Source organism: Enterobacter sp. CRENT-193 (assembly GCF_002787395.1).
In the GTDB taxonomy this organism is placed as follows: Bacteria; Pseudomonadota; Gammaproteobacteria; order Enterobacterales; family Enterobacteriaceae; genus Enterobacter; species Enterobacter hormaechei_C.
This window is the reverse complement of the sequence record NZ_CP024812.1, coordinates 1,887,974-2,003,316: the sequence shown is the minus strand read 5'-3', so window position 1 is coordinate 2,003,316 and position 115,343 is coordinate 1,887,974. Positions and strand designations below refer to the sequence as shown.

Below are 115,343 nucleotides of genomic sequence, written 5' to 3'. Positions count from 1 at the left end.
CGAGTATATGGTCGGTGAGTCTGAGAACGTGCTGGAGCTGACGACCATCTACGCGACAAAAGCGCAGGCCATGCGCGCCGCTCAGGCTAAGTGGGACAAGTTACAGCGCGGAGTGGCGGAGTTTTCAATCTCGCTGGCTATTGGTCGGGCAGATTTATTTCCTGAAACGCCAATCGCGGTGAAAGGCTTTAAGCGCGTTATAGACGAGCAGGCTTGGATAATCAGCCGGGTGGTGCACTACCTTAACGGGAACGGCTACACGACGGGCTTAGAGCTTGAGGTTAAGGTTTCGGATGTAGAGTATGAAAGCGAAGAATTAACGCAATAAATGAATTTTATGTATTTGATGTATAAGGATTTAATGGTTAAAATTGGTTCATCAATAACGCTCTGAGGTGTTCGCCATGTTCCACTGCCCTAAATGCCATTACGCCGCCCACGCTCGCACAAGTCGCTATTTCTCCGATACGACAAAAGAGCGGTATCATCAGTGCACAAACATCAATTGCAGTTGCACGTTCGTCACCACTGAGACGGTCGAGCGCTTTATCGTTTCGCCGGGTGAAGTGGTACCAGCGCCGCCGCACCCTACGCAGTCAGGCCAGCAACAAATCCACTGGATGTGACCAAAAGAAAACCCCGCAGATGCGGGGTTTTTTATATGCGATTAGTCAAAAAAGATGAGTGTTTGCAAGCATTATAACTTTGGCTCTTTCGGGTTGCTCTTTACCCATTTCATTACAGGTGTTAAGCGGTTTCTCCAAAACATAGCCCTGAGCTTTATGCTTATTGAGAATACGAAGCTCCTTAACCGTTTGAAGATATTTTTTAGGGACGTCTTTTGTCCAAATATCCATACAGGCTCCTGAGCTGATAACAGTTTCATACACATCAGATGTTATCTGGTTCTCATTTAAAACAACCGTCAATGTGTCGCCACTTTTCGAGACCTCTACGGGTTGCCATGGCTTAAGGGACTTTTTCAAGGTAGAAGTATCATTTGCTAGTGCGGTGAAGGAAGTCAGGGTAAGGGCTAACAAAACTACCGTTTTGAAGGGTTTCAAATTAATTTCCTTATTAAACATATTGTTGAGACTTATTCTTGCACCGCTTAAAACAAAAAGTAAAGCCCCGCACATGGCAGGGCTTTTTTCGATGTGTGGACGACGTGTGGACATCGTCAGAAACAAATCCTTTTGTTTCAGTCTTTTGTGTCTAAAATTAAACCAGCAATGCTGGCTTTCAGTATATACATCATTAGATTACTGGCGACTGTCATTTGCCTGGCGCAACAGCGTGCGGCTTTCACTCTGGAATCGCGTGGCGTAATCACCGAACCAGTGCTCCACTTTACGGAAACTGTCGATAAACGCTTGTTTATCGCCGTGTTCCAGCAAGGTGATCGCTTCGCCAAAACGCTGATAGTAGCGCTTGATCAGCGCCAGGTTATTTTCAGACGACATGATGATGTCGGCGTAAAGCTGTGGATCCTGGGCAAACAGTCGCCCGACCATCGCCAGCTCCAGACGATAGATTGGCGAGGAAAGCGCCAGCAATTGTTCAAGCTGAACGTTCTCTTCCGCCAGGTGCAGACCATAGGCGAAGGTTGCAAAGTGGCGCAGCGCCTGAATAAACGCCATGTTCTGGTCATGCTCAACCGCACTGATACGGTGCAAACGTGCCCCCCAGACCTGAATCTGTTCCAGGAACCACTGATACGCTTCCGGCTGACGACCGTCGCAGTAAACCACTACCTGCTTCGCCAGGCTGCCGCTGTCCGGGCCAAACATCGGGTGTAACCCAAGCACGGGCCCGGTGTGCGCCGCCAGCATTGCCTGTAGAGGACCATTTTTAACGGACGCCAGATCCACCAGAATGCAATCTTCCGGCAGCGGAGGAAGTTTCGCGATAATCTGCTCCGTCACATGAATCGGTACGCTGACGATAACCATTCCGGCATCCTTCATGAGTTCCGGTGCATGCGGCCAGTCATCTTTTTCCAGGATGCGCACCTGATAGCCAGAAAGCGTCAGCATTTTTTCAAACAGACGCCCCATCTGGCCGCCGCCACCGACAATCACCACCGGACGCAGCGACGGACAGAGGGTTTTGAAGCCCTTGTCGTTTTCGCTGGAATAGGATTCCCGCATCACACGACGCAGGACATCTTCAATTAAGTCCGGTGAAACGCCCAGCGCCTGTGCCTCTTTACGGCGGGAGGCGAGCATAGAGGCCTCACGCTCCGGAACGTAAATTGGCAGGCCGTATTTGCTTTTAACTTCGCCGACCTCAGCAACCAGTGCCATGCGGCGCGCCAGCAGGTCCAGCAACGCCTTATCCACTTCATCAATTTGATCGCGTAATGCGGTCAATTCAGCAACCATAACTATCCTCTTATGCCAGACGCGTCGCCAGCTGGCCGTTCAAATCTTTGTGGATCTCACGCAGTAGCGCATCAGTGGTTTCCCAGCTGATGCAGGCATCCGTGACGGAGACGCCGGGCTTCATCGCGCTACGCGGCTGTTCCGATGACTGATTGCCTTCATGAATATTACTTTCAATCATCAGGCCGATAATTGAACGGTTACCATCTTTAATCTGTGCAATCACAGATTCTGCAACCGCAGGCTGGCGACGGTAATCTTTATTCGAATTACCATGACTGCAATCTACCATCAGCGCCGGACGCAGTCCCGCCTGTTCCATCTCTTTTTTACACTGCGCAACATCCGCCGGGCTGTAATTTGGCGCTTTACCGCCGCGCAGGATCACATGCCCGTCCGGGTTGCCCTGCGTTTGCAGCAGGCATACCTGGCCCGCCTGGTTGATCCCGACAAAACGATGGGGCATGGCGGCGGCGCGCATGGCGTTAATCGCCGTAGCCAGGCTGCCGTCGGTACCGTTTTTAAAACCAACCGGCATAGACAGGCCAGACGCCATCTCGCGGTGGGTTTGCGACTCGGTGGTGCGCGCCCCAATCGCAGACCAGCTAAACAGATCGCCGAGGTACTGCGGGCTGTTCGGATCCAGCGCTTCGGTTGCCAGCGGCAGCCCCATGCTGACCAGCTCCACCAGCAGGCGACGCGCAATCTTCAGGCCCGCTTCCACATCAAACGAGCCATCCATGTGCGGATCGTTAATCAACCCTTTCCAGCCAACCGTAGTACGTGGCTTTTCAAAATAGACGCGCATCACCAGATAGAGGCTATCGCTGACCTCCTCCGCTAATGCTTTAAATCGACGAGCGTACTCAATGGCGGTTTCAGGATCGTGAATGGAGCAAGGACCACATACCACCAGCAGGCGCGGATCGCGGCCTGCGATAATGTCAGAAATGGTCTGGCGCGAGTGCTCAATCTGAGCTTCCTGCGCGACGCTCAGCGGGAATTCCGCCTTCAGTTGATCCGGGGTGATTAACACCTGTTCGTCAGTGATATGTACGTTGTTCAGCGCGTCTTTTTGCATGATTGCGATCCTGTCAAACTCGTTTGCGATAGTGGTTTTCCTCGAAGAGGTGACACAACGATATCACATCAAGTAAAGATTTCAATCCAAAATACGTACACATTACTTTACAGAAGTCCTTTAATTGCAAAATTCATGGCCTAAAACCGTAAATTTAAAATTACACACGCACACTTGTAAGCCAGGCTATGCTCACAAAAAGGAGAATAGCCATGCGTTCAATTACTCTCATGTTGTTGTCGCTGATTTTGTCGGGTTGCCAGATCAATCCTTATACTTTTCAGCCTGGCTGGACCAGCCCGGACTGGTTCACTGCCGGTAAAGAAGACGCTATGAATGGTGTTCCGGTTAAAGATAACCAGGCGCTGGCCGATAGTTTTAATGACCCTCAGGTTGATCGAGGGGAATATCTTCGTGGCTACGCTGACGGACAGAAAAAAATATGCGAAGAGGGCTTTATTCACGCCTGGGGATTAGCGGGAAAATCATTTCCTGCCAGCTGCGATACAACTGAAAATGCAGTAAAACTGCATGAATCCTGGCAACAAGGATTGGATGAAAGTATGCGTTCCAGCAGGCTTAATTGAGCCTGCCTGAATTCCTCTGAATATAGCTCACTGTAAGATTTAGCTTAGGTCAAAACAGGGATATTTCTGACATAATGACGGCTTTGATAAACAATGGTATTCTGCCGACAATTCTTAAGGACATCTATTTCCGGGGCGGTTTGGCGGATTCTGATGAGAAATGCAATCTTGATCGCTTTGCTCCGACTCCCCCTGGCGCTAATGCTGTTCATTTTAGTGGCCCCTGCAAAGGCAGGCTCGTTCACTGAAACGGATAAATCAGTACGTTCGATTGTTTCTGGTATTGTGAGCTACACCCGATGGCCAGCACTGTCTGGCCAGCCTAAGCTCTGTATTTATGCCTCTTCCCATTACAGACAGGCGCTCAGCAGTGAAGATGAACACAACCCGTTGCCCTATAGTCCTGTCATTGTGCATAGCGATCGGGAAGCACTCACAGCAAGGTGCGATGCCCTCTATTTCGGGAGCGAGTCGCCAGCAAAACAACAGGAAATAATAAATCAATATCAGGGCCAGGCGTTGCTATTAATGTCAGAACAAAATCCTGAATGCGTTATTGGCAGCGCATTTTGTCTGATAATAGAGCACAACCAGGTCAGGTTTTCCGTAAATCTGGATGCGCTGGCGCGCAGTGGCGTAAGAGTCAATCCGGATGTATTAATGCTCGCACGGAATAAGAAGCATGAATAAGGAAGTCGTACCAACACCGCGTCCGACGTTTAAAAGAACGTTGCGGCGAATCAGCATGATAAGCGTCATTATAACGATGACGTTTATATGGTTGCTGCTGTGTTTCGCTTCCGTGGTGACATTAAAGCAATACGCGCAAAAAAACCTCGAACTTACCGGCGCCACCATGAGCCACAGCCTTGAAGCCTCTCTGGTGTTCAACGATGCCGTGGCAGCAAATGAAACGCTGGCGACCCTCGGCAAGCAGGGGCAGTTTGCCGTGGCGGAAGTGCTTAATGCACATCATAAACGGTTTGCCTGGTGGTCGTGGAACCCGGCGGATAATACCGACACGCTGGGCGCGCTGGTCAACCGGTGGCTGTTCCCTGTTCCTGTCGCACAGCCCATCATACATAACGGCAATGTGATTGGCGAAATTCGTCTGACCGCACGCGACAGCCTGATTAGCCACTTTATCTGGCTCTCGTTTGCAGTCCTCACCGGGTGCATTCTTTTTGCTTCTGCCGTCGCATTGACCATCACCCGCTCGCTACATCATGGCATGGTTGTTGAAATGCAAAACATCACTGACGTTGTGCATGACGTTCGCACCAACCGCAACTTTTCTCGCCGGGTAACGGAAGGCCGCATTGAAGAGTTCCACCAGTTTGGAGAAGACTTCAACAGCCTGCTGGATGAAATGGAAGAGTGGCAGCTCAAACTACAGGCGAAAAACGCTCAACTGTTGCGTACCGCCATGCACGATCCGCTCACGGGGCTTGCAAACCGCGCCGCGTTTCGCAACAACATTGCAGCATTAATGAATGACGCTTCGGCAAAAACCAATTCCGCCCTGCTATTTCTGGACGGTGATAACTTCAAGTTTATCAATGACACCTGGGGTCATGCCGCGGGTGACTGCGTTCTGATCGAAGCCGCAAAAAGGATGGTCGAATTTGGCGAAAAACGTCATCAGTCTTACCGTCTTGGCGGCGACGAATTTGCCATGATCCTTTACGGTGTCCACACCGCGCGTGAGGTCGAATATATTTGCGCTGCGCTGTCGCAGCAATTTATCCGTCCGTTTGATCTGCATAACGGGCACACAGCATCAATGTCACTCAGCATTGGCTTTGCTCTGGCATGGGAAAATGCCTCCGTTGAGGCCTTACTGGAGCAAGCCGATCGCAATATGTATCTGGTCAAAAACCAGCGTTCGAAAACAATATCCTGAAAGGAAGACGATATGTTAAAGCGATATTTTGCGCCGTTGTTACTGGCATCACTGGCAATGTCCGGATGCCAGTCATCCCCTGAAGGGAAATTCACGCCAGAGCAAATCGCGGCCATGAAATCCTATGGCTTTAACGAACTGAATGGCGACTGGTCTCTGGGCCTGTCAGATAAGATCCTGTTTGATAAAAATGACGCCAGGCTGCGCCCGGAAAGTGAAACGCAGATCCAGACTATGGCCTCACGCCTGGCGGCAACCGGCCTGAACCACGCCCGGATGGATGGCCATACGGATAACTATGGCGAAGAGAGCTACAACGAAGCGCTTTCGTTAAAACGTGCCAATGTTGTGGCGGATGCCTGGGCGAAGGGCGCGAACATCCCGCGCAGCAACCTCACCACGCGGGGCTTAGGCAAAAAATACCCTGTCAGCAGCAACCGCACTGCACAGGGGCGCGCTGAAAACCGCCGGGTTGCGGTAGTCATCAGCACGCCTTAAGGCTATTTAACGGATGTTCCGGCGAGCGACACGCCTGAAACCGCTCGCCAGCGCAGCCAGTCAATCACAATAAAGACCACCAGACTGACGCCCATTACTGGCAACGCCAGCCCCAGCAGGAGGCTTATCAGGAACGTCACTCCCCTTCCCCACAGCGGCAATGCCAGCCAGCTTTGACAGAGCGTCTGTACCGGGTTCGCGGCTGACGTTGCAGGGCGACGCATCCACCACATCCGGTATCCCCAGATAATCAACACGCACAGCGCAACGCCAAACGCGATGAGCAGCAGCTGATTTGCCAGACCAAACAGGATCCCCATATGGAAATCCACGCCCCAGCGGGTGAGTTTAGCCATCAGCGGGAAATCCCCGAAGCGAGTGCTGTCCAGCACCTTCAGTGAGTGGGGATCCACGGCAACGGCATCAACCTGCGTCGGCCAGCGGCGATCGATTTCCGTCACCGTCCAGGCCTGGTCGTCCCTGCTTGCCGGGCGGATCTCAACCTTTTTCGCATCAATTCCTGACTGGCGGGCGGCCTGCAATACGCTGTCAAAAAGCGACAGTTCAACAGGCATTTCAGGCATCGTCATTCCCCCGTGATGACCACGATGTTCGGCGTGTTCATCCCTCATTTCCGGCGCACCGGAAAGGGTGGTATTTACCTGCGGCGTCAGCCAGTTCATCTCTGCACGCAGCTTATCGACGTTGCCACCGGCCCATTGTGACCAGGTTAACCCGGTGACTGAGAACAGCAGCATTCCCGTCAGTAACGTCCAGCCTAAGATCACATGCAGGAGACGACGATTCTGGAAACGATTGTTAATACGGCGCTTCGGTCGGGTGTAGAACCACAGCGCGATCCCGCCCAGGGCAGCAACCCACATCCACGAGGCGGCTAACTCGCTATAGAGGCGCCCGATGTTGCCCAGCATCAGCGAGGTATGCAGATAATCGATAGTCTGACGCAGCGGTAAAATCCCGCTGGTGCCGTACACAGTCATATCCCCTCGAACCTCAAGGCTGGCGGGATCAATAAAAATAGCCCGATGCTCGGAGGGACCCAGCGCCGGGTCGGCAAACATCACGCGGGTCGTTTCACCCTCTTCCAGCCCCGGACGAACAGCGTGTAAACGCAGCGCTGAACCCACGGCCTTTTCTGCCACGGCAATTTGTTTAGCAAGAGGCTGCGCCTCACCAACGGCGTCCGTGTGGAGTGCATAATGGTACAGCGCATTTTCAAGCTGCGGCGTGGCGACATACAGCGTACCGGTCAGCGCTGCGAAGAAGATAAACGGACCGACAAACAGCCCGATATAGAAATGGAGGCGACGCAGCAGGTTTCCCCATGCCGCGCGCGGAGTGCAGGTAGTCATACTTTTCCTTTTTAAGGCAAAAAGTGAGTGATTTTGTTTTAAAGGGAGAAAGCAGACCGACGCGGCGGCGCGCGGGTATCGGGGTAAAGCCAGGGGAAAAAGTGCCAGTGGCTGACCGCCTGACGAGGCGGCTTCACGCGCAGCCGCTGCAACACCACGCTGAGCAGAACGATAAGCGCCAGCATCACGCCCGGAACATGCGCTAACAGCACGCAGTAGCCGCATGCTTCAGCATGGTCAACTGGCATAGAATGCGTCATATCACCATGATGCTCGTCCACCGACATCATGCTCATGTCGTGGTGCATGCCCGGCATGGCGCTCATGGGATCTTTTTGCAGCGAGACGGAGATCAGCGGCGCCACGACGATCAGCAGGATCGCAAACAGCGCGGTCAATGCCGCTGCGCGTTTCCAGCTATGCTGATGCAGTACGTTATCCACTTACCCTCCACCCAAGAGGCGAACATTGTAAATGATTTATGACGGAAGGGTTAACGCGAGAGGTGCGATGGGATAAAAAAAGGGCCAGCCTTTCGGCCAGCCCTTTCTAACAGGATGTCGCTTAAGCGAATCTTAGTTCAGACGCTCTTTAATACGAGCAGACTTACCAGTACGCTCACGCAGGTAGTACAGTTTAGCTTTACGTACAGCACCACGACGTTTAACAGCAATGCTGTCAACTACCGGAGAGTGAGTCTGGAAGACACGCTCAACGCCTTCGCCGTTGGAAATTTTACGAACAGTGAATGCAGAGTGCAGACCGCGGTTACGAATAGCGATAACCACGCCCTCGAATGCCTGCAGACGTTTTTTGGAACCTTCAACAACCCATACTTTCACTTCCACGGTGTCACCTGGACGGAAGGAAGGTACGTCCTGCTTCATCTGCTCTTGTTCAAGTTGCTTAATAATGTTGCTCATAATTTAATCTCTTATCCTGGGTAAACTGATATTCGGGAGCGTATTACGCTTTCCCATCATGTTCATGCTGCTGGTGCGCGTGTTCAGTTTTGAACTCGGCCAGCAACTTTGCTTGCTCTTCAGTCAGAGCCAGGTTTTCCAGAAGTTCAGGTCTTCTAAGCCAGGTTCGGCCCAGCGACTGCTTCAAACGCCAGCGACGTATCTCGGCATGGTTTCCAGACAGTAACACTGCCGGGACTTCCATCCCTTCTAACACTTCAGGACGAGTATAGTGTGGACAGTCCAGCAACCCATCGGCAAAGGAATCTTCCGTTGCCGAAGCTTCATGGCCCAGAACCCCCGGAATAAACCGGGCGACGGAGTCAATCAGCGTCATTGCCGGTAACTCACCACCGCTGAGAACGTAATCGCCGATAGACCATTCTTCGTCAATCTCGGTTTGAATTACGCGCTCATCTATTCCTTCGTAGCGACCACAGACCAGAATCAGTTTTTGATTCGTCGCCAGTTCGCTCACGCCCGCTTGATCAAGCTTGCGTCCCTGAGGTGACAGATAAATCACCTTCGCGCCTTCACCTGCCGCGGCTTTTGCTGTGTGAATGGCGTCCCGTAAGGGTTGCACCATCATCAACATCCCCGGTCCGCCGCCGTAAGGACGATCGTCCACGGTACGGTGCCGGTCGTGCGTGAAGTCACGAGGACTCCAGCTCTGGATGCTCAGCAGGCCATTCTTTACTGCCCGGCCAGTTACCCCGTAATCGGTAATCGCGCGGAACATTTCAGGAAACAGGCTAATTATGCCAATCCACATAGCGCCGTCTTTTACCGTTTATCCGGAGAATTTAAAAACCAGGATCCCAATCTACTTCAATGGTTTGAGTAGTGAGATCGACTTTCTTGATAACCTGTCCATCGAGGAACGGAACCAACCGCTCCTTGATGCCAAATGCATCTTTCAGGTTTGCCTTAATGACGAGAACGTCATTTGACCCGGTTTCCATCATGTCGATGACTTTCCCCAGGCTGTAGCCTTCAGTGGTCACTACCTGGCAACCCATAAGGTCTTTCCAGTAGTAGTCACCCTCTTCCAGCTGCGGCAACTGCGACGAATCCACGACAATCTCACAATTAGTCAGCGCATTCGCGGCATCACGATCGTCAATGCCTTTCAGCTTGATGATGATGTCCTGATTGTGGTGACGCCAGCTTTCCAGCTCGACCTCTTCCCACTTACCGGCTTTCTGGATAAACCAGGGCTGGTAATCAAAAATGCTATCAGCGTCTTCAGTGGAGGAAAACACTCTGAGCCAACCACGGATACCGTAGCAAGAACCCATTTTTCCCAATACGATCGGTTCAACAGGTGCTTTATTGCTCATCATGACCACCGTGACAGATTAAGCTGCTTTATTTGCTGCTTTGATCAGCGTAGCAACGCGATCGGAAACAGTAGCGCCCTGGCCAACCCAGTGAGCGATACGATCCAGATCCAGACGGGTTTCTTCTTCTGCGCCAGCGGCCAGTGGGTTGAAGAAACCAACGCGCTCGATGAAGCGACCGTTGCGTGCATTACGGCTGTCAGTCACAACAACCTGGTAGAACGGACGCTTTTTAGCGCCGTGACGTGCTAAACGAATAGTTACCATAACATCCTCTTGTGTGAATAAAACAACCGGGCCCCATCGAGGAACGGAGCCCGGGTGTCATATTAAAAGCCCGAAAATTTTACTCATTTTCGGGCAAAAAGCAATCTCAAAAGCGATTATCGCCCAGGAAAACCGGGCGGCATCATGCCTTTCATGCCGCGCATCATCTTCGCCATGCCGCCTTTCTTCATTTTCTTCATCATGCGCTGCATGTCGTCGAACTGTTTCAGAAGGCGGTTTACGTCCTGCACCTGCATGCCGCAACCGGCAGCGATACGGCGTTTACGGGAACCTTTGATGATTTCTGGCTTCGCGCGCTCTTTCAGCGTCATCGAGTTGATGATGGCCTCCATACGCACCAGCACTTTGTCATCCATCTGGGATTTGACGTTGTCCGGGATCTGGCCCATGCCTGGCAGTTTGCCCATCAGGCTTGCCATGCCGCCCATGTTTTTCATCTGACGCAGCTGCTCAAGGAAGTCGGTCAGATCGAAACCGTCACCTTTTTTCAGCTTGCTGGCGAGTTTTTCCGCCTGGGCGCGGTCAACCTTGCTTTCAATATCTTCGATCAGCGACAGCACGTCGCCCATGCCGAGGATACGGGAGGCAATACGATCCGGATGGAACGGCTCCAGCGCTTCGGTTTTCTCGCCCACGCCGAGGAACTTAATTGGCTTACCGGTAATATGACGAATAGACAGCGCCGCACCGCCGCGGGCATCGCCGTCGACTTTGGTCAGCACCACGCCGGTTAACGGCAGGGCTTCGTTAAACGCTTTTGCGGTGTTTGCCGCATCCTGACCGGTCATGGCGTCAACAACAAACAGGGTCTCTACTGGATTGATAGAGGCATGAACCTGCTTGATTTCGTCCATCATCGCTTCGTCAACGTGCAGTCGACCGGCGGTATCCACCAGCAGCACGTCGTAGAATTTCAGCTTCGCCTCTTTCAGCGCCGCGTTAACGATGTCGACAGGCTTCTGGGCCACGTCGGACGGGAAGAAGTCCACGCCAACCTGCTCGGCCAGCGTTTCCAGCTGTTTGATCGCCGCCGGGCGATACACGTCCGCCGACACCACCAGCACCTTTTTCTTGTGCTTTTCGCGCAGGAATTTCCCCAGCTTACCGACGCTGGTGGTTTTACCCGCACCTTGCAGACCCGCCATCAGCACGACGGCCGGCGGCTGAGCCGCCAGGTTAAGCACCTGGTTCTCTTCGCCCATCGCCGAAACCAGCTCGTTACGGACGATTTTGACGAACTCCTGACCCGGAGTCAGGCTCTTGTTCACTTCATGGCCAACCGCTTTCTCTTTCACGCGGTTGATAAAATCACGCACGACCGGCAACGCGACGTCTGCTTCCAGCAGCGCCATGCGCACTTCGCGCAGCGTTTCCTTGATGTTCTCTTCGGTGAGGCGTCCACGGCCGCTGATGTTGCGCAGCGTGCGCGACAAACGATCGGTTAAATTATCAAACATTGTCTCTCGCCTGGGGTAGAAACGTTAGGTCGCCTGGGCGACACATACACAGAATTTTGCCGGAGTATAACATGAAGGCGCCTTTGTTGTTATGCAACGGTTGGAGCAGGCGTCACGTAACGTTATACTGCTTCTCTTTCTTATTAAGACAACTGTCGACGCCTATATGCCTGTTTTCGCACTGATCGCCCTTGTTGCCTACTCTGTCAGCCTCGCGCTGATCATTCCTGGCCTGCTGCAAAAAAACAGCGGCTGGCGGCGCATGGCTATTCTTTCGGCAGTGATCGCACTGATTAGCCACGCCTTTGCGCTGGAATCACGCATTATCCCCGGCGACGGCAGCGTGCAAAATCTGAGCGTACTGAACGTCGGCTCGCTGGTCAGCCTGATGATCTGTACGGTCATGACCATTGTCGCGTCTAAAAACCGTGGCTGGCTGCTGCTGCCGATAGTCTACGCCTTTGCGCTGATCAATCTGGCGTTAGCCACGTTCATGCCCAATGAGTTTATTACTCACCTGGAAGCCACGCCGGGGATGCTGGTGCATATCGGCCTGTCGCTCTTTGCCTACGCGACGCTGATCATCGCCGCCCTTTACGCCATGCAACTCGCCTGGATTGACTACCAGCTGAAAAATAAAAAGCTGGCGTTTAACCACGAAATGCCGCCGCTGATGGTGATTGAGCGTAAGATGTTCCACATCACCCAGGTCGGCGTGGTGCTGCTGACGCTCACGCTCTGCACCGGGCTGTTTTACATGAAGAACCTGTTCAGCGTGGAGAATATCGATAAAGCGGTGCTCTCCATCATCGCGTGGTTTGTCTATATTGTCCTGTTATGGGGCCATTATCATGAAGGCTGGCGCGGTCGCCGCGTGGTCTGGTTCAACGTTGCGGGTGCGGGCATTCTCACGCTTGCCTATTTTGGTAGCCGCTTCATACAGCAATTTGCTGGCTAAGTAACAAAAGGAGTTCCCCCTGGAACACATCTCTACCACCACGCTGATCGTCATTCTGGTCATCATGGTGGTCATCTCCGCTTATTTCTCTGGCTCTGAAACCGGCATGATGACGCTGAACCGCTACCGGTTACGTCATCGCGCCAAGCAGGGTAACCGTGCCGCGCGTCGTGTCGAAAAGCTTCTGCGTAAGCCGGACCGTCTGATTAGCCTGGTGCTTATCGGTAACAACCTGGTCAATATTCTCGCCTCTGCACTGGGCACCATCGTCGGGATGCGTCTGTACGGCAACGCAGGCGTGGCGATTGCCACAGGTGTGCTCACGTTTGTGGTACTGGTGTTTGCGGAAGTGTTGCCCAAAACCATCGCGGCGCTTTACCCGGAAAAAGTCGCCTACCCGAGCAGCTTCCTGTTAGCACCGCTGCTTATTCTGATGATGCCGCTGGTCTGGCTGCTGAATATGGTGACACGGGTGCTGATGCGCATGGTCGGTATAAAGGCAGACGTCACCATCAGTAGCGCGCTCAGCAAAGACGAACTGCGTACCATCGTGAACGAATCCCGCTCGCAGATCTCCCGCCGCAATCAGGACATGCTCCTGTCGGTGCTGGATCTGGAAAAGGTCAGCGTTGACGACATCATGGTGCCGCGCAATGAAATCGTCGGGATTGATATCAACGACGACTGGAAGGCCATTGTCCGCCAGCTGACGCACTCCCCGCACGGGCGTATCGTCCTCTACCGCGATTCTCTCGACGATGCCATCAGCATGCTGCGTGTGCGCGAGGCCTATCGCCTGATGACTGAGAAAAACGAGTTCACCAAAGAGGTAATGCTGCGTGCCGCCGACGAAATTTACTACGTGCCGGAAGGCACCCCACTCAGCACGCAGCTGGTGAAGTTCCAGCGCAACAAGAAGAAAGTCGGCCTGGTGGTGGATGAATACGGCGATATACAGGGGCTGGTGACGGTCGAAGATATTCTGGAAGAGATTGTCGGGGACTTTACCACCTCAATGTCGCCTTCCCTTGCGGAAGAAGTCACCCCGCAAAATGACGGGTCAGTGCTTATCGACGGCAGCGCCAACATTCGTGAAATCAATAAAGCGTTCAACTGGCATTTGCCGGAAGACGAAGCGCGGACGATGAACGGAATGATCCTGGAAGCGCTGGAAGAGATCCCGGCGGCAGGCACGCGCGTGCGTATTGAGCAGTATGATATTGATATTCTGGACGTTCAGGACAACATGATTAAGCAGGTTAAGGTCCTGCCCGTTAAACCTTTACGCGAAAGTATCGCCGAGTAATGTTGTAGGCCGGGTGAGGCGAAGCCGCCACCCGGCACTACGGGTCGGCAAATTACGCTTTCGCTTTCGCCACGGTCACCATCGCAGCGCGAATAGTACGGCCGTTCAGGGTATACCCTTTCTGCATCACGCCCAGCACGTTACCCGCGGCAACGTCTTCGGATTCCACCATCGCAATGGCCTGGTGAACGTTTGGATCCAGCGGTACATCCGTATCGGCAATCACTTCAACACCGAACTTACGCACCACATCCAGCATGGATTTCAGCGTCAGCTCAATGCCTTCAATCATCGCCGCGTTATCCGGGTTAGCTTTATCCGCCACTTCCAGCGCGCGATCCAGGCTGTCGATCACCGGAAGCAGTTCGTTGACGAATTTCTCCAGCGCAAATTTGTGCGCCTTTTCAACGTCCAGCTCGGTACGACGGCGCAGGTTTTCCATTTCCGCTTTGATACGCAGTACGCCATCGCGTTCGCGATTCTGCGCTTCTACCAACTGAGCTTCCAGGTTGGCAATTTTTTCATCGCGCGGGTCCACCTGCTCAGCAGACGTGTCTGGCTCTACTGCCTCAACTTCATCGTGCTGTTCCGTGATAATTTCTTCAGGGGCTTGCCCCTCAGGCGTTTTCTGTTCTTTACTACTCATGAATTTCTCCGCGTTTTTCTGCATTCATCTCGCTAACTTCGCTTATTATGGGGATCAGTTTCCTGGATTCAAGGGAACAAGGCAGATTGTCATCATTCATCAGGCACAAGGACCTCCAGAAAATGAATAATCATTTCAGGTGTATTGGGATCGTCGGCCATCCGCGTCACCCTACCGCATTGACGACACATGAAATGTTGTATCGCTGGCTGTGTGGTAAAGGCTATGAAGTGATGGTCGAGCAGCAGATTGCCCAGGAGTTGCAGCTTAAAAGCGTCAGAACCGGCACGCTGGCGGAAATTGGCCAGCAGGCGGATCTCGCCGTGGTGGTCGGTGGCGACGGCAATATGCTGGGCGCGGCGCGAACGCTGGCTCGCTATGATATTAAGGTTATTGGTGTTAACCGTGGCAATCTCGGTTTCCTTACCGACCTCGACCCGGACAATGCGCAGCAGCAGCTGGCGGACGTGCTGGAAGGCCACTATATCAGTGAAAAACGGTTTTTGCTGGAAGCCCAGGTGTGTCAGCAGGACTGCCAGAAGCGCATCAGCACCGCCATTAACGAGGTGGTTCTCCACCCCGGTAAAGTGGCGCACATGATCGAATTCGAAGTCTATATCGACGAAATCTTCGCTTTCTCGCAGCGGTCTGACGGGCTGATTATTTCAACCCCGACGGGGTCCACCGCCTACTCGCTTTCAGCCGGAGGTCCAATCCTTACGCCATCGCTGGATGCCATTACCCTGGTGCCGATGTTCCCGCATACGCTCTCGGCGCGTCCGCTGGTGATCAACGGCGACAGCACCATCCGACTGCGTTTTTCTCATCGCCGCAGCGATCTGGAGATCAGCTGCGACAGTCAGATTGCGCTCCCCATTCAGGAAGGTGAAGATGTCCTCATTCGCCGCTGCGATTACCACCTGAACCTCATTCACCCAAAAGATTACAGCTATTTCAACACATTAAGCTCCAAGCTCGGCTGGTCAAAAAAATTGTTCTGATTTTGCATCCAGCACTTTACTGTATATAAAACCAGTTTATACTGTATACAAACACAGTTATGGTTTTTCATACAGGAAAACAATTATGCTGGCACAACTGACCATCAGCAACTTTGCCATTGTTCGTGAGCTTGAGATCGACTTCCATAGCGGAATGACGGCGATTACCGGTGAAACCGGTGCAGGTAAATCCATTGCCATTGATGCCCTCGGCTTGTGCCTCGGTGGTCGTGCAGAGGGGGATATGGTGCGCACAGGCGCCGCCCGTGCCGATCTCTGCGCCCGCTTCTCGTTAAAAGACACACCTGCCGCCCTGCGCTGGCTGGAAGCAAACCAGCTCGAAGACGGACGTGAGTGTTTACTTCGCCGCGTCATCAGCAACGATGGCCGCTCCCGCGGTTTTATCAATGGTACAGCGGTTCCCCTCTCCCAGCTTCGCGAGCTGGGCCAGCTGCTCATCCAGATCCATGGTCAGCATGCGCACCAGCAGTTAATCAAACCCGAACAACAGAAAGCCCTGCTTGATGGCTATGCAGGTGAGTACGCGCTTACTCAACTCATGGCGGAGCACTATCGTCAGTGGCATCAAAGCTGCCGCGAACTTGCGCAGCATCAGCAGCAAAGCCAGGAGCGTACCGCGCGCGCCGAGCTGCTGGAATATCAACTGAAAGAGCTGAACGAATTTAACCCGCAGGCGGGTGAATTTGAGCAAATCGACGAAGAGTACAAGCGTCTGGCCAACAGCGGTCAGCTGCTCTCCACCAGCCAGACTGCCCTTAACATGCTGGCGGATGGCGAAGACGTGAATTTGCAGAGCCAGCTGTACAACGTGCGTCAGCTTGTGACCGAACTGACCGGCATGGACAATAAGCTTTCTGGCGTACTGGAAATGCTGGAAGAGGCCGCGATTCAGATTTCAGAAGCCGGGGATGAGCTGCGCCACTACTGTGAACGTCTGGATCTCGATCCGAACCGTCTGTTCGAGCTTGAGCAACGCATCTCCCGTCAGATTTCACTGGCGCGTAAGCATCACGTTACCCCGGAAGAGCTGCCGAATTACTATCAGTCTCTGCTGGAGGAACAGCAGCAGTTGGACGATCAGGCCGATTCCCTTGAAACCTTGTCTCTGGCGGTTAATCTGCATCATCAGCAGGCGCTGGAAACGGCGAAACGGCTGCACGACGTGCGGCAACACTATGCGCAGGAGCTTAGCCAGCACATTACCGACAGCATGCATACGCTGGCGATGCCGCATGGGGTGTTCACCATAGATGTTCGCTTTGAAGAGAATCACCTGACGGCGGAAGGCGCAGACCGCGTAGAATTCCGCGTCACCACCAACCCGGGCCAGCCTTTGCAGGCAATTTCGAAAGTGGCTTCCGGTGGTGAACTGTCGCGTATCGCCCTGGCCATTCAGGTGATTACCGCCCGTAAAATGGAAACCCCGGCGTTGATTTTCGATGAAGTGGATGTGGGTATCAGCGGCCCGACCGCGGCCGTTGTCGGCAAACTGCTGCGTCAGTTGGGTGAATCGACGCAGGTCATGTGTGTGACTCACCTGCCGCAGGTCGCCGGATGTGGTCATCACCACTTTATCGTCAGCAAGGAAACCGATGGCGAAATGACGGAAACGCACATGAAGCCGCTGGATAAACGCTCACGCTTGCAGGAGCTGGCACGCTTGCTCGGCGGCAGTGAAGTCACTCGCAATACCCTCGCGAATGCGAAAGAACTGCTGGCGGCATAAACTTTTTCGGGATCTCAGGGTCATACAGAACAACAAAAACGCCGCCAGACCGGTTTCAAAGTGGGGCAAGGTCTATTATCATCGGCATATTACATATGAGCCGCGTACTGCTCGGGCCCGAAAAGGAATCAAATCACTATGCGCTGTAAAACGCTGACCGCTGCCGCAGCGGTTCTTCTGATGTTGACCGCAGGCTGTTCCACTCTGGAGAAAGTGGTTTACCGTCCTGACATCAACCAGGGGAACTACCTTACCCCTAACGATGTGTCCAAAATCCGCGTGGGTATGACACAACAGCAGGTCGCTTATGCCCTGGGAACCCCGATGATGTCCGATCCGTTCGGCACAAACACCTGGTTCTATGTATTCCGCCAGCAGCCTGGTCATGAAGATGTAACCCAGCAAACCCTGACGCTGACCTTCAGCAGTGCCGGCGTGCTGACTAACATCGACAACAAGCCTGCCCTGACCAAATAATCAGGCGTCAACAACGCAAAAAGGTGCTCAATGAGCACCTTTTTTGTGTACATTTATTTGGCTACTTACCGGATTTCTCTGCTCGCTGACGGCGCAACTCTTTCGGGTCGGCAATCAGAGGACGATAGATTTCAACCCTGTCGCCCTCTTTCAGCACATCACCGAGCTTAACCGGACGGCTATAAATGCCGACTTTATTCTTCGCCAGGTCAATATCACGGCGAAGTTCAAGGATGCCGGAGGCCCGGATAGCCGCCTCAACGGTGGCGCCCTCTTCAAGCGTCACGCGCTGCAAATACTGCTTCTCCGGCAGCGCATACACCACCTCAACAGCAATCTTATGCGACACTGTAAACCTCTTTGGCGCGCGTGGTGAACGCCTGAACCATATTCGAGGCCAGCTCTTTAAAGATTCGGCCAAACGCCAGTTCGATCAGCTTATTGGTAAATTCAAAATCCAGATGAAACTCAATGCGGCAGGCGTCAGCGCTCAGTGGCGTAAACTTCCACCCTCCCATCAGTTTTTTAAACGGACCATCCACCAGATGCATCAAAATACTCTGATTGCTCGTCAGGGTATTGCGCGTGGTGAACGTTTTGCTGATCCCCGCTTTGGAGACATCCACGGCCGCAGTCATCTGCGTCGGGCCGGATTCCAGCACTCGGCTACCGGTGCATCCTGGAATAAATTCCGGATAGGACTGAACGTCGTTCACTAACTGATACATTTGTTCCGCGCTGTAGGGAACAAGCGCAGTACGGCTAATCTGAGGCATAGCATTTTCCATGGTCACACAACAGACAAATAATAACATTTATCACCTGTTAAAAAAACGCTAAGCCTTATCTCGTGCTAATATAGCGCGTTAGACCTCACAGGACGCAATGAGGTGACTTTTTAAAATCAGATTACCGACGGCTTTACGACACTTATGACGAAGAAAAAAGCACATAAACCTGGTTCGGCGACCATTGCGCTTAACAAGCGTGCTCGCCACGAGTATTTCATCGAAGAAGAATTCGAGGCCGGCCTTGCGTTGCAGGGCTGGGAAGTAAAATCGCTGCGTGCCGGGAAAGCCAATATCGGCGACAGCTACGTGATCCTGAAAGACGGTGAGGCCTTCCTGTTCGGCGCGAACTTTACGCCGCTGACCGTCGCCTCTTCACATTACGTTTGCGATCCTACCCGCACCCGTAAGCTGCTGCTGAACAAGCGCGAACTGGAATCCCTCTACGGACGCATCAACCGTGAAGGCTTCACCGTGGTGGCACTCTCTTTGTACTGGAAAAACGCCTGGTGCAAAGTGAAAATCGGCGTGGCGAAAGGTAAGAAACAACACGACAAGCGTACTGACCTGAAAGCACGCGAGTGGCAGCTCGATAAAGCACGTATCATGAAAAACGCAGGACGTTGATTCTGCGCGCTTATTGTACTATTCAATAAGTTAGCGTTTCGGGCTGGTGTCGAGGAAGTGAAATCTGGTATACTGAGTTCAACACTATTGGGGCTGATTCTGGATTCGACGGGATTTGCGAAACCCAAGGTGCATGCCGAGGGGCGGTTTGCCTCGTTAAAAGCCGCAAAAAAATAGTCGCAAACGACGAAAACTACGCTTTAGCAGCTTAATAACCTGCTAAGAGCCCTCTCTCCCTAGCTTCCGCTCTTAAGACGGGGATCAAAGAGAGGTCAAACCCAAAAGAGATCGCGTGGAAACCCTGCCTGGGGTTGAAGCGTTAAAACTAATCAGGCTAGTTCGTTAGTGGCGTGTCTGTCCGCAGCTGGCGTGCGAATGTAAAGACAAACTAAGCATGTAGTACCGAGGATGTAGAAATTTCGGACGCGGGTTCAACTCCCGCCAGCTCCACCAAATAATGATCCGGATATGTCCGGTGAAGTACAGAAAGCCCGCACTGCGCAAGCTCTGCGGGCTTTTTTGTATCTATCCCTTCTCGCCCAGCGCCCCCTCACACGCCAGCGCCAGCACCATCAGTGCCGCCTCATCCTTCTGCACCGATAACATCTCCATCCCCACCGGCAGACCGATACGGCTTACGCCGCACGGTAACGTAATGGCAGGCAGGCCGCTGATAGCGGCCAGTTCTGGCGCGCAGCCTGGCGGCATCTTCGCCATACTTTCTGGTAACCGTTGTACGGTGGGATACACAAATCCGACGATGCGCTGCGCCTCAGCCACCTGGCAAAGGTTCTGCCGCAACAGGCGCTGAAAGCGACGCCCCGCCAGCCAGAGCGGGGTTTTCAGCGTGTTACTCGCCAGCATCTGACGTAGAAACGGCGCAAACTCCGGCAGGAAAGCGCCGGAGTCCACAATGCTTGTCAGTCCGGAGGGAGCGCCAGGCTGTTTGCTAAGCCAGTCGTCAATCGCCACGCGAAATTCATACAGACTGAGGCAGGTGGCCTGCCTCACCTCTTCAAGGAAAGGGAGTGAAACCTCCACCAGCGTCGCTCCGGCACGGCGCAACGTGTGCAGCGCCGACTGCCAGACCTCCAGCTGTACCTCATCCTCTCCCTGTAACGCGGTTACCACACCAAAGCGAACGCCTTTCAGCGAACGCACAGGAAGCGCAACCGGCGGCAGGCCATGGATCACCGCATGCAGCAAGGCGGCATCTTCAACGCTATGTACCATTGGCCCAACGGTATCTTTGCTGGGCGAGAGCGGCGCTACACCGTCCAGCTGTGAACGGCGAAAGGCAGGCCGTAGCCCCACCAGCCCGGTATAGCTACAGGGAATGCGGATAGAGCCGCCGGTATCGGTACCCAATGCGCCATCCGCCATTCCCGCCGCCACGGCCGCAGCGCATCCTCCGCTGGAACCTCCGGCGGTGAGTGTCGGGCAAAGTGGATTCGCCACATCGCCCCCCAGCGAGCTTCGCGAGCGCACATCGAACGCGAACTCGGACATATTGGCCCTGGCGAGAATAATCGCCCCCGCGCTGCGCAATCGCTGCACGACCCGTGCATCCGCTGTCGCGTTAAGTGAGGCCAGCGCCCGGCAGCCAAGAGTAATGGGCATCGGCGCGCAGGCAATATTATCTTTGACGATCAGCGGCACGCCGTGCAGGGGGCCGATCGGCTCTCCACGTCGACGCTGCTGCTGATGCTGTTCCGCCTGAGACATAGCGTCAGGGTTAACCCCGAGGATCGCGTTGAGCGCCCGGTGCTGCTGTATGACGTCGAGACGTTGGGCAATTTCCTCCGGGCAGTCGTCTGGCGGTATCAGGCGCTTCATAATCTCAGGCTCCCCGTGCTGAAAACCGGGCAGAAGGCTGCCCGGGATACGTTTTAGTCCCGCATGCCGGTAGTAATGGCATCAATGTCCTGCGGACGCAGACGAATTTCCGCCGCCCGTCGGTGCCCCTGCATCCCCTCGGTACGGCTCTGGCGGATCGCCGGTTCTGCGATTGCCGGGATACCCTGCTCGTCAATCCACTGATGGGTACAGATTTTGACGTACGCGCCAACCCACAGACCGCCGGTATAGCGTGCCGCCGCCATCGTCGGTAACGTGTGGTTGGTGCCGCAGCATTTATCAGAGAACACCACACTGGCGTTCTGACCAATAAACAGCGAGCCATAGTTGCGGATCTTCGCCGCCGTCGCGTGCGGATCGCGGGTATGCACCTGCAAATGCTCCGTCGCCATATGGTCAGCAAAAGCAATCAGCTGCGCTTCATCTTCGCAGAGCACAATCTCACCCTGCCGGCGCCACGCCTCCCCCGCCGTTGCCGCCGTTGGCAGGCTGGCGAGCTGACGCTCAACCTCCGCCAGGGTACGCTCAGCGATATCCCGGCTGGTTGTCGCCAGCCCGACGCGGGTATGAATATCGTGCTCTGCCTGCGCCAGCATATCGGCGGCCAGAATGCGCGGGTCGGCGCTGTCGTCCGCGATAGTGAAAATCTCGCTCGGCCCGGCGAGGGCATCAATGCCGACCCGACCAAAAACCTGGCGTTTCGCTTCATTAACGAAGGCGTTGCCTGGCCCAACGATTTTGTCCACCGACGGAATGCTCTCCGTTCCCCAGGCCATAGCCGCAATGGCCTGCGCGCCGCCAACTTTGAAAATGCGGTGCGCGCCTGCCAGATGGCAAACTGCAATCATCGCCGGATGGGCGCCCGGGGGCAGACAGGCGATAATCTGTTCACAACCCGCCACCGTCGCAGGAACAATCGACATCACGGGAGCGGAGAGAATCGGATACCGACCGCCCGGCACGTAGCAGCCCACCGTCTGCACCGGGATGATCCGGTGACCGAGATGCACGCCAGGCAGCGTCTCTACCTCCAGCGGCTGCATGGTCGCCAGCTGCGCCTGCGCAAAACGACGCACCTGATTAATCGCAAACTCACTGTCGCGGCGCGTCTGGGCATCCATCCCCTCCAGTGCTTCGGCGATCTCCTGCTCGCTCACCTCAAACTGCGCGGGCACGACCTTATCAAACTGCTGCGAAAAGGCTCTTAGCGCCGTATCGCCTTCGGTTTTCACGCGCTCGATAATGGCGCTGACCTTCTCCGTCAGGGAACGATCGGCCTGCGCATCCTGCCCCTGCGGGCGCTTAATCCAGCTCACCTTATTTAACATTTACGCGTCCTCCATCTGGCCGAGTTTGATTTGCGCCAACAGCGCCAGATGGTCGTAAACCACCCACTCATCAACAATTTTTCCGTTGACGATGTGGTAGTGCGACATGCCCATCACAAACAGTCGTTCTCCGGTCGGCTTGCCCAGTTCGCCGTAACCCAGGTGATGCCCTTCGATGATCCAGCGAACGGCCACTTTGACGCCGCCTTCATCGCACGGGTTGGAACAAATATGCTGCGGCAGCCACGCGCCGTCAGGGATCATCCCCACCAGCGCCAGCGTCTGATGGGTTACCGCCGCGGTGCCGTACAGCTCTTTCATCAGCGGACCGTGCCACTGTACGTTAGGCGCATACACTTCTTTGATCTTGCCAAACATCCGGCGGTTGTAGATCTCATGCAGCCAACGCAGGCACTGCTCCTCAGTATCAGTGTGCGCAATGGATACATCGCACTCCATCTCCGGCGGATATTGCCCCAGCATGCGGCCGTTTTCGCCGATGTCCATCACGCGGAAGCCTTTATCGAACTGCTCTTTTGCCATATTAAATGCGATTTGATCGGTGTTCAGGCCAAGCTGTTTCATTAACGACATGTTGTCGCTGACCACCCACTCCCGATAAATTTTATTCTCGTGGATCATGCAATCCGCCACGGTCCGGGTAACGAAGGTGCGGTTGGTCGGCTTGCCTAAATGGCTGTGCTGGGTATGCCGCCCGCTTCCCGTCACCAGGTGAGAGGTATAAAAACCGTCAACATCATTTCCGTTCCAGATAACCTGGGTTGCCATTCCGCGCCGTTCCGGGAAGGCAATTAAGCGTTGCAGCGTATCCTGTACCACCTGTTCACGGTTATAGAGTGTCCCCAGCGCGTTATACAGCACGCAGTTATGGGTATAGTGAGAATAAATTAAGCCGACATCGCGCTCGTCCCATATTTTATGGGTGCAGCGAACGATATAATCGACAATATCGGTATAGCAGTCATCAAAGCCGCGTAATGATTGCACACGCGGTCTTTTTTCCGGTACCAGATCGACAAAATCACGACGCTCCACCTGTAATACAGGTTCCTCTTTCAGCGATTTCACGCTGCTTTTTTCGGGTACGGCTGGTGCTTTATTTGTTGCTTCGGTGGAAGACATATAAACTCCTGCTCTGTTTTCAGACAATAAGAACCCGCACCCGTAAGTGAGGGTGAATTAAACACGGTTAATATTTGCAGCCGGAATAAGGGGGCTGCCGCCCCATTAATTAAATATTTGCGACCAAATCGCTAATTCATCGATCCCCAGGTATTCACGGAAAATTAAACCATCACGTAATTCAAGCTGGCTGATACCGGTAATTGATATGGGTTTACGGGTCGGCGCACCAAATTTGCCGTAACCGTCATGCCAGGTTAACAACGACCAGCGCAATGAAAGTCGAATCGGCTCATTAGGATCTTTACGCACAATCAGGTGATGAAGTTGCGTTTCGCTGTCGGCAAATGAAGCGCGATAACCGGAAAGCTGTGCGCCAATTTCCTGTTCGCCGGTGCAGAGGCAGTGCCCCGGCGCGTACAGCGTCGCCGCCGGGTGATAGAGACCGGGCACCACGCCGCTGTTACCGCCCGCCCACATCGTTAAGTAGCGCTCAACGACCCCGGCCAGCGCCCCTTCCACGTCGTCGCCCTCGGGCCCGCCCGCCCAGCGGGCGTCCAGCGTCTCAGCAGACACAGATTCCAGCCCAAGCTGCTGGCGCATGGTCGCCAGGTTAAAAGCAAAATCGCGGACATCCAGCCCCAGTTGCGCCACAATCGCGGCACGATCCTGAAGCAGCCACTCCTGGCGTACGGCACCATCAACACAGATGCGATCGGCCCAGGTGCGGACCCAGACATTTTTCCCCGTCGGCGGGCCAAAAAATCCCTCCCCCTGGTGCTGAATGCGGGCTACGGTACGCTGCGCCGCATAGTACTCATCCCCCGGGTTCTGGCTGCACAGAATATCCTCCGTCAGCACCGCTCGCTGCGGGAAGCTGTGCATCGCCTCAAGCGTCAGGCGCATAAACTGGGAAAGCTCATGCAGCTGTTTTTCGGGGGTAGTGAAAACCACCGGCGTGGCGTAAAAATCCGCCAGCTGGCCGATATCTTTCTGCTCCCACACCACGTGCGTCAGCGTCAAAATGAACTGCTGGATAGAGTCGAATTGAGGGCTGAAGCCCCGCAATCTGGTCATGTGCGCTCCTTAGACTGGAATAGCGTTAAACCATTGGTTTCGATAACGCCGCTGCGTGGGCGACGCGCCGAGTGGCGTATCACCAGCGTACCGGGCACCGTAATCTGTTCAGGCTCTATGGTTCCGCTGTCAATTTGTTTCATTAACAGTTCCACCGTGGCATCCACCATCGCGCCGACCGGCTGCGACGCCGAGGTCAACGCATAAGAGGGCCAGCCGGAAGGGCCAATGTCGTCATACCCGACAACGGAGACCTCCTCCGGAATGCGCAAACCAAACTCATAGCGCGCCACATCCATTACCGTGACGGCCATATGATCGTTGGCGACAAAGACCGCATCCGGCGCTGGCGACGTCGAAAACAGGGTATAGGCTGCCCGGGTGGTTTGCTGAGCGTCGTAATTCCCGTGCACCACCCGCACATCGGTGATGCCATGTTCTTCCAGCGTGGAGATGAACCCGCGCTGGCGGGCAATATTGACCGGGGAATCGGCCACGCCGCCCACGTAGGCAAAACGCTTGTGCTCCCCCGCCAGCAGAAACTCGGCAATCTGCCGCGCGGCCGCTTCGTTATTACTGTTGACGCTGGAGGCCATGCCACTCTCTTCGCTGCGGTTAAACAGCACTACCGGGATCCCGGCGGCAAGGCATTCTTCAGATAACTCCAGCGACAGCGTCACCGAGGCCAGCACAATACCATCCACCCGGTACTGCATAATCTGGTCAAAAATACGGTCAACGTTGCCTTCCCGGTCGCCAACGAACAGCAGCAGGTGATAGTTCAGCGTATCCAGCTTTTGCGCCAGCGCCTCCAGCACCTGCGAGTAAAAGGGGTTATCAAAGTAAGAAATGACGACACCGATAATGCGCGAACGAGCCGTGTTGAGCGAACGGGCGATCGCATTCGGGCGATAACCCAGCTCGCGCGCTGCCTTCAGCACTTTTTCACGCGTTGCCGGCGAAATGCTCGCCCCCGGCGTGAACGTTCGCGACACCGCAGATTGCGATACCCCCGCCAGCTGAGCGACCTGTTGGGATGTGACTGCTGCAAAAGTCTTACGTTTCATTACCCCTGATTCCTTATCAACGTCCTGCCCATTTGCGCGTGCTTCAAACGCCTCAGCAAGTGGGTGTTTTTTATACTTACACCACCTTTGCATGCGTATGCAACACAAAAAATTAAAATTCTCACAACAAGATCGAGATCACTTTACAAACATGAAACCTTTTCGTAACTTCAAATCTTGAATACGTATGCAAAGAGTTTTCATACCGTCAATGGTACCGGAGAGAACAGGAGTCGCCCAAAGGATTGAACCGGTAAACGTCGTCCCTGACTGGTTATAACCCATTAATTCTCAAGAGGTTCAAAACCATGTTTCAAGCACTGTTACGCCGTCGGGAAGCCCGGCTCTTTTTTATCATCAGCATCCTGTTCTTTATCTGCATCCATAGCATTGATGCATTCCTGGCCCCCATGATGATCAACCAGGGCATTGAGCCACAGATCATGGGCATCATTATGGGCGCGTCTGGTCTGGCAACCCTTCTGATACGCTTCCCGTTAGGCATTATTTCCGACGTGGTTAAAAGCCGCAGGATCTTCATCCAGATTGGCCTGCTGCTGCCAATTATCGCCTGGCCGATTGCCTGGCTTGAACCCAATGCCATTACGCTGTATCTGGCGAAAGCGGCAGACGGCGTCACGGCGGCGACCTGGGTGCTGTACAACATCCTGTTCATGCGTTACTTCGGTCGCAACGAAGCCCCTGCCGCCGTCGCGCTGCTGGCGCTTGCAGGGCCCATCGGCGTGTTTCTCGGCAACTGTATTGGCGCGGTGCTGATTCACTATTTCGCCAATAACATCGCCTTTTTTGTCTCCTGCATCTCCGCCCTGGTGGCGTTGATCCTGACGACCCGCATTCAGGACGTGCACGACCCGGTTCAGGCCCCCACGCTTAAAGCCTGCATTACCGGCGCGCGCCAGCAGCTGGCCGACCGTTCCGTCTGGCTGATTGGCATTCTGGCGACCGTCGTCATTCTGGTGCCCTTCGCCACCCGCGACACGCTGACGCCGGTCTATGCCGAGCAGCTTGGCGCCCGGGCGGGGATCCTCGCGCTGCTGGGTAACATTCACCTTCTTTTTTACGGGCTGGCCATCGCCCTGTGCAGCTCGGTGTTTTATCAGCGACTTGGGCTGGTAAAAACCGCCGTGCTCGGCATCGTTTTACAGGTGATATCCACTTTCGGCATTCCCTTCACCAGCAATATCTATGTTATTTACCTGTGGCAGGCGCTGGCGGGGTTCTCGTTCGGTATGGCCTTTGCGGCATTCATGTCGCTCAGCGTAGTGAATACCTCGTCTGATGAACAATCCACGCGAATGGGGCTATTCCAGACCATTTATTCCTGCGGCATGTTTGTCGGGCCGGTAATGATGGGCGTAATGATGCAACATATTAACCTGTCGTCCGGTTATATATTGATTGCCGCCCTTTCCGTTGTGGCCGCTATTGCCACGCCGCTGTCCGCTCGATGGGTATATGCCCGTAAAACGCAAACCTCAGCCCAATTATTAAAAAACGGTGCGTACGCTGCCGCGCCGGATCAATAACCCTTTCTGAAGTAAATACCCTTTCCCGGCTCGCCGGGAGGACAACTGACATCTGAAAAAAGTAAGGAGAAGCGAGTGTCCTGGAAATTAAAAACCGGTAAATCTACCGAAGAGCGCCAGCAAGCCAACCAGCAAATAAGAGAAACGGTTGAACAAATACTTGCGGATATTGAAAAACGCGGAAATAAAGCCATTCGCGAATTATCCATTAAATTCGATCGTTATGACCGTCAGGATTATCGTCTGACGTCCGCGGAGATTGACCGCTGCATAAAACAGTTAAGCCGTCAGGATATTCAGGATATTGAATTCGCCCAACAGCAGGTCGCGAATTTTGCCCGCGCGCAGAAAGAATGTCTGCGGGACCTGGAAATTGAAACGCGTCCCGGCGTTATTCTCGGGCATAAAAATATTCCGATTAACGCCGTGGGATGTTACGTGCCTGGCGGAAAATATCCCCTGCTCGCCTCCGCGCACATGTCGATCATCACCGCCAGCGTGGCGGGATGCTCAAGAATTATCAGCTGTGCCCCGCCGTTTAACGGTCAGCCCGCCCCGGCGATCGTCGCGGCGCAAAAAATGGCTGGCGCAACGGAAATCTATGCCCTTGGCGGCATTCAGGCGATAGGCGCCATGGCGCTGGGCACGGACTCGCTGGCACCGGTCGACATGCTGGTCGGCCCCGGTAACGCCTTCGTCGCGGAGGCCAAACGACAGCTGTTCGGCCGGGTAGGTATCGATCTGTTTGCCGGTCCGACGGAAACGCTGGTGATTGCCGATGACACGGTTGACGCGGAAATGTGCGCCACGGATCTGCTGGGCCAGGCCGAACACGGCGTCACCACCCCTGCCATCCTGCTGACGAACTCGCTCCAGCTTGCCAAAGAGACGCTCAGCGAAGTGGAACGGCTGCTGGAAAAGCTCCCTACCGCCGACATTGCCCGCCAGTCGTGGCAGGACTACGGGGAAATCATCGTCTGCGACAGCTACGATGAGATGCTGCTGGAGGCAGATCGTATCGCTTCCGAACATGTTCAGGTGATGACCGACCGGGACGACTGGTTCCTGGCTAACCTGACCAATTACGGCGCGCTGTTCCTTGGACCACGTACTAACGTGGCCTACGGCGATAAGGTGATCGGCACCAACCACACCCTGCCCACGCAGAAAGCCGCACGTTATACCGGCGGCCTGTGGGTGGGCAAGTTCATGAAAACCTGCACCTTCCAGAAAGTCCTCAGCGACGAAGCCACCGCCGAAATCGGCAGCTATTGTTCGCGTCTGTCGCTCCTGGAGGGGTTCGCCGGACATGCCGAGCAGGCCAATATTCGCGTGCGCCGTTATGGCCAGACGGAAGTTCCCTACGCCACACCGGCCCCGGTCAGGGAAAAGGTGTAAGCCATGACGCTTTTGCAAACGCCCTCTTTCACCCTGCACGGCAAACGCGCGCTGGTGACCGGCGGGTCAAGAGGGATTGGCTTCGCTGCCGCCGTCGCCCTCGCACAGGCAGGGGCAGAGGTCTGGATTGCCGCCCGGGGCCGCGAGGCGCTGGCGCATGCCGCAGGTCTGGCAGCGGAACACAGGCTCGCATTCCACCCGCTGGAACTGGATATTACCGACGCTCAGGAGGTGGAGCGTGTGCTGGCGACGTTGCCCACGCCCGACATTCTGGTGAACAGTGCCGGGCTGGCCCGCCACCAGCCGTTTCTTGAGGTGAACGAGGACAATTTCGATGCGGTGATGACACTTAACCTGCGCGCCACCTTTTTTGTCAGCCAGCGCGTGGCGCGCAGAATGCGGGCGGGCAGTAAGGGAGGAGCGATTATTCACATCTCATCGCAAATGGGACACGTTGGCGGCCCCGAGCGTAGCGTGTACTGCGCTTCCAAATTCGCGCTAGAAGGGTTAACCCGAACGATGGCGCTGGAGCTGGGCGATGCGGGGATCCGCGTCAATACGCTGTGCCCGACCTTCATTGAAACCGACCTGACGCGTTCGTCGCTTGCCGATCCGGCGTTCCGCCACTACGTGCTGGACAATATCAAGCTGCGCCGGTTAGGCAGGCTGGAGGACATTATGGGGCCGGTGGTGTTCCTCGCCTCAGACGCCGCCGGGCTGATCACCGGCAGTGCCCTGATGGTTGACGGCGGCTGGACGGCTACGTGAGGGATGCAATGGAATATCCGCTTCTGGACAATACCGATCTGCCGCTGGTGCTGCTTGGTGGCACCCTGTGTAACGTCCGGCTCTGGCAGCCCGTCATTGAAAGGCTGAACGTCTCAGCGGTGCTGTGCATCACGCTGACGGGCGCAGAGTCCGCGCCGCAGGCGTCACGGCGGTTATTAAAGGTTCTGCCGCCGCGCTTTCTGCTGGCGGGCTTTTCGCTCGGCGCGATTGTCGCGCTGCAAATGGCCGCCGACGCGCCAGAAAGAGTGAACGGGCTGACGCTGATTTCCGTTAATCCGTTGCCCGTTGCGCCAGACACCCTCGCTTCACGCCGGGAAGCGGTACACACCGCACAGGCGCGGGGCCTGGCCGACTGGCTGGTCTCCTCGCTGTGGCAGAGCTATGTCGCCCCGTCACGTCTGTCCGATCGGATCCTGCAAGAGACTATTTGCCGAATGGCGCAAGAGTGCGGCATTGAGACCTTTGCCGGGCAAACGGAAATGGCCATTCACCGGCAGGACAACCGGACTGCGTTTAACGCCCTCGCCTGCCCCACATTACTTCTAAACGGCGCGCAGGACGTTATCTGCACGCCTCATCATCATCAACTACTGGCAGCAGGCAATGCGAACGTGACCAGGCATACGGTGGAGGCTGGCGGGCATTTTATTCCGCTGGAAACCCCGGATGAGATCGCGCCGCTGCTGCGTCAGTGGATAACGGAGTGCATACAGTGCGCAAAAACAGTTTAAAGACCGCATTTCTGGAAAATACCCCGATCGTTAACGGCTGGCTGGCAATCCCCTCCGGGTATAGCGCGGAAATTATGGGCCATCAGGGTTACGACGCCGTCACCGTCGATTTGCAGCACGGCATGATTGATTTTGCCAGCGCGTTGTCGATGCTACAGGCGCTATCGGCCACGCCTGCCGTGCCGCTGGTGCGGGTGGCAGATAACGATCCGGCGCAAATCATGCGCGTATTAGACGCAGGAGCCTACGGCGTAATCTGCCCGATGATCTCCAGCGCGGAACAGGCTCGCCGTTTTGTCGCGGCCTGTCGCTATCCACCGCTGGGGGTTCGCTCCTTTGGTCCGGCCAGAGGTCTACTCTATGGCGGCAGCGATTATCCACAGCACGCCAACGACGAGATCCTGACGCTGGCAATGATCGAAACCCGACAAGGGCTGGCGGATCTTGACGCCATCCTTGATACCGAAGGGCTGGACGGTGTGTTTATTGGCCCCAACGATCTCTCGCTGACGCTGACCGGCAGTGCCAGCGCCGAATCCCAACATCCCGAAATGCTTGCTGCTATTGAGCGGGTGATTCACTGCTGCCGCCAGCAGCAAAAGATTGCCGGTATTTTCTGCACTTCCGGCGCGGCCGCGGCAGCGCGTATTGCTCAGGGTTTCCAGTTTGTTACCCCTGCAAACGACGTTATGCAGCTGGGTCGCGCCTCACGTGAAGCCATTGCCCTCGCCCGCGGCAACGCCATCCCTACCACCGGTGCATCCGGTTATTAAAAGGAGAAATGATGAAAACTATCCATCTTACCCAGAGCCAGGCACGAACACGGTTAATCGCCCCCGACGATATGGTCTCCTGCAATCTTGCTTTTATTGATTGCAAGCTACCCGGCTCGCATCTCAAACAAAACTATTCCTTCATCGGCCCGGGTGTAACCCAGTCCAGCGAGCAGGTCGTCAATATTCCCGAGCCGCACGGCTTTAACATTGGCGCGGCGGCTATGCCAAAAGGGGTGACGAATAACCTGCATCTGCATTTCACCGCAGAAGTGTTCCTGATCCATGAAGGGACGTGGCGTTTTCGCTGGGGCGCCAACGGCGAGCATGAAGCTGAATTTAGCGCGCCCACCATCCTCTCAATACCGACCTGGATCTTCCGCGGTTTCACCAACGTCAGTAAAGAAGATACCTGCGGCATGGTATTTACCGTGCTCGGCGGGGACAACACGGGCGGCATCATCTGGCACCCGTCAGTGCTGGCGGCTGCCAGCGAATACGGTATGTATCTCAGCAAGGATAATATGCTGATTGCGCAGGAGCCAGGTGAACCAACGCCCGAGCCCGCCGCGCTGCTGACGCCGCTGTCAGAGCAATATATTGCCAGTCTGCGTGACTACAGCGTTGAGGAGATGCGCCAGCGTGCGGTAACCGGCGATGACCGCCGCTGGTCAGCACAGGGACTGCTGGATTCGGTGCTGCCGGGACACGGCGGCGAAATTGCGCCGGTTATCGGTTTCGGCATTTCACAGGATCGGGATTCCGCTCCCGCTATCCTGAGCCCGCACGGTTTTTCCGTCGAATGGTTGCGTCTTGCTGACGACCACATTGTCGGTCGCCATCTCTGCCCGGATATTCAGGTGATCATGGTCTTTAAAGGCCAGCTGGAGGTGACCTGGAACGAGGCGGGTAAGGAAGTCAGCATTATCGCCCCGGAACGTTCGGTGATCTCCATTCCGGCAAACAGCTGGCGCCGCTACCGCTCGGTTGATGGCAATGTGGAGTTTATTCTGACGACCCGGGGCGATCAGCGTAAGCGCCTCTACTGGGACGAGGCGATTCTGCACGAGGCGAGAGAACACAATCGCTGTATCGATCCTGATGGCTACGTGGCGGATGCCGACATCCTGCCAGCCACGGCCCGTCGGGCCGGTGCAATACTGGCAAAATGGCAGGCGGAGGCCTGACTGGGCTTGTGCTCGTCATCACGATACTGGCGCAGATTGATCACTGCGCCATTGTGAATACCCACATACCGCCCTGATCGGACCTTCTTAAACGTCACAATTATCCGACCATCCTCTTCTCCAGAACGGTGATATTTTTCCCTGCAATATTTTCTACCGTGAAATTATCCACATACAACAAAATGAGTTTCAGTCCTCTGCCGCTTTCAGCCAAAAGAGAGGCATCGAACGTCGCGTCGTCACGCACCGCCGCGAGACGTTCAGCGGGAAATTTATCGCCATCGTCCGTAAAACGCAGCGCCGCGTCCGAGACGGTAACGATGAACTCCACGGTGAAGCAACGTTCCGGATCCTCATGTAGCGCATGACGAATAATGTTGGTAGCCGTTTCACAGGCGGCGAGATCGAGCGCAAAGCGCCAGTCATCGCTAACGGACAGCGAAGCCATCTGACGCTCAAGCCATGCCGCAAGCGGCGAGACGGAGGTTAACGTGGCGGGAAAAGTAATGTCGTTAGCCACAGTCAACTCACTGATTTAGATGCGAAAGTGCCGTAGCGCGATCCGGGCAAATGCGAAATATGCGATCCATACGGGTCAGGGTGAACATGTTGCGTATACCGGGGTTCAGCGCACACAGCATCATTTCACCTTTACCATTCATCATCTTCAGCAGGGAAACCAGTGCGCCAAGGCCGCTGCTGTCGATAAAATCGATTTTGCTGAAATCGACTATCAGGGCCTTACGATCCACCCCAATCTCCCGGGCAATAGCTTCCTTAAATACCGCCGCCACCGAGGCGTCCAGTCGGCGCACCGAAGGCGTCATAATGTTTACGTCGTCCAGTCGGTCTGTATCAATGTTCATCGTTTACTCCTGTACGCTCAATCACTAATAAGGAAACATCGTCTGCCATGGCCTGCTGTTCACGGCATTTTCCGCTGCGCCAGCGTATAAGATGCTGCGCAAACTGCGGTAAGAGCCGTTCCAGTGCGAGCGTGGCGTCATCCTGAAGCCGACGCTGCAAACGAGCCTGACCAAATTGTTCGTTGTCAGGATTTTCACACTCGGTGATGCCATCGCTAAACAGGCAGAGGCGCTCACCCGGCGCCAGCGAGAAGCTTACGTCTGACCAGCTGAGATCCGGCATCAATCCTACCGGCGCGCCGCCTTCACCTACCGTCCTGACCTCGCCGCCAGGGTTCACAATGAACGGCGTAGGATGCCCGGCCTGGCAAAGCTTGCCTTCACCTGTTGTCAGGTCGATAACACCGTAAATCATGGTGAAATAACTCATTATCTCAACCTCTTCGCTGCAAAAGCGACCATTCAGGATCCGAACGACTTCCGCAGGGGAGGCAACGTCGCTATCGTCCGCAAACAGAAAACGCTCTACCGCCCTGCCATGCAGAAACTGACGGGCCACGGCAAGTGACATCATCGCCGCACCAACGCCGTGCCCCGACACATCTACACAGTAGAATCCCAGGTGATTGTCCAGCGGGAAGACATTGAAAATATCGCCGGACACCCAGGCTGACGGCAAAAAAATCCAGTCTGCAAAGTAATCCCGGTAACGCAACTGATGCGCAGGCAGAACCGACTGCTGGATCCGCGCCGCCACTTCAAGGTCTTGCTCTATCTGCCTTAACGCCTCACTGAGGCGTGCATTACGCGTAGCAAGCGTGGCCTCAAGGGACAGAACCCGTGCCCCCGCGTGCAATCGCGCCCGCAGCTCACTCTGCTCGACCGGCTTGTTGAGAAAATCATCCGCACCGGCGTCAAACCCCACCGTCAGATCGCCCGGCTCTTCGCGTGCGGTAAGCAAAATTAAATAAACATAATGTCCGAACTGACGGCTGCGAACCTCCCGGCACAACGTCAGGCCATCCATTTCCGGCATATCCCAGTCGCTGATCACCAGGCTGACTGGCTGGTTTTCGAGGATCTCAAGCGCGGCAACGCCGTTCTCCGCCTCGTAGACGGTATACCCCCACTGCGTCAGCATTCTGCTAAGCAGGCGACGATAAACCAGTGAGTCTTCAACTATCAGGACGTGCTGTGAAAACATACGCCCTCCTAAATCGGTAAGAACCAGATGACGCTGACGGTGCCTTCCCGGAATTTACCGCTGCCGCTCTGGTGACCGGGGTAACGGGTGCCGGAGTAGTTAGCATACTGAACAGAGAATGAACCTGGCGTATAACCCGCATAGCCAAAACTATAGCTGTAATCGCCGTTCCAGGGCTGTTGCTGGCTGCTGTCCGGAAACCAGAACGCCGTGGCGCGCACGAAGAAGTGCTGCTTAAAGGTATAACCACACCCGCCCAATACCACGTTCTTGTTTTTGCGGATATCGTTGCTGTCCAGATCGTAATAACGCGGAACCCAGCTGTAGCCCATCTGGCAAATGATAGAGTCGCCTTTGTTAATCAGGAGCGTATTCTCTATCGGTTTCGGCAGTGAAAATTTATACGCCAGCGTCACGGCCCCCTGCTCAAAATAGGTGTGGCGACGGTTTCCTGACGTCCAGAAGCGGTTATCCCCGTAATTGCTGTACACCAGGCTGAAAGTGTTGGCATGCCAGTCATCATAGCCAAAACTGTAACGAAAATCGGCCGTGTAGCGGCTGGTGTCCGTCACCGGCAAACGCGATGTCACGTTAGCAAACCAGTAACTGTAGGGTGAGTATTGCAGGCTGAGATTAAGCGTCTGGTTGTATTTACGTTTCTGCTCTGCGGTGTCCGAGCTGTTAGGGATAGTCATCCACTGCTCTTTTAGTCCCGAACTAAAGCTCAGCGCGCCAGAGAAGACGTCTTCATTACCGGAGAACAGGCGACCCCAGCGGCTGGTGAACACGCCAGCCTGCACCGGCTCGCCGTTCTTGTCACGTAGTGAATCCGCATCGTCCTTCGGCGCCGACTCTGCGCCAGTGGCAACGCACAGCAGTGCGCAGGTCAGCAAAAATTTATCCCGCATCAGCCCTTCCTTAGTTAGGTATCCAGCGCGCGGCGACGTTATATTTCGCCATCAGCCACAGCACGCCCAGCGCCGCAGCGTGAATGAAGGTGTTCACTATCCAGTCCTGGCGCCACAGATCGAACGTGACGAACTGGCTTACCAGAAATACGACGTAGACATGCAAAATAAAGGTATAAAGCGAATGTTGACCCAGCGGAATAAGAAACCAGCCTGCGAGGCGATACAGGGGCAGCCAGCACCAGGTCAGCACCAAATAGACGGTCACCATCAGACAGATATCGTTAAGTACCCTGACGGGCCCAAGGCCATTTTTTGCCGCCCAGGTATGATAAAAAGCGTTGAAGTCCTCCGGCGAGAGGCTGTGCATTAGCAGTGCGGGCGGCATAAACGGGTTGGTATGGTTCTGGGCGATAAAGCCAAGAAGCAGCGCAATTATCACCAGCGCCACGAGCACGACCTTACCGGCGGGCGTACGGGCAAAAGAGATCAAATCCTCTTTGTACCAACCGCTGCACATACCCAGCACGAAAATAAACTGCCAGGCCAGCAGCGGAAACGCGAATTCAAACTGAGACGGCGTAGCGCGTACCGGCCACATCTGCCAGCCGCCGTAGACGAGCAACGATAAACCCAGCAGCCAGTAGACGTATCCTTTCTGGAGCATCCCCAAAAACAGGGGGCTTAACAGCAGAAGAAAAATATAGAGCCCAAGGATTTGCGTTTGATGAGGGCCAATTTGCAGGTAGAGGACAATGTTAAACCAGGTTTCTTTAATTTGCGGCGTCACCGGATACAGTGACCAGGTTGTACCTGAGTAACGATCGGTAAAATGGGTCACCTCAAAGACGTTAATAAACGGCAGATATCCTAACAGTAAAAATGAAAGAATAATGATGATATTTATCCGATATATTTTCCATGCACGCAGATAAAGCCCCCAGGATATAGTCAACAATACTGCTTTTTGCAATCTTACACGGTTTAACATTCCCAGCATAAATCCTGAAAGGATCACAAAACCCTCAGCGCCGGTGACCAGACCAAACCTTTCCCAGGTAAATATATTAAATATCGACATCACTTCCGTGTGCGCCACCACCATCATCACTAAGGCGATACCGCGCATAAAATCAATACGTAAATCACGTTTATCCGACGCGATGTAACGCCATGTCGTTGGTTTTTCAACGTCTTTATTTATAAGCACAGGCGCAATCTGGCTCATGGGGCGTCGCGTTCTCCATGCTAAAAAGTTTCTTGTATTTTATTTAGATAGCGTAAACAAAAGCATCTGGCAATTTTTGATAACGCTTCAAATATTATTAAGCGTAGTTAACAGTTATTTTAGCGCGTGTAAACAATCGAGTTTTAACCTCTCTGGAATTATTTCCTCCGCCATCTACACTTACTTTACTTTTTGTTTACGGACGTTATTTAATGAGATGGTCACTCCCTCCTTCCCAGTACTATGCTGAGGACAGGCTTTCATTCGGAGAACCATCATGGAAAACATTGCGCTTATTGGTATCGATCTGGGTAAGAACTCTTTCCATATTCATTGTCAGGATCATCGTGGGAAGGCCGTTTACCGTAAAAAATTCACCCGACCAAAGCTAATCGAATTTCTGGCGACATGCCCAGCAACAACCATCGCGATGGAAGCCTGTGGCGGTTCTCACTTTATGGCACGCAAGCTGGCAGAGTTAGGGCATTTTCCAAAGCTGATATCACCGCAATTTGTCCGCCCATTCGTTAAAAGCAACAAAAATGACTTCGTTGATGCTGAAGCTATCTGTGAAGCAGCATCACGTCCATCTATGCGTTTCGTGCAGCCCAGAACCGAATCTCAGCAGGCAATGCGAGCTCTGCATCGTGTCCGTGAATCCCTGGTTCAGGATAAGGTGAAAACAACTAATCAGATGCATGCTTTTCTGCTGGAATTTGGTATCAGCGTTCCGCGAGGTGCTGCCGTTATTAGTCGACTGAGTACCCTTCTTGAGGACAGTAGTTTGCCTCTTTATCTCAGCCAGTTACTGCTGAAATTACAACAGCATTATCACTATCTTGTTGAGCAGATTAAAGATCTGGAATCTCAGTTGAAACGAAAGTTGGACGAAGATGAGGTTGGACAGCGCTTGCTGAGTATTCCCTGCGTTGGAACGCTGACTGCCAGTACTATTTCAACTGAGATTGGCGACGGGAAGCAGTACGCCAGCAGCCGTGACTTTGCGGCGGCAACAGGGCTGGTACCCCGACAGTACAGCACGGGAGGTCGGACGACATTGTTAGGGATTAGCAAGCGGGGCAACAAAAAGATCCGAACTTTGTTGGTTCAGTGTGCCAGGGTATTCATACAAAAACTGGAACACCAGTCTGGCAAGTTGGCCGACTGGGTCAGGGAGTTGTTGTGTCGGAAAAGCAACTTTGTCGTCACCTGTGCTCTGGCAAACAAGCTGGCCAGAATAGCCTGGGCACTGACGGCGCGACAGCAAACTTACGAAGCATAAAGGCAGAAATACACCAGTTTAAACAATCATTCATCTGGTTTTGCGAATACTGATATTGATGATACAAACGGCCCACCGGCCTGTTGAGGAACCTGTAAAACGGAAAGGCTCGCTGAAGCCGTATATTTTCTGGAGGTTCATCAGGCGCGGAACTCATCGAGGCGCGGGAATAAAATCCCATTCAGACGCCGGATAGATTCAAGCAAGCCAACTTATCGTCAAAATCGGTGTTGCAAAAACGGGAGTGACCATAGATTCCGTTTTGCGCTCCCTGTCAGTAACGGGTCTGTTATTAATAACTATCGTGGAAACAGGATATCCTTCTCTATGGATTTTTATTTTACCCGTTTTGAACATCGCCAGCCGCCTGAACCGCTTAAGACACCGCGATGGGTCATGTTAACATGGCAGGTATTGGCGGTTGCCTCGCTGATTTTAGGCGCTAATTATATTTACTGGCGCTGGACAGCTTCCTTAAATACCGACGCGCTGTGGTATGCCATTCCATTGGTGCTGGCTGAAACCCTGGCCTGGATCGGCACAGTGCTATTCACCATAAACCTGTGGAAAGAAGACGATCCGCCGCAAAATCCGCCCCCGATTGAGATCAATGATTGCCTGCGCTCCGAAGACGCGGAAGCCTCAAGACCCATCAAGGTCGATCTTTTTATCGCAACCTATTCAGAAGATGTTGAGCTGGTCAGGCTTTCAATTCGGGACGCCATGAAGATGGATTACCCCGGCCCGCTGGACTACAAGGTGCACGTGCTCGATGATGGCCGGCGTCCGGAGATGAAAGCCGTCTGCGATCAGGAAGGCGCAAACTACATCTCCCGCCAGACCAATATTGGCTTTAAGGCCGGTAACTTGCGAAACGGACTTGAGCAAACCGACGGTGATTTCCTTATCATTTGCGATGCCGATACCCGGGTCTTCCCCACTCTGCTCAGCCACACGCTGGGCTACTTTCGTGACCCTGACGTGGCCTGGGTTCAGACACCGCAGTGGTTCTTCGACCTGCCGGAGGGGGAAAACCTCGCGCGCTGGCTTGGGCGAAAAGCAGGCAAAACGGGATACGGGCTGGGATGGCTCGCCCAGAAGCTTATCGGGCCAGTAACCGTTGGCCGCGATCCCTTTTTTAACGATCCGCGCATGTTTTATGACGTCATTCTGCGACGGCGAAACTGGGCCAACGCCGCCTTCTGCTGCGGTGCGGCCTCTATACACAGGCGCGAAGCGGTAATGCAGGCAGCGCTGCGCAGCTACGTCTGGACGATAGAAGAAGAGATCGATCGCCACACGCGGGACATTCGCGATCCCGTCATGCGTGAAACCCTTCAGGACGCCATGCGTCCCCACGTGGCCTTCGACACGGAACTCACGCCCTATAAATTTCACGTTTCAGAAGATATTTATACCTCCATCCTGCTCCACGGCGATGCCGCCCGCCGCTGGCGCTCGGTAATGCACCCGCGGATCGAATCGAAAATGCTCTCACCGCAGGATATGCTGACGTGGATGATCCAGCGCTTCAAATATGCCGCGGGTTCACTGGATATTCTGTTCCATGACAATATTTTCAGCCGCCGCCGTTTTAAGCTCTCTTTGCCGCAAACGCTGATGTACGCCACCACCTTCTGGTCCTATCTGGCCTGCGTGTGGAACACTGTTTTCCTGATATCGCCCATTGTTTACCTGTTTACCGGCATTCCGCCTGTATCAGCCTGGTCTGAACCCTTTTATCTTCATTTTTTGCCCTTTTTTATTGTTTCGGAGCTGGCGTTTATGTTCGGCACCTGGGGAATATCAGCCTGGGATGGCAGAGCATCGTATCTCTCATTCTTCTCCATGAATTTGCGCGCGCTCAACACAGTCCTGCGCGGAGAGCAGATCAAATTCCACGTTACCCCCAAAGAGAGGCAGACGGGACGGTTTCTATACCTGGTGAAACCGCAAATCGCCATCGTCGTGCTCACGCTGGCGGGGCTGATTTGGGGCGGTATTCAGGTTGCACGTGGGCAGGTTGACGATCCGTCCGGCTACGTTATCAATATCTTCTGGGGTGCAGTCAACATTGCCGCCATGGTGCCGCTGATCTTCGCCGCCATGTGGACTCCGGCTGAAGAAGAGGTGAGCGAATGAGAAAACGCGACGCACTTTTGTCAGCCCGCAGCTACCTCACCATTCTGCTCGGCTTTCTGCTGGGATTCGCTATTGTCGTCTGGGTTGAAAAACAGATGCCGACACGCGTTGAGAGCAGCGCAGGGATATCGCTGAGTAACGATTTCCCACCCTTGCCCGCTCCGCGTGAACTGACATTCGAAGAAGCCATCTGGGCGCGGGTGGCCTGGCAATATTATGTGAACAACACGCAGCCGAATGGTCTGGCCAACGCGCACGACGGCGAACCCTGGCTCAGCCTGTGGAGCACCGGCAGCTATCTTTTTGCGGTTGCAGCCGCCAGGCAGCTCAACGTTCTTACTTCCGAGGAGTTTGATGAACGCATCGCGGCCGCACTGGCGGCCCTCGCAAGCCTTCCACTCAATCCTCAGGGGCTGCCCGCCGCCTATTACCATGCCGACACGCTGGAGACCCTGGGCAAACCGGACGCCTCGGCTATCGGCATGGGCCGCCTGCTTAACGCCCTGCAAACTCTGCTGTGGCGCTATCCTCAGCACGCTGGCGCCGTACGCAATCTGCTCGATCGCTGGAAGATGGGCGCCCTGATTGCCAATAACACCACCAGCCAGGCCGCGGTCCCGCTCCACCATTGGGCGCTGGCGACGGACGAGCCGAGAAACAGCTTCGGCTATCGTCTTTATGCAAGCCATACGCTTCGGCTGATCGACAGCGCGGCGGGACTGGCAGTGACGAATCCACCAGAAGGGCAGCAGATGATCGACATCGACGGAATAATGGTGCCTGACGAGGGGCTGCGCACGCCGTGGGGTCGCCAACCTTCGCTTATCAGCCTTCCCTATTTATTAACGGGGCTTGAGCTGGGTTTTGATGCGCAGAGCGCAGAAATCACATGGCGCATAATGCAGATCCAACAGCGTCGACATAGCCTTCGGGTCCGCAAGCCGCCGATCAGCACCGATTACGCCGAGCCCGCGCCGGATTACGTCAACGATCTGCCCAATCGCCAGCCGCTGCAAAATAGCGCTCTGCTTGACGCCACGCCGGAGCAAACGGCGATGACTTCAACCCGCACCGCCTTTGCCTGGTACGCCCTGTTCCGCAACGGCTGGAGCGAAGCACTGCGCCAGCAGGTGCAAAAGCTACAGGTACCAGGCAAGGGCTGGCAGCGCGGGCTTAACCTCAACAGCAGCGTGAACGAGATCGTTGATGCCGATACCAATGCGGTCGTCCTCGAAAGCCTGGCTTACATTGCCCACGGTCAGATGCTTTGTCTGGCCTGCCCTGGCCCCGCCACTCCCCAAACCTCTTCAGCAGGAGCGAAGCCATGAAGCTGAAATCAATACTCTTTTTTCCTCTTCTGGCCGGGCTTGTGGCGTGCTGGCTCTCACTCTCTGCGGCACAGGCAGCGGCTGGACTTCCCGCTTCTGATTACCCACCGCGTAGCGGCGAACTCACGCCTCGCGAGATGACTATTGCCAAAAACGCCTGGCAATATTTCGTTGCTAACTATCAGCCCACTACCGGCCTGGTAAATGCCGTTAATAAATACCCCTCAACCACTATGTGGGACAGCGCCTCTTATATGGCCGCGATGATGGCCGCAAGGGAGCTGGGGATTATTGATAAAGCTGAGTTCGATCGCAGAATGCTGAAATTACTCGCTACCCTGAACAAACTGGATTTATTCCGCAACGAACTGCCCAATAAAGCCTATAACACCATCACAGGTCAGAAGGTTAACTACCAGAACAAACCTGGCGAGATTGGCTTCTCGGCGCTGGACATCGGCAGGATGTTGATCTGGCTGAAGGTCATTAAGGAGCGCTATCCGGAATACAGCAACAGCATTGATAACGTGCTGCTGGGATGGAACTTCACCAACGTCATCAACCCCTGTGGAATGATGTACGGAGCCTACCTGGAAAATGGCCAGCCAAAGTACGTGCAGGAGGGGCGGCTGGGCTACGAAGAGTATGGTGCAGCGGGCTTTGCGCTGTGGGGCTTTGGCACCTGTCAGGCCAGCCAGCCTCAGCCCTACGAGCTGGCTGAGATCTACTGCGTAATGGTGCCTTATGACTCGCGCGATCCGCGCCTTACCAGCCAGCATAATTACGTCGTAACCGAATCCTATGTGCTTTACGGCCTCGAATTTGGTTTCGACAAACCGACGGACAGGGAAAACAGCCCGCGTGACTACACCCATCCGTGGATGAAAAACTTCGCCGACAGGGTTTACCAGGCTCAGGAGAATCGCTACGCCATCACCGGTATTTTATCTGCTCGCTCTGAGCATCAACTCGATCAGTCACCCTACTTCGTCTACGACACCGTCTTTAGCGACGGCTTCAACTGGAACACCATCACCGATAAAGGCGTGTACGTTCCCAATACGGCCGCCGTCTCTCTGAAAGCGGCGCTCGGGATGTGGGTTCTCTGGAATTCGCCTTATACCGACCGCCTGCTGGACGCCATTGAAAACGCCAACGAGGCGGGCAAAGGCTACTATGAAGGGCTGTACGAAAACGGCGACGGCCCCATCAAAGAATTCACGGCCAATAACAACGGCATCATGCTTGAAGCATTGCTGTTCAAAAAAGAGGGCAAGCTGTTGCAGTTCAACAGCGATAATCCCAAAGATCCCCACTTTGCCCCTTCCCTGTGGGAAAAAAAGCTGGTGGATCTCTTTGAGCCTAATAATGCCTCGCGCAACCGTCCATTCCTGAACAGTACGCCCGCAGTGAAGACATGGTGTGAACAAACCGGGACCACTCTGCGCACCAAACCCGCTTGCCAGGCCTGTCAATGTGCTACCTGTAATACGGACGAGCCTGTGAAACTGCCGCCGGTGACCGCACAATGCTTAAGACCTTAGCCCGCTGGCTGGCTGCCGCCGTCCTCATTCTTATTATCGCCTTCGCCCTGTTCAGCTGCGAAAGCGCAGGGTGGCGCTGGCTGACCAAAGGCGGCTGGCACACCACCGCTCGCATCAGTAGCCTGACCCCACAGGAGCGGGAGTGGGCGGGTATCGCCTGGCGCTATTTTGAGAATAACACCCAGCCTCAGACAGGGCTGGTCAACGGTAGCGATAAACAGCCACGCGTTACGCTGTGGCAAATGGGCGATACGCTTATCGCCCTGCTGGCAGCTCGCGAGCTGGGTCTGATCCAGGCGGCCGAGTTTGATGCACGGCTGACGCGCCTGCTCGGAACACTCAATCGCCTGACGCTGACCGAAACCCGCACGCCAGGCAGACTCTATTCCAGCCGTACGGCCACGCCCATCGATTTCACAGGAAAACCGGCGCAGCGCGGATGGTCGGCGAAAGATATGGCGCGGCTGATGCTGGCCCTGCGTCTCACTGCCGAGCGAGCACCTGAGTACCGCGAATATCTGGAAAAAATCATCCTGCGCTGGAATTTTTGTCCGGTGGTGGATAAAGACGGGGAGCTGTGGTCTGCGTCCGAGCAGAACGAACAGCTGTTGGTACGCGACGAACTGCGGCTGGGTGAAAGCGAATATGCCGCCAGCGCGTTTCGGCTGTGGGGATTCCCGGCGGGCAAGGCATTTTCCCCGCCTTCCCAGAACGTCATCATGTACCAGCGCAGCCTCGCCGTTGACGCGCGCGATCCAAGAACAACCTGGCAGCCATCGCTGCTCTCCACCCTCCCCGCGATGCTCCCGGGTCTGGAGTTTGGCTGGCAGGCTCCCGGAGTGGCCGTCGATATTCAAAAAAGGCTGCGCGCCCGGGCCGAAGGAGTATGGCTCAGCCAAAAAACGCGCTGGGAGCACGACGGCATACTCACCGCACGCGCCGATTTTTACCTCTCTCAGGCGCCATGGCACGTCGAGGACACCGTCTGGGGGAATGGTTACGCCTGGAATACGTTGGGCGATGACGGTAAAAGCTATCCCCGGCTGGCACAGGTGACCACCAAAGCGGTCTTCATGCTCTGGACGCTGTGGGAAAACGAATATACCGATGCCCTGATGGCTATAACCCGACACTTGAATAACCCGCAACAGGGCTGGTTTGAGGGCCGCGTTGAGGCCACCGGCGATATCAACCCGACGCTAACCCTCTCGACGAACGCCATGGTGCTGGAAGCGCTGCTGTACAAACACAACGCCGGACCGCTGTTTGAAAACGGCCTTGTGAAGAATGATGGCTATTTTGCCCGCCGCACGTCGGATCCTTTCAATCCGCCCGGCCTCTGTCTGCCCGGCGAACGTGCCTTGAGGGCCGCACCATGAAATTTTATCGCGATCTCTTTGACGCCAGCCTGAACCGCGTCCTGCCGGAGAATGATAAACGGCACTTTTTTGAAACGTTCTGGGAAACGTTTGTCCATATGTCACCGGAGACAGAACAGCACTTTGCCCGGGACCAGGGCGGAGATGGCCAGCAGACGATCTTCAAGAGCTTTTTCGCCATGCTTGCCGTTGACGGTGCACTGTTTGTACCCGATTTTCTGGAACGCCTGGCGCGGGAGCAGAGTGATGAAGGACTAGGCCTGCCACCGCGATTTTTCGGCCTCTGGCGGGAGGCAATGCTCAGGACCGTGCGCGCCTGCGATCCACTTTGCGATGAAGAGATCCTCACAGCCTGGGCGATGGCAATTGCCCCCGGGCTGGAGTATCTGCGCCGCCAGGCGGAGCTGCATTATAAGGCCAGAGGTGAGTAACCATGCGAGCCACATCCCGTTTCGATCTCAACGCGCTGCCTGTGGGGGTGATGATTTACGATCCCGCCGAGCATCTGCTGGCCTGGAATGACCAGATATCGCGCTTTTACCCGGTGATCGCCCCCTGGCTGATCGCCGGCGCTTCCCTCGAGAGCCTGGCGGAGAAATTTATTGATGCGGGTTATAACATCGACTCCACCCGCCGCCGGACCCTGCGTGAAGCGATCGTTCGCAACTGCCGTCAGTCAAGCCATCGAGAGGTGCGGCAGTCGGGAAACCGGCGGCTCTACGTGCAGCACCAGCGTCTCGCCGATGGCGGCATTCTCAGCCTGCATACCGATATTACCGAGCTTGACGACGCCCAGCGCTCGCGCCAGCAGCTGCACGATGATTTTTTACTGACCGCAGAGTCCATTCAGATCGGCATCTGGAACTGGCAGGTCTCTCACGACAGCCTGGAGGTGAACGATACGTTGCTGGCGATGGTGGGTCAGTCGCGTACGCAGCTGCACTACCCGCTGCGCTTTTTACTGAATCTGGTCCATGAAGAGGATCGTGCCGTCCTGCGCAACGCGATGATCGCCTCCAGGCAGGAGCACATGCCGGTGTTTGAAAGTGAGATTCGCGTGCAACACGCGACGCAGGGCTGGCGCTGGATGCTGGTTTCGGGACAGGTGGTCACCCTCAGTATGCAGCAGCAGGCCGAACGGGTGATCGGCACCCTACAGGACATCACCCGCCGCAAGGAGGCCGAGTTGTTAGCCATTGAAGCGGCGAAAGTGGCCCGGGAGGCCAACGAGGCGAAGAGTGCATTTCTCGCCAACATGAGCCACGAAATTCGCACCCCGATGAACGGCATTCTGGGCATGACTCAGCTCTGCCTCGATACACAGCTCACCCCCGAACAGCGTGAATATCTTTCTCTGGTGATGAGTTCAGCGCAGTCACTGCTGCATATCATCAATGACATTCTCGATTTCTCACGCATTGAGTCAGGTAAGATGACCGTCGATACAGAGCCGCTGGAAATCCGCCCCTTTGTGCAGTCGCTCATCCGCCCGCATATGCCCTCCGCCAGCGAAAAAGGCATTGAACTGCTGGTGGATATCGCTCCGGGGGTGCCGGAAGTGCTCATCGTTGATGGTCCCCGACTACGTCAAATTCTGACTAATCTCCTGGGCAACGCGCTGAAGTTCACCCATCACGGTGAGGTTATGCTGGCAATAGAGCCTACAGAAAGTGAAGGGCACTGGCGTTTTCGCATACGCGACAGCGGCATTGGCATCCCGATGGAGAAACAAAAAGCCATTTTCGAGGCGTTCAGCCAGGCCGATAGCTCTACCACCCGCCGCTACGGCGGTACTGGCCTCGGGCTGACCATTTCTGCCCGCCTGGTAAGTCTGATGGGCGGAGAGCTAACGGTTCAGAGCGAGCCGGGTGAAGGCAGCGAATTTGCTTTTACGTTGCCACTGGAAGGTCAGTTGGCTGTCTCAGCAACCGATGCTCCTGTAGCACGCTTTAACGGCGAATCGGTACTGGTGGTAGACGACAACAGTACCAACCTGCGGCTGCTGGACACCATGCTTCGCCAGATGGGTCTGACACCGACCTGTGTTAACAACGCCGGGGAAGCGTTAAGCCTGACCGCAAAAAGGGGATACTGGCCGCTGATCCTGCTGGATGCCCAGATGCCGGATATGGACGGTGTATCGCTGGCCATTGAGCTCTCTGTTATGCCGCAGGCCGAGCAAAGCCACATCATTATGCTCAGTTCCATGAGCCGCCATTTCGATGCCAATATGCTCAAGCGCATCGGGGTTGCCCACTATTTGCATAAGCCGGTTGCCCAACGTGAACTCTATCAAACCATAGCCAGCGTCCTGGCACCCGCTCCACATCTGGCATCGCCCCCTTCTCTTTCTCCCTCTCCCGTCACCTCGCCTGTACCGGCGCAGGGCGGACTTCACATTCTTCTGGCCGAGGACAACCTGGTGAATCAGAAAGTCGCCAGACGCCTGCTGGAGCAGCTCGGCCACCGTTGCGAAGTGGTATCCAATGGCCGGGAGGCCCTCGAACGCTGGCGTGAACAGTCCTGGGATTTGATGTTGGTTGACTTGCAAATGCCAGAAATGGACGGTGAAACGGCCATTCGCCTGCTTCGTGAGGAGACACTGACGCGGGGGCGTAGCCACCAGCCCGCCATCGCGATGACCGCCCATGCCATGCAGGGTGACAAGGCGCGCTGTCTGGCAATGGGCTTCGACGGCTATATTGCCAAGCCGGTAAGTCAGGAGGCGCTCAGGGAGGAGATAGCCCATGTTCTCGCCGGAGAAGATAAGGGTCTGCCAGATGAGGCACAGCTGTTAAAACAGTGCGCGGACGATCCTGAACTGGTTAATGAATTGCTGGCGCTGTTCGGCAACGGTCTTGACGAGGCGGTGGCAGCCATGGCGCTGAACATTGCGCATAATGACCGCGATGCCCTGCGGCGGGCCGCTCATAAGCTTCGCGGCGAAGCCGTCACCCTCGGTTTCATTCGTCTTTCAGAAGTGCTCCAGCAATTGGAGAGTCAGGCGGTCTCGCTGAACCAGACGGGGCTGAGCGTTTTACATGGCGAGCTTATCGAGGAGGCCAGACGCTCTGCGGCCTGGCTGCGCCGCAGAGCACAGGAGGTTAAAGATGATCAGGCTTCTTCTGCTGCTGGCAATTAGCCCTCTGCTGGCCCAGGCCAGCCAGCCCGTCACCTGGTCACTGGCCGGAATGTGGCGCGTGCATGACGCCAACCTCAGCACCTTTGATGGCGCCAGCGCGCCTGACCGCGACTGGCGATCGATTGCGGTTCCGGCCAACTGGTACAGCGCCGGATACGATCATCAGGGTGCCCTCTGGTATCGGCACGAATTTACCCTGCCCAGGCGCGCGCCCGATACCATGGCCACCCTGGTCTTTGATGGCGTGGACTATTTTGCCGACGTCACGCTCAACGGCAGGCATCTTGCCCATCACGAGGGGTATTTTCAGCGCTTCTCGGTAGACATAAGCGATGCTTTGCAGCGACACAATAAGCTCGCCGTGCGGGTGGACAGTCCCTGGGAAGATCCGAAAACAATCTGGCCGCTGCATAAAACGATGGTTAAAGGCGTACTTAACCAGCACGATACCCGCCCTGGCGGGGCCTGGTCAGAGGACGGCCAGGATGCCAACTCCGGGGGGATCTGGTCGCCGGTAAAGCTACATTTGAGCCGCGGAGTGACCATCGACGAGGTAATACTGCGTCCGGACTGGCGTGAAGGGCTGAGCAAACCAGCGCTGCACGCCGAGATCCGCTACCGGGCGTTGTCTGCCGGTGACGTAACTTTGCGCCTGTCGGCCACGCCAGACAATTTTACGGGCCCGCCTGTAAAGCAGGAATTCCCTGTAAACCTTGCGAGAACGGACGGAAAGCCGCAATCGCTTCGCGTCACGCTGCCAATGCAAGGCGCCAGGCTCTGGTGGCCAGTGGGCTATGGCAGGCCAAACCTGTACCGAGTGCGCGCAACCCTGACGGATAAGCAAGGAGTGATGGATACCGCAGTTGCCCGTACCGGGTTACGCAAGATAGTGAAGCAGCCTGACAACAAGGGCTGGCTCTTTAATGACAAACGCCTGTTTATCAAAGGGAGTAATTACATCGGCTCCCCGTGGCTTAGCACCATGACACGCAAAAAATATCGCCGCGATTTCAGGCTGGTGCAGGCAATGAACGCCAACGCGATACGCGTTCACTCGCATGTGGCAGGCCGGGCACTTTACGATGTGGCTGACGAAATGGGGCTGATGATCTGGCAGGATGTCCCCCTGCAATGGGGTTACAATAACAGCGACGCCTTCGCGGATAATGCCGTGCGACAGACCCGCGAGATGGTTGAACAGTTTGGTAATTCCCCGGCCATTATCGTCTGGGGCGGTCATAACGAGCCGCCATGGAATTCACCGTGGATGGAAAAACGCTTTCCCGACTGGAATAAAAACCTGAACCAGACGCTGACGAAACGCGTCGGAGACGCGCTTTCGCAAGATACCTCGCGCATAGTGCATCGTTTTTCTGCGGTGGAAGAACACTACTGGGCCGGATGGTACTTTGGCACCATGCGCGATCTTCTTGGCCCCGCCAAAACCGCGATCATCACGGAGTTTGGCGCTCAGGCGCTACCGCGACTCTCAACCCTGAAAACCATCATTCCCGCCCGCCTGATGTGGCCGAAAAGCACCGCCGCCGACGATCCCGGCTGGACGCACTGGAAATACCATAACTTCCAGCCCTTCCAGACCTTTAAATTTGCCAATATTCCGCGGGGCAATACCATTCAGGAGATGATTGCCAACACCCAGCGTTACCAGGCAGAGCTGGTGGCAATGGCGGCAGAGAGCTATCGTCGGCAGCGCTACCAGCCGGTAACTGCCCTCTTCCACTTTATGTTTGTAGAAACCTGGCCCTCCATCAACTGGGGCGTCGTGGATTATCTGCGTAAGCCGAAAGCGGGCTACTACGCCCTGCAAAAAGCCTATCAGCCCATTCTGCCGTCGATTGAACCCGTGACGGCGGTGTGGCGTCAGGGAAGCGAAGCAACGGTTCGCCTGTGGGCGATCAATGACACCTGGTCCGCCTGTGAGGCGTGTCGTCTGAAGTGGCAGGTGAAGCAAAATGGTCGGGTGCTGGCTAAAGGCAATACAAGCCTCACGCTTCCCCCCGATTCGGGCAGCAGGATCAAGGACATCACCGTCACACCGACCACCAGGCATAACGTTACCATTGAGTATGAGATTTCGGATCGCGCCGGTAACACCGTGGGTTCCAACCAGCGCAATGAGAGAGTGGAAAGCCCTCCTGAGCAATGAATGCTGGCTACCCAACGATGCTATTGATACCCGGCATGTCAGCCTTTCAGCGTGTTAACGAACCAGCATCTGGCCTGGCCGGGCGGATGTTCTTCCAGGTGCACTGCCCGCATGGAAAAACCGGTCCCGACGTCGGGCTGCATCTGCACGTTCAGCGTAACCCGTTTTCCCGCTGCGAAAGCTTCCTCGACCATTGGCAGCGGCATATAACCCCCCCGTCCGTGGAGCTGGCGCCTCAGTTCAACATTCGCGTCACCTCGCTTCAGCCGGGTGCCGTTGAAAGTGAATTATTCGAGCATATCAGTGACAAAAATTATCGTGCACAGATGGAACAGCTGAAAGAGAAGATGACGTTCCTGAAAGCCGATGATGTCGCCGACTCGATTCCTTACGTGTTGCAGGCACCGGAACATGTGAACGTGGCAGAGCTGTTTATTATGCCGCCCGAACAGCCGTGGTAAGAGAGTGAAGCGGGTCAGGCTGATGCCTGACCCGCTACGTTAGTTTGCGGAGGCCGTAGGTCTGATGGTGATTTCGGTGGTATCGACACTCTCAGGCGCCTCGATGATGTGGCGCACGGCGCGAGCGATATCAGCTGGTTTGAGAGCAATAGCCCGGTACGCATCCATCACCGCCATGGTTTCTTTGTGCGTAATGGTCGAGGCCAGTTCGCTTTCCACCACTCCGGGGTTGACGCAGGTCACGCGGATGTTTGAACTTTCCTGACGCAAACCATCGGAAATGGCCCGGACCGCAAATTTGGTCGCGCAATAGACGGCGGCCGTGGGCACGACGGACAAGGCACCGATCGAGCCAATATTAATGATCTGCCCCGAGTTCTGGGCTTCCATAATCGGCAGAACCGCGCCAATTCCCCACAGTACCCCCTTAATATTCACGTCAATGGTGCGTTCCCACTCATCCTGCTTGCCAGCCGAAAGCGGAGACAGAGGCATAATGCCCGCATTGTTAATAAGAACGTCAATGCGGCCCCACTTTTCCCGTGCTGCCTCAACGAAGGCGGCCATAGACTGGCGGCTGGTAACGTCTAATACCTGAGCCTCTGCCTCTCCTCCTGCGCTGCGGATTTCATCAGCCAGGGCGTGGATGCGCTCCAGCCTGCGTGCCCCCAGGAAAACTTTTGCGCCTGCCTTTCCCAGCTCTCTGGCAATACCTTCTCCAATACCGCTGGAGGCACCGGTAATTAAGATCACTTTGTTCATGTTTTGCTCCTTCAGTTGAGTTCAAAGCAATCATAGAGTCTCAACATTGTTTCTTGTATCCTGCCTTTACTGGACTCACTGGTTAGCGATGTTAAACAATGAAAATTGATCTTAATTTGTTACCGCTTTTTCTGGCGGTCGCCGAGGAGCGCAGCTTCAGCGCGGCCGCCGGGCGGCTGGGCATCACCCGTTCCGCTGTCAGCCAGGGGATAAGACGTCTCGAAGATGGGTTTCAGACCCTGCTGGTGATGCGCACCACGCGCTCGGTAAGGCTCACCGAAGCGGGTGAACGGTTGCATAAATCGTTGCTGGGGCCCATCGCCAACATTGAGGCGGCCTTTGACGATGTCACCTCGGACAGCATGCCGCGCGGACAGCTCAGGATCGCTGTCACCTCAATAGCGGAAGCGTTTCTTTCGGGCCCACTGCTCGCCTCGTTTACGGCCGCGCATCCTGCGGTATCGCTTGATGTCTTCGTGTCAGATGAGGAATTCGATATCGTGGCAGCGGGCTATGACGCTGGGGTGAGACTGGGCGAAGTTATCGAAAAAGACATGATCGCGATTCCCCTTACGGGCCAGCAGCGTGAACGGGTGGTGGCTTCACCTTCCTATCTGGCGACACACAGCGCACCGGCGCATCCCCGTGAGCTGGTCGCTCATCGGTGTATCGGCTGGCGCCCTTCCCCGGACGTTGCCCCCTATCGCTGGGAGTTTGAGGAAGCAGGCGTCCCTTTCGATGTGGCAATTGAACCACAAATCACCACTAACGATCTGCGTCTTATGCTCAGCCTCGCGCTGGCCGGCGGTGGTATAACCTTTGCCACCGAGGACACCTTCACACCGTACATTGAATCAGGACAGCTGGTTTCCTTACTGGATGCGTTTCTTCCATCTTTTCCTGGTTTTTATCTCTATTTTCCCCAGCGCCACAATATGGCCCCCAAGCTCAGAGCCCTGATCGAGCACATCCGCCAGTGGCGACAGCTCCCCGCCACGCAACCCACACAGCGTTGAATGGTTCCAACCCTGAATGCAGATTTTCCTCAATCTGCTGCGTCCCTTTGATGAGCATCAACGACAGCACGTCATTACCATGGAAAATGACAACGGACACGATGGGCAGGACTTCACACAAGGATGGAACCTTAAAAATGTACAGACCAATAATTGTTATCCTTTTTATTCTTTTGACATTAGCCGCCCTCGTGGAAATCGGCTTAATTTCTTTAGGCTAATACCGATTGCCTCTGAAAGGCCACGCTTGCGGCCTTTTATTTATAAAACATGAGAAGAAAACACGTTATTTTTGGAGTAGCAGAAATTAACCCGCACGCAAAAATATATTTTATAAATGAGAGAATTTAAAATATATCATACACCAGAAATTTTACCCTAACTTAAATTACTATTAAGCAGAAATTAAACATAACCAAAATTAAATATTTACCGCACATTTTAATTATTATTATCGCCCCACCAGCAGCGTTTTAAGGGTTGCACCTTTAACGCCAAAACCCTTGACCCACGTGCCCTCATAGCTAACGAAATATATTAACGCCATCAATTAATCGCCCCTGCAATAGCCGTGCTGGGTTTACGAACACTTAATTTGCATATTCAGACATTTATAGCTATATCATTTTCATAACGAAATAAATCAATACCTGCACAAATAATAAGGCTTATAAATCGCAAACATATAAATAAACAACTATTTCCTGTGTAAATAATTAGCTTTGCCCTGAGGTTGCCACTTTTAATCCTGGCGGGCATCGGTCGCGCTGAAGAAAGTAACGGTAAATCCTGTTTATTAAACAGTATTTTCGCCGGGAGCGCGTTCGTCTCTTCAGAAACGATGGCTTTGTTTTACACGCCGTAACCAATCACTCAGCTGGAGTAATAATTGTATGAGCCAAATATCTGTTATATCTAAATTAACTGGCGTGGAAACGACCACGGAAGGGACACAGATAACACTCGATCACTCCTCAATCGTTAAACTTAACGTGGATCGCGCCGACATCTCAGGTTACTCCCGCAGCGGAAACGATCTGGTGATTACCCTCAACTCGGGCGAAGTGATTACCCTCAAGAATTTCTACGTCACCGACGCGCAGGGCGTGAGCCAGCTGGTGCTTGAGGAGAGCGACGGTGCGCTGTGGTGGATTGAAGATCCAACCGGTGCCGCAACCTATGAATCCATCGCCTCCACCGATGCATTACTGGCGGCGTCAGGGAGTGATGCCGGCGGCGCCGCTGCGTGGCCCTGGGTGCTGGGTGGCCTGGCCGCCGCAGGTGGGATTGCCATTGCGGCGGGAACTGGCGGTGGAGGTGGCGGGGATGACGATAACAACAGCCCGAATCCCGGCAATCCGGGAAATCCTTCCGAGCCAGATACCACGCCTCCGGATGCCCCCACCAATCTGGAGGTCTCCCCTGACGGCAAAACCGTCACCGGTACCGCTGAGCCGGGCAGCACGATTACCCTGAAAGATGCCGATGGCAACACCATCGGAACGGGCAAGGCGGGCAGCGACGGAAAATTTACGATTGATCTCGGTACGCCACTCACCAACGGGGAACAGATCACCGCCACCGCCACCGATCCATCCGGCAATACCAGCCAGGGCGGTCAGGTCACGGCACCGGATCTCACCGCACCGGATGCCCCGGCCAATCTGGAGGTCTCCCCTGACGGCAAAACCGTCACCGGTACCGCTGAGCCGGGCAGCACCGTTACCCTGAAAGATGCCGATGGCAACACCATCGGAACGGGCAAAGCGGGTAGCGACGGGAAATTTACGATTGATCTGGGTACGCCGCTCACCAACGGGGAACAGATCACCGCTACCGCCACCGATCCGTCCGGCAATACCAGCCCGGGCGTTCAGGTCACGGCACCGGATTTAACCGCGCCGGATGCACCGGAGATTGTCACCGTCAATGATAACGTAGGCGCCGAAACAGGCCCGCTGAGCAACGGACAACGCACGGACGATGCCCGCCCGACCTTCAGCGGCATCAGTGAAGCCGGCACCGTCATTACCTTCTATGACAACGGGAAACCGATTGGTACCGCCACAGCCGATGCCACCGGGAAATGGAGCTTTACCCCGTCGACCAACCTGTCTGAAGGCAACCACGCCATTACCACCACCGCGACCGATGCCGCAGGAAATACTAGCCCGGCGTCCACGGCGGTAAGCTTCGTGGTCGATACCGTCGCGCCTGGCGCGCCAGCGATCGTCAGCATCACCGATGATGTTGCGCCTGGCACCGGCACACTCGGGAGTGGAAGCAGCACCAACGACCCACGGCCACAGCTCACCGGTACGGCGGAAGCGGGCTCGACGGTCACCATCTATGATAACGGCATTGCCATTGGCACAGCGATTGTGGGCAGCAACGGAAGCTGGAGCTTTACGCCGTCGGTGAACCTGAGCGAAGGCAGCCACCAGCTTACCGTGCGCGCCACCGACGTCGCCGGTAACACTGGCCCAGCCTCGCCGGTCTTTACCGTCACGGTAGATGTCACCGCGCCGCAAACGCCTTCCGGGTTTATCATTAACGACGACACGGGCGTACTGAAAGGAGCGATCGGTGCCGGGCAGTTTACCGATGCCTCAGAGCCACGTCTGACGGGCAGAGGCGAACCGGGCAGCACGATCACGGTTTACGATAACGGCGTTGTTATCGGCACCACCACCGTTCTGCCGAACGGCACCTGGAGCATCACGCCGACGAGTCCACTGGCAGAAGGCGCACACTCGATTACCCTGCGGGAAACCGATGCGGCAGGCAACCAGAGCGGTCTGTCTCAGCCGATCAACTTTACCGTCGATCTTACGCCGCCAGACATGCCGGTTGCGACGCTCAACTCCGCAGGCACCCAGATCACCGGTACCGCCGAGCCGGGCAGTAAAATCGTCATCACCAACAATGCCGGGCTGCAAATCGGGACCGCCACTGCCGACAGCAACGGCAACTATGTCGTCAACCTGAACCCTGCGCAGACCAACGGCGAGATTATCTCCGTGGTCGCCTCCGATGCCGCAGGCAACCAGAGCTCACCGGCGCTGGTCAACGCAGCGGATATCACCCCACCTGCCGCACCGGGCAACCTGGTGGTGGCGGAAGACGGGGCCAGCGTCAGCGGAACCGCCGAGCCAAACAGCACGATTATCATTAAAGCGCCGGACGGTACGATCATCGGCCAGGCCACCGCCGGCCCGGACGGCACCTTCACCATCCCGATTTCGCCAGCCCAGACCAACGGCGAAGCCCTTGAAGTGACGGCCACCGACGGCAGCGGTAACACCAGCCCGTCTGGCTTTGCCGACGCGCCAGACAGCACCCCACCGCTGGCACCGGAAAACGTGGTGATCTCTGCCGACGGCACCACCGTAACCGGTACAGCCGAGCCGGGCAGCACCGTCACCATCCGTGAAAATGGCGTGAAGGTCGGGGAAACAGTCGCCGACGATCAGGGGAATTTCAGCGTTGAACTGATCCCGCCGAAAGCCAACGGCGAAGCCCTGACCGCCGATGCCACCGATAACGCCGGAAACACCGGCCCAACCGCGCCGTTTGACGCGCCGGACATCACCGCGGCACAAACCCCTGTCATCACGGGCGTGGTGGATGATGCCCCAGGCGTCACCGGTCCTGTCAGCCAGAACGGTCTCACCAACGACAACACGCCAACCATCAACGGAACGGGCGAGCCTGGCACCACCATCACCCTCTACAGCGGTAATACCGTGCTTGGCACCGCGCTGGTTTCGGCGAACGGTCAGTGGTCCATCACGCTGGAAACCGCGCTACCGGACGGCGGGCACGTGCTGACGGCGACGGCGGTTGACGCCAATAATAACCTCAGCGGGACATCGAACACCTGGAGCATCACGGTGGATACCGCCGCGCCGGGCGCGCCGGCCATTACGCAGGTCATTGATGACGTACCGGGCCGCACGGGTGCGCTCGACACCAATGAAACTACCAACGACACGCTCCCGACGCTGAACGGTACCGGTGAGCCGGGCTCCACCGTGACGATCCGCCTGGACGGACAGGATATTGGTACTGCCGTTGTTAACAGCGGTGGCGCATGGACATTCACACCTGCTACCCCATTAGTGAACGGGCAGCATACGTTCACCGTCGTCGCGAGCGATGCGGCCGGTAACGCCAGCGCACCATCAGCCGGCTTTACCCTTACCGTCGATACCACCCCGCCACCAGCGGCCACCATTGACACCGTCTCCGATAACGTGGGGCCCGTGCAGCTTCCGCTTAACAGCGGGGACACCACCGACGACACGCTGCCGCAGTTGCAGGGAACCGCACCGGACGGCACCACCATCACGATCTATGACGGAACCACCCTGCTCGGCACGGCGGTGCTCGACGGCAGCGGCGGCTGGAGCTTTACGCCAACCACGCCGCTGACGGACGGCCCGCACTCGCTGACGGTCCACGCAACGGATGAGGCGGGTAACACCACCATTTCGCCGCCGTTTGAACTGGCGATCGACACGACCGCGCCTGCAACGCCGGATATTCCTGAGATCACCGTCAACCCGGACGGCGGCACGCCGGGGACGGCCCTGAATCCAGGGGAGACCACCCGGGATACCACGCCAACCCTGAGCGGCTCGGGCACGCCGGGGGATATCGTGAACATTTACGATGGCGCTACTAAAATTGGTGAAGCCGAGATCGATGGCGACGGTAACTGGAGCTGGACGCCGGATGATCCGCTCCCTGACGGCACCTACGATCTCTCCCTGACGGTCACTAACCAGGACAGCGCCGGGAACGAAAGCGCGCCGTCCACGCCGGTGACCATTACCATTGATACTGACGCGCCTGCCCAACCGGGAACCCCAACGGTGACAGACAGCGTAAGCCAGATCACCGGACCCGTGCTGGATGGCGAATCCACCAACGATCCGCGTCCGGTCCTGAGTGGCACCGGTACGCCGAATGACGTCATTACCATCTATGACCAGGTGGGTACAGGCGAGCCGCAGGCCGTGGGCAGCGTTACGGTGGACGGTAACGGTAACTGGAGCTGGCGTCCTGAGAGCAACATTGGCGAAGGGACGCACGAATACACGGCGACCGCCACCGATGAAGCCGGGAATGAATCTGTGCCATCAGCCGGTATCACGATAACGGTCGATACCCTCGCCCCGGATACTCCGGTTATCAGTGCCATTGGTGGCGTGCAGAATGGCGAGTCTACCAACGACACTACGCCAGGCATCGGCGGAACCGGCACCACCGGCGAGACGGTGATCATCTACAACAACGGCGTGGAAGTCGCGCGCGTAGAAGTCGTCAATAATGAATGGTCCTATACCCTGCCGACACAAACCGACGGCCCGCTGAATATCACCGTCGCCGCGGTGGACGATGCCGGTAACGTTAGCCCGGTAAGTCCGGTCTTTACGGTGGAGGTTGATACGCAGGCGCCAACCGTGCCGCAAATTGACGCCGTCTCTGACAGCCAGCTGACCAACAGCGTGCTTTACACCCGCGACGGTACGCCAACCCTCACCGGGATTGGCGAGCCGGGTTCGAGCGTCACCGTCTCCGTTGATGGTGTCGCCTCGCCGGTGGTCGTGGAGGTTCAGCCGAACGGGACATGGTCCTGGACCGCCGACCCTGCGCTCACCGAGGGGCCGCATACCTTCTCAGTGGTCGCGAGTGACGCGGCGGGGAATACCTCCGCCAGCTCCGGCGATCTCAGCGTGACGGTGGATACCCTGCCGCCTGCAACGCCAACGAATATGACCATTGCCGCGGAGGGCACCCCGCTGACCGGGACGGCGGATGACGGAACCACGGTGACGGTTCGTGACGCCAACGGCAATATCATCGGGACCGGGGTCGCGACGGGAGGCTCCTTCTCCATTGCCCTCTCCCCGGCCCAGTTGGATGCCGCGACGCTGACGCTGATCGCCACGGACCCCGCAGGCAATGCCAGCCCGTCAACCACCTTTGACGTGCCGGACTCCCCGCTCGATCTGCCTGCGGTGCCGGTGATTACGGCGATCAACGATGACGTCGATCCTGTCACTGGCGACGTGAAAGATAAAACCACCAATGACACCACGCCTACCCTTACCGGCACCGCCGATCCGGGCAGCGTGATCGCCATTTATCAGGATGGGGTGCTGGTTCCGCTGACCAACGTTGTTGCGGATGCAAACGGCAACTGGAGCTACACGCCGCTGTTGCCGCTGACGGAAGGGCCACACACCTTCGCCGTGACCGCCACTAACACCACCACCGGCGCGACCAGCGGACAGTCGCCTGTCGCGACCGTCACCGTCGACCTTACCGCCCCGACAGCGCCAGCCATCGGTGCGGTGACCGATGACGTAGGTCCGATCACCGGGCCAATCGCCGACGGGCAGAGTACCAACGACAACCGTCCTACCCTGACCGGGACAGGCACGGCCGGGGACACCATTACGGTGTACGATGACGGCGACCCGCTGGGCACCGTTATTGTCGGTCCGACTGGCACCTGGAGCTACACGCCGCCTGTGCTGGACGACGGCAGCCACACCCTGACCGTGACCGCCACCGATCCGGCAGGCAATGAGAGCACCCCGTCGGCCGGGATCACCATTGTGGTCGACACCGTCTCTACCACGCCGGTGATTACCAGCGTGACGGATAACGCAGGCAATGCGGCAACGCCTGTTCCAAGCGGCGATCCAACCAACGACACCACGCCAACCCTGACCGGTACCGCTGAGCCGAACAGCGTCGTCGCCATTTTTGATGGCACCACGCAGATTGGTACCGTGGCAGCAGACGGTACCGGCGTCTGGACATTTACTCCTGAAACCGCCCTCGGCGAAGGGACGCATGACTTTACCGTCAGAGCCACGGATCCGCAGGGCAACGTCAGCCAGCCGTCCAACGCCTGGAGCGTCGAAATCGATCTTACTGCGCCACAGGTGCCGACGATCGTTACGGTCAGCGACAACGCCCCGGGTGGCGTAACCGGCCCGCTTACCGCCGGGCAGGTGACAAATGACACCACGCCAACCCTGAGCGGCACCGGCCAGGCGGGCACCACTATTCACGTTCTGAATAACGGCGTGGAGATTGGTACCACTACGGTCGACGGCAACGGTAACTGGACCTTTACGCCGGATCCGGTCCTGACGGACGGGACGTATAACCTGCGCGTAAACGCCAGCGATGATGTTGGAAACGTCTCCGCCAACTCGCCAGTGTTCGCCTTTACGGTGGATACCACTGGCCCTGCGGCCCCGGTGGTCACCACGGTGATAGACGATGTCAGCCCGGGAACGGGAATCATCGCCAGCAACGGTTCCACCAACGACACCCGTCCAACCTTCAACGGTACGGGGGAAGTGGGCGCAACGGTGCACGTTATTGTCGATGATGTGGAAATCGGCACGGCGGTCGTCAACGCCCAGGGTAACTGGACCTTCACGCCGACCACCGCGCTGGGTGAAGGGCCGCATACCATTACCTTTAACGCCACCGATGCCGCAGGCAATACCGGAGTCACCTCGCCACCGTTCAACCTGACGGTGGATACGTCGGTGCCCGAAGCACCGGTCTTTACCCCTGCCACCGACAATGCCGGTCCCGTGCTGGGCCCGGTCGCCTCGGGACAAAGCACAGACGACACCACGCCAACGCTGAACGGCACCGCGGCAGCCAACGCGACCATCACCATCTATGAGAATGGTCAGCCGGTGGGCACCGCCGTGGCGGATGCCAACGGCGTATGGAGCTTCACCACCGGCACGCTGGCAAACGGCAGCCACACCTGGACCGCCACGGCAACCGATGCCGCGGGCAACGTCAGTCCTGCCTCACCAGGCTTTACGCTGGTTGTGGATACGACTGCGCCTGCCGCGCCGGTTATCACCCAGGCGATTGACGATGTTGGCACCATCACCGGGGCGATTGGCTCCGGCCAGACCACGAACGATCCTCTCCCGCGCCTGGTGGGGACCAGCGAGCCGCTGGCCACCGTGAATATCTACGAAGGCACTACGCTGGTGGGCACCGGTACTGCCGATGCTAACGGCAACTGGACCGTGGATATCACCGTGCCGCTGGGCACCGGGTCACACACCTTTACCGCAGAAGCAACGGATCAGGCGGGGAACACCGGCGCGCCGTCCGCCGACTTCAGCCTGACCATTGACACCACGCCGCCAGCGCTACCGGTGCTGACCAGCATCACCGACGACGTCGGTAATGCTGCGACGCCTGTCGCCAACGGCGGGTTAACCAACGATGCACGTCCAACGCTCACCGGTACGGCAGAAGCCGGCGCGACGGTAACCATCTACGACAATGGGGTACAGATTGGCACCGCGGTCGCCACCGGCGGCGCGTGGAGCTTTACGCCGTCCACCCCGCTGGCTGACGGGCCGCATAATCTGACCTTCTCCGCCACCGACGCCGTGGGCAACGCCAGCGCACAGACCGGGGGTTACACCATCAATGTGGATGCCACCGCCCCTGTCGCACCGGCAATCACCTCGATTGTGGATGATGTGGGAACCGTCACCGGCCCTGTCACCGGCACCAACCCAACCAACGACACCCGTCCGACCTTAAACGGTACGGCGGAAGCCAATGCCACCGTACGTATTTACGACGGCACGACGCTGGTGGGAACCGTCACTGCCGATGCCAACGGCAACTGGACGCTGCCGCAAACCAGCACCACGCTGATCGAAGGCGCGCATAGCTTCACCGCCACCGCCACCGATGCCGCGGGCAATACCAGCGCGCCATCGCCGATTATCACGATCAACGTTGACCTGACGCCGCCAGCAGCCCCAACCGGGCTGGCGGTGATCACCAACGGGACGCAGGTTACCGGTACGGCGGAAGCGGGAAGTACCGTCACCATCACCAGCAGCACCGGAACCGTGCTTGGCACAGCCGTTGCGGACGGCAGCGGAAACTTCAGCGCCACCCTCACCCCTCCACAGACCGGCGGGGAGTCACTGATTGTCTTTGCTACCGATAAGGCCGGTAACGCGGGTATCACCACCTCCGTGATTGCCCCGATCACCACGATCCCGAACGCGCCGGTTATCGCTAACATCGATGATAACGTCGGCACGGTGACGGGCAACCTGACCAACGGGAAAACCACCGATGACACCACGCCAACCCTGAGCGGCACGGCGCAGCCGAACGCGACCATCACCCTCTATAACAACGGGGTGCTGATGGGCACGGTCACCGCGAATGCCAGCGGCAACTGGAGCTTCACCACGCCGGTGCTGAGCGAAGGGCCACATGCCTTCACCGCCACGGCGAGCAACGGCTCGGGCACCAGCCCGATTTCCACGTCGACCACCGTCATTGTCGATCTCACTGCGCCAACGGCTCCAACCGGGACCTTCAACGCAGACGGCAGCGTACTGACCGGTAGCGCCGAAGCGGGCAGCACCGTCACCATCCGTCTGGCGGACAATTCAACGGTCACCGCCACGGCAGACAGCAACGGATCCTGGAGCTACACCTTCCTCAATAAACAGACGGAAGGCCAGACGCTGCAAATCACCGCCACCGATGCGGCAGGGAACGTCTCGCTGCCCGGCTCAGCCCTTGCGCCGGTGGTGCCGCTCTCTGCCAGCACCAACGTTGAAGAGCTGGCGCTGACGACCACCGCAACGGTGACCAACTCGCAGTACAGCGACTATGGTTTCCTGCTGGTGGGCGCCGTAGGTAACGTGCTGACGCTGCTCGGCAACGACACCGCGCAGGTAGGTTTCACCGTCGGCAACGGCGGCAGTGCGGATATTGCCGTGAACGCCAACGCCACGGGTGCCGTTCTTTCCCTGCTCAATACCCTTGAGCTGGTGGTACAGCGCTTTGACGCCGCCAACAATACCTGGACCACCGTGGTCGATACCGGACAGCCGCAGTTCGCTGACCTGCTGACCCTCGGCGCGACGGGGGTGTCGCTGAACCTGACCGGTCTGGCGGATGGTCAGTATCGCGTCCTGAGCTACAACACTAACCTGCTGGCAACCGGCTCTTACACCAGCCTCGATGTGGCGGTGAAAGAGACCAGCGCAGGCACCGTGTCCGGCGAAACCAACATTGTCGGTAACGTCATCACCGACGTGGATCCAACCGCAGGCAGCGACAACGCCCCGGCGGGCACCACCGTCACCGCGGTCACCAACGCCCAGGGCACCACCACCAGCGTTACGGCTGACGGCACAGTGATTCAGGGGCAGTACGGCACGCTGACCATCAACCTGGACGGCAGCTATACCTATAACCTGACCAACACCAGCGCCGCCGTCATTGGCCGCACGGAGAACTTTACCTACACCATCACCCACAACGGCACCAGCGCCTCGGCAAATCTGGTGCTGTCGCTGGGCGAAGGCACCAGCAGCAGCGGTATCGTGGCCGTGGACGATACCGCCTCGCTGACCTTCGATACCACCGTGGAGGCGATCAACAACGGCACCTCGTCGCAGGGCGGCTTTACCCTGGTGGGGATCAACCTTGGCAATACGCTGGGGCTGAACCTGCTGGACGATCTGGCCAACCCGATCATCTATAACGTGGAAGAAGGCACCACCCGCACCATGACCGTTCAGGCGTCCGTGGGCGGCGTCGCGCTGGCCTCGGTGTTCGACCTTTACATCTATAAGTTCAACAATGCGACACAGACCTTCGAGCAGATGCGCGTTGAACCCGGCTGGCTGCGCGCGCCGCTGCTGGGCGGCACCTCCCCGCAGCTGACGCTGAATCTGCCCGCCGGTGAGTACCTGTTCCTGCTCAATACGGCGGCGGGGATCACCGCGCTGACGGCCTACACGCTGAACGTCTTGCAGGATCATGTCTACAGCGTGGCAAGCGTGAGCGAGAGCACCACCGGCGATGTGCTGGCGGATGATATTGCGCCAGCGGGTACCGTAGTCTCCGACGTTAACGGCGTGGCGGTGAACAGCAGCGGTCTGACGGAGATCACCGGCGAGTACGGTACGCTGCGGATCAACGCGGCCGGAGAGTACACCTACACCCTGAACAGCGGGGTCGGCGCGGACCATATCAGCACGCCGGATACCTTCGTTTACACCATCACCGCGCCTGACGGCTCGAAAGACACGGCATCGTTGAACATCACCCCAACCGCGCGCCCAATGGATGCGGTAAACGATGTCAGCACCGCGATGGACGTCACGTCGGTTCACCATACGGCCGCCTATTCCGATACGACGGTCGGGTCGGCGAGCTGGAACGCTGCGCTGCTTGCCTCAACCCAGGGCAGCGGGAGCGGGACCTTCGTGGTGGATCCTAATACCGCGCTGCATAACGTGGTTCTGTCGTTTAACGTCGCCTCGCTGCTGACGCTTACCGGGTTAACGGTGGACTGGACGCTGTCCAACGGCGCAACCACCGTCAGAACCGGCTCGTTTAACGGTGGGTTACTGCTGGGCGGCACGGCGACCATCAACCTGACGGGTCTCGATCTGGAGGCGGGAACCTATACGCTGAGCTATACGGGCAAAATGGGGCCATTGGGGGTAGGAAATATCACCATCACCCCAAGCGTGACCGGCACCAGCTACTCGCTGTCGCAGTTCGACGCGACGGGTACCCACACCGTTGACGGCAATATCTTCGACGGCACCGACTCCGCAGGGGCGATGGACCAGCTCCACTCGGTTGATACCCGCGTGAGCATTACCGGCTACGACGGCGTTACCACTACGCTGGATCCGTACACCGGCAGCACGATGTCAAACATCACGGGCCACTACGGGACGCTGGCGATTGCCGCTGACGGCAGTTACACCTACACCCTCAACCCGGGTATCTCGCTCTCTACCATTACCAGCAAGGAGGTCTTTAACTACACCCTGACCGATGCCAACGGTGTTAAAGATACCGCGTCGCTGACCATTGACATGGCGCCGAAATTTGTCAGTTCGGAGCATAACGATGTGATTAGCGGTACGGCCTACGGCGACACGTTGATTTATCAGGTGTTGAACAACACGGCGGGTAACGCCACCGCAGGTAACAGCACGGGCGACCACTGGACGAACTTCTCCCTCACGCAGGGAGACAAGATCGACATTGGCGATCTGCTGGTGGGGTGGAACGGTAGCGCGTCGACGCTGGGGAACTATGTCTCTGTTTCACAAAGCGGTAACAATACTGTGATCTCCATCGACCGTGACGGCACGGGAGCCGCCTACACTAAATCTACACTCGTTACGCTGGACAATGTTCAGACCACCTACGACGAGCTTGTAAACCAGCAACACATCATTACCTGATAGCACCTGCAAGAAATGACCCGGGCGCGCGCAGCGCCCGGGCATAAACAAAAAAGCAGTACTTTTTTATTAGGGACAAGACATGGGAAAGAAGATGCCTTACTGGTGGCTCTCGTGCTGCCTGATATCTGTGCCCGCTATCGCGGCAAACCCTGCGGCGATGATTAATACCGGACAATTAAGCGAAACGCAGGAACTCCCCTCTTTAAATGGCCGCGTGGCGCCCGTAGCCAGCAAAGCCGCCCCCGGCACGCTACAGCTGAATGAAGCGGTTAACCGCGCCGTGACCTGGCATCCGGCCATCAGTGAAGCCGTCGGCAAACTTTATCAGCAGAGCGAAAATGTGGACGTCGCTAAATCGAAATATTATCCGCAAATTAACGCTGGCATGGATAACGGCTATAGCCACGACGGTGACGATAATGGCTTTACCCCCTCGCTGGTGCTTTCTCTTTCGCAAATGCTGTACGACTTCGGCAAAGTCGCAAGCCAGGTGCGCGCGGAAAACGCGGGCGTCGCCCAGCAGCAGGCCAACGTGCTGGTGAGCATCGACACCATCGCCCACGATACCGCCATCGCCATGGTGCAGGTGCAGACCTGGCAGCAGATGGTCGAGACCGCCAAAGAACAGCTGGATGCCCTGTCCTCCATCGGCACCCTGACGAAACAACGTAATGATGAAGGCGCAACGTCACTCTCTGACGTGGTGCAGACCGATGCCCGTATCGAAGGGGCGCGTGCGCAGCTGATGCAGTATCAGGCGAGCCTCGACAGCTCGCGCGCCACGCTGATGAGCTTGCTGGGCTGGGACAGCCTGAACGCGGTCAGCAATGACTTTCCGCAAAGCCTGGCCCGCAGCTGCGACATCACCGAGCCGGACGATCGTCTGGTGCCCTCGGTATTAGCGGCCTGGGCGCAGGCCAACGTCGCGCAGGCAAATCTCGATTATGCCAACGCGCAAATGACCCCTACCGTTTCTCTGGAGCCGGAAGTTCGTCACTACCTGAACGACCGCTACGCGGGCAACGAAACGCGGGACCGCACCCAGTACTCCGCGTGGGTTAAAGTGCAAATGCCGCTCTATCAGGGTGGCGGCCTCACCGCCCGGCGTAACGCCGCCGGACACGCGGTGGAATCCGCCCAGTCCACCATCCAGCGCACCCGTCTTGAGGTGCGGCAAAAACTGCTGGAAGCGCGCAGCCAGGTGATGAGCCTGATGAGCACGCTTCAGATCCAGGGCCGTCAGGAAGCGCTCAGCGCCCGCACCCGCGAGCTGTATCAGCAGCAGTATCTCGATCTTGGATCCCGCCCGCTGCTCGACGTGCTCAACGCCGAGCAGGAGGTGTATCAGGCGCGCTTTACCCAACAGCAAACCGCCGGACAGCTGCATCAGCTTCAGCTCAACTGTCTGTACAACACCGGGCGCCTGCGTCACGCGTTCGATCTTGAAAACCGCACCATCCAGACCGTGGAGATCCAGCCATGAAGCAACGCGATATCCCGCAGGGTGAAAACATGACGGATCAGGCGCTAGAGCAGTGGGCGCAGGCGTTTGGCTACGTGGCGACGCGCTATCGCGTTGCCTGCTCGCCAGGCTCGCTCGTCGCAGGCGCGCCGTGGCTGAAAGGCAAACCGATGGTGCCCGCGCTGACGCAGCTCGCCCGTGAAGCCGGGCTGACATTCCAGTTGCTGACGGCCGATCAGCACGCTATCAATAGCTGGCGTCTGCCGGTGGTGGTGGAGCTGAACGACGGTAAAATCGGCGTCATCGACAATTTCGACGGCGAGGATACGCTTGAGGTCAGCTTTTTCGACGACAGCACGCACACCAACCGCCTGTCGATGAGCGCGATGCTGCCTGCCATCCGCCACGTCATCGCCCTGCGTCCGCTGGCGGCGCTGAAGGACAGCCGCGTGGATGCCTATATATCAAAATACCGCCCGGACTGGCTCTACCGGCTGGTGATGCGCGACCTTCGCCCTTACAGCTGGGTGATGCTGGCTGCACTGTTCATTAACGTGCTCTCCCTCTCGGGCATCGTCTTTTCCATGCAGGTGTATGACCGGGTGATCCCCGCCCAGTCCTATCCGACGCTCTATGTGCTGACTATCGGGGTGCTGATCGCCACGCTGTTTGGCTTTGTGCTGCGCGTGGCGCGCGGACACATTATGGATCTGCTGGGCAAACGCTCGGATCTGCGCGTCTCGGATCGGGTGTTCGGCCACGCGCTGCGGCTGCGCCACAGCGCCATTCCGCGATCCACCGGCAGCTTTATCTCCCAGCTGCGCGAGCTGGAGCAGATCCGCGAGATGGTCACCTCCTCCACCATCTCCACCATCGTCGATCTGCCGTTTTTTATCCTGTTTGTGATTGTGCTGGCGATCATCGCCCCGCAGCTGGCGTGGATCGCTCCGGTGGCGGCGGTGATCATGGTCCTGCCTGGCCTGCTGCTGCAAAAGAAGCTGGCGGAGCTGGCGAAGCAGTCGGCGCACGAATCAACCCTGCGCAACGCGGTGCTGGTGGAAAGCGTGCAGGGGCTGGAGGACATCAAGCTGATGCAGGCAGAGAACCGCTTTTTGCAGCAGTGGAACAGCTATATCCAGATCACCGCCGAATCCGGCCTGCGCACCCGCGAACTGACGCAGAACCTGATCAGCTGGGGGATGACCATTCAGAGCCTGGTCTATGCCGGGGTGATCGTGGTGGGCGCGCCGATGGTGATCGACGGCACCTTAACCACCGGTTCGGTGGTGGCCGCCTCGATGCTCGCCTCACGGATGATCGCCCCGATGGCGACGCTATGCGGCGTGCTGGCCCGCTGGCAGCAGGTGAAGGCGGCCAAAGAGGGGCTGGACAGCATTATGCAGCTGCCGACCGAGAACCAGCGCGAAGAGACGCCGATCCGCCAGGACGTGTTGCGCGGCCACTATCTTTTCGAGCAGGCGCAGTTCCGCTATCACCCGGAAGATCCCCGCATGGCGCTGCGCATTAACCGCCTGGAGATCAAAGCGGGCGAAAAAGTGGCGATCCTCGGGCGCAACGGCGCGGGCAAATCAACCCTGTTGCAGGCGATGGCGGGCGGGATGGATCTGGCGGGTGGTGAACTGCGGCTCGACAACCTCAGCCTGCCGCATCTGGACGTGGCTGACGTGCGGAGAAACGTCGGCTTTATGACCCAAAACGCCCGGCTGTTTTATGGCACCCTGCGCGAGAACATCACGCTCGGCATGCCGCGCGCCACCGATAAAGAGATCTTCGAGGTGCTGGAGATGTGCGGCGCGGCCAGCTTTGTGCAGAAGCTGCCAAAGGGGCTGGATTACCCGATTATGGAGAACGGCGTCGGGCTGTCCGGCGGGCAGCGGCAGTCTATTCTGCTGGCGCGGATGCTGCTACGCGACCCGAATATCGTGCTGATGGATGAACCGACCGCCTCCCTTGATGAACATACCGAGCGGGAATTTATTCAACGTCTCGGGGCGTGGCTCGGCAACCGCACGCTGGTTGTCGCGACCCACCGCGTGCCGGTGCTGGAGCTGGTGGAGCGCGTAGTGGTACTCAAAGATGGCATGCTGGTGATGGACGCGCCAAAAGCCCAGGCGCTGAACAACAGCCGTATGCAGCAACAGCAGCAGGCAACCGGACGGGAGTGGAAAAATGAAAATCAGTCAGCGTGACGTTGCCGCAGTAGAAGATCTGGATAACGCGCTCGACTCCGAAAGCGGTTATACCGGCGCCCGGCGCATTGTTTTCTTCTCCCTGGTGATGTTTGTGGTGCTCGGCGTCTGGGCGTGGTTCGGCGTGCTGGACGAAGTCTCAACCGGCACCGGAAAAGTGATCCCCAGCTCACGCGAGCAGGTGTTGCAGTCGCTGGATGGGGGGATCCTCACCGAGCTGAACGTGCACGAAGGGGATCAGGTGCAGGCCGGACAGGTGCTGGCGCGGCTGGATCCTACCCGCTCGGAATCTAACGTCGGCGAAAGCGCGGCGCGTTACCGCGCGTCGCTGGCCTCCAGCGCGCGTCTGTATGCCGAGGTGAACGATCTGCCGCTCAAATTCCCGCCGTCCCTGGCGAAATGGACCGACCTGACCGCCGCCGAAACGCGGCTCTACAACTCGCGCCGCGCCCAGCTGGAGGATACCCAGCGGGAGTTGCGCGCCGCGTTAGATCTCGCGAACAAAGAACTGGCGATCACCCAGCGGCTGGTGAAAACCGGGGCCGCCAGCCACGTGGAAGTGCTGCGTCTGCAACGGCAGAAAAGCGACCTGGAGCTGAAGCTCACCGACGTCCGTTCCCAGTATTACGTGCAGGCCCGTGAAGCGCTGTCGAAGGCCAACGCCGAGGTGGATATGGTGTCAGCGATCCTGAAAGGCCGCGAGGATTCCGTTACCCGTCTGACGGTGAAGTCTCCGGTGCGCGGGATCGTGAAAAACATCAAGGTCACCACCATCGGCGGTGTGATCCCGCCCAACGGCGAGCTGATGGAAATTGTGCCGGTGGACGATCACCTGCTGATTGAAACCCGCCTCTCGCCGCGGGATATCGCCTTTATCCATCCTAATCAGGAGGCGCTGGTGAAAATCACCGCCTACGATTACGCGATTTACGGCGGGCTGCACGGGGTGGTGGAGACTATTTCGCCAGACACCATTCAGGACGAAGCGAAGCCGGAGGTGTTCTATTACCGGGTATTTATCCGTACCAGCCAGGATTATCTGGTGAATAAGGCGGGCAGGCACTTCTCGATCGTGCCGGGGATGATAGCGACGGTGGATATTAAGACCGGAGAGAAAACGGTGCTGGATTATATGATCAAACCGTTTAACCGGGCGAAGGAGGCGCTGAGGGAGCGGTAGTCAAAAGCCGGGTGGCGGCTGCGCCTTACCCGGCCTACATTCTCGCAGGCCCGCGCAAGCGCAGCGCCGCCGGGCATTAATCCGCACGCAAGACGTGGAATCCGCCTCGAAGAATTAACCTTTAGTCATGCATCACACTTCCCTTCAGCCATGACAGGGGTAATATTACTCGCAGACAAAACGCACTTGCGCACAGTGCAGGAGTGCATTACTATCCACTCAGCTTCAAGGACTGGAGCTTACCAGCATTATGATTAATCATTTTCGGGATCAATGGCTTGAGGATTTTTTTCTCTAGGGGAGATCGAGCAATGTTATTCCTTTGAATCTGGAAACAGCGCTTGCAAGAAAGCTCGACATCATCAATGCGGCTATGTCGCACCTGGATTTACGATCGCCACCGGGCAATATGTATGAAGCATTGAGTCCTCCGTTGAAGGGATACTCCTCTATCCGGGTAAACAGACAATACAGGCTTGTATTTCGCTGGTCAGAGGGAAAAGCAGACGATCTCTATCTCTCTCCACACAAGTACACGCAACACAAGTGAGGCATCACCTATGACACTTCAACAGGCACTCCGCAAACCCACCACGCCGGGCGAGGTGTTGCAGTATGAGTATCTTGAACCGCTCAATCTGAAAATCAACGATCTGGCAGAGATGCTAAATGTACACCGCAATACCGTAAGCGCGTTGGTCAATAACAATCGCAAACTTACTGCCGATATGGCGATCAAACTGGCAAAAGCCTTTAATACCACTATTGAATTTTGGCTGAACTTACAGCTAAACGTTGATATCTGGGAAGCGCAATCTAACTCCCGCACGCAGGAGGAGTTAAGCCGGATAAAAACCGTTGCGGAAGTCATGGCGAAGCGAAAATCCGGCAAGCCGGACGTTGCCTGATCCGCTCGCGCCACGCAATACGCTTACCCGACACGGGAACGGCGCATAACGGCATCTGCCATTATGCGCATCCGGTTACAGGGAAATTCTCAGGCGTCGAACCGCTTCTTTAAGCTGCTCATCCGTTGGGGTAACGAAAGACATGCGCAGCGTGGTGTGGTCCGGCTCGTTGCAGTAGAAGAACTCACCCGGCACAAACACGACGCCGTTGCTCAACGTTTTTTCCAGCCATTTCGTCGTATTGATGCCGTTATTCATTTTCGCCCACAGGAACATGCCGCCCTTTGGCTTGTGGAACGACATCACATCGCCCAGCTCCGCTTCCAGTCCACTGGCAAAGGTCTGGTATTTCTGGCGGTAGGCTTCGCGGATCATTTTAATCTGATTCGCCAGACGACCGGTTTTCAGATATTCGTACGTCATCAGCTGCGACAGCGTGCTGGTGTGCAGATCGGTGGTTTGCTTGAGGTTCACTACCGCGCGCTTTAGCCACTCCGGCACCAGCACCCAGCCCACGCGGGTGCCCGGCGCGAGGATTTTAGAGAAGGTGGAGGTGTACACCACGTTATCCTCATTGCCGATATCTTTGGCATGAGCAATCAGCGGGCGGAACGCTTCGTCGGTGTAGTTGATCTCGCTGTACGGGTCGTCTTCGATAATCACGAAGTCATAGCGCTTCGATAATTCCACCAGCTGTTTACGACGCGCTTCGGAGAGCGTCACGCCGCCCGGGTTACCAAAGGTTGGCACGATATAAACCGCTTTGATGGTTTTAGTTGCCACCAGCGCTTCTAGTTCATCCACTTTCATGCCGTCGCCGTCGGTACCGACGGATTCAAATTTCGCCTGCGCCAGGCCAAAGACCTGCAACGCGGCGAGGTAGGTAGGCCGCTCCACGACGACCGTATCGCCCGGGTTGATTAACGCCCGCGCCAGCACGTCAAGCGACTGTTGCGAGCCGGAAGTAATGACCACATCATCGGCTTTACAGGCGATGCCGCGACCTTCAGAGATGCGTTGGATCTCTTCGCGCAGCCCCGGGACGCCTTCCGTCAGACCGTACTGGAATGCTTCGCCAAAATGCTGAGACAGCACGGCATCAGCGGCGATTTTTAAACCTTCATGATCGAACAGGTCCGGATTTGGAATACCGCCACCCAGCGAAATCACGCCTGCCATTTTGCTATGTTTTAATAATTCACGGATGGCAGAGGATTGCAGGCCCTGCGCGCTGCTGGCGAGTTTGTTTGCAGACATTCTTTACTTACCTTCTTTTTTTATATTGTGCCCAATCTTAGCAGAATATGGGCAATAAATTCCGTTAGCTTAGGCAGCGGCCGCAAATCCTGGCGCCACAGTAAATGCACCGGCCTCGGCGCGGGCGTAAACGCTTCCAGAACCCGAACCAGCCTGCCGCTCGCCAGCTCTTCCGCCACCAGCACTTCCGGTTGCAGCAGAAGTCCCGCCCCGGCTCGCGCCGCCATGCGTAAGCCGTAGCCGTCATTGCATCGTAAGACGGCATCACGCTTCCAGCGCACTTCGCCTTCCACACCCGGCAGCCGCCACTCGTTACGCGCCGTCCATACCGTGTGCGACAGGCACAGGTGATCCACCAGATCGGCTGGCGTTTGCGGCGTACCGTGACGCGCCAGATAATCCGGCGCGGCGCAGATCACCATGTTGTAGGGACACAGATATTTCGCCACCAGGTCCTCATTACGGATCTCACCGATACGAATGGCCAGATCGACCCCTTCCTCGACCAGATCAACCATTCGGTTGGTGAGATCCAGTTCGATGCGCACTTCCGGGTAACGCTGCAAAAACGTGGCCGTCAGAGGCGCGATAACGCAGCCGCCAAACGAGGTGGGCGCTGTCACGCGCAGGGTGCCGGCGGGTGTGGCTCGCAGGCGCTCAACCGCGTTTTCAGCAATCGAGACCTGCTCCAGCACGCGCCTGGCCTCTTCGAAATAAACGCGTCCGGCATCCGTCAGGCTCTGGCGACGGGTGTTGCGCTCCAGCAGCCGCGTGCCGAGCTGCGTTTCCAGCTGCGTAATATACTTCCCGACCATCACCGCCGACATCTCCAGCCGAGCCGCCGCGCCGGTAAAGCTGCCGCTTTCCACCACCGCGATGAACGTCTCCATGCCGCGAAGCTTATCCATATTCCGAACCTCTGGTTAGCAATCTTCTAACATCAGCCCAGTTTATCTGAATTTTTATTTATTAAAGAATGAAGGCTCACAACATAAGGAGTCTGCTATGAAAATCGTCATTATTGGTGCCAGCGGTACGGTCGGTCGTGCTGTGACAGAAGAGCTAAGCCGTCGTCACGAGGTGATCAGCGTGGGTCGCACGCAGGGCGACCATCAGGTGGATATCACCTCGCAGGCGAGCGTACAGGCGCTGTTCGAAAAGATCGGCCCGGTGGATGCGATTGTCTCCGCCAGCGGTGGGGTACACTTCGGCCCGCTCGCAACCATGACCGACGGCGAATTCAACCGGGGCTTGCAGGATAAGCTGCTGGGGCAGATTCGTCTGGCGCTGACCGGCCAGCACTACCTGAACGAAGGCGGCTCGATTACGCTGATAAGCGGCATTGTGGCTCACGAGCCGATTGCTCAGGGCGTCAATGCCACCACGGTCAATGCGGCGCTGGAAGGGTTTGTGCGCGCCGCGGCCTGTGAACTGCCGCGCGGGATCCGCATTAACCTGATCAGCCCGACGGTGCTGACGGAATCCGTCGAAGCATATGATGGCTTCTTCCCGGGCTTTGAAAGCGTTCCCGCTGCGACCGTTGCGCAGGCCTACCGCCGCAGCGTGGAAGGGGTACAGAGCGGGCGGGTATATAAAGTCGGCTATTAAGCCTTACGGGCGGCGATCAGCACCAGCATCGGGCGTTCCGCCTCTTCGGCCAGCGCGGGCCAGGCGTCAACCTGCGTCTGCGTTGGTCCCCACTCATTGACTTCGCTTATCGTCAATCCGGCCTTGATCAGTGCGTTAAGCGTGGTGCCCAGCGTGCGGTGGTATTTAATCACCCCGTCCGCCAGCCAGTTGCTGACGCGCTGGCTTTCGTCCTGATAATGATTCACGCCCCAGAACCGCTCGCCGCTGTCGTCGGTCAGCCAGCCCTGACGGGTGGCGCAGGTATAAATCGGGTGCTCCATCGAGAAGACCAGGCTGCCACCGGGTTTTAGCGCGCGCTGCACCCTGGCGAATAGCGTGTCCAGCTCCGGCAGGTAGTGTAGCGCCAGCGAGCTGTAGACCAGATCGAGGCTATTCGCTTTCAGCGCCAGAGATTCCAGATCGCTACGCTGATAGTGAATCCGATTGTCATCAGTCAGTTCAGCCGCGCGGGCGAGCATTTTTTCTGAAATATCAACACCCGTGACGTCAGACGCGCCCAGCTCGCGCGCTGCGCGACAGAACCATCCGTAGCCGCAGCCGAGATCGACAACCGCTTTACCGGTTAAATCTGGCAGCATTGCCTTGAGCGCGGGCCACTCCGGCGCGCCGTTCAGGCCCTGAACCGAGCGCGGAAGCTGGGCATAGCCTTCAAAAAATGCCGGGTTGTCGTAGATGTTTTGCGCCATAACGGACTCCTTTATCGCAACAATGGCGAGGGTAAAGCACCCCTCGCCCGTTGACAACGTATCCGTCTTATAAATCACAGCCTGCGCCGGATTTTCTCCACCATGGCTGTGGTTGAGATCCCGTAGCGGTCATGGAGGGTGGGCAACGCGCCCGCATCAAGGAACGCGTCCGGCAGCGCGACGGTATCGAAATCCACGTTCACGCGGTTGCGCATCAACAGCGACGCGACGGCTTCGCACAACCCGCCTACGCTGCTGTGGTTTTCCGCCACGATGACCAGCCGTCCCGGCTTCGCAGCCTGCGCCAGGATCGTCTCTTCGTCCAGCGGCTTAATGGTGGGCGAGTGCAGCACCGCCACGCTGACGTTATCCTTACGCAGCTGCTTCGCCGCCTCCAGCGCACGCATGGTCATCAGGCCTGAGGCGACGATCAGGACATCGTTCCCCTCTTCCAGCAGCGCAGCTTTGCCAATCTTAAACTGGTAGTTGTACTGGTCCAGCACCACCGGCACCTTGCCGCGCAGCAGGCGCATATAGACAGGGCCATCGTGCGCTGCCATCGCCGGCACCGCCTGTTCGGTGTCGATTGCGTCACAGGGATCGATAATCGTCATGCCCGGAATACCGCGCATAATCGCAATATCTTCCGTCGCCTGGTGGCTCGGCCCGTAACCGGTGGTTAGCCCCGGCAGCGCCGCACAGATCTTCACGTTCAGGTGCTCTTCAGCAATCACCTGATGGATAAAGTCGTAGGCGCGGCGGGTAGCGAAGACGGCATAGGTGGTGGCGAAAGGAATAAAACCCTCTTTCGCCATGCCGCCCGCGGCCCCCATTAACAACTGCTCGGCCATGCCCATCTGAAAGAAGCGTTCCGGGTAGGCCTGAGCGAAAATATGCAGATCGGTGTACTTCGACAGATCCGCAGTCATGCCTACGACCTCCGGTCGCTGTTCCGCCAGCTTCACCAGCGCGTGGCCGAACGGTGCGGCTCGCGTCTCCTGGCCCTCTTCCGCGATAGAGGCAATCATCGCCGACGTGGTTAAACGCGGTTTTTTCTCCGTGGTCTGGCTCATTACAGCACTCCTTCAGGTTTGTTGGCATCCAGCACAGCGAGTGCCTTTTGCCACTCGTCAGCATCCACGCGAATAAAATGGTTCTTGTCACGCTTTTCGAGGAACGGCACGCCCTTGCCCATCAGCGTGTCGCACAAAATGACGCGCGGCTGGTTTTCCGGGTAGCGTTTGGCGTTATCAAACGCCGTTACCAGTGAAGGGACATCGTTGCCGTTGACGCGCTGCACGTACCAGCCGAAGGAGGTCCATTTATCTTCCAGCGGCTCAAAGCCGAGGATCGCGTGCGAGTTGCCATCCGCCTGCTGGCGGTTAATGTCCACCAGCACGATCAGGTTCGACAGGCCGTGATGTGCCGCCGACATCGCAGCTTCCCAGGTTGACCCTTCGTCCAGCTCGCCGTCCGACATGGAGTTAACGACCCATGCCGCGCTCTGCTTGCGCTTCAGCCCCAGCGCCATGCCAACGCCAATGCTTAAGCCCTGCCCCAGCGAACCGCCGGAGATCTCCATGCCCGGCGTGTAGGTTGCCATGCCGGACATCGGCAGGCGGCTGTCGTCCGCGCCGTAGGTCTCCAGCTCCTCTTCAGGAACGATCCCCGCTTCAATCAGGGCGGCGTAACAGGCAATGGCGTAGTGGCCGTGAGAGAGCAAAAAACGGTCACGCCCCTCCCACTCCGGCTCGCCCGGCTTAAGGTTCATCCCGTGGGCAAACGCGGTGGCCAGCACATCGGCATAGCCCAGCGCCTGCCCGATGTAGCCCTGCCCCTGCACTTCGCCCATGCGCAGCGCGTAGCGGCGAATGCGCCAGGCCGCGGCGGCAACCTGTTGAACTGTGGTATCCGTCATCGTCGTATCTCCTTAATGGATCAGCATCCCGCCGTTCACGTCGAGCGTGATACCGGTGGAGTAAGAAGAGAGGTCGCTGCCGAGGAACAGCGCGGCGCGGGCAATATCCTGCGCGTCTCCGAGGCGGTTAAGCGGAATGCCCGCCAGAATGGACGTTTTCATCTCATCGCTCAGCTTGCCTGCGGTAATGTCCGTCTGGATAAGACCCGGCGTGATGCAGTTTACGCGCACATTGTCGGGCCCCAGCTCACGCGCCATGGCTTTTGCCAGCCCTAGCACACCCGCTTTTGCAGCGCTGTAGTGTGGGCCGCCAAAGATGCCGCCGCCGCGCTGGGCCGATACCGATGAAATGCAGACGATGCTGCCCGACTTTTGCGCGCGCATAGTGGGAATAACCGCCTGGGACATTAGCAGCGTGCCGCGCAGGCTGACGTCAAGCACCGCATCGTAATTTTCGCGTTTGATATCCATCAGCTTGATCGGCTGAGTTATGCCGGCGTTATTCACCAGAATATCGATGCGCCCGTATTTCCCCAGCACCTGCTCAATGGCGGCATTAACCTGTAATTCATTGCTGACGTTCGCCGCAAGGCCCAGATGTTCGTCGCCAAGGCTCGCGGCGGCAGCCCGGCTGGCTTCAGCGTTTAAATCGATAATCACCACTTTCGCACCCTGTTCAGCATATAATTTCGCCGTAGCGAAACCCAAACCGCGTACGGAAGCCGCGCCGGTAATAACGGCGACTTTATTTTTCAGTAGCATACATTTACTCCATTAGGACAAGAGAGATTTAATGTTTTATTTCGGCTCTTCCAGCAGCATAATCATTATTAAGCCAATGGCTGCGCAAATACCGAAATAAATAAACACGGTATTAAAACTACCTGTTTTATCCAGCAGATAACCTGCCAGCATCGGGGAAACAAATCCGCCGAGATTACCGCCGCTATTGATAATGGACGCGGCAATCGGATAGGTTTTACTGTCCGCAACAGCCATTCCATAAGCCGTAAAAGCGGGCCAGCCGATATTCAGACAGAGGCCGACAAAAAATAACCCGACGCAAACCGCGACGGTGCTTTGCGGAATATTCAGCATAATAACCATCATTAAAACGGTGCTGATGGCGGTAAACATCATGGTCGGTTTACGTCGGCGGCCGAGCAGTTTGTCGGAGACGTAGCCGCCAAAAATCGCACCGATAAATCCACCGATGCACGGCATGCTGGCGACCAGCCCCATGCTCATAAACGTAAAGCCTTTCTCTTTCACCAGATAGAGCGGGATCCACGTCAACAGTCCGTACAGCACGCTGACCATCATAAAATAGGCCAGGCAGTCGCCGAGAATATTCTTCGAGGTAAACAGCCCTTTCACCGTGCTTACCGGGGCTAATTCCCGCACGCGGATCAGCCGGTCGAGGCGTGCAAAGCCTTGTGAAATCACGATATTTTCCCGTCTGGCGTCCGGGGTCTCCTGACCGGCGGTAATGGTCTCCAGCTCCGCTTTCGAGACGAATGCGCTCTCGGACGGCCTGGTGCGTACCAGCAGATACCACAGGACGGCAATGACCAGGCCGGGGATCGCAAAGGAGAAGAAGACCCAGCGCCAGCCCCAGGTCATGGCGATCCACACTGCCAGCGGCGGCACGAGGATGGGCGCGAACATGGTGGCGGCGATGTAGACGCCCGTGGCCGTGGCCTTCTCCTTTGGCGGAAACCAGTTATTGATGGTGGAGGCCAGCCCGACCGGGCACGGCCCCTCTGTTAACCCCAGCCCCAGGCGGATACACTTCAGGCCCAGAACCGAGGTTGCGGTGCCCATCAGCCAGGTAAAGGCAGAGAAGCCGAATATCGACAGTGCCACCATGCCGCGAATTCCCTTTTTGGCAATAAAAAAGCCCGCAGGAATTTGGCTCAAGGCGTATCCCAAAAAAAACATGCTGGCGATGGCACCGGCTTCGAAATTATTGATATGAAATTCGTCAATGATAAACGGCAGTACTGCACCAATATTTGTTCGGTCAGCATAGTTAATGGCATAAACAATAAAAATTAATGCCAGCACAACGAAACGGTAATTGGTTTTTTTAGTCTTTATGTAGGGGACAGCTTGTTCTATACGAGACATAACTTACCTCATTATTCGAACACCGTGAGTCGTTTTATTATTGCGTTCAACGTCAATATATCGGCTTACCCATGAAACGCCATTCAATAAAGCTCATTTATTGCTGAGATAAATTTGATTCGCGATACAGCTCAAAAAAATAACATCGGGATAAAATTGCCCGCTCGCAGTCTCAATGTTATGTTTTTTATCAATTATCGTGTAAGGAGTAGGCCATGTCCGCGCAGGATCGCCAGACGTTATCGCTGCCCTCGCTCAGAAATTTGCAGGCGTTTATCGCCGTTGCTAACGCCCTGAGCATCCATCAGGCGGCGGAACAGCTCAACGTCACGCCTTCGGCGGTAAGCCACCAGATCGCGTCGCTGGAATCGTGGCTGGGCAAGAAATTATTTATCCGCAGCGGCAAAGGGGTTCAACTCACCCCGACGGGAGAACAATATCTGCGGGAGGTCTCGGCGGCGATGAGCGCCATCGGGCGCGCCACCGATCAAATCGTGAAAGAAAAAGACAATGCTGTGCTTCGCGTGCACTCTTCCCCCACCTTCGGGCTGTCCTGGCTGTTGCGCCGTCTGGGCAGATTCCGCGCCGAATATCCTGATATCACCATCAATCTCACCTGCTCCTATGAGAACCTACAGTTCGCCAGAGATAATATCGACATTGATATCCGTCACGGTATTCCGGACTGGGACGCCTACCGGGTGATAACCATTAAAAACGACACGCTGGTGGTATTGGCCTCGCCGGACTATGCAGAAGAGCATCCCATCAGCACGCCCGCCGATCTGCTGCAACAGTCGCTTATCTCGTCCACCAGCACTCTGGTGAACTGGGAGAAATGGTTCGCCTGGCACAATATCGACAGGCCCTGGCTTAATTTCAGCCTCAGCTTCGACCGCTCCTACATGAGCTTTGAAGCGGCGCGCATGGGGCTTGGGTTTATTCTGGAGAGCAAAATGATGGCTACCGATCACCTGAAGGATGGCTCGCTGGTGCAGGTGCTGCCTGATGAAATGGGTATCGCCATCAACGCGCACCATCTGGTGATGCCGCACATGAACGAACGCGCGTGGAAGATCCAGCAGTTCGTCGAGTGGATTGACCGTGAGTTGCGATTGTCGGGGTATCACCTGTAGCGATACCCCAACGTGGCGTCAGGCGACCGTGCCCCAGACCAGATTCCCCTTGTGGAACGTCGCGGTGCGCGGAGAAATGCGCGCCACCGCCTCGGCGGAACAGGAGGCGTCAACCAGCACAAAGCTGGCGTCGTCCTGCGCTTTAGGCCACACGCGCTCACCTTTGTCGTTCAGCGGCAGCACGTCGCCGGTGGCGATGCCCAGCGCCCGCGAAAGCGTCTGCTCGTTCGGGCGAATATAGAGCTGGGCGTAGAGGTTGGCTTTCTCCAGCATGTCCCCCAGACCGTACGGCGACCAGTGGTCGATCACGCTGTCGGTACCGGTCATGACAAACACGCCTTTATCACGTAACTGCTTCAGCGGCATGTGCAGGGTGCCAATCGGCACGGTCGAGGCGATGGTTACCTGCTGTGCCGCCATGCGGGTGGCGATCTCATCCACCTGCTGTTCGTTAAGCGTGGCCAGCGCGAAGGCGTGGCTGATGGTCAGCTTCCCCTTCAGCGCCGGCGTTTTCTCCACGGTTTCTACCATGTAGTTCACCGCCGCCACGCCCGCCGGGCTGGTTTCATGCAGGTGAATATCCACCCCTTTGTCGTAATCCAGCGCAATCTGGAACATGGTATCTAGCGATTTCTCCATCGCGCCGTCGACGCTGGTTGGGTCCAGCCCGCCCACATAATGCGCCCCCGCCTGCATCGCCTCGCGCATCAGCTTTTCAGAATTCGACAGCAGCAGGCCGTGCTGCGGGAAGGCAACGATTTCGCAGTCAAAGCCTGCGCCCCGGCGCGCCAGTACCGCCTGCAAATTTTCCAGGTTTTTCAGGCCGGAAACCGGCTCTATGTTGCAGTGGCTGCGGGCGATGGTGGACCCTTTGGACTGGATCAGGTCGATCAGCTTTTCGGCGCGTTCTTGCGTGTAGGGCTGTAACTCCGGCAGCAGCTTCTGCTCCAGGCGGATCATGTCCTGAATGGTGGTGCCCGCCGGACGGTTCAGGGAGCGCCACGGGCCGCCGTAGAAGGTTTTATCCAGGTGAATGTGCATGTCGCGCATCGCCGGAAGCATCAGCTTTTTACCCGCGTCGTAGTGCGGCAGGGTCGCGTCGGCGCGGCTGCCGTTATCGCGCAGGGCGACGATTTTCCCGTCTTTGATCTCCAGCGTTTTCAGCTCGGTGCGGGTGCTTGTCGCCACGCTGCCGTCGTAGTTAAACCCGGCTTCCAGCAGCACGTTGTCGAGATAGTAATGTTTTGCGGTGATGTTCATCGGTTTACCCGTCTCGCAGGTTGCCTTTACAGAATCGGCAGCATACGCGACGGAACCCGTGGCGCCAAACAGCGCGCAGGCAGTAACCATTTTGCCACTCTGGCTGATAAACTCGCGGCGGCTTTTATTCTCACTCATCTTATCTTCCTTCATTAATAATATGGGTACCCGTTTCACCGCGCAGCGCTGCGGGCAGGCAGTCCGGCGAGGTGATGATTACGCGCCTGCCGCCATGGCGTAAAAATTCCAGCGAAGCGACGATTTTTGGCAACATGCTACCTGCCGGGAAGTGGCCTTCATCCATGTAGCGCGTCATCTGCGCCACGTTGACGGTATCCAGCGCCTGCTGGTTCGGCTTGCCGAAGTTCACGCACACTTTCTCCACGCCGGTGGTGATCACCAGCACGTCGGCGCGGATCTCGCGCGCCAGCAGCGCGGTGGAGAGATCTTTATCGATAACCGCATCCACGCTCTGGTAATCGCCCTGTTCACTGCGCACCACGGGAATGCCTCCACCGCCCGCGCCGATGACCACAAAACCTTTCTGCGTTAGCGCCTTAATCGCATCCGCCTCGACGATGCGCCGCGGCTGGGGCGAGGCCACCACGCGGCGATAGCCCCGGCCTGAATCCTCGACAAAATGCCAGTCCGGGTGCGCGAGCTGTAGCTCGTCGCGCTGCGCCTCGCTGAAGAACGCGCCGATCGGTTTTGTCGGGTGCGTAAAGCCGGGATCGTTTTTATCCACCTCCACCTGGGTGACGACCGTGACCGCCTTTTGCTCGCCACGCGCCGCCAGGCGGTTGTTGAGCGCCTGCTGGATCAGGTAGCCGATGCCGCCCTGGGTATCCGCCACGCAGTTTGCCAGCGGGGTCAGCGGCAGCCCTTCCCGCTCGTGGGCGATTTCGGCGCGGCGCAGATCCAGCCCCACCTGCGGGCCATTGCCATGGGTGAGCACGATGTCATAGTCCGAGGCCAGCATTTCGAGCACCGACTCAGCCACCGCTTTGACCGCCTGCGCCTGATGCTCAATCGACTGGCTGGCGTTGTCTTTGATAATGCTGTTGCCGCCGATGGCGACGACCATAAGCTCTTTCATTTTGTTTCCTTTAGAAGGTGCGTTCTGGTGCCCTCACCCCGGCCCTCTCCCACAGGGAGAGGGGGATTAACAGAGGTATCCAGCACATGCTTCACCACAAACATCCCGCCCATCATCAGGTAGGCCGTGACAAACATCAGGGAACTGCCCTCGGCAAAGCCCACCACCGGGGCGTGGATCACGCCAAACAGCGCCAGCAGCGCGCCTCCTGCGGCGGCGACGGCCCCGCGCAGCGGTTTGTTGATAATGGCGAAGATGGCGATACAGCCCCAGAGCATGCTGGCGAGCGGCGCGCCGTTGCCGAGATGCATCAAGCCTTCGTAGTAGATCCCCTTGCTGTGCAGCACGTCTGTGCCAATTTTCGCCGCGCTGGTCCCCGCGGCGCTCATCACGCTGTTCATCATGGTCAGCGCCCAGTTGGCGATCCACGGGAACAGGCAGATGAAGATGACGGGCACCTCCACTTTCGGGGTTTCCCTCACCACCTGGTTGGCGGTGACGACGCCGATAAACACCAGAATCGGCACGATGGCGGTCATCGGTATGATGGCGAGCATAAAGGCCCCCAGCCCGAACAGCGGCACGATGAACATGGTCACGCCGGACGCCAGGGTGTAGCCGATGCTGGCGCCCATCGCTTTCCAGCCAGGATGGCCGACGTAGACCGTGACCGGGAACGGATTGCCCATCAGGCAGCCGAGCATCGAGGCCAGACCGTTCGCCAGCATTACCTTGCGGGTCGGGTATTCATCCCCCGCCGCGTGGGCGCTTTCGATGTTCTCCAGGTCAAAGATGTAGTTTGCCAGCCCCAGCGGTACGGCGGACGCCAGATAAGGCAGCGCGTGCGGCAGCCCCTGCATAAAGCTGTCCACGTGCACTTCCGGCGGGTTAAAGCCGAAGGATGACATGGACGCTTTAATGGCATCCGGGCTTTGCAGGCCGGAGATCCACGCAAGTAGAGTACCGGCAATTAACAGCAGCAGGCCGGTCGGGATACGGGCGAAAATCGGCTTTTTACCGAACCAGTTAATGAAGATCAGCAGCAGGACGATAAACGATACGGTCGGCGCTTCGAACGCCTGCAACATCGGGTTCATCGCCAGCAGCAGCAAGCCAAGACCGGACAGGCACGACAGCAGCACGGTGCGCGGGATCATCTTGCGGATGGTTTCCCCCAGGAAGGAACCGCCCGCGAGGATCATCGCTTCCACAAAGCACCACACCAGGCCAATCTGAATCGCGAAATCCGCATCGCCAGTTTGCTGGTAAACCGGCATTAAGACCAGGAAGGTCACGGTAAAAATCGACGGCGCGCTCGGGCCGGACGGCAACGCGGTGACGTCCGTTCGTCCGGTAGCGCGCGCCATTTGCAGGCCAAACCACGTATAGCAAAGACTCGCCACCAGCACCGCCAGCCCGAAGGCTGGCGCGATGCGTCCATAAACAATCTCCTTCGGGATGCCGACGACAAAAATGAGCAACCCCATCATGGTCAGCAAATTGGTCAGGTTGTTGGTCATCAACCCGAAATAAGCTGCCCAGTCACCTCTTTTCCACTCCAGTTTCATGTTTTTCATGGATGCATGCCTTATAAAAAGTAGCGATCGCGGAAGGTCAACAGCGCCTTTTCAAAACAGCTAAACGGCGGGTGAACGATGCCCGCCCCTATCATGCCGATGCCCGCGTCCTTATGGGCAATGGCGGTATTGATGACCGGCAGAATGCCGCTGCCCGCGACCTTCGTGATGTCGATGGCGGTCGGGATCCCCATAAAGGAGAGCAGCGGAATGGTGACGTTCGGGTTTTCGCCGAGGGTGATTTCGCGCATCTGGCGAGAAAAATCGATGGCTTCCTCCACCGTGCCGCCCACCAGTGCCACGATTGCCGGGGCCGTCGCCATCGCAAAGCCGCCGATGCCGTAGGTTTCGGTGATGGCGCTGTCGCCGATATCCAGCCCGGAGTCTTCCGGCTTATAGCCCGCGAACATCGGGCCGATCACCTGCTGCGCCGGGCCGGTGAACCACTGCCCCGGCAGGCCGGAAACGCGCAGGCCGAACTCGTAGCCGTTGCGCGCCATGGTGGTGACGACGGTGCTGTACTCAATGCCGTGGGCGGCATCCAGCGCGGCCTTACACATTGCCATCCACGTCGGACCGGAGAAATAGTCGCTGCTGGCGACAAACTCGAACACTTCACGCTGCTGCGCCACCGGATAGCCCGCCTGGACCAGCCCCGGCGTCAGCGCCTGAATAAGCAGCGTGGTGCCCGCGTTGTTGCGGTTGTGGCACTCGTCGCCCATGTGCAGCGCCTGGGCCAGCATCAGGCGCAGGTCGATTTCGCCGATAATGTTCATGGCGTCGCGCAGCATCGGGCCGAGCACGTCGCGCATCCAGTTCAGGCGCTCGATCACGCTCTGGTCATTAGCCCCCATACGCAGGATCTTCGCCATCTGCTCGCTGAGGTTGGTGAAGGCGCGGTTGCCGTAAGTTTTGTTCTCAACGATGTGCATAAACATCGACGCGGAGGTGACGCCCGCCATAGAGCCCACACAGTCGTGCTCGTGGCACGGTGAGAAGGTGATGTCGCCTGACGCCGCCAGCCTTGCGGCGTCCTCCAGATCCGTCGCCAGCCCTTCAAACACCAGCGCGCCGGTAACCGCGCCTTTCATCGCACCGCACATGTTTTCCCAGGTAACTGGCGGACCGGCGTGCAGAATGGTCGTGCGGGTCATGCCCGGCACCACGTTGATGGCCTGGTCATAGCCCACCAGCACCGGATGGGACTGAATAATCCGCTCCAGGGCAATTTTGTTCGCGGCGGCAATTTTCTCCGCCAGCGGTTTTTCCGCCAGCTGGTCGAGCGCTTTAACAACCTGCATATTGCCCTGCCCCGGCGGCGTCCAGTCGAGCTGGGTCACGGGAACGTGCTGCTTTTTGAGGTCGTCGCTGAACATCGCAATGCCGACGTTAATGACGTTTAGCGGCTGGTTGAATAAAGTGGTCATTATGCTTTCTCCCCTTTGCAGACAAATTCGCGTGCCAGTAATCCGGTGTTGGTGCTGCTGCTGGCCCAGATGACGCCTGCGTCGGTCAGCAGCTGGCACTGCTGCGCCAGCGACTGCGGATCCTGATCGGTGCCGAGCACGTAGCCGAGAATTTCCAGCGGACGGTTGTCGGCGTTCGCGATCGCCTGTGCCTCTTTGATCGCCTCGATCATCACCCCCACCGGATCGTCGTGCGCGCCAAAGCCCAGCACGAAGTCCATCACGATGACGCCCACCTGCGGATCGCGCGCCTCCTGTAGCAGGCGGCTGATGCGGTTGGTCGGGTCGATCATTGGGTGTGGCTTGCCGTTGGTGAAATCATCGTCACCGAAATCAAGGAAGGTGTGGGCCTGGCTAACGCTGATATCTTTCAGACGCCTGGCCGGGTCCGGCTGGATGTTGCTGTAAACATCGTCAAACTTCTCCAGCGCGGCAAACATCGCTTCGTCGCACAGGGTGCCGCCGCAGAACAGGCCGCGAATGTACTTCTGCTGCGACGTCAGGCGGGTGCGTACCTCTTCGATCAGCGGCCAGTTGAGCGGATGTAAATCCAGGTCGTCTTTTTTAATGCCGGTAAGCAGCACCGCTTTCAGGGCCGCCTCTTTGGTGCCACGAGCAAACTGCAAACCGTCTTCATCGGCAGGCGGTTCGTTGCGGCCCAGGAAGCACACAACTACAGGCTTGCGGCAGGCGCGTGTCCGGGCCAGCACCTTCTCAGCCACCGCGGGTGCTGGCGGTTTGGAGATGAGCGCTATCACCCGAGTAGCGTCGTCCGCCTCCAGCATGTCGATGGCGTCGAGCATCATCAGGCCGCCGATCTTCTCGCTAAGATCGCGTCCGCCGGTGCCGATCAACTGCGACACGCCGCCGCCGAACTCATGAATGCGCACGCTCAGCTCCTGGCTGCCGGTACCGGAGGCGCCAACGATGCCAATCGGCCCGCGACGCACCGCGTTGGCGAAGCACAGCCCCGCGCCGTTGATAATGGCGGTGCCGCAGTCAGGCCCCATCATCAGCAGACCCTTTTCATGCGCCAGCTGCTTCAGCGCCAGCTCGTCGTCGAGCGATACGTTATCGGAGAACAGCATCACGTTAAGATCGTTTTCCAGCGCCTGACGCGCTTCCCGGGCGGCGAAGGTGCCGTTGACGGAAATCACCGCCAGGTTGCTGTCCGGACGATGGGTTTTGGCGCTGGCAATCGACGCGTAGCGTGCTTCATGGGAGCCCGTGCGCTCTTTACGCGTGAACAGCGCTTCAATGGCGGCCAGGGTTTCATCATTTGCCGCGTCGCCTTTAATCACGATCATCAGGTCGCCATTTTTCGCGTCCGCTAATTCCGGCGTTAATAGCCCGAGGTTTTTTAATACGCCTTTGTTCATTTCCGTCGCCATCGCCACAAACGCCTGCTCGACGCCCGGCAATTTATTGGCTTTGGTGGAAACCGACATTAAGGAAACCGAATCGAAATACGTATTCTTTTTTATGACGATTTTGGTTGGCATTATTTTCACCTGTTTAAGATAAAAGGGGGCCGCCGTCGTGCTAAATGCACGTCGGTAACAATGCGTTTTTTCAGTAACGGCCAGCCAGGGGAAGGCTGACCGAATGCGCTACGCGCCTGCCGCCAGCAGCAGGTCTGCGATCGCGTTGAAGCCTTTTTCCCGCGCCAGTTCGAGCGGGGTTTTGCCGTATTTATCGGTCATGTGCGGGTTCGCGCCGTGATCCAGCAGCAGCTTCACAATTTCCTGCTGCTTTGCGCCGCCGTCGTTTAATACGATGGCCTCCAGCAACGGCGTCCAGCCGACAAAATTGGTGTGGTTGACGTTGATGTCGGTTTTTTCCAGCAGCTCACGCACGATTTCAACGTGCCCTTTTTCACTGGCAGGGGTAATGCCCACGCCGCCAAAGCGCGTCAGACGGTCGAGATCCGGATCCGCCGGAAGGACAATGCGCAGCAGGGTTAAATCATTGGTCAGGCAGCTGATCAGGAAGGGGTTAAAACAGGTCTGGTCCTGTTTATCAATATCCGCCCCGGCGGCAATTAAAAATTCCACACAGGCGTAATGCTTTTTCAGGCTGGCAATAATAATGGCGGTTCTTTTCTGGCGGTTGGTTACGTTAATATCCACGCCTTTTTCCAGGCAGGCTTTTAGCGCGTCGATATTGCCCTCTTCTGCCGCCAGCAGAAATTCTGTAACCAGTGCAGTTGCAGACATATTCAGACTCCCTATGTTTCACTTCTGATGGCCTGAGAATAGCAACAGCCTGGTCATAAAAGAATCCGCTTAAAAATCATTCATCGACACGCAATTCATTGTTGAGTTAAATTCAACGGTCCGGCAGAAACGTGCGTCTGTGCAACCTTTTTCTTATGTTTTACCGCTTTTACACACTTCAGGCTGCATTATCCTTATGGCTGAAAAAGCCTTACACAGCGCGGCCCTACGTAAAAATACAGAACTGTGACCAACATCAACTATGATGTAACGCCAGTGTTAAAATATGTTCAAAACTGATGGTCACCAGGAGCCATAATATGAATTCCATCTTTACCGAAGAGAATTTGCTGGCCTTCACCACCGCGGCACGTTTTGGCAGTTTTAGCAAAGCGGCTGCCGAGCTGGGCGTAACCACCTCGGCCATCAGTTACACCATCAAACGCATGGAGACCGGCCTGGACGTGGTGCTGTTTGTACGCAACACGCGCAGCATTGAGCTGACCGAATCCGGTTTTTATTTTTATCGTAAAGCGACCGACCTGCTGAATGACTTTCATGCCATCAAGCGCGGGATTGATACCATTTCTCAGGGCATTGAGACGCGGGTGCGCATCTGCATAAATCAGCTTTTGTATACGCCACGCCATACCGCGCGTTTGCTCCAGGTGCTGAAAAAACAGTTTCCCACCTGCCAGATCACGGTGACAACCGAGGTGTATAACGGCGTCTGGGATTCCATCATTAATAATCAGGCCAATATCGCCATTGGCGCGCCGGATACGCTGCTGGACGGCGGCGGCATTGATTATACCGAGATAGGAGCGATCCGTTGGGTATTTGCCATCGCGCCCACGCATCCGCTGGCGTTCGCCCCGGAGCCCATCTCCGAAAGTCAGCTGCGTCTGTATCCCAATATCATGGTCGAGGATACCGCGCATACCATCAATAAGAAGGTGGGCTGGCTGCTTCACGGTCAGGAGGCGATTCTGGTGCCGGACTTCAACACGAAATGCCAGTGTCAGATCCTGGGGGAAGGTATTGGATTTTTACCGGAATACATGACGCGTGAGGCGGTGGAGGATGGGCTGCTGGTAACGCGGCGAATCAATAATCCGCGCCAGGATTCGCGCATGCTGCTCGCCACGCAGCATGCGGCGACCGGTCAGGTCACGCGCTGGATAAAACAGCAATTTGGCCCCGAAGGCGTGCTGACCCGGATCTACAGTGACTTACTGTGGCGTACCTAGCTCTTCGTCTGAACCCAAAATGCGTGGATAAGACCGGGGAAGTAGCCCAGGATGGTCAGAAGGATATTCAGAATAAACGCCCAGCCCAGCCCCTTGCCAAGCAGCACGCCCAGCGGCGGGAGAATAATCGTAAAAACAACGCGCCAAAAACCCATAAATAACTCCGTGCAAGCTAACCAATTGAAAATTATAAAAGACACTTCTCTAAGCGTAGCCAGTTTACGGGTAACTGCCATTCGTCTCTCGCGCTTTTACCTGCCTTTACCCTCTTTACACTGGCTTAAACCCGGCCTTAAATGCTCTACTGTTCTGAAATTGACCGTAAGGAAACATAATGTCTCTTCCTCTTATTTCGCCGCAGCAGGCAAACGCGCTTATTGCTGAAGGCGCCAAACTTATCGATATTCGCGACCCCGACGAGTATGCCCGCGAGCATATTCCGGCGGCGCACTCCATTCCGCTGGATTCGTTACCCGGCGGGCTTAACGCGGCGCCGGGAGAAACGGTGATTTTCCACTGTCAGTCCGGCGCACGAACCTCAAACAATGCTGCTCGTCTGGCGCAGGCAGCATCCCCTGCGAACGCCTGTGTGGTTGAGGGAGGCATTCAGGGCTGGAAACAGGCCGGGCTGCTGACCGTTGAAGATCGATCGCAGCCGCTTCCGCTGATGCGTCAGGTGCAGATCGCTGCCGGGCTGCTGATCCTCTGCGGCGTGGTGTTGGGTTACAGCGTCTCCAGCGGTTTTTTCCTGCTGAGCGGTTTTGTGGGCGTCGGGCTGCTGTTCGCCGGAGTGACAGGTTTTTGCGGTATGGCGCGACTTCTGAAAGTGATGCCGTGGAACCGACGTACCTGATAAGGAGTATCTGAAAGATTAGGCTGTACCCCGTCCCGGACGTGGGCTATGGTGAAGATCATGACAATGATGAGGAGGTGCTATGTTTTCTGTCGGTGATTATGTCCAACCGCGTCAGGGCGGTCCGAAACTGAAAGTGCTCGAAGTGAATGGTGAAAACATTGTGGCCGTGCAGGCCAGCGATGAGCAGGGCGAGAAATATCACCTGAAAGCGGCGGACGTAGTTCTGTACTCCGAAGAAGGTGACTTTGGCGTCTGCTAAGTCAATAATCGGGCGGAATACACCGCCCGAATAATCATCAGATCAGGAAATCGTCCAGCGATTTACCGTTTGCCAGTGCGGTCGCAATTGGCTTTGGCGTACGTCCCTGACCGGTCCAGGTTTTTTCTTCACCGTTCGCGTCAATAAAACGATATTTCGCCGCACGCGCTTTACGTTTTTTCGTCGGCTGACCCGCCTGCGCCAGGTCACTGCCTAACAGATCGCTCGGAGAAATACCGTCAGCTTTCATCAGTTCCAGCAGAGCATTAATTTTATCCTGCTGTTCAGCGCGTTGACGCTCTAATTCAGCCTGCTCGCTGCGTTTTTCTTCAGTGACAATCCGGAATTTTTCCAGCACTTCTTCCAGAACATCCATGGATAATTCACGTGCCAGCGCCCGGAGGGTACGAATATTATTAAGATTCTGTAACGTTAAAGCCATAATAATGAAAAACCTTTCTTCTTGTGTATAACATAAATCAGGCAACAGAATAATTGATTTTGGTTCTGATATCTACCCACCGTGACGTTTTGACATTATTGTAAATGTTTTAGAATATCCCGTTAATATAACCCTGAAATATATGTCTGTTTTAAAGCGTAATATACCGCCCTTCCCCAGGCCAAAAAACCCTGTTTTAAACCGTTCAAAAAACCGCCTCCAAAATCCCACACAACAAAGGTTTCACACGCGCATAGATAATCTAATTCATTGATATATTTCACTAAAATAGGCGCGAGGAGAGAAAATAACGAAGCGCGCAAAAAACGCACAATTTTAGAGAATTTTATGGCTAAAGCGCCAGTAAATAAAAATTAATCACTACTTGTTAGTTAAAAGCCAGAGAGATACGCTATACACTCAAAACAAACCAACCTAAAGCACTAAAGGCCGCAGGTAAAACGCCACTTTTTTGTCCTGTTCGAGGAGTTCAGACATGTTCTCACCGCAGTCTCGCCTGCGCCATGCGGTAGCGGATACGTTCGCGATGGTCGTTTACTGTTCCGTCGTGAATATGCTGATTGAAATTTTCCTGTCGGGAATGTCCTTTGAGCAATCTCTCTCGTCGCGCCTGGTGGCCATTCCGGTGAATATCATGATCGCCTGGCCGTACGGCCTGTACCGCGATGCAGTGATGCGTTTAGCCCGGCGTATTAGCCCGGCGGGTTGGGTAAAAAACCTGGCGGACGTGCTGGCTTACGTGACGTTCCAGTCCCCGGTGTATGTGTTTATTTTGCTGACGGTGGGCGCAGACTGGCATCAAATCGCCGCTGCGGTAAGTTCAAATATCGTGGTATCCATGCTGATGGGTGCGGTGTACGGTTACTTTCTTGACTACTGCCGCCGCCTGTTCAAAGTCAGCCCTTATAGCCAGGCAAAAGCGTAAGGTAAGGCGACTGGCTCATGCCAGTCGCAGAGTTATTGTACGTCGCCAAACAGCCCTTTCAGGAATCGCTCCAGCGCCATACGCGAGCTGAAACCGTGCGGAATACCATAATGTTCATGCGTCTCGCCGCCTAAATAGAGCGGAAATTGCTGATAATGATCGCAGGTTTTAATATCCGAGGCGGGCTCAGCAAATGACAGGCTTCTGTCTTTGAGTGTCGGGTGAATAATGAGAGCAGTACGCCCCATCCTTGCTTCACGGTTGACGTAAACATAATTCTCACCACGGCGATATCCGTACGCTTTTGATGTTACCTCATCCATGGTGAACCCTTCTTTTTCAAGAACGCGCGCCACCTCATCGGGTCGTAAATACATATCTTTTCCTCATTATCATTCCTGCCCGGCAACCTTACAGTATTCAGCATTAGCAGGGCTTTCAGAATATTCCATAAACTGCCCGATAAGCCGTGACTCGCTTCAGATATTACATTTCTGGACTAAACTAAACGGGAACACAAATTATGGAGGATCGTATGTTTAACAGACCGAACCGAAACGATATTAATGACGACACACAGGATATTCGTAACGATGTCAGCCAATTAGCGGACACGCTGGAAGCCGTATTGAAATCCTGGGGCTCTGACGCGAAGGACGAAGCAGATGCCGCGAAACGTAAGGCTCAGTCTCTGCTGCGTGAAACGCGGGCAAGGATGAACGGCCGCTCACGTACCACTCAGGCGGCCTGCGACATGGCCAGCTGCGCCACCACCTTCGTACGTGAAAAACCGCTTTGTACGCTGGGAACGGTCGCGGCGGTCGGGATTTTTGTCGGCGCCCTGCTTAGTCTGCGTAAGTAAGCGCGCGTTCTTAGCCCCGGTAGCCTCAGGCGCCGGGGCTTTTCTTTGCCTGACAACCTGAAAAAACCGTACAGCCCGCCCTGCCCCGCCAGGCTCATCATCGGGGCCTTATTAATCTGAATTTCCCATATCTTGTGTGGTTGAAACTTATATAAACTACATCTAGTATTCCCTTTAGTAAGACACACACAATATGACGCGTTTACTCGCGCCGTCCTCTCATTCTAAATGGAAATGCGAATCATGAGCATTATTATTTACACTCGTAACGATTGTGTTCAGTGCCACGCCACGAAACGGGCGATGGAGAGCCGCGGCGTGGCATTTGAGATGGTCAATATTGATCAGGTGCCCGACGCGGCAGACACCCTGCGGGCGCAGGGTTTCCGTCAGCTTCCGGTTGTGGTTGCCGGCGACACCAGCTGGTCTGGCTTCCGTCCGGACATGATCAACCGCCTTGCCGCTCAGGGCGTCAGTGCATGAGCACGCTGGTCTACTTTTCCAGCAGCTCGGAAAACACGCTTCGGTTTATGGAGCGTCTCGGGCTGCCCGCGATACGCATTCCGCTGAACGAGCGGGAGCGTATTCAGGTAGACGAACCCTACATTCTGGTGGTGCCCAGCTATGGCGGTGGCGGCACCGCAGGGGCTGTGCCTCGTCAGGTGATCCGCTTTCTGAACGATCCCCATAACCGACAGCTTATTCGCGGCGTGATCGCCGCAGGCAATCGCAACTTCGGCGAGGCCTTTGCCCGCGCCGGGGATGTCATCTCTCAAAAATGCGGCGTGCCGTATCTCTATCGTTTTGAACTGATGGGGACACAGCAGGACGTAGAGAACGTGCGTAAAGGAGTGAACGAATTTTGGCAACGACAACCGCAGAGCGCGTGATTCAGGCAACGCCGGATTACCACGCATTAAACGCCATGCTAAACCTCTATGACCGGGAGGGGCGCATTCAGTTTGATAAAGATCGTGAGGCGGTGGACGCCTTTTTTGCCGCTCATGTGCGCCCGAACAGCATCGTTTTTGGCAGCCAGCAGGAACGTCTCGACTGGCTGGTAAAAGAGGGTTATTACGAAGAGCGTGTCCTGACCCGCTACGACCGCGCCTTCGTGGTGGCATTGTTTGAACGGGCGCACGCCAGCGGTTTTCGCTTCCAGACGTTTCTCGGCGCGTGGAAGTATTACACCAGCTACACCCTGAAAACCTTTGACGGCAAACGCTATTTAGAAAGCTTTGAAGATCGGGTGGTGATGGTGGCGCTGACGCTGGCGCAGGGCGATGAAGTGCTGGCCGAAAGTCTCACGGAGGAGATCCTCTCCGGCCGCTTCCAGCCCGCCACGCCAACGTTCCTTAACTGCGGGAAAGCCCAGCGCGGCGAGCTGGTCTCCTGCTTCCTGCTGCGTATTGAAGACAATATGGAGTCGATTGGCCGTGCGGTAAATTCGGCGCTACAGCTTTCGAAACGCGGCGGCGGTGTGGCATTTCTGCTTTCGAACCTGCGGGAAGCGGGCGCGCCGATTAAGCGCATCGAAAATCAGTCCTCCGGCGTCATCCCGGTGATGAAGATGCTGGAAGATGCCTTTTCGTACGCCAACCAGCTTGGCGCGCGTCAGGGCGCGGGTGCGGTTTATCTGCACGCGCACCACCCGGACATTCTGCGTTTTCTGGATACCAAACGTGAAAACGCCGATGAAAAGATCCGCATTAAAACCCTGTCGCTCGGCGTGGTGATCCCGGATATCACGTTTAAGCTGGCTAAAGAGAATGCCGACATGGCGCTCTTCTCACCGTATGATGTTGAGCGGATTTACGGCAAAGCCTTTGGCGACGTGGCGATAAGCGAGCTGTACGACGAGCTGGTGGCCGACGATCGCATTCGTAAAAAAACCATCAACGCCCGGGATTTCTTCCAGACGCTGGCTGAAATTCAGTTTGAATCCGGTTATCCGTACATCATGTACGAGGATACGGTGAACCGCGCCAACCCGATTGGCGGGCGCATCAACATGAGCAATCTGTGCTCGGAGATTTTGCAGGTCAACAGCGCGTCCAGCTACGACGAGAACCTCGACTACGCGGACGTGGGCAAGGATATCTCCTGTAACCTCGGGTCGCTGAATATTGCCCACACCATGGACTCTCCCGATTTTGGCCGCACGGTAGAGACCGCCATTCGCGGACTGACGGCGGTATCAGACATGAGCCACATCCGCAGCGTACCGTCTATTGAAGCGGGCAACGCCGCGTCGCATGCCATCGGCCTTGGGCAGATGAACCTGCACGGCTATCTGGCGCGGGAGGGCATCGCCTACGGCAGCCCCGAAGGGCTGGATTTCACCAACCTTTATTTCTACACCGTCACCTGGCATGCGGTGCATACCTCGATGATGCTGGCGCGCGAACGCCACCAGCGGTTCGCAGGCTTTGAGCAGTCCCGCTACGCCAGCGGAGAGTATTTCAGCCAGTATCTGGAAGGCGACTGGCAGCCGAAAACCGAAAAAGTACGCGCGCTGTTTGCCCGCGCTGGCATCACCCTGCCGACGCGTGAGATGTGGCAACAGCTGCGTGAAGAGGTGATGCGCTACGGCATTTATAACCAGAACCTTCAGGCGGTGCCGCCAACCGGCTCCATTTCCTATATCAATCACGCCACGTCGAGCATCCACCCCATCGTGTCGAAGATTGAAATCCGTAAGGAAGGCAAAACCGGGCGCGTCTACTACCCTGCCCCGTTTATGACCAATGAGAATCTGGCTCTGTACCAGGACGCCTATGAAATTGGCCCGGAAAAGATCATTGATACCTACGCCGAGGCGACTAAACATGTGGATCAGGGGCTGTCGCTGACGCTCTTCTTCCCGGACACCGCCACCACGCGGGATATCAACAAAGCGCAGATCTACGCCTGGAAGAAAGGCATCAAAACGCTGTACTACATTCGCCTGCGCCAGCTCGCGCTGGAAGGCACCGAAATTGAAGGCTGCGTGTCCTGCGCGCTGTAAGGAGAAAGGATGAAACTGTCACGCGTAAGCGCCGTTAACTGGAACAAAATTCAGGATGATAAAGACCTGGAGGTATGGAACCGCCTGACCAGCAACTTCTGGCTGCCGGAAAAGGTGCCGCTCTCCAACGATATTCCGGCCTGGCAAACGCTGAGCCATGCCGAGCAGCAGCTGACAATCCGCGTCTTCACCGGCCTGACGCTGCTGGACACCATTCAGAATACCGTGGGTGCGCCCGCGCTGATGAGTGATGCGCTGACCCCGCACGAGGAGGCGGTAATGTCGAATATCAGCTTTATGGAGGCGGTGCATGCCCGCTCTTACAGCTCGATTTTCTCCACTCTGTGCCAGACCAGGGACGTGGACGCCGCCTACGCCTGGAGTGAAGAGAGCGCGTCATTGCAGCGCAAGGCAGATCTGGTGCTGGAATATTACCGGGCCGACGAGCCGCTGAAGAAGAAGATCGCCAGCGTATTCCTGGAATCTTTCCTCTTCTATTCCGGCTTCTGGCTGCCTATGTACTGGTCGAGCCGGGGCAAGCTCACCAACACCGCCGATTTGATTCGCCTCATCATCCGCGATGAAGCGGTACACGGGTATTACATCGGCTATAAGTACCAGAAAGGACTGGAGAAAGTCACCCCGGAAAAACGCGAGGAACTCAAAGGTTTTGCCCTCGATTTACTGATGGATCTGTATGACAACGAGCTGAGTTATACCGAGGAGCTGTACGCCGGAACGGGCTGGGAAGAGGACGTAAAAGCCTTCCTCTGCTACAACGCCAACAAGGCGCTGATGAACCTGGGCTACGAAGCGTTATTCCCACCGGAAATGGCGGAAGTGAACCCGGCGATCCTCGCGGCGCTGTCGCCCAACGCCGATGAAAACCACGACTTCTTTTCCGGGTCCGGCTCGTCGTACGTAATGGGTAAAGCGGTGGAGACGCAAGACGAGGACTGGGATTTTTAATGAATGAATTAACGTTCATTAATTAACTCTGCATTTCATTATTTTCAGCCGAATATTCCACTACGTACTACACTGTAATTTCCCCGTCATATTCGCCTGAATCACACCGATTCAGGCGAAATTTCCCCATGCAGCAGCAAAAAATTGAGAAAAATTCAAACCGCCCTCAGCCCTTTATTCATGGGAAATTCAGCCGTTTCGCTTGCGGCAAAATTCTGGCCTTCGGCTGGCCCAGGGTTGTCTCAGATTCTGAGTATGTTAGGGTAATGCCAGTTAACTATTTACCATGGTAATCATATCGACATAAACAAATAACAGGACACTCTCTATTGCATGGCAATTAAATTAGAAGTGAAAAATCTTTATAAAGTATTTGGCGAGCACCCGCAGCGTGCTTTCAAATATATTGAGAAAGGCCTTTCGAAAGAGCAAATTCTGGAAAAAACCGGGCTATCGCTTGGCGTTAAAGACGCCAGTCTGGCCATTGAAGAAGGCGAGATTTTTGTCATCATGGGATTATCCGGTTCGGGTAAATCCACTATGGTTCGCCTTCTCAATCGCCTGATTGAACCCACCCGCGGACAGGTGCTGATTGACGGCGTTGATATCGCCAGAATATCAGACGCGGAACTCCGCGAGGTGCGCAGAAAGAAAATTGCGATGGTGTTTCAGTCATTTGCACTGATGCCGCACATGACGGTACTCGATAATACCGCCTTTGGCATGGAGTTAGCCGGTATCCCCGCTCAGGAACGTCAGGAAAAAGCCCTTGATGCACTGCGTCAGGTCGGGCTGGAAAATTATGCTCATGCGTATCCGGATGAACTCTCCGGCGGTATGCGTCAGCGTGTGGGATTAGCGCGCGCATTAGCGATTAATCCGGATATTTTATTAATGGACGAAGCCTTCTCGGCGCTCGATCCCTTAATTCGCACCGAGATGCAGGATGAGCTGGTAAAATTACAGGCCAAACATCAGCGCACTATTGTTTTTATTTCTCACGATTTGGATGAAGCCATGCGTATTGGTGACCGTATCGCCATTATGCAAAATGGTGAAGTGGTGCAGGTCGGCACACCGGATGAAATTCTCAATAATCCGGCGAATGATTATGTGCGCACCTTCTTCCGCGGCGTGGATATTAGCCACGTATTCAGTGCGAAAGATATTGCCCGTCGAACACCAAACGGCATTATTCGAAAAACGCCAGGTTTTGGTCCGCGCTCCGCGCTGAAGCTGTTGCAGGACGAAGACCGTGAATACGGTTATCTGGTTGAACGCGGCAATAAATTTGTCGGCGTTGTCTCCATCGACTCCCTGAAAACCGCCCTGAGCGAAAACCAGGGAATCGATGCAGCGTTGATTGACGCTCCGCTTGCCGTGGACGCCGAAACGCCGCTCAGCGAGTTGCTCTCTCACGTGGGTCAGGCGCCGTGCGCCGTGCCGGTCGTCGGTGAAGAACAACAGTACGTTGGCATCATCTCAAAACGGATGCTGCTACAGGCTTTAGATCGCGAGGGGACAAACAATGGCTGATCAATCAAACCCATGGGGCACCACTGAAGCAGCGGACAGCGCGGCGCAATCTGCCGATGCGTGGGGTTCGACGCCTGCGCCTGCCGATGGCGGCGGCGCGGCAGACTGGCTCAACAGCGCACCAGCGCCTGCCCCAGAGCATTTCAATATTATGGATCCGTTCCACAAGACGCTGATCCCGCTGGATAGCTGGGTAACGGAGGGGATCGACTGGGTCGTTACCCACTTCCGTCCGGTGTTCCAGGGGATCCGCATCCCGGTGGATTACATCCTGAACGGCTTCCAGCAGCTGATGCTGGGCATGCCCGCGCCGGTGGCGATTATCCTGTTCTCGCTGATCGCATGGCAGTTCGGCAGCGCGGGTATGGGGATCGCCACGCTGATCTCCCTGATTGCCATCGGCGCGATTGGCGCGTGGTCTCAGGCGATGATCACCCTGGCGCTGGTTCTGACCGCCCTGCTGTTCTGCGTGGTGATCGGCCTGCCGATGGGGATCTGGCTGGCGCGCAGCCCCCGGGCCGCGAAAATTATCCGCCCGCTGCTGGATGCGATGCAGACCACGCCAGCGTTCGTTTACCTGGTGCCTATCGTGATGCTGTTCGGCATCGGTAACGTACCGGGGGTGGTCGTGACCATTATCTTCGCCCTTCCGCCAATTATTCGTCTGACCATTCTGGGCATTAACCAGGTGCCTGCGGATCTGATAGAGGCATCGCGCTCGTTCGGCGCCAGCCCGCGTCAGATGCTGTTTAAGGTTCAGCTTCCGCTGGCGATGCCGACCATTATGGCAGGTGTTAACCAGACGCTGATGCTGGCGCTGTCGATGGTGGTGATCGCCTCAATGATTGCCGTTGGCGGGTTAGGTCAGATGGTACTGCGCGGCATTGGCCGTCTCGATATGGGGCTGGCGACCGTCGGCGGCGTCGGGATTGTGATCCTCGCCATCATTCTTGACCGCCTGACCCAGGCTGTCGGTCGTGATTCACGCAGTCGCGGCAACCGTCGCTGGTACACCACCGGCCCTGTCGGGTTACTCACCCGCCCATTCACAAAATAAGGAACAACGATGCGACATAACGTACTTTTTGCCACAGCGTTTGCGACCCTTGTCTCCACCAGCGCAGTTGCCGCTGACCTGCCGGGCAAAGGCATTACCGTGCAGCCGGTGCAGAGCACCATTTCGGAAGAGTCCTTCCAGACCCAGATTGTCAGCCGTGCGCTGGAGAAACTGGGCTATACGGTGAATACCGCCAGCGAAGTGGATTACAACGTGGGCTATACCTCCATTGCCTCCGGCGATGCCACCTTTACCGCCGTGAACTGGCAGCCGCTGCACGACGATATGTATGCCGCCGCAGGCGGTGACAAGAAATTCTACCGTGAAGGCACCTTTGTGACCGGCGCTGCGCAGGGATATTTGATCGACAAGAAAACCGCCGATAAGTATCACATCACCAATATTGAACAGCTGAAAGATCCGAAGATCGCCAAACTCTTTGATACCAACGGTGACGGTAAAGCCGACATGATGGGCTGCTCGCCGGGCTGGGGCTGTGAAGCGGTGATTAACCACCAGAACAAAGCCTTCGATCTGGCGAAGACCGTCGACGTGAGCCACGGCAATTACTCTGCGATGATGGCCGACACCATCGCCCGCTTTAAAGAAGGCAAGCCAGTGATCTACTACACCTGGACGCCGTACTGGGTGAGCGACGTGCTGAAGCCGGGCAAAGACGTGGTGTGGTTGCAGGTGCCCTTCTCTTCCCTGCCGGGCGAGCAGAAAGATATCGACACCAAACTGCCAAATGGCATGAACTATGGCTTCCCGGTGAATACCATGCATATCGTGGCGAACAAAGCCTGGGCCGAGAAAAACCCTGCGGCGGCGAAGCTGTTCTCGGTGATGAAACTGCCGCTGGCTGACATTAACGCCCAGAACGCGATGATGCACGCGGGTAAATCATCCGAAGCAGATATCAAAGGCCACGTGGATGGCTGGATCAAAGCCCACCAGCAGCAGTTCGATGGCTGGGTGAAAGAGGCGCTTGAGGCGCAGAAGTAAAGTACTTTCCCCTCACCCCAGCACTCTCCCGAAGGGAGGGGGTGTTAGCGTTCCCTCTCCCTTCAGGAGAGGGTTAGGGTGAGGGGCTTAACCGCACAAACACACACATAACAATTCCCCAACATTCACCATCATTGGTTATTATGTTTCCGGAAAAATAATCACTTAACTCACGATTCCTGAAACTAATGACAAAAACAACTCAAGGGCTTAGCCCCGCACTCATCCTTTTAATGTCCGTGGCAACGGGTCTGGCCGTCGCCAGCAACTATTACGCACAACCACTGCTCGACACCATCGCACGCGCCTTCGATCTTTCAGCCAGCTCCGCCGGCTTTATTGTCACCGCAGCACAGCTCGGCTATGCGGCCGGGCTGCTGTTCCTGGTGCCATTAGGCGATATGTTTGAGCGCCGGATGCTTATCGTCTCCATGACGCTGCTGGCGGCGGGCGGAATGTTGATCACCGCCAGCAGCCAGTCGTTAACGATGATGATTATCGGCACCGCGCTGACGGGGCTGTTCTCGGTGGTGGCGCAAATTCTGGTTCCCCTCGCCGCGACGCTGGCTTCCCCGGAAAAACGCGGCAAAGTGGTCGGTACTATCATGAGCGGCCTGCTGCTGGGCATCCTGCTGGCGCGAACCGTTGCCGGGCTGCTGGCGAGCCTCGGCGGCTGGCGCACCGTTTACTGGGTGGCGAGCGTGCTGATGCTTATCATGGCGCTGGCCCTGTGGCGCGGCCTGCCAAAGGTGAAGCAGGAAAATCACCTGAACTATCCGCAGCTCCTCGCCTCCGTTTTCAGCCTTTTCACCCGGGATAAACTCCTGCGCACGCGCGCCATTCTGGGGTGTCTCACCTTCGCCAACTTCAGCATCTTATGGACGTCGATGGCGTTTCTGCTCGCCGCGCCACCGTTTAACTACTCAGAAGGCGTGATTGGCCTGTTCGGGCTGGCAGGCGCGGCTGGCGCACTGGGCGCGCGCCCGGCGGGTGGGCTGGCCGATAAAGGTAAATCTCATATGACCACCTCCGCAGGGCTGGTTTTACTCCTGCTCTCCTGGGCGGCCATCTGGTACGGACACGTCTCCGTGCTGGCGCTGATTGTCGGTATTCTGGTGCTAGACCTCACCGTGCAGGGCGTACACATCACCAACCAGACCGTGATTTACCGCGTGAAGCCGGACGCCCGTAACCGTCTGACGGCCGGGTACATGACCAGCTACTTTATCGGCGGCGCGGCGGGCTCGCTCATCTCAGCCTCCGCCTGGCAGCATGCGGGCTGGACGGGTGTGTGCGCCATCGGCGCCATCGTCGCGGCGATAAATCTGCTGGTATGGTGGCGCGGCTATCACCGTCAGGAAGCAATTCACTAAGTTTTACATTGCTTTGGGCCCCCGGGGTGTAAAGGGGGCCTGCATCTGTTAAGGTAACAGCAATCATTTATCCCAGAAATTTTACTGTGGGTGACATATTTACTACCGGCATGAATAGTTCAGACCCCTGTCCTCACATCCCCTCTTTCGCGGGTACACACCCCACGCTCTCTGTGCTCACCGGGTCACGGATTTACCCGGCGCTTTCTGATAGTGACATACGTTTGGCGGATATAACCGCACAAATAATTCATTTACATTATTTGTCACTGTCGTTACTATATCGGCTGTAATTAATGAGGTTATGCCCAAAATGGATAGTTCGTTTACGCCCATTGAACAAATGCTTAAGTTCCGCGCCAGTCGTCATGAGGACTTCCCGTATCAGGAAATTCTGCTGACCCGCCTGTGCATGCACATGCAGGGTAAGCTGCTGGAAAATCGTAACAAGATGCTGAAAGCGCAAGGGATTAACGAGACGTTGTTTATGGCGTTGATTACGCTGGAGTCTCAGGAAAATCACAGCATTCAGCCATCGGAACTGAGCTGTGCGCTGGGGTCATCCCGTACCAATGCAACCCGTATCGCGGATGAACTGGAAAAGCGCGGCTGGATTGAACGCCGTGAAAGCGATAACGATCGCCGCTGCCTGCATCTGCAACTGACCGAGAAAGGTCACGAATTCTTGCGCGAAGTGCTGCCACCGCAGCACAACTGCCTGCACCAGCTCTGGTCTGCCCTCAGCACCGCCGAGCGCGACCAGCTTGAGCATATTACTCGCAAGCTGCTCACCCGTCTGGACCAGATGGATGAAGATGGCGTCATCCTTGAGGCGCTGCGCTAACGCGACTATCCGCTCAACATTCCAGATTGCTAAAAAGAAAAACTGACAGGCCAGCACGTGAAACTGCTGGCCTTTCTGACAACAGGTCGGCTCAGCCGATGTGAAAATAAAAAGATCGTGGAGAACAACAATGAGCGCAAATGCGGAGAACACCCCCCCGCAGCAACCGGTCAACAAAAAGGGCAAACGTAAGAGCGCCCTTATTCTGCTGACCTTGCTCTTTATTATTATTGCCGTGGCATATGGGATCTATTGGTTTTTAGTCTTGCGTCATGTTGAAGAGACAGACGATGCATACGTGGCAGGGAATCAGGTTCAAATCATGGCCCAGGTGTCAGGCAGCGTGACGAAAGTCTGGGCTGATAACACCGACTTTGTGAAAAAAGGCGATGTGCTGGTCACGCTCGATCCTACCGACGCCCAACAGGCTTTTGAAAAAGCACAGACGGCGCTGGCCTCCAGCGTTCGCCAGACCCGCCAGCTGATGATCAACAGCAAGCAGCTTCAGGCCAATATCGACGTGCAGAAAACGGCGCTGGCTCAGGCGCAGAGCGACCTCAATCGTCGTGTTCCTCTCGGCACCGCCAACCTGATTGGCCGTGAAGAGTTGCAGCACGCCCGCGATGCGGTGGCCAGCGCACAGGCGCAGCTGGACGTGGCGATCCAACAGTACAACGCTAATCAGGCGATGGTGCTGGGTACTTCTCTGGAAAACCAGCCGGCGGTGAAACAGGCGGCGACCGAAGTGCGTAACGCATGGCTTGCCCTGCAACGTACCAAAATCGTCAGCCCGATGACCGGCTACGTTTCCCGTCGTTCCGTACAGCCAGGGGCGCAGATTAGCACCACCACGCCGCTTATGGCGGTCGTTCCGGCGAACAATCTGTGGGTCGATGCGAACTTCAAAGAGACCCAGCTGGCGCATATGCGTATCGGCCAAACCGCAACTGTGGTCAGCGATATTTACGGCGATGACATCAAGTACACCGGGAAAGTGGTCGGTCTGGACATGGGGACCGGCAGCGCGTTTAGCCTGCTGCCTGCACAGAACGCCACCGGCAACTGGATCAAAGTGGTACAGCGCTTGCCTGTGCGTATCGAACTGGATCCTAAGCAGCTGGCAGACCATCCGCTGCGAATTGGCCTTTCCACGCTGGTGACGGTCGATACCGCCAACCGCGACGGTCAGATCCTCGCAAGCCAGGTGCGCAGTACGCCAGCTTATGAAAGTAACGCCCGTGAAATTAGCCTCGATCCGGTCAATAAGCTGATCGATGACATCGTGAAGGCAAACGCCGGTTAAGCCGAAGGTGAGCGTTATGCAACAGCAAAAGCCGCAAAAACCGCTGGAGGGGGCGCAACTGGTCATTATGACCATTGCGCTGTCGCTGGCGACATTCATGCAGGTGCTGGACTCCACCATCGCAAACGTGGCGATCCCTACGATCGCCGGGAACCTTGGCTCATCGCTGAGCCAGGGGACCTGGGTCATTACCTCGTTCGGGGTGGCGAACGCCATCTCCATTCCCATCACCGGCTGGCTGGCGAAGCGCGTCGGTGAAGTGAAGCTGTTCCTTTGGTCGACGATCCTGTTCGTGCTGGCCTCCTGGGCCTGCGGCATGTCCAGTAGCCTGACGATGCTGATTTTCTTCCGCGTCATCCAGGGGATTGTCGCCGGGCCGTTGATTCCGCTGTCGCAGAGTTTGCTGCTGAACAACTATCCGCCCGCCAAACGCTCCATCGCGCTCGCGCTGTGGTCGATGACGGTGATTGTCGCCCCAATTTGCGGGCCAATCCTCGGCGGCTATATCAGCGATAACTATCACTGGGGCTGGATCTTCTTCATCAACGTGCCCATCGGTGCGCTGGTGGTACTGATGACGCTACAGTCTTTGCGTGGTCGCGAAACGCGGACTGAACAGCGGCGGATCGACGGCATCGGGCTGGCACTGCTGGTTGTCGGCATCGGCAGCCTGCAAATCATGCTCGACCGCGGCAAAGAGCTGGACTGGTTCGCCTCTACGGAAATCATCGTGCTGACGGTGGTCGCTGTGGTGGCCATCAGCTTCCTGATTGTCTGGGAGCTGACGGACGATAACCCGATAGTCGACCTCTCGTTGTTTAAATCGCGAAACTTCACCATCGGCTGCCTGTGTATCAGCCTCGCCTATATGCTCTACTTCGGCGCGATTGTTCTGCTGCCGCAGCTGTTGCAGGAGGTGTACGGCTATACCGCAACCTGGGCGGGGCTGGCCTCCGCGCCGGTGGGGTTAATTCCGGTTCTGCTGTCGCCGATTATTGGCCGTTTCGCCCATAAGCTCGACATGCGCAGGCTGGTGACGTTCAGCTTCATCATGTACGCCGTGTGCTTCTACTGGCGCGCGTATACGTTTGAACCGGGAATGGACTTTGGCGCCTCCGCGTGGCCACAGTTTATTCAGGGCTTCGCCGTAGCGTGCTTCTTCATGCCGCTAACCACCATTACGCTTTCCGGCTTGCCGCCTGAGCGGATGGCGGCGGCATCGAGCCTGTCGAACTTCACCCGTACGCTGGCGGGCTCCATCGGGACATCGATCACCACCACGCTGTGGACCAACCGGGAATCGATGCACCATGCTCAACTCACCGAAGCAGTGAACCCGTTCAACCCTAACGCTCAGCAGATGTATAGCCAGCTTGAGGGGATGGGGATGACGGAGCAGCAGGCGTCCGGCTGGCTTGCCCAGCAGATCACCAACCAGGGGCTGATTATCTCGGCAAACGAGATTTTCTGGATATCGGCGGGGATCTTTATCGTCCTGCTGGGGCTGGTGTGGTTTGCCAAACCACCGTTTGGGGCCGGTAGCGGGGGCGGTGGGGCGCATTAGCCCTCATTACAGGACGCCTTACCCGGCCTACGATCGTAGGCCCGGTAAGCGCAGCGCCACCGGGCAACTTCTACGGTTGTCCAAAACGCGACAGCGATTGTCAGTTCCGATAAAGCAGCGCGCCTGAAATCGATTCACGATAGTGAAAAGACAACAGGAGCGCACCATGCTGAACACACCCGCCGACAAATACCAGCCTTACCCCACCCTTTCGTTGCCCGACCGCCGCTGGCCGGAGCAGATTATCACCTGCGCCCCGCGTTGGCTCTCGACCGACTTACGCGACGGTAACCAGGCGCTGGCCGAGCCGATGGACAGCGCGCGCAAGCTGCAATTCTGGGATCTGCTGCTGACCTGCGGGTTTAAAGAAATAGAAGTCGCCTTCCCGTCCGCCTCGCAGACGGACTTTAATTTTGTACGTCAGCTGATTGAGGAGAATCGCATCCCGGATGACGTCACCATTCAGGTGTTAACGCAGGCGCGGGACGATCTTATCCATCGCACTTTCGACTCCCTGCGCGGCGCGAAGCAGGCCACCGTTCACCTGTATAACGCTACCGCCCCGCTGTTCCGCCGTCTGGTATTCGGCATGGAGAAAGCGCAAATCGTCGAGCTGGCGACGCGCGCGACGCGCCTGATTCGTCAGCTGTGTGAAGAGAACCCTGACACCCGCTGGCAGTACGAATACTCCCCGGAAACCTTCTGCTTTACCGAACCGGAGTTTGCGCTGGAGATTTGTGAAGCCGTGGCGGAGATCTGGCAGCCGTGCGCGGCGCGTCCGATGATCGTCAACCTGCCCGCTACCGTCGAAGTGAGCACGCCGAACGTCTATGCCGACCAGATCGAGTATTTCTGCCGCCACTTCAGCCGCCGCAGTGACGTCTGTATCAGCGTACATCCGCATAACGATCGCGGAACGGGCGTCGCCAGCGCGGAGCTGGCCGTCATGGCCGGGGCTGACCGCGTGGAGGGCTGCCTGTTTGGCAACGGTGAGCGCACGGGCAACGTCTGCCTGGTGACGCTGGCGATGAACCTCTACAGCCAGGGCATTAGCCCGAATCTGGATTTCAGCGATATGAATCGGGTGGTTGAAACGGTAGAAACCTGCAACCAGCTGCCCGTCCATCCGCGCCATCCGTGGGCGGGTCGTCTGGCTTACACCGCCTTCTCCGGCTCGCACCAGGATGCCATCAAGAAAGGTTTCGATGCCCGTAAGCCTGGCGAACGTTGGGAGATGCCCTATCTGCCCGTCGACCCGCAGGATATTGGCTGTACCTATGAAGCGGTGATCCGCGTGAACAGCCAGTCAGGAAAAAGCGGAAGCGCCTGGCTTATTGAGCAAAACCACGGCCTGAAATTGCCTCGCGCCCTGCAACAGGATTTTAGCCAGCACGTGCAGCAGGAAACGGATAACCATGGAAAAGAGATGACGCAGAATGCGCTCTGGCAGCTGTTCCGCGCCCGTTACGGCCTGGTGGCGAGCCCGCCATTAGCGCTGCAATCGTACCGCAGCGACAGCCAGCAGGACGGCCAGCTGCGGCTGACGGCAAGCGTCGCCACGCATGGGGGCACCCGCCAGCTGGAAGGCCAGGGAAACGGTTTGCTCTCCGCCGCCGCTCACGGCTTAAGCCGCTGGATCAACGCGTCGTTTGTGATCAAGGATTATCACGAACATACGTTAGGCGAACGCAGCGACAGCCGCTCGGTGGCCTATATCCGCTGCCTGTTCCAGGATGGGACCAGCCGCTGGGGCGTGGGCATCGACAGCGACGTGGCACGCGCGTCGATTCAGGCGCTTTTTAACGCGGTCAGTCGTTCCTGAAGTAATCGCTGGGTGAGAGACCCATTACCCGGCGAAACATTGCCGTAAAGGCGCTGTGGCTGCCATACCCCAGATCCAGCGCCACGCGTAATACCGGCTGGCCCTGCGCCAGCCGCACTAAGGCTTCCAGCAGTCGCGCCCTTCTCACCCACTCGCCGTAGCTCAGGCCTGTCTGCTGCTGAAAATGACGGTTCAGCGTGCGTTCGCTCATCCCCACAATACCTGCGGCCTGGGCGCTGCTCCAGCTTTCTCCCGGGGCCATTCGAATCTGCTGGCAGAGATGGCGCAGCGCTTCGCTTTCCGGCTCGGGCAGGTGAAACGGCAGCACCGGCATGAGACGAATTTCATCGAGGATCAGCTCATAAACACGTTCATCGCGGCTTCCGGGTGCGTAAGATTCAGGAAGCGTAAGGGAGGTCAGGATCAGCTCGCGCAGCAGGGGCGAGATCTGCACGATCTGGCAGGTCGCCGGGAGATCGGCGCGCGCCAGCGGGTCGATAAACAGCGTGCGGGCGGCAACGTTGCCGGTGATGCGCAGGGCGTGCTGCGTACCCGCAGGTAGCCAGACGCCGCGACCGGGCGGCACCACCCAGCAGCCGGATGCGGTATCCACCCGCACGACGCCGGTGAGGCTGTGCAGGAGCTGCGCGCAGTCGTGCTGATGCCACGGCTCGCTGTCGCCATGAGCATAATCATGCGAAAACGGCACAAGCGGGCGATGGGTAAAGGAGAAGGTGGTGGTTGTCGTCATCAGGATTGTAGGCCCGGTCAGCGAAGCGCCACCGGGCATCCACAGGCACGATACTAAATGTGCAGTTCCTGAAGTTTTTCTTTTGGCAGGGCCAGCTCGTCGTTGCTGTTTACACGAACATCACGTTCGATGATATGACGGGCAATCTCCTGAGCTTCTTCCAGAGAGTGCATCTGGTAAGTGCCGCACTGGTAAACGTTCAGCTCAGGGATCTGGTTCTGCTCTTTCACCTTCAGCACGTCTTCCATCGCCGCTTTCCACGCATCCGCGACGCGTTTCTCTTCAGGCTGACCAATCAGGCTCATGTAGAAACCGGTGCGGCAGCCCATCGGAGAGATATCGATGATCTCCACGCCGTTGCCGTTCAGGTGGTCGCGCATGAATCCGGCGAACAGGTGTTCCAGCGTGTGAATGCCTTTCTCTGGCATCACTTCTTTATTCGGCACGCAGAAGCGCAGGTCGAAAACGGTGATCGTGTCGCCGTGCGGCGTGTTCATGGTCTTCGCCACGCGGACTGCTGGTGCTTCCATACGGGTATGGTCGACAGTAAAGCTATCTAATAACGGCATACGTCACCTCCGATAGTGATTTTTTTTAAAATAAACTGAACTCTTCTACAGAATGCGCGTCTGAGTATATGAAAGACGCGCATTTGTTATCATCATCCCTGAATTCAGAGATGTATATTTTGGCCACAGCGATGTGGCCTTTTTCTTTTGGTTCAGGCCTGCTTCGCCAGAAACGCCTCAAACGACTCCGTATCCGCCGCTTCGACCTCTTTCTGACGCACAACGGACGCATCGCGCTCTGCCACAAAATCCGCTTCGCTCAGGATCTCTAACGGCTCCTGCATCAGCATCTCACGGTACTCCGCTGAGAGTGAACGCCCTGTGCCACCAATTCCCTGCTCAATCATAGAACGCAGAATACGTGCTGAGAATGTCAGTTCCGGGTTATCAAAGCTTTCAACCAGTTCGTCGCAGACCTTCTGGTAAGCTTCGCCGCCGTACACGCTATCCAGCGTCTGGGCTACGCGCTTCAGGTCATGGAACAGATCCTTCCCTACCTTAGACAGTGGGAACTGAGCCGTTTCACAGCCAATACCTAACGTCAGGCCCGGCTTGCGCCCTTCCAGAATCACGCGATTCCAGTTGGCACGGGTACACAGCAGTTCGTCGGAACTCATTTCCGGCGCATCCGCCAGTACGCACCAGACCATAAACAGGTCAAGGAAACGAACCTGCTGCTCGTCAACGCCAATCGGTGAGAACGGGTTGATATCCAGCGAGCGCACTTCAATGTATTCGATCCCGCCGCGCTGTAGCGCATCCGACGGCGTTTCACCGCTGCGCGTCACGCGCTTCGGACGAATCGGCGCATACAGTTCATTTTCAATCTGCAACACGTTGGTGTTAATTTGCAGGCGTTTGCCGTCTTTTTCGAGGCCGATTTTTTCGTACTCTTCCGACGGGGTTTTTATCGCCCGCTTCAAGCCTGCCACATATTCGTGCAGATCGTTAAACGTAATTCCGAGATTGCTTTGCGATTTATTGGTATAGCCAAGGTCGCTCAGGCGCAGGGAGGTCGCGTATGGCAGGTAATACATGCCACATTCGGTCTTCTCGAACGGTAGCGTGGTCGGTTTCCCTTGCAGGAACGATGAACAGATAGCCGGGGACGCGCCGAACAGATACGGAATAACCCAGCCAAAACGGTAGTAGTTGCGGATCAGGCGGAAGTAGCCCGCGGAGATCGCTTCTTTATCCGTTTCACCGCACTTCGCCTGCCAGAACGCCATCGGCAGAGAAAAGTTGTAGTGCACGCCAGAGATCGTCTGCATCAGTGCGCCGTAGCGGTTTTTCAGTCCTTCGCGATACAGCGTTTTCAGCCGACCAATATTCGAGGTGCCGTACTGCGCCAGCTCGATATCCTGCCCCTGCTCGATATAGCACGGCATGCTGAGCGGCCACATACGCTCGTCGCCGAGGTTGCGGGCGGTGAAGCGATGCACGTCGCGCATGATCGTCAGCATATGATCAATATCACCGTCTACTGGCGTGATGAACTCCAGCAGCGCTTCGGCGAAATCGGTTGTGATCCATTTATGTGTCAGCGCCGAGCCTAACGCCTTCGGGTGTCCCGTAGTCGCTAAGCTACCATCCGCATTTACGCGCAGCGTTTCGCGCTCAAGCCCACGCTGAATCCCCTTCAGTGCCTGAGGGTGATTTTCCAGCCAGGCCAGCGCCTGTGATACGTCCGGGATCAATTTGACCTCCCGCCTGTCAAAAAATTGTCACTCAGCATAATTGTAATGGTTGACGATTGAAGGTCGCGAATTCATTCCACCAATTAGTGCCACCACGTCATACCCTGTAGTGTTACCCATGCCAGTAAAACATAGCGTAACGCCTTGCCAAGGCACAAAAAAAAGAGCACCGGTCCCCAGGAGATGCGCATCCATCCCGCCAGCAGACACAGTAAATCGCCTATTACAGGCATCCAGCTTAATAACAGCGTGGCAGCGCCATAGCGTTTTAGCCAGCCCACTGCCTTTTCCTGCCAGCGAGATTTTTCGCGTAGCGGAAAGAAACGTCCAAGAATAACGTTAGTCAGCCCTCCAAGGCTATTACCCATTGTTGCTATTAAGACCAGCAACCAGGGCTGACTTACGCCGGACAACAGCATCGCCACCAGCACCACTTCCGAATTCCCCGGTAAGAGGGTGGAGCTTAAAAAACTGCTGGCGAATAATGAAGCGAGTGACAGCGCGTCACTCACAGTAAGCGAACGTCCACCGCCGCCATTCCGGCATCACGCGCGGCCTGAATACCAAAATCAGCATCTTCAAACACCACGCATTTTGCAGGTGGAACACCCATTAATTCTGCACAGAGCAGGAAGGTATCCGGTGCGGGTTTATGATGTTTAACATGATCGGCGGCAACGACGGCAGAAAAATAGTGGCGCAGGCCAAGGTGATTGAGTAGCGCTTCAGCAATCGCGCTCTCGCTGCCCGTACCGACAGACATAGGACGACGGCCGTGCCACTCCTTGACGACGTCAATGAGTGGTAAAGGCTGCACGGTGTCTAACAGTATGGCTTTTACCGCGTCGGTTTTTTCACGCGCGAGCTGATGAGGGTCGAGATCGGCCTGATTCAGCTCAATCACGGCCTGTGCGATACGCCAGGTGGGCGATCCGTTGAGGGCAATCATCGCCTGTAAATCGAAACGCATACCGTAACGGCCCAGGACTTCGGTCCAGGCCTGACGATGCGTGGGTTCGGTATCCAGGAGGGTGCCGTCCATATCGAAGATCAAACCGTCATACTGTGCGTACATCGTGCTCTCGCTAAACGATTAACAAAGCATTACTTTATCGTAAAAGGGGATTTTTGTCGCTGACAGAGAGCGTGATTGCTGACGAAACGTCGAAGGAATGAACAAAGAAGGAGAATATGGTGCATCCGGGAGGATTACTCGGCTTACGCCTCGCCCTGCGGGCCGTTGCTAAAGCAACGTTATCCTCCCTGGTGCTTGCGATTAACTCGCAGACCTTAAAACAACAGCATCGCTGTTATCCAGGAGAATATGGTGCATCCGGGAGGATTCGAACCTCCGACCGCTCGGTTCGTAGCCGAGTACTCTATCCAGCTGAGCTACGGATGCATCGGGATTTACTACTGTTACTGCTGATACTCGGTATCGCTTCAAAAGCAACACAAAGTAAAATATGGTGCATCCGGGAGGATTCGAACCTCCGACCGCTCGGTTCGTAGCCGAGTACTCTATCCAGCTGAGCTACGGATGCATCGGGATTTACTGCTGTACTTCTCGATACTCATATCACTTCAAAAGCAATATGAAGTAAAAAATGGTGCATCCGGGAGGATTCGAACCTCCGACCGCTCGGTTCGTAGCCGAGTACTCTATCCAGCTGAGCTACGGATGCATCGGGATTTACTACTGTACTGCTCGATATTCATATCACTTCGAAAGCAATATGAAGTAATAGATGGTGCATCCGGGAGGATTCGAACCTCCGACCGCTCGGTTCGTAGCCGAGTACTCTATCCAGCTGAGCTACGGATGCAAAATGGCGGTGAGGCGGGGATTCGAACCCCGGATGCAGCTTTTGACCGCATACTCCCTTAGCAGGGGAGCGCCTTCAGCCTCTCGGCCACCTCACCACACAACGCCTCTTTCGAGTGCTTCGAGCAACTCGTTAAGAGCTTCTCGTCGCTGCGTGGCGCATATATTACTTTCTGGGACTTATAAGTCAAACAATTTTCCACATGCTTTTTTCGTTTGCACAATTCGCACGCAATTCGCATGTAAAAGCCGCAAAGAGAGTGTTTTATAAGCGGATTTTGCAGACATCTTCACAGAATTCTGTTGAGAGAAGCGCGTCATTTGGATGAGATAAGGTTATGAGAGTGGTCAAAAACGAAGCGTTTGAAATAGAACGGTAACTTTATGCAGGAAAAATAACAGGAGGGTTGCGTCTCGCCCGACAGCGAGACGCGACAATATCAGTAACTGGACTGCTGGGATTTTTCAGCCTGGATACGCTGGTAGATCTCTTCACGGTGGACAGATACTTCTTTAGGAGCGTTAACACCAATACGTACCTGGTTACCCTTTACCCCTAAAACTGTCACGGTGACCTCATCCCCAATCATGAGGGTCTCACCAACTCGACGAGTCAGAATCAGCATTCTTTGCTCCTTGAAAGATTAAAAGAGTCGGGTCTCTTGTATCCCGGCATTATCCATCATATAACGCCAAAAAGTAAGCGATGACAAACACGTAAAGTGTAAGCAGTCACGGCATCACATTCTGTTAAACGTAAGTTTAGCCGATATACACAAACTCAACCTGACTTTATCGTTATCGATAGCGCAGTGAGCAAGACGCCATAACGTTACCGCTATGGCGTCTGCTTGTGCTTTGTAGTTATTACAGTTTCGCGCTTACCCAGCTTTCAACGCTGGCTAATGCCGCGGGAAGTGCCGCCGCATCCGTACCACCGGCTTGCGCCATGTCCGGACGACCGCCACCTTTGCCACCCACCTGCTGGGCGACCATGCCAATCAGTTCCCCTGCTTTGACACGATCCGTCACATCCTTAGAGACGCCCGCAATCAGAGAAACCTTACCCTCTGCGACCGTTGCCAGCACGATAACCGTCGAACCAAGCTGGTTCTTCAGATCGTCGACCATGGTACGCAGCATCTTAGGCTCAACGCCCGCCAGATCGCTGACCAGCAGTTTGACGCCCTTAATGTCTACCGCTTTGCTGGAGAGGTTTGCGCTCTCCTGCGCCGCAGCCTGTTCTTTCAGCTGCTGGAGTTCTTTTTCCAGCTGACGGGTACGATCCAGCGCGACACGCACTTTTTCGCCCAGGTTCTGGCTATCGCCTTTCAGCAGCTGCGCGATCTCGTGTAGCTGGTCGCTCTGCGCATGCAGGCTGGCAATTGCGCCTTCCCCGGTCACCGCCTCAATACGACGCACGCCTGCCGCCGTCCCCGACTCGGAAACGATGCGGAACAAGCCGATGTCACCGGTGCGGGATGCGTGAGTACCGCCACACAGTTCGGTAGAGAAGTCGCCCATGCTCAGCACGCGAACGCGGTCGTCATATTTCTCGCCAAACAGCGCCATCGCACCTTTCTTCTTCGCTGCCTCGAGATCCATGATGTGGGTTTCGATTGGCAGGTTACGGCGGATCTGGGCATTCACCAGGTCTTCCACCGCACGAATTTCAGATGGCTTCATCGCTTCAAAATGTGAGAAGTCGAAACGCAGCACTTTGTCATTAACCAGAGAACCTTTCTGTGCAACGTGCGTACCCAGCACTTCGCGCAGGGCTGCGTGCATCAGGTGGGTTGCCGAGTGGTTCAGACGAATGCGCGCGCGGCGAGCTTCGTCAACGTTGGCCTGAACGCCCTCGCCCACTTTCAGAGAACCGGAAACCAGTTTGCCCTGGTGACCAATCGCCTGACCGTATTTCTGGGTATCGCTTACGCTGAAGCTGAAGCCATTGCCTTTCAGTTCGCCTTTATCGCCAACCTGACCGCCCGATTCCGCATAGAACGGCGTTTTATCCAGGATAACAACCGCGTCCTGACCCGCGCTAATGCTGTCTACGGCTTTACCGTCAACAAACAGCGCGGTTACGTTGCTGGTCAGGGCCAGCTCTTCGTAGCCTTTAAATTCAGACGCGCTATCAACGCGGATCATCGCGTTGTAGTCTGCGCCAAAACCGCTGGATTCACGCGCACGACGACGCTGCTCTTCCATTGCGGCTTCAAAGCCTGCTTCGTCAACTTTGATGTTGCGCTCGCGGCAAACGTCCGCCGTCAGGTCAACCGGGAAGCCGTAGGTGTCGTACAGGCGGAAAGCGGTTTCGCCATCCAGCGTGTCGCCCTTGAGTTTCGCCAGCTCGTCGTCCAGCAGCGCCAGACCGCGCTCCAGCGTACGGGCAAACTGCTCTTCTTCGGTTTTCAGAACCTGTTCAACCTGCGCCTGCTGGCGTTTCAGCTCGTCGCCGGCAGAGCCCATCACGCCAATCAGTGGCCCAACGAGTTTATAGAAGAAGGTGTCCTTCGCGCCCAGCATGTTGCCATGGCGGATCGCACGACGAATGATACGACGCAGCACATAGCCACGGTTTTCATTTGACGGGATAACGCCGTCAGCAATCAGGAACGCACAGGAACGAATATGGTCTGCGATAACGCGCAGTGATTTGTTGCTCAGATCGGTTGCGCCCGTTACCTCAGCAACGGCTTTGATCAGGGTGCTGAACAGGTCAATCTCATAGTTGGAGTTAACGTGTTGCAGAACGGCCGCGATACGCTCAAGGCCCATACCGGTATCTACGGACGGTTTTGGCAGCGGCTCCATGGTGCCGTCGGCCTGACGGTTGAACTGCATGAAGACGATGTTCCAGATCTCAATATAGCGATCGCCATCTTCTTCCGCGCTTCCCGGAGGGCCGCCCCAGATGTGGTCGCCATGATCGTAGAAGATCTCGGTGCACGGACCGCAAGGGCCGGTGTCGCCCATCTGCCAGAAGTTATCAGACGCGTAAGGCGCGCCTTTGTTGTCACCGATACGGATGATACGTTCGCGAGGGATACCCACTTCTTTTTCCCAGATGTCGAACGCTTCGTCATCGGTCTCATACACGGTCACCCACAGACGCTCTTTCGGCAGATTGAACCAGTTTTCACCGGTCAGCAGTTCCCACGCGTATTGAATGGCGTCGTGTTTGAAGTAGTCGCCGAAGCTGAAGTTACCCAGCATTTCGAAGAAGGTGTGGTGGCGCGCGGTGTAACCGACGTTTTCCAGATCGTTGTGTTTACCGCCCGCACGCACGCAACGCTGTGAGGTTGTGGCGCGGGAATAATTACGCTTGTCGAGACCAAGGAACACATCCTTGAACTGGTTCATCCCGGCGTTGGTAAACAGCAGAGTCGGGTCATTGTTCGGTACCAGGGAGCTGCTGGCAACAACCTGGTGTCCCTTACTATGGAAAAAATCGAGAAACGCCTGACGGATCTCAGCGGTGCTCTTGCTCATAATTATCCTGAAATCAAGCTAACGAAATGTCGCAGCAGATCTGTATCTGTAAACAGTTGGACGGACCAGCTACTGGAAAAAGTGGGAATAAGATAAGTTTTCTTTAGTGGGAAGTAAAATCCCGCATGCGTTCAATCGGTAAAATTACGCCAGATATCCTGAATATCTTCCATCAGGAAGCCGCGGTAGAGCAAAAAGCGCTGGATTTTAACTTTTTCTGAAAATTCACGCGGCAGCGGCTCACCGTATTTTCGTACCGCCTGCTCACGCGCCAGTTCGCACCAGTCAATTTCACTTTCGCGCATGGCTTTTTCAATCGATTCACGGGCAACGCCTTTCTGGTTCAGCTCCTGGCGGATACGCGCTGGCCCATAGCCTTTACGACCACGGCTGGCAAGAAAGCGAGCGGCAAAACGGCCGTCATCCAGATAGTGATGCTCGTAGCACCAGGCAACCACGCGGTCATAATCTTCCGCGGTGGCATCAATGTCTTCCGGACCGTTTTTGCTCATGACGGGCGCTGACAGTTTCCGCCGCAGCTCCTGTTCGCTATGGTCACGCACGGCAAGAATACGCACGGCCCGATCCAGCAAGCGTGAGTAGGCTGGTCGGCGTGATGTCGGTTCACTCATAAAAAACCTGTCGATTCAGAAATGCAAAAAGGGCCGCATCAGCAGCCCTTCATTTTTATCCGAGAGGATTAAAAGTCTTCGTTGGTTTCTTCAGCATCCGCGCCGTCGACCACGAAATCAGGTTTAGAGTCCTGGTTGTTCAGCAGGAGTTCACGCACCTTCTTCTCAATCTCTTTCGCCGCCGCCGGGTTCTCTTTCAGCCAGGAGATAGCATTAGCTTTACCCTGACCAATCTTGTCACCGTTGTAGCTGTACCATGCGCCCGCTTTTTCAATCAGCTTCTCTTTCACGCCCAGGTCAACCAGCTCGCCGAGGAAGTTGATACCTTCGCCGTAGAGGATCTGGAACTCAGCCTGTTTGAACGGTGCTGCGATTTTGTTCTTCACAACCTTCACGCGGGTTTCGCTACCGACTACGTTATCCCCCTCTTTCACCGCGCCGATACGGCGGATATCCAGACGGACAGAAGCGTAGAATTTCAGAGCGTTACCGCCGGTGGTAGTTTCCGGGTTACCGAACATTACACCAATTTTCATACGGATCTGGTTGATGAAGATCAGCAGCGTATTGGACTGCTTAAGGTTACCCGCCAGCTTACGCATCGCCTGGCTCATCATACGTGCCGCGAGGCCCATGTGAGAGTCACCGATTTCACCTTCAATTTCCGCTTTTGGCGTCAGCGCCGCAACGGAGTCGACGATGATCACATCAACCGCACCTGAGCGCGCCAGCGCGTCACAAATTTCCAGTGCCTGCTCGCCGGTGTCCGGCTGGGAGCACAGCAGGTTGTCGATATCAACGCCCAGTTTACGGGCATAGACCGGGTCCAGCGCGTGCTCGGCATCGATAAACGCACAGGTTTTACCTTCGCGCTGTGCCGCCGCAACAACCTGCAACGTCAGGGTGGTTTTACCCGAGGATTCCGGACCGTAGATTTCTACGATACGGCCCATCGGCAAACCGCCAGCGCCCAGTGCGATATCAAGAGAAAGCGAACCAGTGGAGATAGTTTCCACATCCATGGAACGGTCTTCACCCAGGCGCATGATGGAGCCTTT

General features: G+C 56.4%; 101 protein-coding genes, 5 tRNA genes, 1 other RNA gene and 1 pseudogene (2 of these 108 running past the window's edge). 54 read left to right on the top strand and 54 right to left on the bottom strand.

Features of this window, described 5'->3' with window-relative positions:
* Together CU081_RS09870 and CU081_RS09865 are read left to right on the top strand one after the other, a co-directional pair.
* A protein-coding gene (locus CU081_RS09870; RefSeq protein WP_023323578.1) for a phage late control D family protein crosses the window boundary here: on the top strand, positions 1 to 328 show its end. Its footprint begins 842 nt before the window's first position; the window shows 328 of its 1,170 coding nt (coding positions 843-1,170); its start codon lies off the left edge, out of view; the stop codon is at positions 326 to 328.
* A 76-nt stretch (positions 329 to 404) separates the two neighbouring features.
* Positions 405 to 626 carry a DNA-binding transcriptional regulator gene (locus CU081_RS09865; protein WP_023323577.1) on the top strand — a complete coding sequence of 74 codons (222 nt, stop codon included), beginning with the start codon at positions 405 to 407 and terminating at the stop codon, positions 624 to 626.
* A 45-nt stretch (positions 627 to 671) separates the two neighbouring features.
* On the opposite strand, the gene CU081_RS09860 is transcribed toward CU081_RS09865, so the two are convergent.
* The 3 genes from CU081_RS09860 to aroF all read right to left on the bottom strand — a co-directional run bounded on the left by CU081_RS09860 (position 672) and on the right by aroF (position 3,465).
* On the bottom strand, positions 672 to 1,178 hold the full coding sequence (locus tag CU081_RS09860; RefSeq protein ID WP_232623488.1) for a hypothetical protein: 507 nt from the start codon (positions 1,176 to 1,178) through the stop codon (positions 672 to 674).
* Between the two features lie 84 nt (positions 1,179 to 1,262).
* Positions 1,263 to 2,384 (bottom strand): bifunctional chorismate mutase/prephenate dehydrogenase, encoded by a 1,122-nt coding sequence (gene tyrA, locus CU081_RS09855; RefSeq protein WP_003863156.1) that lies wholly within the window; start codon positions 2,382 to 2,384, stop codon positions 1,263 to 1,265.
* Positions 2,385 to 2,394: 10 nt separating this feature from the next.
* Complete coding sequence (aroF, locus tag CU081_RS09850) at positions 2,395 to 3,465, bottom strand: 3-deoxy-7-phosphoheptulonate synthase AroF (RefSeq protein WP_003863153.1); 1,071 nt, start codon at positions 3,463 to 3,465, stop codon at positions 2,395 to 2,397.
* Between the two features lie 212 nt (positions 3,466 to 3,677).
* Here aroF and CU081_RS09845 point away from each other — a divergent pair, with 212 nt between their 5' ends.
* From CU081_RS09845 to CU081_RS09830, 4 genes are all read left to right on the top strand, one after another.
* Positions 3,678 to 4,052 (top strand): DUF2799 domain-containing protein, encoded by a 375-nt coding sequence (locus CU081_RS09845; RefSeq protein ID WP_003863151.1) that lies wholly within the window; start codon positions 3,678 to 3,680, stop codon positions 4,050 to 4,052.
* Positions 4,053 to 4,205: 153 nt separating this feature from the next.
* Positions 4,206 to 4,742, top strand: a complete 537-nt coding sequence (locus CU081_RS09840; protein WP_003863149.1) for a YfiR family protein — start codon at positions 4,206 to 4,208, stop codon at positions 4,740 to 4,742.
* On the top strand, positions 4,735 to 5,955 hold the full coding sequence (dgcN, locus tag CU081_RS09835; protein WP_003863147.1) for a diguanylate cyclase DgcN: 1,221 nt from the start codon (positions 4,735 to 4,737) through the stop codon (positions 5,953 to 5,955). Before CU081_RS09840 ends, dgcN begins: the two co-directional genes overlap by 8 nt.
* Before the next feature lie 12 nt (positions 5,956 to 5,967).
* A complete protein-coding gene (locus tag CU081_RS09830; protein WP_003863144.1) occupies positions 5,968 to 6,453 on the top strand; it encodes an OmpA family protein in 486 nt (161 codons plus the stop codon).
* 2 nt (positions 6,454 to 6,455) lie between these two features.
* On the opposite strand, the gene CU081_RS09825 is transcribed toward CU081_RS09830, so the two are convergent.
* From CU081_RS09825 to ffh, 7 genes are all read right to left on the bottom strand, one after another.
* Entirely contained in the window at positions 6,456 to 7,826 is a 1,371-nt protein-coding gene (locus CU081_RS09825) for a PepSY-associated TM helix domain-containing protein (protein WP_058647360.1), read from the bottom strand.
* 38 nt (positions 7,827 to 7,864) lie between these two features.
* Entirely contained in the window at positions 7,865 to 8,269 is a 405-nt protein-coding gene (locus CU081_RS09820; RefSeq protein WP_003863141.1) for a DUF2946 domain-containing protein, read from the bottom strand.
* A 132-nt stretch (positions 8,270 to 8,401) separates the two neighbouring features.
* Entirely contained in the window at positions 8,402 to 8,749 is a 348-nt protein-coding gene (gene rplS, locus CU081_RS09815) for a 50S ribosomal protein L19 (RefSeq protein WP_002914145.1), read from the bottom strand.
* A gap of 43 nt (positions 8,750 to 8,792) precedes the next feature.
* On the bottom strand, positions 8,793 to 9,560 hold the full coding sequence (gene trmD / locus CU081_RS09810) for a tRNA (guanosine(37)-N1)-methyltransferase TrmD (protein WP_003863138.1): 768 nt from the start codon (positions 9,558 to 9,560) through the stop codon (positions 8,793 to 8,795).
* A 31-nt stretch (positions 9,561 to 9,591) separates the two neighbouring features.
* Complete coding sequence (gene rimM, locus CU081_RS09805; protein WP_003863136.1) at positions 9,592 to 10,131, bottom strand: ribosome maturation factor RimM; 540 nt, start codon at positions 10,129 to 10,131, stop codon at positions 9,592 to 9,594.
* A gap of 15 nt (positions 10,132 to 10,146) precedes the next feature.
* A complete protein-coding gene (gene rpsP, locus CU081_RS09800) occupies positions 10,147 to 10,395 on the bottom strand; it encodes a 30S ribosomal protein S16 (protein WP_003863133.1) in 249 nt (82 codons plus the stop codon).
* Positions 10,396 to 10,511: 116 nt separating this feature from the next.
* Positions 10,512 to 11,873 carry a signal recognition particle protein gene (gene ffh, locus CU081_RS09795; RefSeq protein WP_003863132.1) on the bottom strand — a complete coding sequence of 454 codons (1,362 nt, stop codon included), beginning with the start codon at positions 11,871 to 11,873 and terminating at the stop codon, positions 10,512 to 10,514.
* 166 nt (positions 11,874 to 12,039) lie between these two features.
* On the opposite strand from ffh, the gene CU081_RS09790 reads away from it, so the two are divergent.
* A complete protein-coding gene (locus CU081_RS09790; RefSeq protein WP_003863130.1) occupies positions 12,040 to 12,831 on the top strand; it encodes a cytochrome C assembly family protein in 792 nt (263 codons plus the stop codon).
* 19 nt (positions 12,832 to 12,850) lie between these two features.
* On the top strand, positions 12,851 to 14,137 hold the full coding sequence (locus tag CU081_RS09785) for an HlyC/CorC family transporter (protein ID WP_026094274.1): 1,287 nt from the start codon (positions 12,851 to 12,853) through the stop codon (positions 14,135 to 14,137).
* Between the two features lie 52 nt (positions 14,138 to 14,189).
* On the opposite strand, the gene grpE is transcribed toward CU081_RS09785, so the two are convergent.
* On the bottom strand, positions 14,190 to 14,783 hold the full coding sequence (gene grpE / locus CU081_RS09780) for a nucleotide exchange factor GrpE (RefSeq protein ID WP_003863126.1): 594 nt from the start codon (positions 14,781 to 14,783) through the stop codon (positions 14,190 to 14,192).
* Between the two features lie 122 nt (positions 14,784 to 14,905).
* On the opposite strand from grpE, the gene nadK reads away from it, so the two are divergent.
* The 3 genes from nadK to bamE all read left to right on the top strand — a co-directional run bounded on the left by nadK (position 14,906) and on the right by bamE (position 18,008).
* Positions 14,906 to 15,784 carry an NAD(+) kinase gene (gene nadK / locus CU081_RS09775; RefSeq protein WP_003863124.1) on the top strand — a complete coding sequence of 293 codons (879 nt, stop codon included), beginning with the start codon at positions 14,906 to 14,908 and terminating at the stop codon, positions 15,782 to 15,784.
* Positions 15,785 to 15,869: 85 nt separating this feature from the next.
* Positions 15,870 to 17,531 (top strand): DNA repair protein RecN, encoded by a 1,662-nt coding sequence (gene recN, locus CU081_RS09770; RefSeq protein WP_022651676.1) that lies wholly within the window; start codon positions 15,870 to 15,872, stop codon positions 17,529 to 17,531.
* A gap of 138 nt (positions 17,532 to 17,669) precedes the next feature.
* Entirely contained in the window at positions 17,670 to 18,008 is a 339-nt protein-coding gene (bamE, locus tag CU081_RS09760) for an outer membrane protein assembly factor BamE (protein WP_003863121.1), read from the top strand.
* A 61-nt stretch (positions 18,009 to 18,069) separates the two neighbouring features.
* On the opposite strand, the gene CU081_RS09755 is transcribed toward bamE, so the two are convergent.
* Together CU081_RS09755 and CU081_RS09750 are read right to left on the bottom strand one after the other, a co-directional pair.
* Positions 18,070 to 18,357 (bottom strand): RnfH family protein, encoded by a 288-nt coding sequence (locus CU081_RS09755; protein ID WP_003863119.1) that lies wholly within the window; start codon positions 18,355 to 18,357, stop codon positions 18,070 to 18,072.
* Positions 18,347 to 18,784 (bottom strand): type II toxin-antitoxin system RatA family toxin, encoded by a 438-nt coding sequence (locus tag CU081_RS09750; protein ID WP_003863117.1) that lies wholly within the window; start codon positions 18,782 to 18,784, stop codon positions 18,347 to 18,349. Before CU081_RS09750 ends, CU081_RS09755 begins: the two co-directional genes overlap by 11 nt.
* Positions 18,785 to 18,940: 156 nt before the next feature.
* Between CU081_RS09750 and smpB the strand changes: the two genes are divergently transcribed.
* Positions 18,941 to 19,423, top strand: a complete 483-nt coding sequence (smpB, locus tag CU081_RS09745) for an SsrA-binding protein SmpB (RefSeq protein ID WP_003863115.1) — start codon at positions 18,941 to 18,943, stop codon at positions 19,421 to 19,423.
* 89 nt (positions 19,424 to 19,512) lie between these two features.
* Positions 19,513 to 19,876, top strand: a transfer-messenger RNA (tmRNA) gene (gene ssrA / locus CU081_RS09740).
* 72 nt (positions 19,877 to 19,948) lie between these two features.
* On the opposite strand, the gene CU081_RS09735 is transcribed toward ssrA, so the two are convergent.
* The 5 genes from CU081_RS09735 to CU081_RS09715 all read right to left on the bottom strand — a co-directional run bounded on the left by CU081_RS09735 (position 19,949) and on the right by CU081_RS09715 (position 25,895).
* Positions 19,949 to 21,259, bottom strand: a complete 1,311-nt coding sequence (locus CU081_RS09735) for an amidase (protein ID WP_022651678.1) — start codon at positions 21,257 to 21,259, stop codon at positions 19,949 to 19,951.
* A gap of 53 nt (positions 21,260 to 21,312) precedes the next feature.
* Positions 21,313 to 22,608, bottom strand: a complete 1,296-nt coding sequence (gene hisD / locus CU081_RS09730) for a histidinol dehydrogenase (protein ID WP_022651679.1) — start codon at positions 22,606 to 22,608, stop codon at positions 21,313 to 21,315.
* Positions 22,609 to 23,751, bottom strand: a complete 1,143-nt coding sequence (locus CU081_RS09725) for a nuclear transport factor 2 family protein (RefSeq protein WP_015571629.1) — start codon at positions 23,749 to 23,751, stop codon at positions 22,609 to 22,611.
* Between the two features lie 105 nt (positions 23,752 to 23,856).
* A complete protein-coding gene (locus tag CU081_RS09720) occupies positions 23,857 to 24,828 on the bottom strand; it encodes a nuclear transport factor 2 family protein (RefSeq protein WP_015571630.1) in 972 nt (323 codons plus the stop codon).
* Positions 24,825 to 25,895, bottom strand: a complete 1,071-nt coding sequence (locus CU081_RS09715; protein WP_003862277.1) for a LacI family DNA-binding transcriptional regulator — start codon at positions 25,893 to 25,895, stop codon at positions 24,825 to 24,827. Before CU081_RS09715 ends, CU081_RS09720 begins: the two co-directional genes overlap by 4 nt.
* Before the next feature lie 308 nt (positions 25,896 to 26,203).
* On the opposite strand from CU081_RS09715, the gene CU081_RS09710 reads away from it, so the two are divergent.
* The 6 genes from CU081_RS09710 to CU081_RS09685 all read left to right on the top strand — a co-directional run bounded on the left by CU081_RS09710 (position 26,204) and on the right by CU081_RS09685 (position 32,320).
* Positions 26,204 to 27,442: an MFS transporter gene (locus CU081_RS09710; protein WP_022651680.1), complete on the top strand. Its 1,239-nt coding sequence runs from the start codon at positions 26,204 to 26,206 to the stop codon at positions 27,440 to 27,442.
* A gap of 75 nt (positions 27,443 to 27,517) precedes the next feature.
* A complete protein-coding gene (gene hisD, locus CU081_RS09705; RefSeq protein ID WP_003862272.1) occupies positions 27,518 to 28,840 on the top strand; it encodes a histidinol dehydrogenase in 1,323 nt (440 codons plus the stop codon).
* A 3-nt stretch (positions 28,841 to 28,843) separates the two neighbouring features.
* Entirely contained in the window at positions 28,844 to 29,608 is a 765-nt protein-coding gene (locus CU081_RS09700) for an SDR family NAD(P)-dependent oxidoreductase (RefSeq protein ID WP_022651681.1), read from the top strand.
* An 8-nt stretch (positions 29,609 to 29,616) separates the two neighbouring features.
* The gene (locus CU081_RS09695) at positions 29,617 to 30,360 is read left to right on the top strand and encodes an alpha/beta fold hydrolase (protein ID WP_022651682.1); all 744 of its coding nucleotides are present in this window, start codon (positions 29,617 to 29,619) and stop codon (positions 30,358 to 30,360) included.
* Positions 30,342 to 31,133, top strand: coding sequence for an HpcH/HpaI aldolase family protein (locus tag CU081_RS09690; protein WP_022651683.1), 792 nt, complete (start codon positions 30,342 to 30,344; stop codon positions 31,131 to 31,133). The genes CU081_RS09695 and CU081_RS09690 overlap by 19 nt, the downstream gene beginning before the upstream one ends.
* Positions 31,134 to 31,144: 11 nt before the next feature.
* The gene (locus CU081_RS09685) at positions 31,145 to 32,320 is read left to right on the top strand and encodes a hypothetical protein (protein ID WP_022651684.1); all 1,176 of its coding nucleotides are present in this window, start codon (positions 31,145 to 31,147) and stop codon (positions 32,318 to 32,320) included.
* A gap of 100 nt (positions 32,321 to 32,420) precedes the next feature.
* Here the strand turns inward: CU081_RS09685 and CU081_RS09680 are convergent, their stop codons facing one another.
* Genes CU081_RS09680 through opgC form a run of 5 tightly spaced genes read right to left on the bottom strand, consistent with a single transcriptional unit; the run spans position 32,421 to position 36,526 of the window.
* Positions 32,421 to 32,840 carry an ATP-binding protein gene (locus CU081_RS09680; protein WP_022651685.1) on the bottom strand — a complete coding sequence of 140 codons (420 nt, stop codon included), beginning with the start codon at positions 32,838 to 32,840 and terminating at the stop codon, positions 32,421 to 32,423.
* 7 nt (positions 32,841 to 32,847) lie between these two features.
* The gene (locus tag CU081_RS09675; RefSeq protein ID WP_003862258.1) at positions 32,848 to 33,186 is read right to left on the bottom strand and encodes an STAS domain-containing protein; all 339 of its coding nucleotides are present in this window, start codon (positions 33,184 to 33,186) and stop codon (positions 32,848 to 32,850) included.
* Positions 33,176 to 34,390: a PP2C family protein-serine/threonine phosphatase gene (locus CU081_RS09670; protein ID WP_022651686.1), complete on the bottom strand. Its 1,215-nt coding sequence runs from the start codon at positions 34,388 to 34,390 to the stop codon at positions 33,176 to 33,178. Before CU081_RS09670 ends, CU081_RS09675 begins: the two co-directional genes overlap by 11 nt.
* Positions 34,391 to 34,398: 8 nt before the next feature.
* Positions 34,399 to 35,298 (bottom strand): hypothetical protein, encoded by a 900-nt coding sequence (locus CU081_RS09665; RefSeq protein ID WP_022651687.1) that lies wholly within the window; start codon positions 35,296 to 35,298, stop codon positions 34,399 to 34,401.
* Positions 35,299 to 35,308: 10 nt separating this feature from the next.
* Positions 35,309 to 36,526 (bottom strand): OpgC domain-containing protein, encoded by a 1,218-nt coding sequence (gene opgC / locus CU081_RS09660; RefSeq protein WP_003862253.1) that lies wholly within the window; start codon positions 36,524 to 36,526, stop codon positions 35,309 to 35,311.
* A gap of 277 nt (positions 36,527 to 36,803) precedes the next feature.
* On the opposite strand from opgC, the gene CU081_RS09655 reads away from it, so the two are divergent.
* The 9 genes from CU081_RS09655 to CU081_RS26480 all read left to right on the top strand — a co-directional run bounded on the left by CU081_RS09655 (position 36,804) and on the right by CU081_RS26480 (position 49,971).
* Positions 36,804 to 37,808, top strand: a complete 1,005-nt coding sequence (locus CU081_RS09655; RefSeq protein WP_000427614.1) for an IS110-like element IS5075 family transposase — start codon at positions 36,804 to 36,806, stop codon at positions 37,806 to 37,808.
* 327 nt (positions 37,809 to 38,135) lie between these two features.
* On the top strand, positions 38,136 to 39,950 hold the full coding sequence (locus CU081_RS09650; RefSeq protein WP_022651688.1) for a glycosyltransferase family 2 protein: 1,815 nt from the start codon (positions 38,136 to 38,138) through the stop codon (positions 39,948 to 39,950).
* On the top strand, positions 39,947 to 41,278 hold the full coding sequence (locus CU081_RS09645) for a DUF3131 domain-containing protein (protein ID WP_003862249.1): 1,332 nt from the start codon (positions 39,947 to 39,949) through the stop codon (positions 41,276 to 41,278). Before CU081_RS09650 ends, CU081_RS09645 begins: the two co-directional genes overlap by 4 nt.
* The gene (locus CU081_RS09640; protein WP_022651689.1) at positions 41,275 to 42,822 is read left to right on the top strand and encodes a DUF3131 domain-containing protein; all 1,548 of its coding nucleotides are present in this window, start codon (positions 41,275 to 41,277) and stop codon (positions 42,820 to 42,822) included. The genes CU081_RS09645 and CU081_RS09640 overlap by 4 nt, the downstream gene beginning before the upstream one ends.
* Positions 42,807 to 44,201, top strand: a complete 1,395-nt coding sequence (locus CU081_RS09635) for a DUF3131 domain-containing protein (protein ID WP_022651690.1) — start codon at positions 42,807 to 42,809, stop codon at positions 44,199 to 44,201. Before CU081_RS09640 ends, CU081_RS09635 begins: the two co-directional genes overlap by 16 nt.
* Positions 44,198 to 44,632: a globin gene (locus tag CU081_RS09630; RefSeq protein WP_022651691.1), complete on the top strand. Its 435-nt coding sequence runs from the start codon at positions 44,198 to 44,200 to the stop codon at positions 44,630 to 44,632. Before CU081_RS09635 ends, CU081_RS09630 begins: the two co-directional genes overlap by 4 nt.
* A 2-nt stretch (positions 44,633 to 44,634) precedes the next feature.
* Positions 44,635 to 47,343 carry a hybrid sensor histidine kinase/response regulator gene (locus tag CU081_RS09625; protein WP_022651692.1) on the top strand — a complete coding sequence of 903 codons (2,709 nt, stop codon included), beginning with the start codon at positions 44,635 to 44,637 and terminating at the stop codon, positions 47,341 to 47,343.
* Positions 47,312 to 49,510 (top strand): glycoside hydrolase family 2 protein, encoded by a 2,199-nt coding sequence (locus CU081_RS09620; protein WP_022651693.1) that lies wholly within the window; start codon positions 47,312 to 47,314, stop codon positions 49,508 to 49,510. The genes CU081_RS09625 and CU081_RS09620 overlap by 32 nt, the downstream gene beginning before the upstream one ends.
* A gap of 35 nt (positions 49,511 to 49,545) precedes the next feature.
* Entirely contained in the window at positions 49,546 to 49,971 is a 426-nt protein-coding gene (locus CU081_RS26480) for a hypothetical protein (protein WP_050597016.1), read from the top strand.
* A 39-nt stretch (positions 49,972 to 50,010) separates the two neighbouring features.
* On the opposite strand, the gene CU081_RS09610 is transcribed toward CU081_RS26480, so the two are convergent.
* The gene (locus CU081_RS09610; protein WP_022651695.1) at positions 50,011 to 50,733 is read right to left on the bottom strand and encodes an SDR family oxidoreductase; all 723 of its coding nucleotides are present in this window, start codon (positions 50,731 to 50,733) and stop codon (positions 50,011 to 50,013) included.
* Positions 50,734 to 50,831: 98 nt separating this feature from the next.
* On the opposite strand from CU081_RS09610, the gene CU081_RS09605 reads away from it, so the two are divergent.
* The 7 genes and pseudogenes from CU081_RS09605 (at position 50,832) to CU081_RS09575 (ending at position 69,829) form a co-directional block, all read left to right on the top strand.
* Positions 50,832 to 51,749, top strand: coding sequence for a LysR family transcriptional regulator (locus CU081_RS09605; protein WP_003862232.1), 918 nt, complete (start codon positions 50,832 to 50,834; stop codon positions 51,747 to 51,749).
* A gap of 893 nt (positions 51,750 to 52,642) precedes the next feature.
* A complete protein-coding gene (locus CU081_RS09600) occupies positions 52,643 to 64,066 on the top strand; it encodes a BapA/Bap/LapF family large adhesin (RefSeq protein WP_022651697.1) in 11,424 nt (3,807 codons plus the stop codon).
* Between the two features lie 82 nt (positions 64,067 to 64,148).
* Complete coding sequence (locus tag CU081_RS09595) at positions 64,149 to 65,552, top strand: TolC family outer membrane protein (protein ID WP_022651698.1); 1,404 nt, start codon at positions 64,149 to 64,151, stop codon at positions 65,550 to 65,552.
* Positions 65,549 to 67,741 carry a type I secretion system permease/ATPase gene (locus CU081_RS09590; RefSeq protein ID WP_022651699.1) on the top strand — a complete coding sequence of 731 codons (2,193 nt, stop codon included), beginning with the start codon at positions 65,549 to 65,551 and terminating at the stop codon, positions 67,739 to 67,741. Before CU081_RS09595 ends, CU081_RS09590 begins: the two co-directional genes overlap by 4 nt.
* Positions 67,722 to 68,921, top strand: a complete 1,200-nt coding sequence (locus tag CU081_RS09585) for an HlyD family efflux transporter periplasmic adaptor subunit (protein WP_003862224.1) — start codon at positions 67,722 to 67,724, stop codon at positions 68,919 to 68,921. The genes CU081_RS09590 and CU081_RS09585 overlap by 20 nt, the downstream gene beginning before the upstream one ends.
* Before the next feature lie 250 nt (positions 68,922 to 69,171).
* Positions 69,172 to 69,471: pseudogene (locus CU081_RS09580) on the top strand (type II toxin-antitoxin system RelE/ParE family toxin).
* A gap of 10 nt (positions 69,472 to 69,481) precedes the next feature.
* The gene (locus CU081_RS09575; RefSeq protein WP_022651701.1) at positions 69,482 to 69,829 is read left to right on the top strand and encodes a HigA family addiction module antitoxin; all 348 of its coding nucleotides are present in this window, start codon (positions 69,482 to 69,484) and stop codon (positions 69,827 to 69,829) included.
* 75 nt (positions 69,830 to 69,904) lie between these two features.
* Here CU081_RS09575 and CU081_RS09570 read toward each other — a convergent pair whose 3' ends face one another.
* Positions 69,905 to 71,086 carry an aminotransferase-like domain-containing protein gene (locus tag CU081_RS09570; protein WP_022651702.1) on the bottom strand — a complete coding sequence of 394 codons (1,182 nt, stop codon included), beginning with the start codon at positions 71,084 to 71,086 and terminating at the stop codon, positions 69,905 to 69,907.
* Between the two features lie 20 nt (positions 71,087 to 71,106).
* On the bottom strand, positions 71,107 to 71,994 hold the full coding sequence (locus tag CU081_RS09565; RefSeq protein ID WP_022651703.1) for a LysR family transcriptional regulator: 888 nt from the start codon (positions 71,992 to 71,994) through the stop codon (positions 71,107 to 71,109).
* A gap of 97 nt (positions 71,995 to 72,091) precedes the next feature.
* Between CU081_RS09565 and CU081_RS09560 the strand changes: the two genes are divergently transcribed.
* Positions 72,092 to 72,694: a short chain dehydrogenase gene (locus tag CU081_RS09560; protein WP_022651704.1), complete on the top strand. Its 603-nt coding sequence runs from the start codon at positions 72,092 to 72,094 to the stop codon at positions 72,692 to 72,694.
* Here CU081_RS09560 and CU081_RS09555 read toward each other — a convergent pair.
* The 5 genes from CU081_RS09555 to CU081_RS09535 all read right to left on the bottom strand — a co-directional run bounded on the left by CU081_RS09555 (position 72,691) and on the right by CU081_RS09535 (position 77,470).
* Complete coding sequence (locus tag CU081_RS09555; protein ID WP_022651705.1) at positions 72,691 to 73,422, bottom strand: class I SAM-dependent methyltransferase; 732 nt, start codon at positions 73,420 to 73,422, stop codon at positions 72,691 to 72,693. The genes CU081_RS09560 and CU081_RS09555 overlap by 4 nt on opposite strands.
* Before the next feature lie 74 nt (positions 73,423 to 73,496).
* Entirely contained in the window at positions 73,497 to 74,495 is a 999-nt protein-coding gene (locus CU081_RS09550) for a transketolase family protein (protein ID WP_022651706.1), read from the bottom strand.
* Complete coding sequence (locus CU081_RS09545) at positions 74,495 to 75,340, bottom strand: transketolase (RefSeq protein WP_022651707.1); 846 nt, start codon at positions 75,338 to 75,340, stop codon at positions 74,495 to 74,497. Before CU081_RS09545 ends, CU081_RS09550 begins: the two co-directional genes overlap by 1 nt.
* A 12-nt stretch (positions 75,341 to 75,352) precedes the next feature.
* Entirely contained in the window at positions 75,353 to 76,102 is a 750-nt protein-coding gene (locus tag CU081_RS09540; protein ID WP_003862216.1) for an SDR family NAD(P)-dependent oxidoreductase, read from the bottom strand.
* Between the two features lie 36 nt (positions 76,103 to 76,138).
* The gene (locus CU081_RS09535; RefSeq protein ID WP_022651708.1) at positions 76,139 to 77,470 is read right to left on the bottom strand and encodes an MFS transporter; all 1,332 of its coding nucleotides are present in this window, start codon (positions 77,468 to 77,470) and stop codon (positions 76,139 to 76,141) included.
* Positions 77,471 to 77,685: 215 nt separating this feature from the next.
* Here CU081_RS09535 and CU081_RS09530 point away from each other — a divergent pair, with 215 nt between their 5' ends.
* A complete protein-coding gene (locus CU081_RS09530; protein ID WP_022651709.1) occupies positions 77,686 to 78,606 on the top strand; it encodes a LysR substrate-binding domain-containing protein in 921 nt (306 codons plus the stop codon).
* A gap of 18 nt (positions 78,607 to 78,624) precedes the next feature.
* Here the strand turns inward: CU081_RS09530 and CU081_RS09525 are convergent, their stop codons facing one another.
* The 6 genes from CU081_RS09525 to CU081_RS09500 all read right to left on the bottom strand — a co-directional run bounded on the left by CU081_RS09525 (position 78,625) and on the right by CU081_RS09500 (position 86,221).
* A complete protein-coding gene (locus tag CU081_RS09525) occupies positions 78,625 to 80,004 on the bottom strand; it encodes an amidohydrolase family protein (RefSeq protein WP_022651710.1) in 1,380 nt (459 codons plus the stop codon).
* A 1-nt stretch (position 80,005) separates the two neighbouring features.
* Positions 80,006 to 80,962, bottom strand: a complete 957-nt coding sequence (locus CU081_RS09520; protein WP_022651711.1) for a carbamate kinase family protein — start codon at positions 80,960 to 80,962, stop codon at positions 80,006 to 80,008.
* The gene (locus CU081_RS09515; protein ID WP_022651712.1) at positions 80,959 to 82,539 is read right to left on the bottom strand and encodes a hypothetical protein; all 1,581 of its coding nucleotides are present in this window, start codon (positions 82,537 to 82,539) and stop codon (positions 80,959 to 80,961) included. The genes CU081_RS09520 and CU081_RS09515 overlap by 4 nt, the downstream gene beginning before the upstream one ends.
* A gap of 11 nt (positions 82,540 to 82,550) precedes the next feature.
* Positions 82,551 to 83,966 (bottom strand): DUF1116 domain-containing protein, encoded by a 1,416-nt coding sequence (locus tag CU081_RS09510; RefSeq protein WP_022651713.1) that lies wholly within the window; start codon positions 83,964 to 83,966, stop codon positions 82,551 to 82,553.
* On the bottom strand, positions 83,966 to 85,507 hold the full coding sequence (gene fdrA, locus CU081_RS09505) for an acyl-CoA synthetase FdrA (RefSeq protein ID WP_022651714.1): 1,542 nt from the start codon (positions 85,505 to 85,507) through the stop codon (positions 83,966 to 83,968). Before fdrA ends, CU081_RS09510 begins: the two co-directional genes overlap by 1 nt.
* A gap of 108 nt (positions 85,508 to 85,615) precedes the next feature.
* Entirely contained in the window at positions 85,616 to 86,221 is a 606-nt protein-coding gene (locus CU081_RS09500; protein WP_022651715.1) for an ankyrin repeat domain-containing protein, read from the bottom strand.
* Between the two features lie 320 nt (positions 86,222 to 86,541).
* Between CU081_RS09500 and CU081_RS09495 the strand changes: the two genes are divergently transcribed.
* Positions 86,542 to 87,471 carry a LysR substrate-binding domain-containing protein gene (locus CU081_RS09495; protein ID WP_015571650.1) on the top strand — a complete coding sequence of 310 codons (930 nt, stop codon included), beginning with the start codon at positions 86,542 to 86,544 and terminating at the stop codon, positions 87,469 to 87,471.
* Here CU081_RS09495 and CU081_RS09490 read toward each other — a convergent pair.
* A complete protein-coding gene (locus CU081_RS09490; RefSeq protein WP_003862203.1) occupies positions 87,468 to 87,626 on the bottom strand; it encodes a YqaE/Pmp3 family membrane protein in 159 nt (52 codons plus the stop codon). The genes CU081_RS09495 and CU081_RS09490 overlap by 4 nt on opposite strands.
* Positions 87,627 to 87,805: 179 nt before the next feature.
* Here CU081_RS09490 and CU081_RS09485 point away from each other — a divergent pair, with 179 nt between their 5' ends.
* Together CU081_RS09485 and CU081_RS09480 are read left to right on the top strand one after the other, a co-directional pair.
* Positions 87,806 to 88,324, top strand: a complete 519-nt coding sequence (locus CU081_RS09485) for a rhodanese family protein (protein ID WP_022651716.1) — start codon at positions 87,806 to 87,808, stop codon at positions 88,322 to 88,324.
* Between the two features lie 82 nt (positions 88,325 to 88,406).
* Positions 88,407 to 88,586, top strand: coding sequence for a hypothetical protein (locus tag CU081_RS09480; RefSeq protein WP_003862199.1), 180 nt, complete (start codon positions 88,407 to 88,409; stop codon positions 88,584 to 88,586).
* Positions 88,587 to 88,623: 37 nt separating this feature from the next.
* Here CU081_RS09480 and stpA read toward each other — a convergent pair whose 3' ends face one another.
* The gene (gene stpA / locus CU081_RS09475; protein WP_022651717.1) at positions 88,624 to 89,028 is read right to left on the bottom strand and encodes a DNA-binding protein StpA; all 405 of its coding nucleotides are present in this window, start codon (positions 89,026 to 89,028) and stop codon (positions 88,624 to 88,626) included.
* Between the two features lie 496 nt (positions 89,029 to 89,524).
* On the opposite strand from stpA, the gene alaE reads away from it, so the two are divergent.
* Positions 89,525 to 89,974 (top strand): L-alanine exporter AlaE, encoded by a 450-nt coding sequence (alaE, locus tag CU081_RS09470; protein WP_022651718.1) that lies wholly within the window; start codon positions 89,525 to 89,527, stop codon positions 89,972 to 89,974.
* Between the two features lie 32 nt (positions 89,975 to 90,006).
* On the opposite strand, the gene CU081_RS09465 is transcribed toward alaE, so the two are convergent.
* Positions 90,007 to 90,351 carry a DUF2002 family protein gene (locus CU081_RS09465; protein WP_006811693.1) on the bottom strand — a complete coding sequence of 115 codons (345 nt, stop codon included), beginning with the start codon at positions 90,349 to 90,351 and terminating at the stop codon, positions 90,007 to 90,009.
* 158 nt (positions 90,352 to 90,509) lie between these two features.
* On the opposite strand from CU081_RS09465, the gene CU081_RS09460 reads away from it, so the two are divergent.
* The 13 genes from CU081_RS09460 (at position 90,510) to leuA (ending at position 105,316) form a co-directional block, all read left to right on the top strand.
* The gene (locus CU081_RS09460) at positions 90,510 to 90,836 is read left to right on the top strand and encodes a DUF883 domain-containing protein (protein ID WP_017382769.1); all 327 of its coding nucleotides are present in this window, start codon (positions 90,510 to 90,512) and stop codon (positions 90,834 to 90,836) included.
* 243 nt (positions 90,837 to 91,079) lie between these two features.
* Positions 91,080 to 91,319 carry a glutaredoxin-like protein NrdH gene (gene nrdH / locus CU081_RS09455; protein ID WP_017382770.1) on the top strand — a complete coding sequence of 80 codons (240 nt, stop codon included), beginning with the start codon at positions 91,080 to 91,082 and terminating at the stop codon, positions 91,317 to 91,319.
* Complete coding sequence (gene nrdI / locus CU081_RS09450; RefSeq protein ID WP_003862188.1) at positions 91,316 to 91,726, top strand: class Ib ribonucleoside-diphosphate reductase assembly flavoprotein NrdI; 411 nt, start codon at positions 91,316 to 91,318, stop codon at positions 91,724 to 91,726. The genes nrdH and nrdI overlap by 4 nt, the downstream gene beginning before the upstream one ends.
* Positions 91,699 to 93,843 (top strand): class 1b ribonucleoside-diphosphate reductase subunit alpha, encoded by a 2,145-nt coding sequence (gene nrdE / locus CU081_RS09445; protein WP_022651719.1) that lies wholly within the window; start codon positions 91,699 to 91,701, stop codon positions 93,841 to 93,843. The genes nrdI and nrdE overlap by 28 nt, the downstream gene beginning before the upstream one ends.
* A 9-nt stretch (positions 93,844 to 93,852) precedes the next feature.
* Positions 93,853 to 94,812, top strand: coding sequence for a class 1b ribonucleoside-diphosphate reductase subunit beta (gene nrdF / locus CU081_RS09440; protein ID WP_022649130.1), 960 nt, complete (start codon positions 93,853 to 93,855; stop codon positions 94,810 to 94,812).
* A 333-nt stretch (positions 94,813 to 95,145) separates the two neighbouring features.
* Positions 95,146 to 96,348, top strand: a complete 1,203-nt coding sequence (gene proV, locus CU081_RS09435) for a glycine betaine/L-proline ABC transporter ATP-binding protein ProV (protein ID WP_022651720.1) — start codon at positions 95,146 to 95,148, stop codon at positions 96,346 to 96,348.
* Positions 96,341 to 97,405 carry a glycine betaine/L-proline ABC transporter permease ProW gene (gene proW, locus CU081_RS09430; RefSeq protein ID WP_015571659.1) on the top strand — a complete coding sequence of 355 codons (1,065 nt, stop codon included), beginning with the start codon at positions 96,341 to 96,343 and terminating at the stop codon, positions 97,403 to 97,405. Before proV ends, proW begins: the two co-directional genes overlap by 8 nt.
* 9 nt (positions 97,406 to 97,414) lie before the next feature.
* Positions 97,415 to 98,410, top strand: coding sequence for a glycine betaine/L-proline ABC transporter substrate-binding protein ProX (gene proX / locus CU081_RS09425; RefSeq protein WP_017382774.1), 996 nt, complete (start codon positions 97,415 to 97,417; stop codon positions 98,408 to 98,410).
* Between the two features lie 188 nt (positions 98,411 to 98,598).
* Complete coding sequence (locus CU081_RS09420; RefSeq protein ID WP_022651721.1) at positions 98,599 to 99,783, top strand: MFS transporter; 1,185 nt, start codon at positions 98,599 to 98,601, stop codon at positions 99,781 to 99,783.
* Positions 99,784 to 100,096: 313 nt separating this feature from the next.
* Positions 100,097 to 100,627 (top strand): multidrug efflux transporter EmrAB transcriptional repressor EmrR, encoded by a 531-nt coding sequence (gene emrR, locus CU081_RS09415; protein WP_017694792.1) that lies wholly within the window; start codon positions 100,097 to 100,099, stop codon positions 100,625 to 100,627.
* A 130-nt stretch (positions 100,628 to 100,757) separates the two neighbouring features.
* Positions 100,758 to 101,930, top strand: a complete 1,173-nt coding sequence (gene emrA / locus CU081_RS09410; protein ID WP_022651722.1) for a multidrug efflux MFS transporter periplasmic adaptor subunit EmrA — start codon at positions 100,758 to 100,760, stop codon at positions 101,928 to 101,930.
* A gap of 16 nt (positions 101,931 to 101,946) precedes the next feature.
* A complete protein-coding gene (emrB, locus tag CU081_RS09405) occupies positions 101,947 to 103,494 on the top strand; it encodes a multidrug efflux MFS transporter permease subunit EmrB (protein WP_006811709.1) in 1,548 nt (515 codons plus the stop codon).
* A 166-nt stretch (positions 103,495 to 103,660) separates the two neighbouring features.
* Positions 103,661 to 105,316 carry a 2-isopropylmalate synthase gene (leuA, locus tag CU081_RS09400; RefSeq protein ID WP_032610003.1) on the top strand — a complete coding sequence of 552 codons (1,656 nt, stop codon included), beginning with the start codon at positions 103,661 to 103,663 and terminating at the stop codon, positions 105,314 to 105,316.
* On the opposite strand, the gene CU081_RS09395 is transcribed toward leuA, so the two are convergent.
* The 14 genes from CU081_RS09395 to recA form a co-directional block, all read right to left on the bottom strand.
* Positions 105,303 to 106,067 carry an AraC family transcriptional regulator gene (locus CU081_RS09395; protein WP_003862181.1) on the bottom strand — a complete coding sequence of 255 codons (765 nt, stop codon included), beginning with the start codon at positions 106,065 to 106,067 and terminating at the stop codon, positions 105,303 to 105,305. The two genes, leuA and CU081_RS09395, sit on opposite strands and share 14 nt — an antisense overlap.
* A 53-nt stretch (positions 106,068 to 106,120) precedes the next feature.
* Complete coding sequence (gene luxS, locus CU081_RS09390) at positions 106,121 to 106,636, bottom strand: S-ribosylhomocysteine lyase (protein WP_003862180.1); 516 nt, start codon at positions 106,634 to 106,636, stop codon at positions 106,121 to 106,123.
* 152 nt (positions 106,637 to 106,788) lie between these two features.
* Complete coding sequence (gene gshA / locus CU081_RS09385; protein ID WP_022649137.1) at positions 106,789 to 108,333, bottom strand: glutamate--cysteine ligase; 1,545 nt, start codon at positions 108,331 to 108,333, stop codon at positions 106,789 to 106,791.
* 83 nt (positions 108,334 to 108,416) lie between these two features.
* Entirely contained in the window at positions 108,417 to 108,845 is a 429-nt protein-coding gene (locus CU081_RS09380; RefSeq protein WP_017692791.1) for a YqaA family protein, read from the bottom strand.
* A complete protein-coding gene (gene yqaB, locus CU081_RS09375) occupies positions 108,842 to 109,408 on the bottom strand; it encodes a fructose-1-phosphate/6-phosphogluconate phosphatase (protein ID WP_015571665.1) in 567 nt (188 codons plus the stop codon). Before yqaB ends, CU081_RS09380 begins: the two co-directional genes overlap by 4 nt.
* A 250-nt stretch (positions 109,409 to 109,658) precedes the next feature.
* Positions 109,659 to 109,735, bottom strand: a tRNA-Arg gene (locus CU081_RS09370).
* 65 nt (positions 109,736 to 109,800) lie between these two features.
* Positions 109,801 to 109,877: transfer RNA gene (locus tag CU081_RS09365), tRNA-Arg, on the bottom strand.
* A 64-nt stretch (positions 109,878 to 109,941) separates the two neighbouring features.
* Positions 109,942 to 110,018: transfer RNA gene (locus CU081_RS09360), tRNA-Arg, on the bottom strand.
* Positions 110,019 to 110,082: 64 nt separating this feature from the next.
* A tRNA-Arg gene (locus CU081_RS09355) sits at positions 110,083 to 110,159 on the bottom strand.
* Positions 110,160 to 110,163: 4 nt separating this feature from the next.
* Positions 110,164 to 110,256: transfer RNA gene (locus CU081_RS09350), tRNA-Ser, on the bottom strand.
* A gap of 342 nt (positions 110,257 to 110,598) precedes the next feature.
* Positions 110,599 to 110,784 carry a carbon storage regulator CsrA gene (gene csrA / locus CU081_RS09345; protein ID WP_000906486.1) on the bottom strand — a complete coding sequence of 62 codons (186 nt, stop codon included), beginning with the start codon at positions 110,782 to 110,784 and terminating at the stop codon, positions 110,599 to 110,601.
* A 241-nt stretch (positions 110,785 to 111,025) separates the two neighbouring features.
* Positions 111,026 to 113,653, bottom strand: coding sequence for an alanine--tRNA ligase (gene alaS / locus CU081_RS09340; RefSeq protein WP_022651724.1), 2,628 nt, complete (start codon positions 113,651 to 113,653; stop codon positions 111,026 to 111,028).
* A 131-nt stretch (positions 113,654 to 113,784) separates the two neighbouring features.
* Positions 113,785 to 114,285, bottom strand: a complete 501-nt coding sequence (recX, locus tag CU081_RS09335; RefSeq protein WP_017382782.1) for a recombination regulator RecX — start codon at positions 114,283 to 114,285, stop codon at positions 113,785 to 113,787.
* Positions 114,286 to 114,353: 68 nt separating this feature from the next.
* On the bottom strand, positions 114,354 to 115,343 hold the 3' portion of the coding sequence (recA, locus tag CU081_RS09330) for a recombinase RecA (protein ID WP_015571667.1). It continues 69 nt past the right edge of the window; the window shows 990 of its 1,059 coding nt (coding positions 70-1,059); its start codon lies off the right edge, out of view; the stop codon is at positions 114,354 to 114,356.

What these genes read in the sequence shown, in the direction of transcription:
- nrdH (WP_017382770.1), top strand. Translation starts at nt 91,080, where the DNA reads ATGAGCATTATTATTTACACTCGTAACGATTGTGTTCAGTGCCACGCC.
- CU081_RS09640 (WP_022651689.1), top strand. Translation starts at nt 41,275, where the DNA reads ATGAAGCTGAAATCAATACTCTTTTTTCCTCTTCTGGCCGGGCTTGTG.
- alaS (WP_022651724.1), bottom strand. Translation starts at nt 113,653, where the DNA reads ATGAGCAAGAGCACCGCTGAGATCCGTCAGGCGTTTCTCGATTTTTTC.
- CU081_RS09865 (WP_023323577.1), top strand. Translation starts at nt 405, where the DNA reads ATGTTCCACTGCCCTAAATGCCATTACGCCGCCCACGCTCGCACAAGT.
- dgcN (WP_003863147.1), top strand. Translation starts at nt 4,735, where the DNA reads ATGAATAAGGAAGTCGTACCAACACCGCGTCCGACGTTTAAAAGAACG.
- recX (WP_017382782.1), bottom strand. Translation starts at nt 114,285, where the DNA reads ATGAGTGAACCGACATCACGCCGACCAGCCTACTCACGCTTGCTGGAT.
- CU081_RS09550 (WP_022651706.1), bottom strand. Translation starts at nt 74,495, where the DNA reads ATGAGCCAGACCACGGAGAAAAAACCGCGTTTAACCACGTCGGCGATG.
- grpE (WP_003863126.1), bottom strand. Translation starts at nt 14,783, where the DNA reads ATGAGTAGTAAAGAACAGAAAACGCCTGAGGGGCAAGCCCCTGAAGAA.
- CU081_RS09665 (WP_022651687.1), bottom strand. Translation starts at nt 35,298, where the DNA reads ATGCGGGATAAATTTTTGCTGACCTGCGCACTGCTGTGCGTTGCCACT.
- CU081_RS09715 (WP_003862277.1), bottom strand. Translation starts at nt 25,895, where the DNA reads ATGAAACGTAAGACTTTTGCAGCAGTCACATCCCAACAGGTCGCTCAG.
- nadK (WP_003863124.1), top strand. Translation starts at nt 14,906, where the DNA reads ATGAATAATCATTTCAGGTGTATTGGGATCGTCGGCCATCCGCGTCAC.
- CU081_RS09560 (WP_022651704.1), top strand. Translation starts at nt 72,092, where the DNA reads ATGAAAATCGTCATTATTGGTGCCAGCGGTACGGTCGGTCGTGCTGTG.
- CU081_RS26480 (WP_050597016.1), top strand. Translation starts at nt 49,546, where the DNA reads ATGTCAGCCTTTCAGCGTGTTAACGAACCAGCATCTGGCCTGGCCGGG.
- CU081_RS09830 (WP_003863144.1), top strand. Translation starts at nt 5,968, where the DNA reads ATGTTAAAGCGATATTTTGCGCCGTTGTTACTGGCATCACTGGCAATG.
- CU081_RS09500 (WP_022651715.1), bottom strand. Translation starts at nt 86,221, where the DNA reads ATGTCTGCAACTGCACTGGTTACAGAATTTCTGCTGGCGGCAGAAGAG.
- CU081_RS09670 (WP_022651686.1), bottom strand. Translation starts at nt 34,390, where the DNA reads ATGTTTTCACAGCACGTCCTGATAGTTGAAGACTCACTGGTTTATCGT.
- leuA (WP_032610003.1), top strand. Translation starts at nt 103,661, where the DNA reads ATGCTGAACACACCCGCCGACAAATACCAGCCTTACCCCACCCTTTCG.
- rimM (WP_003863136.1), bottom strand. Translation starts at nt 10,131, where the DNA reads ATGATGAGCAATAAAGCACCTGTTGAACCGATCGTATTGGGAAAAATG.
- CU081_RS09575 (WP_022651701.1), top strand. Translation starts at nt 69,482, where the DNA reads ATGACACTTCAACAGGCACTCCGCAAACCCACCACGCCGGGCGAGGTG.
- CU081_RS09700 (WP_022651681.1), top strand. Translation starts at nt 28,844, where the DNA reads ATGACGCTTTTGCAAACGCCCTCTTTCACCCTGCACGGCAAACGCGCG.
- CU081_RS09515 (WP_022651712.1), bottom strand. Translation starts at nt 82,539, where the DNA reads ATGAAAAACATGAAACTGGAGTGGAAAAGAGGTGACTGGGCAGCTTAT.
- CU081_RS09465 (WP_006811693.1), bottom strand. Translation starts at nt 90,351, where the DNA reads ATGTATTTACGACCCGATGAGGTGGCGCGCGTTCTTGAAAAAGAAGGG.
- CU081_RS09725 (WP_015571629.1), bottom strand. Translation starts at nt 23,751, where the DNA reads ATGTCTTCCACCGAAGCAACAAATAAAGCACCAGCCGTACCCGAAAAA.
- CU081_RS09535 (WP_022651708.1), bottom strand. Translation starts at nt 77,470, where the DNA reads ATGTCTCGTATAGAACAAGCTGTCCCCTACATAAAGACTAAAAAAACC.
- CU081_RS09845 (WP_003863151.1), top strand. Translation starts at nt 3,678, where the DNA reads ATGCGTTCAATTACTCTCATGTTGTTGTCGCTGATTTTGTCGGGTTGC.
- CU081_RS09720 (WP_015571630.1), bottom strand. Translation starts at nt 24,828, where the DNA reads ATGACCAGATTGCGGGGCTTCAGCCCTCAATTCGACTCTATCCAGCAG.
- CU081_RS09595 (WP_022651698.1), top strand. Translation starts at nt 64,149, where the DNA reads ATGGGAAAGAAGATGCCTTACTGGTGGCTCTCGTGCTGCCTGATATCT.
- CU081_RS09655 (WP_000427614.1), top strand. Translation starts at nt 36,804, where the DNA reads ATGGAAAACATTGCGCTTATTGGTATCGATCTGGGTAAGAACTCTTTC.
- CU081_RS09620 (WP_022651693.1), top strand. Translation starts at nt 47,312, where the DNA reads ATGATCAGGCTTCTTCTGCTGCTGGCAATTAGCCCTCTGCTGGCCCAG.
- alaE (WP_022651718.1), top strand. Translation starts at nt 89,525, where the DNA reads ATGTTCTCACCGCAGTCTCGCCTGCGCCATGCGGTAGCGGATACGTTC.
- CU081_RS09565 (WP_022651703.1), bottom strand. Translation starts at nt 71,994, where the DNA reads ATGGATAAGCTTCGCGGCATGGAGACGTTCATCGCGGTGGTGGAAAGC.
- CU081_RS09485 (WP_022651716.1), top strand. Translation starts at nt 87,806, where the DNA reads ATGTCTCTTCCTCTTATTTCGCCGCAGCAGGCAAACGCGCTTATTGCT.
- CU081_RS09635 (WP_022651690.1), top strand. Translation starts at nt 42,807, where the DNA reads ATGCTTAAGACCTTAGCCCGCTGGCTGGCTGCCGCCGTCCTCATTCTT.
- CU081_RS09625 (WP_022651692.1), top strand. Translation starts at nt 44,635, where the DNA reads ATGCGAGCCACATCCCGTTTCGATCTCAACGCGCTGCCTGTGGGGGTG.
- emrA (WP_022651722.1), top strand. Translation starts at nt 100,758, where the DNA reads ATGAGCGCAAATGCGGAGAACACCCCCCCGCAGCAACCGGTCAACAAA.
- CU081_RS09630 (WP_022651691.1), top strand. Translation starts at nt 44,198, where the DNA reads ATGAAATTTTATCGCGATCTCTTTGACGCCAGCCTGAACCGCGTCCTG.
- recN (WP_022651676.1), top strand. Translation starts at nt 15,870, where the DNA reads ATGCTGGCACAACTGACCATCAGCAACTTTGCCATTGTTCGTGAGCTT.
- CU081_RS09750 (WP_003863117.1), bottom strand. Translation starts at nt 18,784, where the DNA reads ATGCCTCAGATTAGCCGTACTGCGCTTGTTCCCTACAGCGCGGAACAA.
- CU081_RS09480 (WP_003862199.1), top strand. Translation starts at nt 88,407, where the DNA reads ATGTTTTCTGTCGGTGATTATGTCCAACCGCGTCAGGGCGGTCCGAAA.
- CU081_RS09555 (WP_022651705.1), bottom strand. Translation starts at nt 73,422, where the DNA reads ATGGCGCAAAACATCTACGACAACCCGGCATTTTTTGAAGGCTATGCC.
- CU081_RS09790 (WP_003863130.1), top strand. Translation starts at nt 12,040, where the DNA reads ATGCCTGTTTTCGCACTGATCGCCCTTGTTGCCTACTCTGTCAGCCTC.
- CU081_RS09695 (WP_022651682.1), top strand. Translation starts at nt 29,617, where the DNA reads ATGGAATATCCGCTTCTGGACAATACCGATCTGCCGCTGGTGCTGCTT.
- CU081_RS09675 (WP_003862258.1), bottom strand. Translation starts at nt 33,186, where the DNA reads ATGAACATTGATACAGACCGACTGGACGACGTAAACATTATGACGCCT.
- CU081_RS09570 (WP_022651702.1), bottom strand. Translation starts at nt 71,086, where the DNA reads ATGTCTGCAAACAAACTCGCCAGCAGCGCGCAGGGCCTGCAATCCTCT.
- CU081_RS09545 (WP_022651707.1), bottom strand. Translation starts at nt 75,340, where the DNA reads ATGACGGATACCACAGTTCAACAGGTTGCCGCCGCGGCCTGGCGCATT.
- proV (WP_022651720.1), top strand. Translation starts at nt 95,146, where the DNA reads ATGGCAATTAAATTAGAAGTGAAAAATCTTTATAAAGTATTTGGCGAG.
- CU081_RS09710 (WP_022651680.1), top strand. Translation starts at nt 26,204, where the DNA reads ATGTTTCAAGCACTGTTACGCCGTCGGGAAGCCCGGCTCTTTTTTATC.
- aroF (WP_003863153.1), bottom strand. Translation starts at nt 3,465, where the DNA reads ATGCAAAAAGACGCGCTGAACAACGTACATATCACTGACGAACAGGTG.
- fdrA (WP_022651714.1), bottom strand. Translation starts at nt 85,507, where the DNA reads ATGCCAACCAAAATCGTCATAAAAAAGAATACGTATTTCGATTCGGTT.
- CU081_RS09540 (WP_003862216.1), bottom strand. Translation starts at nt 76,102, where the DNA reads ATGCTACTGAAAAATAAAGTCGCCGTTATTACCGGCGCGGCTTCCGTA.
- CU081_RS09650 (WP_022651688.1), top strand. Translation starts at nt 38,136, where the DNA reads ATGGATTTTTATTTTACCCGTTTTGAACATCGCCAGCCGCCTGAACCG.
- nrdF (WP_022649130.1), top strand. Translation starts at nt 93,853, where the DNA reads ATGAAACTGTCACGCGTAAGCGCCGTTAACTGGAACAAAATTCAGGAT.
- CU081_RS09735 (WP_022651678.1), bottom strand. Translation starts at nt 21,259, where the DNA reads ATGAAGCGCCTGATACCGCCAGACGACTGCCCGGAGGAAATTGCCCAA.
- proX (WP_017382774.1), top strand. Translation starts at nt 97,415, where the DNA reads ATGCGACATAACGTACTTTTTGCCACAGCGTTTGCGACCCTTGTCTCC.
- CU081_RS09840 (WP_003863149.1), top strand. Translation starts at nt 4,206, where the DNA reads ATGAGAAATGCAATCTTGATCGCTTTGCTCCGACTCCCCCTGGCGCTA.
- luxS (WP_003862180.1), bottom strand. Translation starts at nt 106,636, where the DNA reads ATGCCGTTATTAGATAGCTTTACTGTCGACCATACCCGTATGGAAGCA.
- CU081_RS09420 (WP_022651721.1), top strand. Translation starts at nt 98,599, where the DNA reads ATGACAAAAACAACTCAAGGGCTTAGCCCCGCACTCATCCTTTTAATG.
- CU081_RS09495 (WP_015571650.1), top strand. Translation starts at nt 86,542, where the DNA reads ATGAATTCCATCTTTACCGAAGAGAATTTGCTGGCCTTCACCACCGCG.
- CU081_RS09860 (WP_232623488.1), bottom strand. Translation starts at nt 1,178, where the DNA reads ATGTCCACACGTCGTCCACACATCGAAAAAAGCCCTGCCATGTGCGGG.
- rplS (WP_002914145.1), bottom strand. Translation starts at nt 8,749, where the DNA reads ATGAGCAACATTATTAAGCAACTTGAACAAGAGCAGATGAAGCAGGAC.
- CU081_RS09645 (WP_003862249.1), top strand. Translation starts at nt 39,947, where the DNA reads ATGAGAAAACGCGACGCACTTTTGTCAGCCCGCAGCTACCTCACCATT.
- smpB (WP_003863115.1), top strand. Translation starts at nt 18,941, where the DNA reads ATGACGAAGAAAAAAGCACATAAACCTGGTTCGGCGACCATTGCGCTT.
- CU081_RS09605 (WP_003862232.1), top strand. Translation starts at nt 50,832, where the DNA reads ATGAAAATTGATCTTAATTTGTTACCGCTTTTTCTGGCGGTCGCCGAG.
- CU081_RS09510 (WP_022651713.1), bottom strand. Translation starts at nt 83,966, where the DNA reads ATGACCACTTTATTCAACCAGCCGCTAAACGTCATTAACGTCGGCATT.
- ffh (WP_003863132.1), bottom strand. Translation starts at nt 11,873, where the DNA reads ATGTTTGATAATTTAACCGATCGTTTGTCGCGCACGCTGCGCAACATC.
- CU081_RS09585 (WP_003862224.1), top strand. Translation starts at nt 67,722, where the DNA reads ATGAAAATCAGTCAGCGTGACGTTGCCGCAGTAGAAGATCTGGATAAC.
- CU081_RS09395 (WP_003862181.1), bottom strand. Translation starts at nt 106,067, where the DNA reads ATGACGACAACCACCACCTTCTCCTTTACCCATCGCCCGCTTGTGCCG.
- CU081_RS09490 (WP_003862203.1), bottom strand. Translation starts at nt 87,626, where the DNA reads ATGGGTTTTTGGCGCGTTGTTTTTACGATTATTCTCCCGCCGCTGGGC.
- rpsP (WP_003863133.1), bottom strand. Translation starts at nt 10,395, where the DNA reads ATGGTAACTATTCGTTTAGCACGTCACGGCGCTAAAAAGCGTCCGTTC.
- CU081_RS09825 (WP_058647360.1), bottom strand. Translation starts at nt 7,826, where the DNA reads ATGACTACCTGCACTCCGCGCGCGGCATGGGGAAACCTGCTGCGTCGC.
- emrR (WP_017694792.1), top strand. Translation starts at nt 100,097, where the DNA reads ATGGATAGTTCGTTTACGCCCATTGAACAAATGCTTAAGTTCCGCGCC.
- CU081_RS09685 (WP_022651684.1), top strand. Translation starts at nt 31,145, where the DNA reads ATGAAAACTATCCATCTTACCCAGAGCCAGGCACGAACACGGTTAATC.
- CU081_RS09600 (WP_022651697.1), top strand. Translation starts at nt 52,643, where the DNA reads ATGAGCCAAATATCTGTTATATCTAAATTAACTGGCGTGGAAACGACC.
- CU081_RS09525 (WP_022651710.1), bottom strand. Translation starts at nt 80,004, where the DNA reads ATGAGTGAGAATAAAAGCCGCCGCGAGTTTATCAGCCAGAGTGGCAAA.
- emrB (WP_006811709.1), top strand. Translation starts at nt 101,947, where the DNA reads ATGCAACAGCAAAAGCCGCAAAAACCGCTGGAGGGGGCGCAACTGGTC.
- bamE (WP_003863121.1), top strand. Translation starts at nt 17,670, where the DNA reads ATGCGCTGTAAAACGCTGACCGCTGCCGCAGCGGTTCTTCTGATGTTG.
- nrdI (WP_003862188.1), top strand. Translation starts at nt 91,316, where the DNA reads ATGAGCACGCTGGTCTACTTTTCCAGCAGCTCGGAAAACACGCTTCGG.
- hisD (WP_022651679.1), bottom strand. Translation starts at nt 22,608, where the DNA reads ATGTTAAATAAGGTGAGCTGGATTAAGCGCCCGCAGGGGCAGGATGCG.
- tyrA (WP_003863156.1), bottom strand. Translation starts at nt 2,384, where the DNA reads ATGGTTGCTGAATTGACCGCATTACGCGATCAAATTGATGAAGTGGAT.
- CU081_RS09520 (WP_022651711.1), bottom strand. Translation starts at nt 80,962, where the DNA reads ATGAAAGAGCTTATGGTCGTCGCCATCGGCGGCAACAGCATTATCAAA.
- CU081_RS09610 (WP_022651695.1), bottom strand. Translation starts at nt 50,733, where the DNA reads ATGAACAAAGTGATCTTAATTACCGGTGCCTCCAGCGGTATTGGAGAA.
- stpA (WP_022651717.1), bottom strand. Translation starts at nt 89,028, where the DNA reads ATGGCTTTAACGTTACAGAATCTTAATAATATTCGTACCCTCCGGGCG.
- CU081_RS09590 (WP_022651699.1), top strand. Translation starts at nt 65,549, where the DNA reads ATGAAGCAACGCGATATCCCGCAGGGTGAAAACATGACGGATCAGGCG.
- csrA (WP_000906486.1), bottom strand. Translation starts at nt 110,784, where the DNA reads ATGCTGATTCTGACTCGTCGAGTTGGTGAGACCCTCATGATTGGGGAT.
- opgC (WP_003862253.1), bottom strand. Translation starts at nt 36,526, where the DNA reads ATGAGCCAGATTGCGCCTGTGCTTATAAATAAAGACGTTGAAAAACCA.
- trmD (WP_003863138.1), bottom strand. Translation starts at nt 9,560, where the DNA reads ATGTGGATTGGCATAATTAGCCTGTTTCCTGAAATGTTCCGCGCGATT.
- yqaB (WP_015571665.1), bottom strand. Translation starts at nt 109,408, where the DNA reads ATGTACGCACAGTATGACGGTTTGATCTTCGATATGGACGGCACCCTC.
- proW (WP_015571659.1), top strand. Translation starts at nt 96,341, where the DNA reads ATGGCTGATCAATCAAACCCATGGGGCACCACTGAAGCAGCGGACAGC.
- CU081_RS09530 (WP_022651709.1), top strand. Translation starts at nt 77,686, where the DNA reads ATGTCCGCGCAGGATCGCCAGACGTTATCGCTGCCCTCGCTCAGAAAT.
- CU081_RS09460 (WP_017382769.1), top strand. Translation starts at nt 90,510, where the DNA reads ATGTTTAACAGACCGAACCGAAACGATATTAATGACGACACACAGGAT.